The following is a 114770-nucleotide window of genomic DNA, read 5'->3' as shown; positions in this document are numbered from 1 at the left end:
GTGTGCGCCCTGGCCGGCGGCGTGCCGGGTCCAGTGCACGATCGTCTCGGCGTTCTGGGAGAGATCGCCGACGCAGGAATCGATCTGATTGAGAGCGAGACGAAGTTGAGGCACCCCGCCAGTCTAATCGTCTTACTGACGCAATGGGGGGCGGAGACGTATCGGCGACGCTTCGTGGGTGTGACGGGCCGGCGCGTCACCGGCCCGGGCGGCCCGCCCCGCTCGCGGGCCGCCCGTCCAGACATTGCTCAGCCGCCGTACGTCCTCCGCCGCCCTGTCCTCGGCCGCCCTACTTCGACGACCGGTAGCCCAGGACCGTCATCATCCCCGACTCCGAGTGGTAGACGTTGTGGCAGTGCACCATCCACAGCCCGGGGTTGTCGGCCTCGAAGTCGACCGGGACCGAGCCGCCGGGCAGCAGCAGCACGGTGTCCTTGCGGGCGCCGCCGTCCGGCAGCGCGAAGGTGTGCCCGTGCAGATGCACCGGGTGCCACATCTCGGAGTGGTTGCGGAAGACGATCCGCACCCGCTCGCCCTGCCGGACCGGGTACCGCTGCGACGCCGTGTACGGCTTCCTGTTGATGGCCCAGTCGTACCTGGCCATGGAGCCGGTGAGGGTCATCTCGATGGTGCGGTCGGGGCGGCGCCGCGCGGCCCGTACCGACGCGGCGGCCTTGAAGCGGTCCGCCGTCAGCAGCTTGCCGCGCAGCTCGTCGGGGCGGACGGACGCGTCGGGCGCCTCGCCGCTCCCGGTCCGCAGTACGGCCAGGGCGGAGCGCCGGGAGCCCTTGCCCTCGGCGAGCGCGGTGAGCGGGAAGACCCCGTCCTTGGCGGTGACCAGGACGTCATAGCGCTCGCCCATGCCGATCAGCAGCGCATCGGTCGTGGCGTGCTGTACGGGGTAGCCGTCGGTGTGGGTCACGGTCATCGGGTGGCTGCCGAGCGCGACGCGGTAGGCGGTGTCGCTGCCGGCGTTGATGATCCGGATCCGGATGCGGTCCCCGGGCTTGGCACGGAAGGTCTGCGGGTTCTGCGCCAGCCGACCGTTGACCAGGTGGAACGGGTGGTCCACATCGCCCGCGTCACCGCCGAGCAGCCGGCTCCTGGCGCCCATCAGCATCCGTGACGGGCCGTGCGGATCGGCGGCCGAGGACCGGGCGCCGTGCGCCCCGTGCCCATGGCCCTTCCCGCCGCCCTCGCCCATGTCCATGCCGCCCATGTCCATACCGCCATGGCCCATGCCGCCGCCGTGGTGCATGCCCTTGCGCAGTTCGGCGAGCACCGCATCCGGGTCGCTGCCGTCCACCCCGTCGAGCCAGTCGTCGAGCAGGACCACCCACTCCTTGTCGTACCCGAGCGGCTCCTTGGGGTCTTCGATGATCAGCGGGGCGTACAGCGCGCGGTCCAGCTGTACGCCGACGTGCGGATGGATCCAGTGCGTGCCGGGGTCGGTGACCGCGAAGCTGTAGTCGAAGGAGGCGCCGGGCTTGACGGCCCGCTGGGTCAGGTCGGGGACGCCGTCCATGTCGTTGCGTACCGGGATCCCGTGCCAGTGCACCGTGGTGGACTGCGGGAGGCGGTTGTTGAGGGTCAGCGCGATGCGCTCGCCCGCGGTGAGCCGGATCTCCTTGCCGGGTAGTTCGCCGTCGTATGCCCAGGTCTTGACGGTACGGCCGCCCAGGTCGATCTCGGCCTCGCCGGCGGTCAGCGAGAAGCGGCGTACGGGGCCCGAGCCCCGCTTGCGCTCGGCCTCGGCGACCTCGGGGCCGTCGGGGCGGACATAGCCCGACGGGGTGTCACCGTCGGAGCCGTGGGAGTGGTGCCGGCCGTTCTTGCCGTCCGGGCCGGCGGACGAACCGGAGTCCCCGGTGGAACAGGCGGCCAGCAGTCCGCTGCCGGCGGCGGCGATACCCGCGCCGAGCAGGGCGCGCCGGGAGTGCGTACGCATAGGAGAAGCACCTCGTGACGGTGTCGGTGTGGTGTGCGATCGGATAAGGGGCGCTGCCGCGGACTCCGAGGGGCGTCGGCGGCGGGGCGCGCTCCTACACGCGCAGCACCGACAGTCGGGCGAGGAGTTTGGGACGCGGCGGCGGAGGTATCGGCCACAGACCGCGCAGCAGCCGGGCGCGCAGGGCCGCGAGCAGACCGGACTCCTGACGCCCGGTCAGTGTGCCCGCCCCGAGGAGGACCAGCAGCGCCAGCGCCCATACGGACAGCACGGCACGGCAGACGGTGCCGGGGTCCATGGCCCCGTGGGGGGAGGTCACATGGGGCGAGACGAGGGGGGCGGCCGCAGGTACGCCGGCTGCCTGCGCGGTGGCTGCCTGCGCGGTGCCGGCGTGTGCGGTCCCGGCGTGCGCGGTGCCGGACGGGCCGGACCCCGGCGGCGCCGCCATGGACCCCGGCCGCGGCGCGTCCCCGTGCGGGTGCGCCGGCGCGGGAGCCGCCGTGCGGGCCTGGTGTCCGTCCTCTCCGGGCATCGGGTGCCCGAACGTATGCATGGTGACGATGCCCGCGATCAGCGCCACGAACAGCAGCAGCCGGCCGCACCACGCGGCGGACCTGCCCTGTTCACGCATCGCGGACCTCTCGACGGGACGACGAACCGGCGGGACGACCGGGCCGACGGTGACACCGAAGACACCGAAGACACCGAAGACACCGCAGACACCGCGGACACCAGAGCCAACCGGTACGAGACCCTGGCGCCATCCCGGCACCCTGGGCACCCTACCCCCGAGGGGTATCGCACTCCACAGGGAGCCCGCCGAACGGAGTGCCCGCCGCCTATCCTTGGCCTTCCCGCTCCCACGGCGTACCCGGCACGACGACCGGCCGGGCCCACCGAAGATCTGGATGTCCGTGACCCGTACCCGCCGTTCCGTCTCCGTCGACAGCCGGGTGGCCGCCGCCCCGCTGCTGCTCGGCGCGGCCGCGTACACCGCCTGGGTGCTGGAGCTGGTCTTCGCCACCGGACTCGACCCCGTCCGGGCCTACCTCAGCGAGCTGGCCGCCGCCGACCAGCCGCTGGGCGGGCTCTTCCGCGCCACCGACCTGGTCGCCGGGCTGCTGGTGCTGGCCGGTGCGGTGACCGCGCTGCTGACGACGGAGCGCCGGCCCTGGGCGACGGCCGGCTGGGTCGCGCTGGCGGTCTTCGGCGCCGCCACCGCCGTCGACTCCCGGCTGCCGCTGAGCTGCGCACCGACCAGTGACCCGATGTGCGCGGCCCGGGAGACCGCGGGCCTGGTGCCGGCCACCCATGCCGCGCACGCCGTCAGCAGCTCCTGCGCCATGGCCGGCGCGCTCGCCGCGCTCGTCCTGCTGACCTACGCCGCCCGGCGCTACGACCGCTGGCCGGCGCTCGGCCGCTTCGGGCCCCCGCTGGTGCTCGCCGAAATCGCCGCCACGGTCTGGACGCTGGCCTCCGTCGCGGCCTTCACCGCGGGCCGCGGCACCTGGGCCCTGGGCGCAGGGCAGCGTCTTCAGGTCCTGCTGGTCGCCCTGTACGTCATGCTGCTGGCGGGGTGCCTGGCACGGCCGGCAGGGCGTCCCGGGCGGCCGGCGCCGCGCCCGTCCTCGCATCCGAAGCGTGCCGCAGCGGGAGAAAGAGACCGATGAACCCACCCCCCAGCCCTCGCCGACCCCTCCGCGGCCTCCGCCTGCTCCGCCCGGTCCGCGACCTGCCCACCCCCGGCCGCTTCGTGCGGGTCGACGGGGTGCCGCTGCACGTCGTGACCGAGGGGAGCGGACCGCTCTGCGTCCTCAGCGGCGGGCTCGGGATGGCGTGGTTCGACTGGGACGCGGTCGCCGCACTGCTCGCCCCGTACCGCACCGTCGTCCGCTTCGACCGTCCGGGCCTCGGCCTGAGCGCCCCGACGCCCGAGCCGCCCACCCTCGCCGCCGAGGCGGACCGGATCGCCCACCTCCTCGATGCGCTCGGCCACTTGGGCCCCGCGACCGTCGTCGGCCACTCGCTCGCCGGGTTCCACGCCGAGGCGTTCGCCCGGCTGCACCCGGACCGCTGCGCCGGGGTCGTCCTCGTCGACGGCTCCATCGAGGAGAACCCGAGGCCCCGGCTTCCGCGCTCGCTACGGACGGCCTGGGCGGGCGGGGTGATCGGCGCGCTGTCCGCCGCCGGTGCGCCGCGCGTCCTGGGCCCGCTGGCACGCCGTCTGATAGGCCGCGTCTCGACCGTCGGCAGCCATCCGCCGCACCCGTGGGAGCGGGCCGGCTACCGCACCAGCCGGGTCGCCCGCGCCTGCGTCCTGGAGAACACGACCTACCCCTACCAGGCCGCCGAGCTCGCCGCGCTCCGCCCGGACCACCCGATGCCCGGCGTACCGGTGACGGTGCTGGCCGCGTACGACGGCAGCGAGACGCCCGGCCAACTGCGCTGGCTGGAGCGTCAGCGCACGCTCGCCACGGAGCTGGGCGGCCACTTCGCGGTCGCCGCCCCCGCGGGCCATCTGGTGATGACCGACGCCCCCGAGTCCGTGGCCCGGGCCGTACTGGACCTCTCGGACACGGGGCGGGACATCCCGGCGCCGCTCGTCTAGGAGAGCACTGGCCCGGACGCCACCGCCGTCAGTCCTCGTCGTCCTCCGCCCGGCGCTCGCCCTCGGCCTGGGAAGGCTGGGTGCGCGCGGTCATGGGGTGCTGCTGCTCGGCCGGGTCCATGTCCTCTTCCAGCCGCTCGCCCTCGGCCTGTGACGGAGTCGGGTACTCGTCGTACTGGCTCATGGCCGCCTCCGCAAGATCGTCCGTACCCATCGAGCGTAACCCTTCGTCCGGTCGGCGGCCCGGGCTGCGGCTGAGCCGCTCACAGTCCGGAACCATCCAGGAACGGCAAGGAACGGACCGTTCGATTACGGGTCAATAGCCCCTCAGCGCGGCTTCAAGACTGGGCCAAGCCGCCCGTTCGCCGGGCCCCCGGTGCGCTGAGCGGGGCGGATGCGGGAAGGATCAGGGGTGTGGGTTACGGGAGGGCGGTTCTGATTCAGGCCAAGGGTGCGTAATGTGACGGTAACCCCCTCACGTGATACTGGTGTGCCACGCACGTCGTTCGACGTCGTGGACAGGCCGATTGACCTGCAAGGATTGGTGACCCATGGACAAGCAGCAGGAGTTTGTGCTCCGAACGCTCGAGGAGCGCGACATCCGCTTCGTACGACTGTGGTTCACCGATGTGCTCGGGTTCCTGAAGTCGGTGGCGGTGGCGCCCGCGGAGCTGGAGCAGGCCTTCGACGAGGGCATCGGCTTCGACGGCTCGGCGATCGAGGGATTCGCGCGGGTGTACGAATCCGACATGATCGCCAAGCCGGACCCCGGCACCTTCCAGATCCTGCCGTGGCGCGCCGAGGCCCCCGGCACCGCCCGGATGTTCTGCGACATCCTGATGCCGGACGGCTCGCCCTCGTACGCCGACCCGCGCTACGTCCTCAAGCGCATCCTGGCCAAGACCTCCGACCTCGGGTTCACCTTCTACACCCACCCGGAGATCGAGTTCTTCCTGCTCAAGAACAAGCCGGTGGACGGCTCCCGGCCGAGCCCGGCCGACTCCTCCGGGTACTTCGACCACACCCCGCAGAACGTCGGCATGGACTTCCGCCGGCAGGCGATCACGATGCTGGAGTCGATGGGCATCTCGGTGGAGTTCAGCCACCACGAGGGTGCCCCCGGCCAGCAGGAGATCGATCTGCGCTACGCCGACGCGCTCTCGACCGCCGACAACATCATGACGTTCCGGCTGGTCATGAAGCAGGTGGCGCTGGAGCAGGGGGTCCAGGCGACGTTCATGCCCAAGCCGTTCTCGGAGTTCCCCGGGTCCGGCATGCACACCCACCTCTCGCTCTTCGAGGGCGACCGCAACGCCTTCCACGAGTCCGGCGCCGAGTACCAACTCTCCAAGGTGGGCCGCTCGTTCATCGCCGGACTGCTCCGGCACGCGGGCGAGATCTCCGCCGTCACCAACCAGTGGGTCAACTCCTACAAGCGCATCTGGGGCGGCGCCAACCGCACCGCGGGCGCCGGCGGCGAGGCCCCCTCGTACATCTGCTGGGGCCACAACAACCGCTCCGCGCTGATCCGCGTCCCGATGTACAAGCCCGGCAAGATGGGCTCGACCCGGGTCGAGGTCCGCTCGATCGACTCCGGCGCCAACCCGTACCTGACGTACGCGGTGCTGCTCGCGGCCGGTCTCAAGGGCATCGAGGAGGGCTACGAGCTGCCGGCCGGCGCCGATGACGACGTCTGGGCGCTGTCCGACTCGGAGCGCCGGGCGATGGGCATCGAGCCGCTGCCGCAGAACCTCGGCGAGGCCATCGAGCTGATGGAGCGCAGCGAACTGGTCGCGGAGACCCTCGGTGAGCACGTCTTCGACTTCTTCCTCCGCAACAAGAAGCAGGAGTGGGAGGAGTACAGGTCGGAGGTCACCGCCTTCGAGCTGCGCAAGATGCTGCCGGTGCTCTGAGCCACCCGCCACCGAGAGGCTGGACCATGGCACTTCCCGCTCCGCAGGGACGGCGGAGCAGCACCTTCACCCGGCTGCTGAGGCACGGTTTCACCGATCCCTCGGCGGCCGGGCAGCTGCTGGAGACCCCCGAACTCGCCCCCGTACGCGAGGACTCGGCGCTGCTCGACGCGCTCGGGGCGACCGCGGACCCGGACCTCGCGCTGCGCGGGCTGGTCCGGCTGGTGGAGGCGCTGCCGCCGGACGAGCGGCCCACGCTGCTGAGCACCGTCGTCGCGGCCAAACCGCTGCGCGACCGGCTGCTGGGCGTGCTGGGCGCTTCCGAGGCGCTGGCCGACCACCTCGCCCGGCACCCCGAGGACTGGCAGTCGCTGGTCACCTACGAGTCGGTCGATCTGCACCCGACCACCCCCGAGTTCGAGCAGGCGCTCGCCGAGGGGATCTGGGGCGAGCAGGGCGCCGTCCGGCCGCGGGCGGACGCGCTGCGCGCCGCCTACCGCCGGGCCCTGCTGGGCATCGCGGCCCGCGATGTCTGCGGTACCACCGATGTCGCCGAGGCCGCCGCGGAGCTCGCGGACCTGGCCACCGCCACGGTCCGGGCCGCCCTGGAGATCTCCTACGAGGAGGCGCCCGGCGACGCCGCGGTGTGCCGGCTGGCCGTCATCGGCATGGGCAAATGCGGAGGCCGGGAGCTGAACTACGTCTCGGACGTCGATGTCATCTTCGTCGCCGAGGCCAAGGAAGGCGTCGACGAGGCCAAGGCGCTCCAGGCCGCCACCCGGCTCGCCGCCCGGATGATGCGGCTGTGCTCGGACAACACCATCGAGGGCACGATCTGGCCGGTGGACGCCAATCTGCGCCCCGAGGGCCGCAACGGCCCGCTGGTGCGCACCCTCAGCAGCCATCTCGCCTACTACCAGCGCTGGGCCAAGACCTGGGAGTTCCAGGCGCTGCTCAAGGCCCGCCCGATGGCCGGTGACCTGGGCCTGGGCCAGGAGTACGTCGATGCCCTGGCGCCGATGGTGTGGGACGTCGCCGAGCGCGAGAACTTCGTCTCCGACGTCCGTCAGATGCGCCGCCGGGTCGTCGAGAACATCCCCGCCGCGCAGATCGAGCGGGAGCTCAAGCTCGGCCCCGGCGGGCTGCGCGACGTCGAATTCGCCGTCCAGCTGCTCCAGTTGGTGCACGGCCGCAGCGACGCCACCCTGCGCAGCGCCACCACCCTGGACGCCCTGGCGGCGCTGGCGGCCGGCGGCTACGTCGGACGCCAGGACGCCGCGGCCCTGGACGCCGCCTACCGCTTCCTGCGGACGCTGGAGCACCGCATCCAGCTCTTCCGGCTGCGCCGCACCCACCTCATGCCCGAGGACGAGGCCGAACTCCGGCGCATGGCAAGGTCGTTGGGCCTGCGGACCGAGCCGGTCGACACCCTCCGCAAGGAGTGGAGGTGGCACGCCAGGGAGGTGCGCCGCCTGCACGAGAAGCTCTTCTACCGCCCGCTGCTCGACGCCGTCGCCCATCTGGAGCCCGGCGAGGCCCGGCTGTCCGCCAAGGCCGCGGGGCACCGCCTCGAAGCGCTCGGCTACCACGACCCGGTGGATGCGCTGCGCCATCTGGAGGCGCTGGCGTCCGGTGTGACCCGTAAGGCCGCCATCCAGCGGACCCTGCTGCCGGTGCTGCTCGCCTGGTTCGCGGACTCCGCCGACCCCGACGCCGGACTGCTGAACTTCCGCAAGGTCTCCGACGCGCTCGGCAAGACGCCCTGGTACCTGCGGCTGCTGCGCGACGAGGGCGCGGCCGCCGAGAACCTCGCCCGGGTGCTCTCCGCCGGCCGGCTCGCCCCCGACCTGCTGCTGCGCGCCCCCGAGGCGGTCGCCCTCCTAGGTGCCCCGGACGGTCTCCAGCCGCGCAGCCGGGCCGCCCTGGAGCAGGAGGTGCTGGCCGCGGTCGGCCGCGCGGACGGTGCGGAGGCGGCGGTCGCGGCGGCCCGCGGGGTGCGCCGCCGGGAGCTGTTCCGTACGGCCGCGGCGGATGTCATCGGCGCGTACGGCACGGAATTCAGCCCGGCCGACACCGACCACGGCCACTCCGTCGACGCGGTCGGCTCCGCGCTCTCCGACATCAACGCCGCCACCCTCGCCGGCGCACTGCGCGCCGCGGTCCGCGAGCAGTGGGGCGACACCCTGCCCACCCGCTTCGCGGTGATCGGCATGGGCCGCTTCGGCGGCCGGGAGCCCGGCTACGGCTCGGACGCCGATGTGCTCTTCGTCCATGAACCGCGCGAGGGCGCCGACGAGCAGGAGGCCGCCAAGGCCGCCCACGCGGTCGCCAACGAGATGCGCCGGATGCTCGAACTCCCCTCCTCCGACCCGCCGTTGATCATCGACGCCGATCTCCGCCCGGAGGGCCGCTCCGGTCCTCTGGTGCGCACCCTCGCCTCCTACGCCGCCTACTACCGCCGCTGGTCGCTGGTGTGGGAGGCACAGGCCCTGCTGCGCGCCGAACCGGTCGCCGGGGACCCCGAACTGGGGCAGCGGTTCACCGAGCTGATCGATCCGCTGCGCTATCCCGCCGAGGGGCTGGGCGAGGACGCGGTCCGCGAGATCCGCAGGCTCAAGGCCCGGATGGAGTCCGAGCGGCTGCCCCGCGGCGCCGACCCGACCACCCACGCCAAGCTGGGCCGCGGCGGGCTCAGCGACGTCGAGTGGACGGTGCAGCTGCTCCAGATGCAGCACGGCTGGGAGGTCCCCGGACTGCGTACGACCCGGACCCGCGAGGCCCTGGCCGCCGCGCACGCCGCCGGACTGATCGGCACCGAGGACGCCCAGACCCTGGACGAGGCCTGGGTGCTGGCCGCACGGGTGCGCAACGCGGTGATGCTGGTGCGGGCCCGCCCCGGGGACACCTTCCCCACGGACGGCCGGGAGCTGGCCGCGGTGGGCCGCTACCTCGGCTACGAGGAGGGCCACGTCGGCAAGATGCTCGACGACTACCGGCGGATCACCCGGCGGGCGCGTGGCGTGGTCGAGGAGCTCTTCTACAGTTCCTAGCGCAACTGGACACTCAACACCCGCCCCCACGGGCCTCAACCACCCACCCACGGGAGGGGCCGGACCGCAGGACGAAGTCCGGAGGTCCGGCACCGCACCCGACAGCCAACGCCCGCCGCAGGCGCAACGGCGAGACGGGACACGGCGGGAAAGCCGACAACGTGGGGGACTAGCCCAGCGCAGGCGCCAGCCGCGCGAGCCGATGCGGCAAAGACCCGTACCACACACACGCCAGCGCGAAGCCGAAGCCGAGGCAGAGGACGCCGCCCACCGCGTCCAGCCAGAAGTGGTTGGCGGTGGAGACGATGACCACCAGCGTCACCGTGGGGTAGAGCAGGCCCAGTGCTGTCGCCCACAGCGGTCTGGCCAGCAGGGCGATGGTGATGCCGCACCAGAGGGACCAGCCGATGTGCATCGACGGCATCGCCGCGTACTGGTTGGACATCGAGGCGAGGTTGCCGGACGCCATCGAGCCCCAGGTGCCGTGGTCGATGAGGGTGTCGATGAAGCCGCCGTCCGGCATCAGCCGGGGCGGCGCCAAGGGGTAGAAGTAGTAGCCGATCAGCGCGATGCCGGTGGTGGCGAACAGGGCCAGCCGGGCGGCGGCGTAGCGGCCCGGGTGCCAGCGGTAGAGCCAGACGAGTACGCCGATCGTGACGATGAAGTGCAGCGTCGCGTAGTAGTAGTTCATCGTGACGATCAGCCAGGTCACCGAGTTCACGGCGTGGTTGACGGTGTGCTCGACGGCGATGCCCAGCGAGTGCTCCGCCTGCCAGATCCAGTCGGCGTTCCGCAGCGCCTTCGCCTTCTGCTCCGGCACCGCGTTGCGGATCACCGAGTACGTCCAGTAGCTGACCGCGATCAGCAGGATCTCGAACCAGAGCCGGGGGGTGCGAGGGGCGCGCAGTCGGGCCAACCGGCCCTCTTCCGCGGGGCGGTCCGCACGTTCCCCCTTGGGTGGCGGGGTGGTCGGCGGGCCGTCCAGAGTCCTCGTATTCGCATCACCCATAGGCAGACAGTCTGCCAGAAAGGGGTGTGTTGCCGATCATCCTTCGGTCGGGTATTCGACCCTTTGTATCGGTCCTGAGACGGACTCCCGCCCCGTACTTCTGGGGGTGTTGCTCGCTAGGGCGCGTCCTGGCCGGCCCGCGACGGGCGGGGGATCCGGGAGGTCTTCGGGGCCGACGCGGTCGAGCCGCGGACCACCAGTTCGGGGTGGAAGACGAACTCGCTGTGCGGCGCCGGGGTGCCGCCGATCTCCTCCAGGAGTGCGCGCACCGCTGCCTGGCCCATGGCCGTGACCGGCTGCCGGATGGTGGTCAGCGGCGGGTCGGTGAAGGCGATGAGCGGGGAGTCGTCGAAGCCCACGACGGAGAGGTCGCGGGGGACGTCCAGTCCGCGCTGCCGGGCCGCGCGGATCGCACCCAGCGCCATCATGTCGCTGGCGCAGACGACGGCGGTGGCGCCCTGCTCGATCAGCGCGCCCGCCGCGGCCTGGCCGCCCTCCAGGGTGAAGAGCGAGTGCTGGATGTACGGCTCCGCCTCGGCCGGGCCGATCTGGAGCCGTTCCTGCATGGCGCGCACAAAGCCCTCGATCTTGCGCTGTACGGGCACGAACCGCTGGGGGCCCAGCGCCAGCCCGATCCGCCGGTGGCCGAGCGCGCTGAGGTGGGTGATGGCCAGGTCCACCGCGGCCCGGTCGTCGGGGGAGACGAACGGCGCCTGCACCTTGTCCGAGAAGCCGTTGATCAGCACGAAGGGCACGCCCTGGCCGCGCAGCTGCTCGTAGCGCTGCATATCGGCGGAGGTGTCGGCGTGCAGTCCGGAGACGAAGATGATGCCGGCCACTCCGCGGTCGACCAGCATCTCGGTCAGTTCGTCCTCGGTGGAGCCGCCCGGGGTCTGGGTCGCCAGGACCGGGGTGTAGCCCTGCCGGGTCAGTGCCTGCCCGATGACCTGGGCAAACGCCGGGAAGATCGGGTTCTCCAGCTCCGGGGTGATCAGCCCGACCAGGCCCGCGCTGCGCTGCCGCAGCCGCACCGGGCGTTCGTAGCCCAGCACGTCGAGGGCGGCTAGCACGGACTGGCGGGTGGTGGCGGAGACGCCGGGCTTCCCGTTGAGAACCCGGCTGACGGTGGCCTCGCTGACACCCGCCTGCGCTGCGATATCTGCCAGCCGGGCGGTCATGAAAAGGACCTTACCGTCCGGCTCTCAGATTGCCCACCAGGTGCAGCTGTCACCGGGGAGCACGGCCGTGCTGCCGTTGACCGTCACCGGGGCGGTGGACAGCAGGGGGGTGCCGGACGGCGTGAGCTCGACGTCGTGACGGAGGGTGTTGACGGTGCACAGCAGGCCGGGGCGGGTGAAGGCGAGGACGCCCTCGGGGGCCGGCTGCCAGGTCATCCGGCCGTCGCCCAGGCCCGGCAGTCCGCGCCGCAGACCGAGGGCGGTGCGGTAGAGCTCCAGGGTGGAGGCGGGGTCGCCGGTCTGCGCGGCGACGCTCAGGCCGCGCCAGTCGGCGGGCTGCGGCAGCCAGCTGCCGCCGGGCCCGAAGCCGTACGGTGGCGCCTCGCCGGACCAGGGGAGCGGCACCCGGCAGCCGTCCCGGAAGCCGTCCTGGCCGCTGGTCGCCGAGCCTCGGCTGCCGCGGAAGAACGCCGGGTCCTGGCGTGCCTCGTCGGGCAGGTCGGTGACCTCGGGCAGGCCCAGCTCCTCGCCCTGGTAGAGGTAGGCGGAGCCGGGCAGCGCCAGCATCAGCAGGGTGGCGGCGCGGGCCCGGTCCAGGCCGCCGCCGAGCCGGGTGGTGTGCCGTACGACGTCGTGGTTGGACAGCACCCAGGTGGTGGGGGCGCCGACGGAGGCGGTGGCGGCGAGGGAGGAGTCGATGACCGAGCGCAGCGCCTCGGCCTCCCAGGGGGCGTTCAGGAACTGGAAGTTGAAGGCCTGGTGGAGCTCGTCGGGGCGGACGTACAGGGCGAGCCGTTCGGCGGTGGGGGCCCAGGCCTCGGCGACGCCGATCACCTGCCTGCCGCGGGTCTCGCCGTAGCCGTCCAGCAGGCGGCGCCAGCCGCGGTGGATGGCGTGCACCCCGTCCTGGTCGAAGAACGGCAGTACCTGGTTGCCGATCAGCTTGGCCTGCTGGCCGTGGCCGATGTCGGGCAGACCGGGGGCCTTGACCATGCCGTGGGCGACATCGATCCGGAAGCCGTCCACCCCGAGGTCGAGCCAGAAGCGCATGATGGCTTCGAATTCGGCGTGTACTTCCGGATTGTCCCAGTCGAGGTCGGGCTGCTCTGGGGCGAAGAGGTGGAGGTACCAGTCGCCGCGGTCGGTACGGGTCCAGGCCGGGCCGCCGAACACCGACTCCCAGTCGTTGGGCGGGAGTTCGCCGTGCTCGCCCTTGCCGGGGCGGAAGACGTAGCGCTGCCGGGCGAGCTCGGGGTCCTGGAACCAGGGGTGCCGGTCGGAGGTGTGGTTGGGGACGATGTCGACGATCACCCGCAGGCCCAGGTCATGGGCGGTGCGGATCAGGTCGTCGGCGTCCTGGAGGCTGCCGAAGAGCGGGTCGACGGCGCGGTAGTCGGCGACGTCGTAGCCGCCGTCGGCCTGCGGTGAGGCATAGAACGGGGTGAGCCAGACCGCGTCCACGCCCAGGTCCTTGAGGTACGGCAGCCGCTCGCGGGCCCCGCGCAGATCGCCGATGCCGTCCCCGTCGCTGTCGGCGAAGGAGCGGACGTACACCTGATAGATGACGGCGTCGCGCCACCACCCAGGACCTCGGACCGGTGCGGGCGCCTGGGGGGCGGGGCTGGGGGAAGTGAGCTCCTGGGTCATCTGCCGTCCCTGTTGAGGTCAAGAGGCCTGGGTGCCTGGTGCCTTTACGGAGTCAACGCTCGGACAGGCACGGGGTGACGGTGCCGCCGGCCGCTCCAGGGTCCCGTTCCGGCTGCTTCGCTGCAATACCTTCCAGAAACCTTGCAGCAATTTGCCGCAAGGTCTTTCGGTTTCTTTGCAGCGCTGTTACGTTCCTGACCGCCATCTGAGGCATTTCCCTAAGGAGTTCACATGCGGCGTGGCATGCACGGCATAACGGCCACCGCGCTGGTAGCGGGCCTGGCGCTGACGGCAACGGCTTGCGGCGGCGGGGGTGACAGCGGAAGCAGCAACAGCGGGGGCGAACTGTCCGGAACTGTTACGTTCTGGGACACCTCCAACGATGCCGAGAAGGCCACCTATCGCAAGCTTGCCGAGGGCTTTCAGAAGGAACACCCCAAAGTCCACGTTCAGTATGTGAACGTCCCTTTTGGTGATGCCAACGCCAAGTTCAAGAACGCGGCCGGCGGCAACTCGGGCGCCCCCGACGTGATGCGCACGGAGGTCGCCTGGACCGCCGACTTCGCCAACCTCGGCTACCTCGCCCCGCTCGACGGCACCCCCGCCCTCGACAAGAGCGAGGACTACCTCCCGCAGGCCGTCGGCTCGACCAAGTTCAAGGGCAAGACCTACGCGGCACCCCAGGTCATCGACACCCTGGGCCTCTTCTACAACAAGAAGATCCTCAAGGACGCCGGCGTCGAGGTGCCCAAGACCTTCGCCGAACTGGCCACCGCCGCCAAGAAGATCAAGAGCAAGACCGGCGCCACCGCCCTCTACCTGCGCGGCGACGACCCGTACTGGTTCCTGCCGTACCTCTACGGCGAGGGCGGCGACCTGGTCAACGCCCGTGACAAGGTCGTCGAGATCGACGACGGCGCCGGGGTGAAGGCCTTCAAGACCCTCAAGAGCCTGGTCGACTCCAAGGCCGCGGTCACCGACGCCACCGACGGCCAGGAGAACCAGCTCAAGGCCCTCAAGGACGGCACCGTCGCCATGGCCGTCGACGGCCCCTGGGACATCGAGGGCGCCCGCGCCGGCAAGGCCTTCAAGGACAAGGACAACCTCGGCGTCGCCCCCGTCCCCGGCGGCAGCAGCGGCCAGGGCTCCCCGCAGGGCGGCTGGAACCTCTCCGTCTACGCCGGCAGCAAGAACTTGCAGGCCGCCTACGCCTTCGTGAAGTACATGAGCTCGGCCACCATCCAGCAGCAGACCACCGAGAAGCTCAGCCTGCTGCCCACCCGCAAGTCCGTATACGACGTACCGGCCGTCAAGAAGAACGAAATGGTCAAGTTCTTCAAGCCCGCCGTCGACGGCGCCGTCCAGCGCCCCTGGATCGCCGAGGGCAACTCCCTCTTCGAGCCCATCAAGGTCCAGATGAACAAGGTGCTCACCGGTGCGGCCACGCCCGAGCAGGCCGCCAAGGCGACCGGCGACGCCTACCGGAAGCTGCTCAAGGACTACAAGTGACCCTTGCTGTACGGGTACGCCGGGCGCTCGGCACCCACTGGTACGCATGGACGATGGTCGCCCCGGTGGTACTCGTCATCGGGGTGATCATCGGCTATCCGCTGGTGCGCGGCGTCTTCCTCTCGCTCACCGACGCCAATGAGGCCAACGTCGAGCGGAACATCGGCGTCAACCACCTCCCCGCCACCTACAAGTTCACCGGCCTGGACAACTACCAGGCCGTGCTCAGCGACAGTGTCTTCTGGGACCGCCTCGGCTGGACCGTCCTGTGGACCGTGGGCTGCGTCGGAATCACCTTCCTCCTCGGCCTGACGCTCGCCAACATGCTCAACCGGACGCTGCGCGGCCGCACCTTCTACCGCCTCGCGCTGATCCTGCCCTGGGCCGTCCCGGCCTTCATCTCCATCTTCACCTGGCGGATGCTCTACAACGAGAAGAACGGCATCCTCAACAAGCTGCTGGCCGGCGGCGGTATCGACGCCGTGCCGTGGCTCAACGACCCGACCTGGGCCAAGCTCTCGGTCATCGCCGTCAACGTCTGGCTGGGCGTGCCGTTCATGCTCGTCGCCCTGCTCGGCGGGCTCCAGTCCATACCCGGCGAGCTGTACGAGGCCGCCGAGATGGACGGGGCCGGCGCCTGGCAGCGCTTCCGCAACATCACGGTGCCGGGGCTGCGGGCCGTCAGCAGCACCGTCATCCTGCTCTCCGCCATCTGGACCTTCAACATGTTCCCGGTGATCTTTCTGCTGACCCGGGGCGGCCCCGGCGACGCCACCGAGATCCTGGTGACCTACGCCTACCGGCTCTCCTTCATCGACAGCCCCCGCAACTTCTCCGAGTCCGCGACCTGGGGCGTACTGATCCTGGTCCTGCTCTCGGTCGTCGCGGTCGTCTACCGCCGGGCGCTGCGCAAGCAGGGAGAGGTGTGGTGACCAAGTGACCACCATGACCCGCAATCGCAACCAGCGCAGCCGGCCGGCCTCCGCGGGGGCCCGGCAGCGCAATCAACGCAGCCGCCCGGCCTCCATAGGGCTGCACACGGCCCTGATCATCGCCGCGGTGGTGGCCGTCTTCCCGCCCCTCTGGCTGCTGGTGACGTCCTTCAAACCCAAGAACGACGCCTTCTCCACCAGCCTCGTCACCCACTTCACCTTCGCCAACTACACCCATGTGCTGGCCGATACGGAGTTCCTGACCTGGTTCATGAACTCCGTGGTGATCGTCGGGCTGACCACCGTCCTGGGCGTCTTCATCGCCGCCACCACCGGCTACGCCGTCAGCCGCTTCCGCTTCCCCGGTATGCGCCCGCTGATGTGGCTGCTGCTGATCACCCAGATGTTCCCGGTCGCGGTGCTGATCGTGCCGCTCTACAACCTCCTGGCGAGCCTCGGCCTGCTCAACCAGCCCGCAGGCCTGGTCATCACGTACCTGACCATCGCCGTCCCGTTCTGCGCCTGGATGATGAAGGGCTTCTTCGACACCATCCCGGTGGAGATCGACGAGTCGGGACGCGTCGACGGCCTCAACCCGTTCGGCACCTTCTGGCGGCTCGTACTGCCACTGGCCCGCCCGGGCCTCGCCGTCACCGGCTTCTACACCTTCGTCACCGCCTGGGCCGAAGTCGCCTACGCCTCCGCCTTCATGACCGGCGAGGAGAACCTGACCCTCGCCGGCGGGCTCCAGACCTTCGTCAACCAGTACACCAACGACTGGGGTTCGATGACCGCCGCCGCCGTGATCATTGCCGTGCCGGCCGCGCTCGTCTTCGCCTTCGCCCAGCGCCACCTCGTCGCCGGACTGACCGCCGGCACCACCAAGGGTTGACTTCCCCGCGCCCTAAGGGGCGCGGGTTCCTTCCCTCGCGGGTTGGGTTTTCTGCTTCGCTGACCGCTGCCTCTCAGGAGTGCTCCGTTGAGGTCTTACACCGTCTCCACAGACTGTCACCGCCAGCCCGGCGGCCAGAATGTTCTTCGCCGCGTTCACGTCCCGGTCGTGGGTCGCTCCGCAAATGCACGTCCAGGTGCGGACACTGAGCGGCAGCCTCGCCGCAACGGTGCCGCACGCGGAGCACAGTTTCGAGCTGGGGAACCATCGGTCGATGGTGACCAGCTTGCGCCCGTACCAGGCGCATTTGTACTCCAGCATGCTGCGCAGCTCGGTCCACGACGCATCGGAGACGGCGCGGGCGAGCTTGTGGTTCTTGACCATATTGCGGACGGTCAGGTCTTCGATCACGAGCGTTTGGTTTTCGCGCACGAGTCGAGTGGTCAGCTTGTGCAGGAAGTCCCGGCGCCGGTCGGCGATGCGAGCGTGAATCCTGACCACCTGGCGGCGGGCCTTGTACCGGTTTGCGCTTCCCTCGGCCTTGCGGGACAGTGCCCGCTGTGCCCTGGCCAGCCGGGCGCGGTCACTGCGTTCGTGTCGGGGGTTGGCGATCTTCTCCCCGGTGGACAGTGTGACCAGGCTCGTGATCCCGGCGTCGATGCCGACGGCAGCCGTAGCGGGGGGCATTGTGGCGGGGGCGTCGTCGCACAGTATGGACACGAACCAGCGCCCGGCCGCGTCCCGGGATACGGTCACCGTCGTCGGCTCCGCCCCTTCGGGCAAGGGGCGGGACCACACGATGTCCAGCGGGTCTGTCATCTTCGCCAGCGTCAGTTTCCCGTTCCGAAAGCGAAACGCGGACCGGGTGTACTCCGCGCTGGCACGGGACCTCTTACGCGACTTGAAGCGCGGATACCGGGCCCGCTTGCCCCAAAACGAGACGAACGCGCTCTGCAGGTGACGGAGCGACTGCTGCAACGGGACGGAAGAGACCTCGGACAGGTACGCCAGCTTCTCGGACTTCTTCCACTCCGTCAGCATCGTAGAAGTCTGCACATAGCTCACGCGCTCCTGCCGCAGCCACGCTTCCGTACGCGCGGCCAACGCCAGGTTGTAGACCTTCCGCACACACCCGAATGTGCGCGACAGCTCAGCTGCTTGCATATCACTCGGGTAGAAGCGGTACTTGAACGCCCTTTTCACAGGGGAAGCCGCCATGACTCACACGCTAGTGAGACCAACTGTGAGCGGCCAAGCTCTGGCCAGAACACGCACGCAGCCGACCCCGCCGTTACGCGGCTCCAGATCGAGGGCGGCTTTTCTCCCCGGCCTGAAGGCCAGGCTTTCCACGCAAGGAGTTTCGGATGAGCCAGCACCACACCACCAGCACCACCGACTGGTGGCGCGATGCGGTGATCTACCAGGTCTATCCGCGCAGCTTCGCCGACGGCAACGGCGACGGTATGGGAGACCTCGCGGGGATCCGCAGCCGGCTGCCGTACCTGCGTGACCTGGGCGTGGACGCCGTCTGGCTCAGCCCCTTCTACGCCTCGCCGCAGGCCGACGCCGGCTATGACGTCGCCGACTACCGCGCCATCGACCCGATGTTCGGCACCCTGCCCGACGCCGAGGCGGTCATCGCCGACGCCCACCGGCTGGGCCTGCGCATCATCGTCGATCTGGTCCCCAACCACTGCTCCGACCAGCACGAATGGTTCCGTCGCGCACTCGCCGAGGGCCCCGGCTCCACCACCCGCGAGCGGTTCCACTTCCGCAAGGGACGCGGGGAGAACGGCGAGCTGCCGCCCAACGACTGGGAATCCCTCTTCGGCGGCCCCGCCTGGACCAGGGTCGACGACGGCGAGTGGTACCTCCACCTCTTCGCCCCCGAACAGCCCGACTTCAACTGGGACCACCCCGCCGTCCAGGACGAGTTCCGCTCCATCCTGCGCTTCTGGCTGGACCTGGGCGTCGACGGCTTCCGGGTGGACGTGGCCCACGGCCTGGTCAAGGCCCCCGGCCTGCCCGACATGGGCCACGCCGACCAGCTCCAGCTGCTCGGCACCCAGTCCCTGCCCTTCTTCGACCAGGACGGAGTGCACGCCATCTACCGCTCCTGGCGCACCGTCCTCGACGAGTACGCCGGTGAGCGGATAGCCGTCGCCGAGGCCTGGACCCCCACCGCCGAACGCACCGCGCTCTACCTGCGCCCCGACGAGCTCCACCAGGCCTTCAACTTCCACTACCTCAACACCGGTTGGGACGCCGAGGCGCTCCGCGAGGCGATCGACTCCTCCCTGGACGCCATGGGCCCGGTAGGCGCCCCGACGACCTGGGTGCTGTCCAACCACGACGTCGTCCGCCACCGCACCCGCCTCGGCGGCGGCCTGGACCGGGCCCGCGCCGCCACCCTGCTGATGCTGGCGCTGCCCGGCTCCGCCTACCTCTACCAGGGCGAGGAGCTGGGCCTGCCCGAGGTCACCGACCTGCCCGACGAGGTCCGCCAGGACCCCTCCTTCTTCCGCGACACCGGCCAGGACGGTCTGCGCGACGGCTGCCGGGTCCCCCTTCCCTGGTCCGGTGAGGCGCCCCCGTACGGCTTCGGTGACGGCGGCAGCTGGCTGCCCCAGCCCGCCGACTGGGCACCGCTCACCGTCGAGGCGCAGACCGGCGACCCCGCCTCCACCCTGGAGCTCTATCGCACCGCACTGGCCCTGCGGCACACCCACCCCGGCCTCGGCGCCGGTGACGCGGTCGAGTGGCTGGACGCCCCCGACGGCGTCCTGGTCTTCCGCCGCCCCGGCGGACTGGTCTGCACGGTCAACACCACCGAGGCCCCGGTGAACCTGCCCACCCCGGGCAGCCTCCTGCTGGCCTCTCGCCAACTCGACGCGACCGCAGTGGAGTTCACCCTCCCCGCCGACACCACCGCCTGGTGGGAGGAGTGACCCTGCCCGACCCCCACCCCACCCCCCGCCTCTCCGACATCGCCGCTCAGGCGCAGGTCAGCGAGGCGACGGTGAGCCGGGTCCTCAACGGCAGGGCGGGCGTGGCGGCCGGCACCCGGCAGCGGGTGCTCGCCGCGCTCGACGTCCTCGGCTACGAGCGTCCCGTACGGTTACGGCGTCGCAGCGCGGGCCTGGTCGGTCTGGTCATCCCGGAGCTGACCAACCCGATCTTCCCCGCCTTCGCCCAGATCATCGAACAGTCCCTGGCCGGCCACGGCTATACGCCCGTCCTCTGCACCCAGATGCCGGGCGGCGCCACCGAGGACGAACTCGTCGAGCAGCTGGAGGAGCGCGGCGTCACCGGCATCGTCTTCCTCTCCGGCCTGCACGCCGACACCCGCGCCGACCCGGCCCGCTACGCCCGGCTGGCCGCCCGCGGCGTCCCGTACGTCCTCATCAACGGCTACAACCCGCACATCGACGCGCCGTTCGTCTCACCCGACGACGGCGCGGCGGCCCGGATGGCGGTACGCCACCTCGCCGAGCTGGGGCACCGCCGGATCGGGCTCGCCGTCGGCCCGGCCCGCTACGTCCCCTCCCGCCGCAAGGCCGAGGGCTTCGTGGCGGCGCTGGGCGAGTCGTTCGGCCTGCCGAGGGGGCAGGCCGAACGGCACGTCCAGCACACCCTGTTCAGCGTCGAGGGCGGTGACGCGGCGGCCGCCGCCCTCCTCGACGACGGCTGCACCGGCATCGTCTGCGGCAGCGACCTGATGGCCCTCGGCGCCGTACGGGCGGCCCGCCGCCGGGGCCTGGACGTCCCCGCCCAGCTCTCCGTCGTCGGCTTCGACGACTCCCAGCTGATCGCCTTCACCGACCCGCCCCTGACCACCGTCCGCCAGCCGGTCAAGGCGATGGCGACCGCCGCGGTGGGCGCCCTGATAGAGGAGATCCACGACCGCGCCCAGGGCCGCGACACCCCGTCCCGGCGCACCGAATTCATCTTCCAGCCGGAGCTGGTCGTACGGGGATCGACGGGGCCGGTCCCGGGGTGAGAGCTAGGCAGTTTCGTTTGGATCAGTCGGTCGTTGGTCCGGGTATGCCGTTAACAGATGTGCAGTGGGCGCGAATTGAGCCGTTGCTTCCGGACCGGACGCCGAAGCGGGGTGGACGCTGGCGTGATCACCGGGAGGTGATCGACGCGATCGCCTTCAAGTTCCAGACCGGAACGCAGTGGGTCCACCTGCCGGAGAAATACGGCAACTGGCGAGGCGTCTACAACCGGCTGCGGATGTGGGCCCTGGACGGCACCTGGGAGCGCGTGTTCACCCCCTGATGGCCCAGGCCGACGCGGACGAGGACCTGACCTGGGCCGTGTCGGTGGACTCCACGATCGTGCGCGCTCACCAGCACGCGGCCGGGGCCCGCAAAAAAGGGCCCCGGCCGCAGAACCGGCCGACCATGCCATCGGCCGTCCCGCGGCGGGCTGAGCACGAAGATTCACCTGGCAGCCGACGCCCGCTGCCGGCCCCTCGCGTTCGTTCTCACCGCCGGCCAGGCTGGTGACGCACCCGCTTTCACGGACGTGATGGCCCGCCTGCGTGTTCCCCGGGTCCGCGGAAGGCCGCGGACGCGGCCGGACGTGGTCCTGGCGGACAAGGCGTACTCCTCCCGCGCCATCCGCAACCACCTGCGCAAACGTGGCATCCGAACGGTGATCCCAGTTCCGGCCGACCAGCGCGGCCACCGGCGGCGACGGGGCAGCCGGGGCGGCAGGCCGCCGGCCTTCGACCGTGAGACCTACAAGCAGCGCAACACCGTTGAGCGGTGCATCAACCGACTCAAGCAGTGGCGAGGCATCGCCACCCGCTACGAGAAGACCGCAACCATCTACCTGGCCGGACTCCACATCGCAGGCATCTTCCTCGGGTCAGCCCGGTGATCCAAACGAAACTGCCTAGCTTGTTGTTCCACCTCAGACCTCGAACTCGTCACCGGCCGGCCCTACCGGAAACCCACCCACGGCAGCCGTCGAACCCCGACGCGCGGGTTGAACCACACGATGCCGCCTTGCCATGGCAGGGCATCGAACTCGCAGTTGTTTTACGCAACGGATTCCGCGCGGGCGGACAGGACGGGGGCACGAGTGAATCGCAAACGGCGCGTGGTGGTGTCGGTGGTAGCAGCCGGGTTGGCGACGGCTGTGCTGGCAGGGTGTGGCGGCGTCGATGGAAAGATCGGAAACTACGACAAGGTCTCGGTCTGGCCGAACGCTGATCCCCGGGGCCAGAGCCCGATCGCCGAGCTGACCACGCTCACGCCGGTAACAGTCGAGTGCTACACGCCAGGCAAAGTGGGTGCGACCGGATTCGGCTACGGCGCGACGTACAAGATCTCCTATGACGGCGGATCCGGCTATATCGACGCAAGCACTTCCATCATGAGCGACGGTGGTCAGCTGTCCCCCGACCGGGTACCCAAGTGTTAACGGTGGCGGTGCTCGGCGTGGTCTTGTTCTACGTCCGGCGTCGGACACCGCCTCGTACGTGATCCCTCGCCCGGCACGAACGCTGGTTGGCCCCGCGCTCGTTCACCAACGCTGCCGCGGCCACCACAAGGCAGGCGCCAAGCCCCGACGCACGGCATGTCGCGGCCGGTCCTCATCGTCCGACGGCGGGGGGACCAAACATCTGCACGGGGCGGATCCGCGCTCCAGCCGCCATGGCCACCCCGAGGGTGTGCACCGCACACGACGACCTTTGCTGGCAAGAAGTCAGAACGACAGTTTCGCAAACGCCTCAAAGGCAGCAGCCCCCGGAACCGCGTTCCGAGGGTTGCTGTACGAGGATGATCGTTCGGGAGGAATGTGCGGCACGGGTTTGGTGGGTCAGCGGGTACGACTCACGAGAGGGTGCGGGAGTGTTCCAGGCACAGGGGAACCAGACACCGGTGTATTGCTCGATGGCATCACGCGGACCGGCTGTGACAGCACCCTCCCAAGGCGGCCGGCCTGGGCGGTGGTACTCGTTGAAGGTGCCGTACTTTGAGTTCCTGGGGGACGTGTTCTGGGCTTCATCACGGCGGTAGAAGGAGCTGCGGCCCACGAAGCCTGGGCGTACACCCTCGGGGACACTAGGGTCTGCCCTGTGGGTCTTGACCGCCCAGCGGTCACACTCCGATGAAGCTCACTGTTTCTGTCATGGGCGCCCGCCCGGTACGCAGCCGTGGCACGCCTTCCTTCTCGAATCCCACCGAGACGCCGCAGAACAGTACGAGCCCGTCATCGGCTCCGACTGTCTGACTGACGGTCTTGCGGTACATGGTCCACATCACCTGGGGACAGCTGTGCAACCCTTCCGCCCTGAGCAACAGCATGACCGTCTGCAGGTACATCCCCGCGTCACCCCACTGTCCGGGCCCCATCGTCCGGTCGAGGTAGCAGAACAGGACGACCGGCGCCCCGAACGCCTCCGAGTTCAAGGCGGCGATCTTCTTGGGCCTGTCGGGGTCGTCGCGCTCGATTCCCAGCGCTTTGTACCGTTGGGCGGCCGCGGCGGAAAAACGGTCCAGATACGGCGAGGTCAGATCGACCGGGTACATCGGATACTCCCGGTCATCACCCGGGTCTCCCGACAGTGCCCTGGCCGTCGCGCGCCTCTTCAGTTCGGCCAAGGGCTCACCGGTCACGACATATACATGCCACGGCTGGAGGTTCCCGCTCGACGGAGCCCGCGTCGCTGCCGTCAGCACTCGTTCGAGTATCTCCGTGGATACCGGCTCATCGCTGAACGCCCGCACAGCCCGGCGACTGTCCACGGCCTCATACACGTCCACGTCTTCGTGTCCTCTCGCTCGACCGGGCCCTCTACCGTATCCAGCGGTCAGTGCCGTGCATCGCCAGGCCTGGGCCGCACCCTGACGATCAGTTGAGTCGTCGTTGGTAGGGGTGTGGAGGTAGAGGTGATCTGACGGATGGCCAGTGGGAGGGGCCTCGGGGCATCCACATTGACCAGAGGTCGTCTTTTGACGATTGGTCATTCATAATGCGGCTATGCGGACGACTCAGCGAAAAGCTCAAGAAGTAGCGGAGCGTGACCAGGCGTTGGTGCGGCTGGCACTGGACATGATCAGTAAGGAAGGCTTCCACAACCTGACCCTGGGGAAGCTCGCACAGGAGGCCGGCTACTCGAAGGGCACGGTCTACAACCACTTCACCTGCCGGGAAGACCTTCTCATCGAACTCTCCGCCGAGAGCGCACGGCGCCAGTTGCGGTACTTCCAGGCCATCGCCGACCTGCCGTGGGACGGTGTGAAGGCCCTGTACGGCATGGCCTTCGCGTACATGCGACACGCGGTGGTGGCCCCCGTGCTGTTCGAGTGCAGCATCACCGCGCGCACAGATGCGGTCTGCCGCGTGGCGTCGGAGGAGCGCATGGCAAGGCGTGACCTGGTCGAAGCTCAGATGGAGCAGGTGGTTGGCCACAGCGTGCAGCGCACGATGGCCGACGGTGCGTACAACAACCCCGCCGTGCCGACCGGTGCGGCCGTCGACGCCCTACGCGCCTACATCCTCGGGTACGCGGCAATGCACCTGCTGTCCCGGCGCTTCCTGTGGGCTGAGGAGGAGGGGCTGGAGGGCTGCCTCGCCGTTATGGCCTCGATGGTGAGCGGCCTCGGCTGGACCAAGTTGCCGAAGGCGGAGCTGCTGGAGATCCACAAGGTGGTCGTCGACGTCGTCGACGCGATCGCCCGCGAGTACCAGGCAAAGAGATAACTCTGAGCAACCTCCGTGATCGACGCGGCGGTTGGGTCGGCGTACCTTCCGCCCCGCATCAACGATCTTTTGATCAACTCATGACCTGAACTGGCTGTCGAAAATCGACTGTTGGTCATAAAGTGAGTCGTGCCCGACCGGGGGGGGGGTCGGGCAGATGCGGACGGAGGGAACTATGCGCATCAATATCGCCCGCCGCGGCAGTGAGCTGTGGCAGGCATGCGTCGATCTCGCACAGGATCGCTACGCGCGTGACTACCAGGCGCACATCGAGCCGTCGCCGGACTGCTTCATCGCCCTGTGCGTCGATGCAGACAGCGGCCAGGGCCCGGTGCCATTAGCTTGTGCGGGACTGACCTACGGGGGATCCAAGGGCCTGCTCATAGAGAGCTATCTCGGCGGGGTGGCGACCGACATCCTCACCGAGCGGTTGAGGGAGAGGTGCGAACCCACCGACCTGATCGAAGTGGGGCCGCTGGCCTCGCGGGAGGCCGGAGCCGGACGTGAGCTGATCCGAATGGTGCCGGCTCTGGTTTGGTGCAACGGTGCCTCGTATCTGCTGTGCACTGTGACCACGCCACTTGCCGGGATGCTGACGCGGATCGGCATCGAGTTCACCCCTGTCGCTGAGGCCCGCGAAGACTCCCTGCCGCCGTCGCAGCGCGGCCGGTGGGGGACGTACTACGACACCGCACCCATGGCCGGCTATGTGGACCTGCGCGCCTTCGACGCCGGCCTCGGCAGGCAGGCGGGGAGCGGCTATCACCTCGCGGTCACCTGGGGACAGGAAAGCGCACTCGCCGGGCAGGGGGTTGCCCGATGAAGCGCGTACGGGACAGTCTGCTGGCCGCCGGGCATCGGGACCGCGTCCTCGTCGAGCGGCTCGCCGCCGACGGATCGACCGCCGAGACCTACACCTACGCCCAACTGGCCGCCTGGAGCACGGGAATCCGCCACGCGCTGGCCGAGCGGGGGATGCCGCAGGGCGCCCGGGTCGGCGTCGTCGCGGGGAACGGGCCCGAGTGGGTGGCCGCTGACCTGGCGCTGCTGCTGGGAGGCTTCGTGGAGGTGCCGGTGCCGCTGGCGTTCTCCGGCGAGCAGGCGGCCTCGCTGCTGTGTGAGGTCCAGATCTGCTTGGCCGACGAGGCGGGAGCGCGACGGCTCGCCGACTGGGGCCTGGCCGAGAGCATCACGGTGGTCCCTGTCGACGCCCACCGGGGCGAGGGGCGCGACCAGGCCGAGCCGGAGCAGCTGCCCGAGCCGTCGGACGACCGCATCATCAAGGTCATTCACACGTCGGGGACGACCGGCACGCCCAAGGGCGTGAAGATCCGGGCCAAGGCCCTCGGCGCCCTGCTCGACTCGCTGAAATCGGTCTCCCCGCCGGGGGTTTACCGTCGCTACCTGTCCCTCGTACCGTTCAGCCTGCTCATTGAGCAGGTCACCGCGGTGTACCTGCCGATCCTCAGTGGCGGCCGGATGATCCTGCTGCCCGACTCGACGGCGCTGCTCGGTACCGCCGGCTCGCGGGCCGACGACGTCGTGACCTGGATGCGGGCCGGGCGCCCCACCGCCGCCGTGCTGCCACCCGCCGCGGTGAGCGCGCTCGACAAGGCCGTGAGGGGGCAGGCCGCGGGTGCCGAGGCGATTCTCGGCGCGGGAGCGCGGCCCTTCCTGATGGCCGGGGGCGCACCCGTCGATGTAGAGGCCCAACTGCGGCTGGATGCAGCTGGGTTGCGGGTGCACGAGGGGTACGGCTTGTCGGAGAACAGCTCGGTGGTGTCCTGGAACACGCCCGAGCACTGGCGACCAGGCACGGTGGGCAAGCCGCTGCCGCACTGCGAGGTGAAGCTCTCGGCGGAGGGAGAGCTTCTGGTCAAGTCGACGTCGTTGTTCGCCGGGTACACGGTGGAGGACCCCAACCAGCCGTCCCCTGGACGACGAGGGCTGGCTGCACACCGGGGACCGGGCCGAGATTGACGAGGACGGCTACATTCGGATTCTGGGGCGGCTGAAGAACGTCATCATCACCAGCCACGGCCGCAACGTCTCCCCGGAGTGGGTCGAGGGCAACCTGCGCAGTTGCTCCGCTGTCGTCGACGCCGTCGTCTTCGGTGAGGGCATGGAGCACCTCGCCGCGGTCCTCGTCACGCCCGACGTCGATGCCGAGACGGCACGGGAGCAGGCCCGCGCGTATGCCGAGAGGCACCTCGCCGAGACCGACCGGCCCGAGACCTTCGTGGTCGTACCCGACAGCCGCGACTTCCGGGCCACGTACTTCACCGTCACCGGCCGTCCGCGACGGCAGCTCATCTTCGACGACTTGGTGGCCGCAGTTCCGGCCCGCCTCAACTGAACAACAGGGGGATTGATTTCGATGACGCTTACCCAGAACACCCTTCACCTGACGTCCATCGGGAACGGCGACGGCATGATGATCTCGCCGAACGGCGACACGGCCGACTTCACCGAGCTGTACCAGGCGGGCCTCGACCAGCTCCTCGCCGACGCCGGGCACCTCCTGATCCGCGGATTCGCCCCGGGTGTGGAGGGCTTCAACGAGCTTGTGCGCCGCTACAGCTCCCGTACGACCCTCGACCCAGCCCGCACCTTCCACGGCGAGGCCGCGCAGAAGGTCGACTCGGGGCACGGTCCCATCGGCCTTCACCTGGAGAACGGGGCCACGCCGTTCGCCCCCGACCTGCTGTGGTTCCACTGCGTCAAGGCGGCCAAGTCCGGCTCGGAGACGACTGTCTGCGACGGATTCCGGGTCTGGGACGCGCTCTCCGAGCGTGCGCGGAAGATCTTGGCCGCGCAGCCCGTGAAGTACTCGCGCAATGTGCCCGAGGAGATGTGGCAGCGCCTCGCCGCGCACCTGGCCGGCGGCACCCGGCACCCCAGACAGATGCAGGTCTCCGACCTGTACACGCTGGCGAACGACGGCGCAGACGCGGCCTTCACCGAGGAGCCGGACGGCAGCCTGACCTACACGTACTCCGCGTACGCCGCCCACCCCACCCGCTGGTCGAGCCGCACCGCATGGGCCAACAGCCTGCTGGGCCCCTCTTTCAACTACGAAGCCCCTGAGATCCGTTTCGCCGACGGATCCGCGATCCCCGACGACGTGATCGCCGAGTACACCGAGGTCTCCGAGTCCGTCACCGAAGAGGTGGCCTGGGAGGACGGCGACATCGTCCTCATCGACAACTCCCGTGTGATGCACGGCCGGCGTGCCATCACCGACCCTGACCGCACGATCCTCAACGCGCAGAGCTACGCCAGGAGCTGACCATGAAGTACGGCATCGTCATCCGCTACGAATTCGACACGGCGTGGCTGCGGCTGACCCGGGATGAGAGGAACGCGAAGGAAGAGGTCTTCCAGAAGGAGGTCGTCGGCCCGTTCGTCGACAAGCTGTCCGTGCGGCACTTCGACGCCGAGGCGTTCTCCACGGACTACTCGGACTTCCTGTTCGTCGAGACCGACGACCTCAAGTCCTACTACTTCTTCATCGAGAAGCTCCGCGACAGCGAGTTCATCGCTCAGGGATGGGTGCGCCTCCGCGACATCTCCATCGGTCTGCAGGACGGCTACAAGGAGTACGAGAATGACAACGCCTGACCGCGCCGCTCCCGTCCAGTTCGACGCGATCGCGCACGCCGTGCGCACCGAGCTCGCCTCGGTGACCCGGCTCGCCCACATCAACACCTTTCACCCCGGTGCCTTCGACTGGGCCGAGGCCAACACCGCCGACGAATTGGCATATGTCTCCACCGTCGCATACGGCGAGGCAGGCCACGAGCGGGAAGCCGTCGCCTACCTCACCAAGGAACTCGCCCAGCTCGCCGAGATCGAACGGCATGTGAGCACCGTCATGGCCATGGTCATGGGCGAACTCCACGACCTGCGCGACCCGATCAACGTGGGGCACGAACTGCACCACGCACTGTCCTGCTTCGCGGCCGAGGAGATCCAGCACGCCAACACCTTCTACCGGTACGTGCGTGCCCTGTCCGGCAGCGAACCGCGCGTGGACAAGGCCCTGTTCGACGAGCGCCTCGACGTGTTCCGCACTGACGACCATCCGTACGTCAAACTGGTCGCGCTGTGCTGCTCGGCGTACGTCGGCGAGTCCGTCATCACTGTGTTCGAGCACCGCACCGACGCCTTGGACCCGCAGCGTGCCCGGTTCTTCACCCGGCTGCTGCACACCCACGGCCTGGACGAGGCCCGGCACGTGAAGATCGACCACGTGGCCATGAAGCTGATCTACCCGGCGCTGACCGCCCGGCAGCAGGAGCGGGTGCGTGAACTTCTCGCGCATATCGAGGAGTTGAACCGGAAGCTCGCCGAGTCGTTCCAGTCGGCCACCGAGCAGGTCCTCGGCGTGGACTTCACCACGGGCAACCCGGCGGCTGCCATCCAGCTGGAGATGACCAAGGCGTTCGGCAGCAAGGTCTTCGCCCCCGACGGCACGCTGCACACCGTCGACGAGATCCTCGACGACGAACTCAGCGTGATGATCACTGAGTTCTCCGGTGTCGGACGTGTCCACGCGGCGGGCATCCCGCCGCTGAACTCGGCGACCCCCCAACTGGCGGGAGCGGCGCAGTGACCTCGTCGGCCGTCGGGGCGGGGACCACCCCGCAGGCGCGCCCGTCCGGGCGCGCCGCCGCCTCCACGGGGCGGATCGCGGTGGGGGCGGCCGTGCTCGCCCTGCTGCTCGCAGCCATGGACGCCACCGTGATGGGCACCGTGCTGCCCAGCGTCCTGTCGGACGTCGGCGGCGGCAGCGGCGGCGGATATGCGTGGCTGGTCTCCGGATTCATGCTGGCCCAGGTCGCGGGCACCCCGCTCGCGGGCTGGGTAGCCGACCGGCTCGACGACCGGTTGCTCGCCATCGGCGCCACGGTGGTTTTCCTCGCCGCCTCCGTGCTCGCCGGATTAGCCGGCTCCTTCGGCGTCCTGGTCGCGGCACGCGTCCTGCACGGCTTTGCCGCCGGGGCGATCGTCGTCTCCAGTTACGTCATCGTCGGCCGGGTCTTCGGGCCCGAGCGCCGCGCCAAGGCTCAGGGCATGCTGAGCATGGTCTGGGGTGTGGCCGCGGTCCTCGGGCCGGTCGTCGGCGCGGCTCTCACCGAGGCGTGGGGCTGGCGCTGGGTGTTCTTCGTCAACGTGCCGCTGTGCGCGCTCGTCGTCGTGGCGATCGCCGTCGCCCTGCCCCGCCGGGCCGCGGCCGAGGGCGACACGGGCTCGCGCCACCGCTTCCCGATGGCGGAGTACGCCCTGGTCACGGGGGGATCCGCACTGTTCCTCGTCGGCCTGCAAGGCGGCTCACTCGGCCTGGGGACCGTGGGCGGAGTCGCCGCCGCGGTCGTCGGACTGGTGGCCCTCGCCCTGCTGCGCCGCTTCGGGGGAAGCCTCGTACCGCGGCAGATGTTCGCCGGGACTCCCGTCGCGGGTGCGGCTCTTGCCACCATCGGCGCGTGCGTCGTCATGTACGCCACGGTGACGGTCCTGCCCGTCCGGCTCGCCGCACAAGGGACGTCCACCACCGGCGTCGCCGTGGTCGTCGGACTCTCCGCGCTCGGATGGGTGGCCGGAAGCGCCATGACGGGTGGGCTCGTGGCCAAGCACGGCTACCGGCCATCGATGGCCGTCGGCGCACTCGCCCTGATCGGCAGCGCCACCCTCGGCGCCACCGGTGCACTTCCCTGGCTGGCCGGCCTATTGGCCGGGATCGGCACCGGCGCGGTCACAGCGACGACGCTCACTCTGATCCAGGACCAGTCGCCGCCTGAACAACTGGGCGTGGCGACGTCGGCCGCGACCATGCTGCGCAACATCGGCTCAGCGGCCGGGGTCAACGGCATCGCCGCCCTGACCGCCACCGTGGCGTCGTCGTCACATCAGGGCAACCGAGCGTTCTGGGCACTCGCCGCCGTGGCCGCGCTCACCGTACTCATCCCAGCCCTGGCAGCACCCCGTCGGCGAACGACCACCGTCTGATTCCGAACCACCACTGATCAGGGGCGGTGGCCGTCGTCCGGCCGCCGCCCCTCAAGGGTGCCGTCGAGCGCTCCGCCGCCCACAGCCGTACGCTCCGCCGCCCACAGCCGTACAGGCCCACAGTCGTACAGAGAGACTCCGATGCCGAACACCTCCACGCGTCCGCCGACGAACTCGACCGCCGAGGCCCATCTCCCGGCGAGCCGATGGCCGCGCCGTGCTGCGCGGCTGCTGCGCGTCACCGCGGTCCTGACACTCCTCGACATCGTCCTCCAAGCCGCCCTCGCCGGCCTCTTCGTCACCGGCGACGTAACCCTCCTCGACTGGCACGCCGCCAACGCGCAGGTGCTGACCCTCCTCGTGATCGTCGAAATCGTCGCGGCGCTCCTGCTGTGGCGTACGGCCAAGGCTCCGGCCTGGCCCTTCGTCGCGGCGCTCGGCCTGCTGGTGCTCGTCGGGGTTCAGCAGGTCCTGGGCGACGCGAGGATGCTCGGCGGTCACATCCCCCTGGGGATGACGCTCTTCGGCCTCGGGATGGCCCTGGCCTGCTGGTCCTTCACCCACAAGTACGCCACGGAGGCCGGCCGGTGACCTCGCGCCGACGAATGCTGGGACTCATGGCCGCAGCCGGAGCGGGCCTTGCCGTCCCCGCCGGAGCCGTCGCCTACGCCGGATGGTCCGGCGAACGAACCGGCACCGTACTCAAGAGCCGCGCCGCCGCGCCGAAGCGCTTCTCCATACCCCTTCCCATACCTCGACATGCCTGCCCCACCCGGACCTCGGGCGGCACAGACTTCTACGACGTCACCCAGCGCGAGGCGGCCGTCGAAATCCTGCCAGGCCTGCGGACACCGGTCTGGGGCTACGACGGAACCTTCCCCGGCCCCACCTTCACCGCGCGCTCCGGCCGCAAGACGGTCGTACGGCTGCGCAACAAACTGCCCGTACCCACCTCGATGCACCTGCACGGCGGTGTGACCCCACCCGAATCCGACGGCTACCCCACCGACCTGTTGCTACCCGCACAGTGCGGTTCCCGCTACAAGTGGCAGCCCTCGACACACGGCGCGCACGGGGCGATGACGACGACCCCGAAGGCCGACTGGAACGTCGTGGAGGGCTACAAGACGTACGAATACCCGCTGGACCAGCGGGCCGCGACGCTCTGGTACCACGATCACCGCATGGACTTCAGCGCGCCGCAAGTCTGGCGCGGCCTAGCCGGGATCTTCCTCGTCCACGACGCGGAGGAGCAGAACCTGCCCCTGCCCGACGGCGACAAGGACATCCCCCTGCTGATCTGCGACCGGTCCTTCGAGGAGGACGGGGCCTTCCGCTACCCCGCCAAGTCCCCGTCCTGCATGGGCGAGCCCGGTGTCGAAGAGGCCTACATGGACGGGGTGTTGGGCGACGTACAGCTGGTCAACGGCGCCCCGTGGCCGGAGTTGGAGGTCTCGGCGACCCGCTATCGCTTCCGCCTCCTCAATGCCTCCAACGCCCGCCGCTACCGCTTCGTCCTCAAGCGTGAACACGGTGGCGGCCTGCCCTTCGTCCAGATCGGAAGTGACGGCGGACTACTGGCGGCCCCGCGGACCGTGCCGGCGCTCGTGGCCACCCCGGCCGAACGCTTCGACGTCGTCGTGGACTTCTCGGACATCCCGGTGGGCAGCCACATCACCTTGGCAAACACCTTGGCCGACGGGCGCATGAGCGACGTCATGCGCTTCCGCGTGGCTCGCAAGGAGAAGGGCGGCGCCGGCCCGGTCCCGGCCCGGCTGTCGGCATCCTTCGAAGAGCTGGCCGCCTCGGCCTCGGTCGCCACGCGACAGTTCGCCTTCCGTCGCAGCGAGGACGCCTGGACCATCAACGGACGACCGTTCAGCACCTCCGAGAACCTGGCCCGCCCGCGCCTGGGCACTGTCGAACGCTGGCAGTTCACCAGCGACTTCCACCACCCCGTACACCTGCACCTCGCCCACTTCCAGGTCCTCTCCCGCGGCGGCAGACCTCCGGAGGTGAGCGACGCGGGCTGGAAAGACACTGTCGACGTCCGCCCGTACGAGGTCGTCGAGGTCCTCGCCCGCTTCCACGGCTACCGGGGCCGCTACATGCTGCACTGCCACAACCTCGAACACGAGGACATGGCCATGATGGCCAACTTCCAGGTGGTGTGACTGTGTTGATCGGGTGAGCCGGTCGGCGGCCCCTGGCCGCAATGTGGACCTCCTGCGCTTGTTCCCTCCATAACCTCCATCTGCTACAGCACGTGATTTCAGAAGGATCTCTCTGCGGTGCAACCGTCCCGGGGGTTCGGCAGTCGTCTTCGGTGCCGTCCGCGCCGCGAGGTGGATCAAGCCGCCCTGACCCGGGTGACCTGACCTCCCCTGCGCCGGACGCGTCTTGCCAGCCTTGGCCCCGGGGCGCCCCGGGGCCACCAGAGTGCGGGGGAAACACACTTATGCGTTAGCGCACCACCGTGGCCGCCGTTGCCAGTGCCCTGGCGCTGTCCGCGTTCGCTGTTCCGGGTGCCGCCCAGGCGGACGGGGTCGTGGGCGACACCACGATGAAGGTGGTCGTCAACGGCGGGTCCGACATTGTCCTGGGCACCACGAAGCCGAAGACCTTCACCATGACGGTGACCGCCACCGACGACTCGGGCATCAAGGAGGACTACAACGTTCCCGCGCTGTGGTACCGGCCCGGCCAGAAAATGCCCGACGACCCCCACGGGCTCGTGGTCCCCGACAATGGCACCGGTCACTGCGTGGCCCACAGCGCCACGACGACCACCTGCACCTTCATCCTGACCATGAACCCGCGGAGCAACCTTCAAGACAACACCACGGCGGGAATCTGGAAGGTGACCGCCGGCGCCACCGGCAACGACTGGGACCACGCCATCAAGGACGTCGCCGCCACGGTGAAGGTCAGGCGCTAGGCAGTTTCGTTTGGATCAGTCGGTCGTTGGTCCGGGTATGCCGTTAACAGATGTGCAGTGGGCGCGAATTAGCGCGGCCACCGGCGGCGACGGGGTAGCCGGGGCGGCAGGCCGCCGGCCTTCGACCGTGAGACCTACAAGCAGCGCAACACCGTTGAGCGGTGCATCAACCGACTCAAGCAGTGGCGAGGCATCGCCACCCGCTACGAGAAGACCGCAACCATCTACCTGGCCGGACTCCACATCGCAGGCATCTTCCTCTGGTCAGCCCGGTGATCCAAACGACACGCCCTAGCCCTCCTGGGCGGCGTACGACACGAACGCCGCCCAGGCGTGCGCCGGGACGCTGAGCTGGGGGCCGCTCTTGTCCTTGGAGTCGCGGATGTGGATGGTGGTGGGGCAGGTGGCGATCTCTATGCAGTCGCCGGAGTCGCCGCTGCTGTAGGTGGACTTGCGCCAGGAGAGGGCGACTTCTACGCAGTCGTCGCCGGAGCTGCCGCTGTAGCTGCTCTTGAACCAGGCCAGTTCGGTGCCGGTCGTCATAGCGCTCCTCGCATCTTCGCCAACAGGCCCCGGGAGTCTTCGGGAGTGAGGGCCTGTGAACGCAGTTTCGCATAGCGCATATGGAGCGTACTGATCGTCTTCGGGTCGGAGATGAACTGGCTGCTTTCCTGCCCTCGCAGTAGCCGAACCACTCGTTGTCCGGGGTCTCCAGCAGCTGCATCGGCCCGTTCATCCCGGCGTGCACGCCCCGTTCCAGCGGCATCACCTGCACCTCCACGTTCCGGAGCGAGGCGTGCTCCAGTACGTGGTCGATCAGCTCCCGTGTGACGTCCCGGCCGCCGGTCCGGCGCAGGAGGACGTGCTCGTCGACGATGAAGCTGAACGCGGTGCTCTGCCGTTCCACCAGCATCCGCTGCCGGTCCAGTCGTGCGGCCACCTGTGCCTCGACCTGCTCGTCGTACAGCAGCGGAAGGCGGTGCTCGAACAGCGTCCGCGCATACGCCTCCGTCTGTAAAAGCCCAGGTACAAGGCGGCACTCGTACGTGTACAGACTGATCGCCTGCTTCTCCAGCTCCGCCCACTCGCGGAACCACCGGGCCAGCCCCGGCTGCTTCGACAGTCGCTTGGCGGCCTTCCTGAGCACCCCGTTCGCGTTGAGCGTCTCCTCCGAGCGGTCGATGAACTTCCTCGACGGCAGGCGTCGGCCCTGCTCGACGGAGCCGATGTAGTGCGCCGAGTACCGGATCGCGGGTGCCAGCGCCTCCTGGGTGAATCCCGCGTTCTCACGGAACCCTTGATAGACGGCGCCGAAGGTCCGCAGACTGCCGGACGGCTCGGGCCTGGCGCTGTCGTAGGTGTCGGTGCTGCTGTCTTCCGTTCCGGGTACTCCCGCTCACTGGTGCTGACCCCGCAAGTCACCCATCGTGACGACCTGTTACCTGACCCGTCCACGTACTCAACCCGTACAGTTTCCGAAGTTCGAGCGGAGTTCCTGGTGTACGAGGCTGCGGAGCAGCAACGCTGCTGCCCATGCCAGCCCGACCCACCGTCACCGTACGTATGTTCACGCAGCGCTTCAGCGCCACCCGTCGCGGGGCCCGCCTCGCCCGGTACCTCGCCGTCCAGCAGCTCGACGTCTGGGGCTTCCCCTACGGGGGCGAGGTCTCCCGCTCCGTCGCGCTGATCGTCGGGGAACTCGCCGCCAACGCCGTGACCCACGGCCGCGTATCCGGCCGGGACTTCGAACTGCGCCTTCTGAAACTGCCCGGCTCCGCCCGCCCCGGCACGCTGCGTATCGAGGTCACCGACACCCGTACGGAGAAGCGCCCGCCCGACCTCGGTGTTTTCGCGCCGCCGCCGCCCGACTCCGAGGCCGGCCGTGGGCTGGTCCTGGTGACCGCGTTCGCGAGCCGCTGGGGTGTCCTCGACCGGCATCCGGTAGGCAAGACCGTCCATGCCGAACTGGACCTCTAGGACGTGTCCGAGGGGTCGCGTGACCGGCCATCTCTGGGTTGCGGCCGCCGGCGCCGAGGTGGCGTGGGCGGCCGCCCCACAGGTTCTGCCAAGCAGGACTCGGTGAACACCCGACAAAGGCGGTGCGGAGAATGTCGGGTGAGCGGGAACGGTGTCGCCGCACGATGGGGGCATGGATGACACGACCTTGGTATCCCGCTTCCTCCACGACGGCTTCGTGAAGCTGGAGGGCGCCGTCGCACCGCGCGTGGCCGCGGACTGCGCGCGGCTGCTGTGGCGGGAGACGGGCTGCGACCCGGACGATTCGGCAACGTGGACGCAGCCCGTGCACTGGGTGGCCGGCATGGCGCAGGGGCCGTTCGCCGCCGCACCCAACTCCCCGTCCCTGCACCGCGCGTACGACCTTCTGGTCGGCGCGGGACGCTGGGAGCCGCGCTACTCGCTGGGCACGTTCCCGCTGCGCTTCCCGCACGAGGAGGAGCCGGACGACGCGGGCTGGCACATCGAGGGGAGCTATCTGCCGGAGGGCGAGAGCTGGTACTTCACGAATCTGCGCTCTCGGGGCCGGGCGCTGCTGATGCTGTTCCTGTTCAGCGAGGTCGGTGCGGAGGACGCCCCGACCCGGATCCGGGTCGGCTCACACCTCGACGTGCCGAAGGTGCTGGAGAAGTACGGGGAGGACGGGGCGAGCGGGCTGGCCCTTGCGCCCGACCTGGTGGCGGCGTCCGAACACCGGTCACTCGCCCTCGCCACCGGGTCCCCGGGCGACGTCTTCCTGTGCCATCCGTTCCTGGTGCACTCGGCGCAACCGCACCACGGGGTGCGGCCGCGTTTCATGGCCCAGCCGCCGCTGATGCCGGCTGCGCCGTACGAACTGGAGCGGGCCGACGGCGCGTACTCACCCGTAGAGATCGCGATCCGTCGGGGCCTGGGGCAAAACACCCCCGGTCCGGACGGGGACGGCACCGAGTGCAGCGCCCGGTAGACATGCTTGGGCCGTTCCGTTGGGTCGCTTATGCGCCTGCAATGACCGGTTCTCGGCTGTCAGGGGACGGCAGCTACTGCGAGGCTCATGGCTCGCAGTAGCACCCATGCCGCATAAATACCCCTTTATGGGAAGGAACCCTCATGCGTGCCAGACTCACCACGGCTGCCGTGGCGCTCGCCGTCGCCCTGGGCGGTATCACCCTCGCCGCGCCCGCCGCCCAGGCCGCGGCGCCGCACCGAGCCTCCGTGGCACCGCTTGCCGGGGCGGCGGCCGCCGACTTCAACGTGGGGGGTATCTGGACCATCTACCAGAGCAACGGGGCCAACGCGACGCTCTCCGTGGCCCAGGACGCCCAGGGGAACCTCACCGGCATAGCCAGGACGGGAAGTTCGACGACGGGCACCATCGAGCAGGGGTTCGTGGACGGCACCTCCCTCTACTTCGTCATCGCCTGGAGCGATGGCGCGAAGGGCCGCTACATCGGCTCCCGGGGCTCCGACGGCCGCCTCAGCGGAGTCACCACCGACCTGGCCCACCCCACCAGTCAGGCCACGTGGTACACCACCTGGACGTTCTGACCTCCGGCGTCGTCCCGGACGGGACGGTCCGCGGCGACTCGGCGTTCCGGACTTCCGGGCCGCCGGTCGCGCGGGCGGTCAGCCGGCCGCTCCTACGTTGGTGGCCTCCACCGCGGGGCGCAGGGCCCGCGCGAGCCTCACGCCGTCACCGATGGCCCAGAAGTGGACGAAGAACAGGCGGGGTTCATCCGTCAAGCCGTGGTTGTGCAGCTCGACGAGCTCGGCCCCGGCACGCCGCAGGGCCACCAGGACGGTTTGCACCTCCTTGGCGATCATGGCGCAGTCGCCGCTGATCGCGGCCCGGCCGCCGCCCAGCGGCTGGAAGTTGAACGCACTGGTCGATCCCAGGCCCGGGGGCAGCACCAAGTGGCCGTCGGTGATGGTCTCCCGGCGGACGAAGATGCACTTGTAGATCCCGTCGTCGGCGACCCCCTTTGCGCCCAGCGCGGCATCGATGCCGGCGGTATCGAGGTCGAGGGTCTGCTTCGGGGCGGGCGGTCGCGGGGGAGGGGTGCCGGTGCGGTCGAACGCCGCGCGCAGGCCGTGGGCGAGGGCTCCCGGATCGTGGCCGTGCCCGTGGACATGGACCCACCAGATGTCAGGGGTGTGGGAGAGCAGGTGCTTGTGGAGGGCGGTCTGCTCGATCCCGTGGGCGTGCAGGGTATCGATGAACCCCTGCAACTCGGGCTCGGTGACCACCACATCGCCCATCAGCAGCGTGCTGTCGTCGGCGTAACGGACGAAGGACACGTGCGAGCCCAGGGCGAGCGCCGGTTTGACGGTGACGTTGCGGGAGAGCACCCGGAGGTCCCGGCGTGGCAGGCCCGTGTGGTACATCACCTTCCGCTTCATGTCGCCCGTGCGGCCCAGCTTGCCGGCCACGTCCTTCCAGTCCGACAGGACGGTGGGCACCGGCTCGATCGGCCCGCTGCCTCTCGCCTGGGGCTCCCTGGCGGGCAGGGCGCGAGCGGGGGTCGGGGCCCCGGCCGTCATCGGAGCGAGGGCGGCCGCGGCAAGCACGCGCCGTCGCGGCGCACCTGCTCGACGATCGGTGTCCCGTTGTCGGTCTCCAGCCATCATGTGAGCACCTCCATGACGGGATGGAAGCACGGTGGCTCGCCGACACCGTGAGCACCGCTACGGCCTGGGGCCAGGTGGGCTAAACACTCGTCGCAACGGGTGAGGCGCAGGTGGGAGGGGCGGCCGTTCAGTGGGGGGCGTCGTCGGGCCGGGACGCCAGCGAGGCGGTCACCACCACCTGCTCCGCGCATTCGACGGCGCGCAACGCATCGCCCAGGACCTCGACCAGCCACACCGCGACCTCCGGCGACCACTCGGGCACACGGCACGCGAACCGCATCACGCCCCGCTCACGGCCCTTGTTGTAGCCGTGCTCGCCATCGACGTCCGCCATGCCGGACAGGTCGAGCTGCCCGGCGGCAACGTCGACCTCCGCGATGTCGCCCAGCCGCTCTCCGGCGGCGTCGCGCACAGCCGTCTCCTTGCCCCACATGGCGGGGCCGGTGGCGACGGTGACGCTCACCGGGACCGACGTGGACGGGTCGGCGAGGGCGAACCACTTCCGCATCGCCGCCAGGTCGTCGGAGGCGTCACCGACGAGCTCGTGCAGCGGGAGGACGGCATGCAGCCCGGTGAACCGGACGCGGCCGATCCGGTTCACCGCGTCCGACAGGATGCGCGCCACGTGAAGGACCGGGAGACGCGGCTCCCGGACATCGTCCGGGATGTCCGCCGACATCCACGCCAGCTCCCGGACCTGCCCGTCCTGCGTCCAGTCCCCGCCGGCCAGGCAGTCGGCCCAGCGTCCCGGGTCCTGGACGATGCGGGCCTCGCCCCAGCCCTCGTACTTGTACGTCCAGCCGCCGGTGGAGTACCAGCCGTAGGCCTCCGCCCTGCGCATGGCAAGGTCGTACAGTTCGCTTCCGGTGTCCTCGCAGGTGAGGTGCGAGGCCCATGGATACCGGTCGAGTACCCCGTGCAAGGCAACAAGCGTCTCGTAGTACACGCCAAGGCCCTTTCTGTACCCGACCGGTATCCCGGCGCGGCCGGCTGCTAGACGCCGCAGTACAGCGTCTGCGTCTTGGTCACCAGCTTCTCAGGCCCGTCCGGGTAGCCGACGATGTCCGCGTCCACCACCGTACGGAAGTGGTTCTTCACGATGAGGTTGGTGCACTTCCAGTTGGCGACGGCCCTCTTGTTGCTTCCGCCGCCCTGCGGAACGGTCTTGACCCCCTTGTCGAGGGTCCGCCACCCGCTGCCGACCTTGACCTGCAACCAGATGGTGATCTTGGCGTGTGTCGCCGGACCGTCGATCTTCTTCCACCAGCCGTGGGCGTTGACCGTCTTGCTCACGGTGTGTGAGAAGTGGGCGTAGTCCCCCTTGGTCAGGAAGCCGTGCGGGGCGCGGGCGGCGGTCGCCTGGTAGCTGCCTGCGGGTGTGGTGTGCTCGTCGGCATGGGCCGGCACGGTCGAACCAGCGGCCAGCAGTACGGCCAGTACGGCCGAAGCTCCGCCAATACGCATCTTCATGAAACTCCCCCTGGTTTGGTCGCGAATAGGGCGCGCGCCGCAAGAACCCAACCACAGCGGCTCGGCTTCGCACAAGCGTTTTATTTCTCAAGGGGGTTGCTGAGGTGCGGAGTTGGGCGCGGGCGGCGTAGGGGGCGCCCTCGTAGTCGCTGTTCGCACGGTCGGGCGGCATGTGGCCTTACGGGCTGGGGCCGGTCCGGACGGCCGGGCGCGTAGGGCCCGTTGGGACGGGTCTCCGGCCGACCGGACCGGCTGGTGCGGGAAAGAACGTAACACCCTTGCAATGTCTTGCGTAAGGTCTTGCAACGCCGAATCGTCGCGGCTAGAACCATGACCCATGTCCTCCACCCCACGCCGGTCCGCCCGGCGCCTGGCCGCCGCCCTCGCCCTGACCCTCGGCGCCGCGACCCTGCTCGTCTCCTCCCCGCAGCAGCCGGCCCAGGCGGCGCCGTCCGGCCAGGACCAGGCGCTGGCCCAGTGGATCGACCGCGACACCGTGGTCTGGAAGGGCGCCGAGCGCACCGCCGCCCAGCTGGAGTTCGGGCCGGACGGGCCCGGCGCGGCCGGGCGGCGCATCCGGCTCACGCCCGGCACCCTGACCCCGGCCGAACGCAACGCCTTCCCCCATCTGACGGGCTACCCGGCCTTCACCGTCGACCCCCGCGACCGCGGCCTGGCCCGTACGGCGCTGCGCGGACGGATCGTCGCCACCCAGCACGCGGCGGACGGCCGGAGCCTGACCACCGGCGTACAGATACCGGGAGTCCTGGACGACCTCTACGGCACCCGGGCCCAACACGCCCGGCTGGGACCGGTCTTCGACCACGGCCGCCCCACCCTCTCCGTTTGGGCGCCCACCGCCCGTACCGTCGCCCTGGAACTCGACGGCCGACGGGTCCCGATGCGACGCGACGACAGCAGCGGCGTCTGGCGCGTGCAGGGGCAGCGTGACTGGGCCGGCAAGCCGTACCGCTACCTCGTCACCGTCTGGGCGCCCACCGTCGGCAGGACCGTCACCAACAAGGTCACCGACCCCTACTCCACCGCGCTGACCGCCGATTCGTCCCACAGCCTCGTCGTCGATCTCGACGACCCCGCGCTCGCCCCCGAGGGCTGGACGGAGCTGGGCAAACCCGCCGCGGTGCCGCTGCGCCGGGCACGCATCCAGGAGCTGCACGTCCGCGACTTCTCCGTCGAGGACCGCACCTCCCGCCACCCGGGCCAGTACCTCGCTTTCACCGACGAACAGTCCGACGGCATGCGCCATATGAAATCCCTTGCGGCCGCTGGAACTTCTTACGTCCACTTGCTGCCGGCTTTCGACGGCGCAACCGTCCCGGAGAAGCGCGCCGACCAGGACCGCCCCGGCTGCGACCTCACCTCCTACGCGCCCGACTCCGACCGCCAGCAGGAGTGCGTGACCAGGACCGCCGCCCGCGACGCCTACAACTGGGGCTACGACCCCCTGCACTACACCGTCCCCGAGGGCTCCTACGCCTCCGACCCGGACGGCACCGCCCGTACCGTCGAATTCCGCCGGATGGTGCAGGGCCTCAACGGCGCCGGGCTGCGCACCGTCATGGACGTCGTCTACAACCACACCGCCGCGAGCGGCCAGGATCCGCACTCCGTCCTCGACCGCATCGTCCCCGGCTACTACCAGCGGCTGCTCGACGACGGCAGCGTGGCCACCTCCACCTGCTGCTCCGGCACCGCGCCCGAACACACCATGATGGGCAAGCTCGTCGTCGACTCCGTCGTCACCTGGGCCAAGGAGTACAAGGTCGACGGCTTCCGCTTCGACCTCATGGGCCACCACCCCAAGGCCAACATCCTCGCCGTCCGCAAGGCACTGGACGCCCTGACACCGAGCAAGGACGGGGTCGACGGCAAGGCAGTCATCCTCTACGGCGAGGGCTGGAACTTCGGCGAGGCCGCCGGCGACGCCCGTTTCGTCCAGGCCACCCAGCAGAACATGGCCGGCACCGGCATCGCCACCTTCAGCGACCGGGCCCGCGACGCGGTACGCGGCGGCGGCCCCTTCGACGCCGACCCCCGCGTCCAGGGCTTCGCCTCCGGCCTGTACACCGACCCCAACTCCTCCCCGGCAAACGGCGATTCAGCCGCCCAGCGCGCCCGCCTGCTGCACCAACAGGACCTCCTCAAGGTCGGCCTCACCGGCAACCTCGCCGACTACGCGTTCACCGACACCACCGGCCGCCGCGTCAAGGGGTCCCAGGTCGACTACAACGGCGCCCCGGTCGGCTACGCCGCCGCCCCGGGCGACGCCCTCGCCTACGCCGACGCCCACGACAACGAAACCCTCTACGACGCGCTGGCGTACAAACTCCCGCAAGGAACCAGCGCCGCCGACCGTGCCCGTATGCAAGTCCTTGCACTGGCCACCGCAATGCTTTCGCAAGGCCCCGCGCTCTCCCAGGCCGGCACCGACCTGCTCCGCTCCAAGTCCCTGGACCGCAACTCCTTCAACAGCGGCGACTGGTTCAACGCCCTGCACTGGAACTGCGCCGACGGCAACGGCTTCGGCCGCGGACTGCCCCCGGCCGCCGACAACAAGGACAAGTGGCCCTACGCCAAACCGCTCCTGACCGACCCCGCCCTCCGCCCCGGCTGCGCCGAGATCCGCGGCGCCTCCGCCGCCTACCGCGACCTGCTCCGCATCCACGCCACCGAACCGGCCTTCGCCCTCCCCACCACCGCCGCGGTCCAGTCGCAGCTCTCCTTCCCGCTCTCCGGAAAGGACGAGACCCCCGGCGTGCTCACCATGCGGCTCGCCGACCTGGTGATCGTCTTCAACGCCACCCCGCAGCGGCAGCACCAGACCCTCGACGCCCTCGCCGGCCGGCCGTACGCCCTGCACCCCGTCCAGGCCCACGGCGCGGACCGCACCACCGCCACCGCCTCCTACGCCCCCGCCACGGGCACCTTCACCGTCCCGGCCCGCACAGTGGCGGTCTTCCGCCAGGGCTGAGGCTCAGGGCTGAGACCCAGGGCCGAGGCCCAGGGCTGAGGCTCGGGCCCTAACGAAGCAGCCGCTTCTCAAGGAGGGTGACGGCGTACGGACTTCCGCCGTTGCCCTCCTTGCAGGGCTGCTCCCCGACGACCGTGTACCCGGCGCCCTCGTAGTACGTACGCAGCCGCGGATTGGACGCGAGGCAGTCCAGCCGCGACCAGGTGCGCCCGGCCTCGACGATCCGCCGCTCCGCATGCGCCAGCATCGCCTGCCCGGTGCCCGCCGGGGCCTGCCCCCGGTCGACCATCAGCCGGTGCACATACCCCGCCTCCGGCGGCTGCGGCCCCCACGCGGGCTCGTCCTGCCACCACAGCTCGAAGGCCCCGGCTATCCGCCCACCGGCCTCCGCGAACCAGACCTCGCCCTCCTTCATCCGCTGGTGGAAGTGCTCCTCACTCTTCCCGCCGGGCTTCCACTGCTCGATACCGGAGGCCTGCATCCACCGCGCCGCGGCGTCGTACAGCTCGACCAGAACGGCCGCATCGGCGCCGTCGTCGGCGAGCCGGAACGTCATCTCATCCATGCGCAGAATTGTGCCGTGCCGACAAATTTTGCGCTCCACCCGCTCTGAGACGCCGGCGTTACGAATAAAGGGGGTGAGACCTCGCCGAGGTTGATGCCTCTCAGAGGTGTCGCTTCGCACCTGGACGACATGCGGTCCTCCGCCACGGAGGGCCGCCGGAAAGGAACGAACGTGATCCCCACGCGTACCAGCCGCCTCGCCGCAGTCGCCGCACTGCCGGCCGCCCTGGCTCTCACGGTGGGCGCCGCGTCCCCGGCCCTCGCCGAGGGCAACGGGGCCTACCAGATCAACCTGGCGCCGCTGAACGACTCCGGTTCCAAGGGCGTCGCGATGCTCAGCCTCAAGGGCAACCAGCTGACCGTGAAGATCGAGTCCGAGGGGCTCGTACCGGGACAGCCCTCCGCCCAGCACCTCCACGGCTCCACCGACGGGCACGACTTCCACTGCCCGGACGCGAGCGACGACACCAACGGCGACGGGATTCTCAACAACACCGAAGCCACCGTCGACTACGGAGACATCAACATCTCGCTGACCACCCAGGGCTCCACCGACGCCAAGAGCGGCCTCGCCGTGGACCGGATGCCGGTGGTGAACGCCCAGGGCAAGCTCTCCTACGAGCGCACGCTCACCGTCTCCCAGGACGTGGTCGACCACATCAAGGACCTGCACATCGTGCAGCACGGCATCGACCGCAACAACAACAAGAAGTACGACTTCGAGGGCGCGGGCAAGAGCGAACTCGACCCCAAACTCCCCCAGGAGGCCACCGCCCCGACCAACTGCGGTGAGGTCCAGGGCGCCGCGGTCGGGTCCATCCCGGTCGGCGGGGTCGAGACCGGGACCGGCCCCGTGGACGCTCCCGCCACCACCACGGCAGCCCCGATCGCGATGGTCGGCGCCGGCGGGCTCGCCGCGGCGATGGTGACCGGCACGCTGGTCGTCCGGCGCCGCCGCCGGGCGCCGCTCGCCCCGGTGCGCGGCGGGAACAGCGGGGCCGCCGCATGAGCGCCCGCAGCGGGGCCACCGTGAGCACGGGACGCCGGGGCCGCCGGGCCCTCGGCGGTGTGCTCGCCGCGGCAGTGGCGGCCGTACTCGTCGCCGGGTGCGGAGGGCAGGACCAGGCGCCGCCGCAGTCGCTCCCCGCGGAGCAGCAGGGCCAGGGCGGGCACGCGTCCCACGACGGGGCGTCCGAGCCGGGCGGCGCGGGCGGCGCCTCCGCCGCGAGCATGCCGGCGTCGGCCCCGCTACGGGTCTCCATCCCCGCGCTGAAGGTGTCGTCCACGCTGGAGACGCTGGGACAGCACAAGGACGGCACGATGGAGACACCGCGCGACCCGGACAAGGCCGGCTGGTACCGGCCCGGGCCGACACCGGGGGCCCGGGGCCCGGCCGTGATCGCTGGCCATGTCAGCTGGAACGGCGCACCGTCGGTGTTCCACCGGCTGTCGTCGATGAAGCGCGGTGACACCATCGAGGTCGCCCGGAAGGACGGCACCTCGGCGAAGTTCACCGTCGACCGCATCGCCCAGTACCCGAAGAACAAGTTCCCCACCGTGGAGGTCTACAAGAACCTCGACCACGCGGGGCTCCGCCTGATCACCTGCGGCGGGGACTACGACCAGGGCCAGCACTACTACCGGGACAACGTGGTGGTGTTCGCCAGCCTCACGGGCAACGCCTAGACCGCACCGGCCTGACGGCGGCCGGCCCCCGGGCACCACGCCCGGCGGGCCGGCCGCACGACGAACGCGCCGCCGGATGCCGTCCGCACCGGCGCACAGCCCCCTAGACCGGCTGCGGCAGCTCCATCAGCCGGCCCACCAGATCCGCGAACATCCCGTCCGCCGGCTCGTCGGCGAGCATCCGCCGGACGACCTGGGCCATCCGCTCGTCGTACGCGGCGCTCACCGCCGCCAGCGCCGCGAAGTCATGAACGAGCTGACGGGCCAGCTCCGTTCGCGGAATACGGCGGCCGTCCAGCCACAGCAGTGCGGTGGTCTCGGCCAGGGAGATCCACGAGCGGACCACCAACTCCAGGCGCGGGGGCGGGTCGGGGATGCCGAGGTGGGCGAGGATCTGCTCGTATGCGGCCTGGCGTACGCCGTCGATCATTGCGCTGGTGCGGGTCGAGCCGATGGCCGGGCCGCCCCGCATCAGGGCCGAGAAGCCGGGGCCGTGCTCGTCGACGAAGTCGAAGAACCGCTCCATGACCCGCAACAGCCGGGCGCCGAGCGGGCCTTCGTGCGGTTCCACGAAGCGGGCGGTCAGCTCCTCCGCGGCCCGCCGCAGCGCGGCCTCGTACAACTGCTGTTTGCCCGGGAAGTAGTGGTAGACCAACGGCCGGGAAATACCGGCCGCCTCGGCGATCTCGTCGATCGCCACATCCTCCGGGGAGCGGTGGCTGAAGAGGTCGAGGGCGACCGCGATCAGCTGATCGCGCCGCTCCTCGACGCCCATCCTGCGGCGCGTCCCGGTCGTCATGCGGACCACCATAACGACCGGGGCCGCGCCGCGGAATCACAGATCCAGCACGAGCCCGCCGCCGCCCCGCGCCCGCGAGACGCAGATCAGCAGCGCATCCGCGCGCTCGGCATCGGTCAGCAGCGCATCGCGGTGGTCCACCTCACCGGCCAGCACCCGCTGTTGGCAGGTGCCGCAGAAGCCCTGCTCACAGGAGTACGGCAGATCCGGCAGCGCCTGTGCGCGGATCGCGCGCAGCACACTGGTGTCCGCGGCCACCGTGACCGTACGGCCGGTGCGCCGCAGCTCCACCTCGAACGGCTCGTTCTCGCCGGCCGGTGCGGGGGTGGCCGGCGCGAAGCGTTCGGTGTGCAGCGTCAGGCCCTCGGTCACGGCCGGCAGCAGCGCCTCGACCGCGTCCCTCAGCGGCTCGGGCCCGCAGCAGTAGACGGCGGCCCGCGGCGGCGCACCGGCGAGCACCGCGGCGAGGTCGGGCCGGCCGTCCTCGTCCTCGGCGACCACCGTCACCCGGTCCGTCCCTGCGCCCGCCAGCTCCTCGATCTCCGCCAGGAACGGCATCGAGGCCCGCGACCGCCCGCCGTACACCAGCCGCCACGGCACCCCGTCCCGCTCGGCCTGCCGCACCATCGGCAGGACCGGGGTGATGCCGATCCCGCCCGCGATGAAGACATACGCGGGGCTGTCCCGGAGCGGGAAGCGGTTGCGCGGTCCGCGGACCTCGACCTCGGTCCCCTCGTGCAGCTGCTCGTGCACCTCCAGCGAGCCGCCCCGGCCGTCCTCGATCAGCCGGACGGCGATCGTGTACGAGCCGCGCGTCGCCGGGTCCCCGCACAGCGAGTACTGGCGCACCGCCCCGGACGGCAGCACCAGATCGATATGGGCGCCCGGCTCCCACGCCGGCAGCTCCGGCCCTTCCAGGCGCAGCCGTACGACGCCCTCGGCCGCTTCGGTGCGCTCGGCGACCATCAACTTCCGGGCCGTTCCAGGGCTGTTGGCCGCCGTGCGGCCCCGGCCCGAGACCGGCTCGTGCAGGGCCGGCAGCGGCCACAGCGGGGAGGCGCGCACCCGCCGGCGCAGGGCCCGCCGGGCCAGCAGCGCCGCCGCGCCGGCCATGACCACGGTTCGGGTACGCGGCATCTCAGGCACCTCCGCCCGTACGGGCCTCGGCCGCCGTCGCGGCGGGGGAGCGGGCGAGATAGGCGACGGCCTGTGCGGTGCTGCCGTGCTGTGAGGGGTGGTAACTGCGGCTGAGGTACTGCGGGATGGAGCGGGCCATCGCCCCGGCGGTCGGCAGCACGCCCTGCCGTCCGGCGCGGAAGAACTCCCGGAAGCTGGCCCTGCCGTCGGTCAGCGAGGGGTCGTTCTCCATGAAGAAGCGGGTGCCGCGCTGCCACAGGAACACCAGCGCGGTGAACGCGGTGGCCCAGGTCCGCACCCGCCGCCGGTAGTCGCCGTCGAGGTGCAGGAACAGGTCGAAGGCGACCGAGCGGTGCTCGACCTCCTCGGCGCCGTGCCAGCGCAGCAGGTCGAGCATGGTCGGATCGGCGCCCCTGGCGTCCAGCGCCTCGGCGTTGAGCACCCAGTCGCCGAGGAACGCGGTGTAGTGCTCGATGGCGGCGATCATCGCGACCCGCTCCAGCAGCCACCACCGACGGGCCCGGCCCGGCGGCAGGGTGCGGTCGCCGAGCAGCTTCTCGAAGAGCCAGTCCACCTGCGCGGTGTACGGGGTCGGGTCGAGCCCCTGCGCCTTGAGGTGCGGCAGCACCGCGTCGTGCGCCTGTGAGTGCATCGCTTCCTGCCCGATGAACCCGATGACATCGGCGCGCAGCCGGGGGTCGCGGATGGCGGGCAGCGCCTGCTTGTAGACGTGCACGAACCAGCGCTCGCCGGCCGGCAGCAGCAGATGCAGCACATTGATCGTGTGGGTGCTGGCGGGGTCGCCAGGAATCCAGTGCAGCGGGGTGTCCGCCCAGTCGAAGGCGACATTGCGGGCCTTCAACGGGGTGTGCTCGGACGCGACCGGCTGGGGCCGCAGCGAGGCCGTATTAGACATGGCGTCAATGTACTGACGGGTAAGGAGTGCCGGTACCCCTCGGACGGTGAAAGTTCCCCGAGGGGTGGCGAGTTGCCCGATTACGGGGATGACGGGTGGGATTCATGAGGGATGTGGTGTTGTGTGCGGGGTGGCAAGAATGTGGCTTTCGCGCCTCGGGTTCGGCGGCAAGGATGCTGCCAGGCACCAACGCCCTACAGGGGGAAGCGCATGAACCTGACCAAGCGGGCCGCCACGCTCGTCGCGGCCGCCACACTGCTCGCCGGCTCCTCGGTCGCGGCCTCGGCCGCACCGCAGCCCGGTCTCCGCGCCCAGGCGCGCGCCACCGGACCGGCCGACACCCGGGCGACCGCCCTCCAGCACCGGGTCGACGCGGTCCTCGCCGCACTGCCCGGCGGCCACCAGGTCTCCGCCACGAAGATCGTCTACGACGGCCTCACCGTGACCGTCGCCCCGCAGCACTCCACGGCCGCCACGAACTCCGCCGCCCTGAACTGCGCCTACGGACACCTGTGCATGACCGTCCGGGGCGTCAACTTCGACTTCTACAAGTGCCAGACCTGGTACGTGCGGAACTGGTACGGCGACGGGCCGTTCATCAACAACCAGACGCCCGGCACGGTCGCCAAGTTCTTCAACAAGGACGGCAGCGTCCGCTGGACGTCGAGGGCCTACCAGCGCGGCACCGCGACCTGGGACCCGATCTACTCGCTCCGCCCGTGCTGAGCTGACCGCCCGGTGCCGGCCGCCGCTGACCCACCGCGGCGGCCGGCACACTCCTCAGCGCAGCGCCTCCAGCTTTCCGCCGTTCGCCAGCCGCCCCGTCAGCTCCGCCCGGTCGCCCGCCTTCGCCGGGAGCGAGAGCAGACGTCCGGGCGCCTGACCCTGGAGGCCGCCGGTCGCGGTGATCGACGTGACCTGTGCGCTGCCCGCCGCCAGCAGCCACCAGGTGCCCGCCGGGGACTTCCACAGCACCCCGGCCAGCGCCTTCGGAGACCGCGGGCCGCAGGCCGTACCGCCCGTGGCACTGGCCGCCACCACCCCGGTCGCATACGGCCGGCCGTGCGGCGCCGGCGCCTGGATCTGGGCCGTCGTCCGGCTGCCCGCCCCGCGCCAGGTCTCCGCACGGGTGCACAGCCAGGCCGCACTGCCCGCGCCACTGGGCAGCGGCTGCCGGGCGAACTCCCAGGAGTTCACCGCCCGCACGCCCTGCGCGCGGAACGCCGCCAGCTGGCACGCCGTACGCGCCCAGGCCGTCCTGGCCCGCGGGGCGGCCACCTCGCCCGGCTTGCGCGGGCTGCCGTACGTCAGCCGGGCCGGGGTCAGCTCACCGAGATCGGTCAGCAGATGACCGCCCATCCGCAGAGCCGGCCAGCCGGTGCACTCCTCCGCCGGCCGCGGCACGGGCACCGGCCCGGTCAGCCCGCTCGCGTCGACGGGCGCCGCCTGTCCCGCGGAACGCGGCTTCAGCAGATCGACCAGCCGCGCCGACCCCACCCAGGGCGCCGTCAGATAGCGGACATTGGCCTGGGTACGGCTCACCACCAGGGCACTCGCCGCATCCGCCACCGCGCCGTCCGTACGGGCGAAGTCCAGCGCCGCGCCCGCGCCCTCGGCCCGGCCCTCCTCGTCCGCCGTCTCGGCGTAGCGGACCACCCGCAGACCGTCGTGGAAGAGCACCACCACGGCGTGGTCCACCTCACCCGCGAAGAGCAGCTGGGCGGGCCCGGCGGGCGGACCGGCCGGTGTGCCGGGCGTCGCCGAGACCTGCACCCCGGCCCCCGGCCTGGCCCAGACGGCCAGTGCGCGGCGCAGCAGCGCCTTGTCGTGGAGCCGGTCGCCGCGGGCCGGCCAGGCGGCGAAGTCCTGCCGGGCGGCGGTCTTCCAGGCGGTCGCCGAGGTCACCATCAACCGGCCCGGATCCAGGGCCGCTTCGGCCGCCGCATTACGGGCGTACGGCGGGGCGGCGGCGCCGTCCGGGCCCCAGCCGTCGCCCGGCAGCCCCAGCAGCGCCCCGCAGACCAGCACCGCGGCACCCGCCGCCAGCACCGCCCGGCCGTGCTGCCGCCGCCGGATCAGATCCGTCGGCCGGGCCTGGAGCGCGCACGGGTCGAACTCCGGCGATTCCAGCAGCGACCGGTCCCGGCTGCCGGCCGGCATCTCGGCCCGCTCCGCCTCCTCCAGCGCCTCCCGGGGGTCCGCCACCCCGGCAGCCTCCAGCACCCGGCGGGCCTCGGGCGGGCTCAGCCGCTCCAGATCGCGCAGCACGAACGCCGCCCTGGCCGGCCCGGCCAGCGCCGACAGCGCCTGGTCCAGCGCCAGTTCATCGGCGCCGCCGGAGCGCGGGAAGAGCCGCAGACCCCAGACCTGGGGGAGCAGCGGCGGAGTGGGCAGCCGGCGCGAGCGCCCGGCGGCGAGTGCGGCGCGCAGCACCCGCAGCCGTACGAAGGCGTAGCCAGGGTCGATCGCCGCTTCCGTCCCGGCCCGCTGGGCGGGCAGACCGAGCCCGCGGGTGGAGGCGCGCTGGCGCGGCAGCGTGCGCTGCACCACGCCGTGGGCGGCGAGCACCCGGCGGCCGCGGGTCTGGCCGGGCGGCAGTACGAGGTAGGCCAGCCGGACCAGCCGGGGGTAGTGCTCGACCAGCGCCGCCTCGGCCTGTTCGACGTCGATGACATCACCGAGTTCGACGGGGCCGCCGGGGGAGGAGCGGTCCGGACGTGTGGAGATCGCCTGCTGCTGCTTCACGTTCGGTGAAACGAGTGAATCCTGTGATGGTCACCGGCGCCCGCACGGCCGCCCTGACGGGTGACGGCACGGTCTGCGCACACGACTGCGGCCACCGCGGTGCGCCGTCCACGGTGGCCGCAGGCCCAACTCGGGGGAGCCGGCTACTGCTTGAGATCGAACTCGCCGTCCCGGGCGCCCAGCACGAAGGCCCGCCACTCCGCCTCGGTGTAGCGCAGTACCACATCGGGCTCCGTGGAGTTGCGCATGGCCACCGCACCGCGCTCCAGGAAGGCGATCTCCACCGCCTCCTCGGCGTCCCCGGGGGCGCGCTGCCAGGTGGCGTCGGAGATGTCGAGGGCGTAGAGCCACTCCTTCTCAGCTGCGGCACTCATACCGTGATCCCCTCGCTCGTGGTCCGTTCCGGCCCGTGGCCGTGCCGGTCAGCGTACGCGGTGGCCAGGTCGGCTTCCAGTGAGCCGCCAGCGGCGGAACTCGGCCGTACCGCGGTCCCCCGTCCCGGAGTTGGCGGCCGACTGGTGCAGCCCGGTGTCCTGGCGGACGGCCGCTCCCGGGACGGTGACGGTGGCGATCTCCCGCCAGGTGGCACCGCCGTCCGTCGAACAGGATCCGGTGTACGTACCGGCGCCACGGGCCAGCCGCAGCAGCACGGGAGCGCCCACGCCGGTGATCCGCCGGTAGGTGTCCAGGGCGCCGTCGCCGTCCGCGTCGTACGACAGCACGATGCCGTGGGCGGGCGTCACGGAGAGGTTGAGGAACCCGAGCGCGTCCGGTGAGCCCGGGGCGGCGGTGAGCCGGTTACGGACGATGATCCCGGCCCGCGCCCAGGGACCGGTGGCGTCCTGCCAGGTCACCTCGACCGTCACCGATCCGCCGGCCGCCAGCGCCCCCGGCCGGTACAGCGCGCCGAACTCCGCGGTGGACCGCCACAGGTCCGCGCCCGCCCCATTGATCGCGAAACGGTCCGCCAACTGGCCGAAGACCGCCGCATTGCCGGTCACCGTCCGCAGCTCCGCATCCAGCGGCCCGGCCACGAACAGCGTGCCCGACCGCGCCGCCCGGATGCGGGGCTCACTCTTCGGGCCGTAGTCGACGGTCAGGTCGTAGGGGAGCGGGCGCAGCGGCGCATCCAGGGGGCCGGCCGGGGCGGTGACCCGCCAGCGGGCCTCGCCGGTGCCGCCGGGCAGCACGGACGGCAGCGACACCGGGCCCGAGGCGGCGGCGTCGACGCCCTTCAGAGCGAAGTCGACCCGGCCGGTCGCGCGCAGCCCGTTGACGTTGCGCAGTGCCGCGGTGACGGTGGCCCGGCCGCCCGGCGGCAGCGCGGCCGGGGCGGCGGTGACCGTGACGGTGCCCTGGTAGGGGACCCTGGCCAGGGCGTTGTGGACCCGCTGTGCGGTGCGGTACGGATCGGCGGTGGGACGCAGCGGATGGTCGTCGCGCCGGCGGGTCCAGGGCTCCTCCAGGGCGTACCAGTCGAAGGGCCGGGGCGGCCGGTCCGCCGCCAGCGCGTCCGCGAGCTCGTCCAAGTACGCCTGCCACTGCGGAAGATGGACCTCGCCGATCAGGCCGTGCCAGTCGCGGTTGGCGTAGTTGGCGAGCGCGCCGCCGTCGGCGGTGGCCCGGTCCGCCCAGGTGGTGAGCAGCGCCCGGGCGCTGTGCTCCAGCCGCGCCGCCTCCTCGGGACCGGACGCCATCGCCCTGGCGTCCGCCAGCCACGGTCCGAGCAGGAAGTGCCGGTGCGCGCCGGTGACCTCCTCGCTCAGCCGCATCAGCCGCAGCCACAGCCCCGACAGCGCACCGAACGCGGCCCGGTCCTTGCGCCGGTAGGCGTCCTGGAGCTGCCCGATCAGCTGCCAGGAGCGGTTGGCCAGGGCCTGCCGGGCGGCGTCCGTCAGATCGTGGCGGTAGGCGTCGCTGCCGCGCAGCGCCGGGCGCACCCCCAGCAGCGCGGCGAAGGCACCGTCGAACGCCGCCGGGTCGAACGCCGGACCATGGGTGGCGTAGGTGGTGCCGGAGCGGGCGGCCAGGTCCGGGCGGGCCGCGAAGACCGAGTCGTGCGGACGGCCGTCCTTGCTGGCGATCTCGTACGCGCTGGTGCGCAGCGCGGCGAACGCGGCCCGGGCCCCCTCGTCCCGGCCGCCGTACCGTAGCTCCGCATAGCCGTCGAACCACGCCGCACGGTCCACCGGGCGCTCCCGCCAGGCCAGTTCGGAGAACAGCTCGAAGGCCGCCGGGTCCCGCTCCGCGGCCTCCGGCATATACGCCGTGCCCACCAGCCGGCTGCCCGGCTTGTCACGCCAGTCCGTGAAGCGCTCGGCCCAGACATGGGTCTTGGCGCCGACGGTGGTGCGCCCCCCGAAGTTGGGGATGGACCCGAAGGCGTACGGCACCCCGCCCCAGTCCCGCTCCCGGTCGGTGACCGTCTCCAGGTCGCTGAGGCCGTCCACGATCAGCATCCGCTCGCGGTCGACGGCGTCCAGCAGATCGCGCCGCGGATTGTTCTGCCAGCCCAGGATCACCCAGGTGGCGCCGGGGCGCGCGGTGCGCAGCGCCTTCTCGACCGCGCGGGCGGCGTCCGGCACCGGCACGTCACCGGGGTCACCGCCCTCGTGCAGCAGATCCATCTTGAAGTGGTCTGCGGGGCCCAGGAGTTGTTCCTGGTGGTGGTAGAAGGCGGCAGCCACCTCGGCGAAGACCGCGGTACGCGGATCCAGCCAGTCCGGCCGCTTCAGACCCGACCAGGTGCCCTGCGGGACGGTCCTGGCACCGGGGTTACGCCCGTCGAACCCGTCCGGCACGGTGCCGAAGTAGCCCGGCAGCACGGGGCGCATCCCCAGCGCCCGCAGCCGGTCACAGATCTTCCGCCCCAACTCACCCCGCCTGCCGAGAAGCTCGGGGCTGACCGGCCCGCCGTAACCACTCATGTTCTGGAGCAGCCACCACGGCTGGTGCGAGGGGGCCGGCAGCCAGCCACGGGCCTCGGCGTCGGAGTAGCCGAACCCGGTCAGCAGCCGGTGGTAGACGACCTCGGCCCCCGGGGTGACCAGCACCTCGTTCACCCCGTGCAGCGCCAGTACGTCGATCAGCCGCTCCCAGCGGGGCCAGTCCGCGTACGGGGCGGTGTAGCCGTCATGGGTGTCGTTGAGCGCGAAGCGGTGCGGCAGCGACGTGGCGCGCTCGACGGGGGAGCGCGGTCCTGGCAGCCGCGCGGGCAGCGCCACCTGATCACCTGCCCACGAGAGATGGGCCCGACAGGTGTACTTGAGGTACCAGTTCACGCCGGTCAGCAGCACCGCGGGGGTCGTCCCGGCAACGGTGATCCGGCCCTCCCGCCCCTCGACCCGGAAGCGGTCGGTGCCGTCCTCGGCGGCGAGCGGCACCAGCTCGAACTGGTCGGCATGCCCGGGCAGCAGCCGTCCCAGCGCGGCCCGCGCCGGCGCGGTGTCCCACCCCGCCGCCCGCTGCGCAGCGGACGCGGCCCCGCCGAGCACCGCTCCCACCCCTATCGCTCCGGCAGTTCCCAGCAGCGCGCGTCTGCGCATTGCGGCCTCTCCCCACGTAGTCGGCTGTCCCGCCGTGGTGGTGTCTCGCCGTAGCTCCCCCACTGCCTGAAGGGCGTGGGAGGTACCCCCACGCGGCGGGCGTTGGTTCGTCGGGTGCGGTGACGGCCCTACGGACTTCGTCCTCTGGTCCGTCCCCTCCCGTGGGTGGGTGGGAAACCTCAGTGGGGGCGTGCGTCCAATGTTCCCTTTACGCCCGCATAGCACATTTGCCCACTTGCGTGCACCCCCACCGGCCTCCTCCCACCCCACAACGGGAGGGGACGGGCCGGAGGGGCCTTGTTGGTGGACGTAAAGCGAAGCAGTCCACCAACAAGGCGCCGGAGGACCGTCACCGCACCCAACAACCACCTGGCCCGCCGCAGGCGCAACGGCGAGACACCACCACGGCGGGAAAGCCAAAAACGTGGGGGGAACCACAGCGCACGCTGTTCCGCCGACCCTCACCCGCTCGCCCCCTGCCCGTTACGCGCTCGGCCGTCAGGCACGGGAACAGTCTGCCGCGTCGACTCGCCCAGCCTCCCCACTCCCCATGGAGAGCTCCCATGAGCATGGCTACGACCGCGTCCGCTACCGTCCCCGCCACCCACGCCCCGGAAGCGGCCCCCGCAGCCGTCACGGCACCCGCACCCGTCACGGCCTCCGCGCTGGCAGTGGCCGGCACCCCCGGCTACACCGCGCAGATCGCCGGCACCGTCGAGCAGATCCGCGCCGCCCAGCGGCTGCGCCATGACGTCTTCGCCGGTGAGCTGGGCGCGACCCTGCACACCCCGCTGGCCGGCCACGACATCGACGCCGTCGACGAGCTCGCCGACCACCTCGTCGTCACCCACACCGGCACCGGCGAGGTGGTCGGCACCTACCGGCTGCTGCCGCCCGGCCGCAGCGCCCGGCTCTACTCCGACGGCGAGTTCGACCTCGCCGCGCTGGAGGAGCTGCGCCCCTCGCTCATCGAGGCCGGCCGCTCCTGCGTCCACCCCGATCACCGCAGCGGCGCGGTGATGACCCAGATGTGGGCGGCGCTGGCCCGCTACACGCTGCTCTCCGGCCACCGCTATCTGGCAGGCTGCGCCTCGGTCCCGCTCGCCGACGGGGGCACCGCCGCCGCCCACGCCTGGGCGCTGGGCCGCACCCGTTACGCCGCCCCGCCCGAGCTCCAGGTCACCCCGCACCACCCCTGGCACGCCACCGTCCCGGCCCCCGAGCGCCCCAGCGCCGCCCAGCTGCCCCCGCTGCTCCGCGGCTACCTCCGCATCGGCGCCGTGATCTGCGGCGCACCCGCCCACGACCCCGAGTTCGATGTCGCGGACTTCTTCGTCGTCCTGGACATGGAACGGCTCGGCGACCGCTACCGGCGCTACTTCCTGGGGGAGTCGTGAACGGCCCCTGGGACGTCTGGTCCGACTGCACCCCGGCCTGCGCCGCGCACGCCCTGCCGCGGGTGCCGGCGACCGGTATCGCCCGGCGCGCCGCCGCATTCGCCCATGCGGTCCGCCGGGCGCTCACCGACGGCGAGCGGATGGCCGATCCGGCGCGGCTGCGCGCCCACGCCGGAGCGCTGCTCGACGCCCTGGACATCCGCGTCGAAGGCCCCACGGCACAGTCCGGCGCGCTCACCTCCCCGGCCGGCGGGCCCGGCACCCTCCTCGTCGTCAACCACATCTCCTGGCTCGACATCCCCGCCCTGCTCGCCGTCGAGCCGGTCACCCTGCTCGCCAAGCGCGAGGTCGGCGGCTGGCCGGTGGTCGGCGGCCTGGCACGCAGAGCCGGTACATACTTCATCGACCGTACGAGCCCACGCCAACTGCCGCACACCGTAAGGGAGTTGTCCGAGCTGCTGGGATCCGGGCACTCGGTGGCGGTCTTTCCCCAGGCCACCACCTGGTGCACCGCCGACCAGGGCACCTTCCGCCGGGCCACGTTCCAGGCCGCCCTCGACGCGGGCGCACCGGTCCGTCCGGTGACCCTCGCCTACTCCCAGCAGGGCCGGCCCAGCACGGTGGCCGCCTTCTGCGGTGAGGACACCTTTCTCGGCTCGCTGCGCCGGGTGCTCGCCGCCCGCGCGCTGACCGTACGCGTCACCGCCCATCCGGTGCTGACGACGGAGGGCGAGCCGGGTCTGGACCGGCGGGAGCTGGCGGCGCGGGCGGCCCGGGCGGCACTGGGCGGCCGGTCGGCGACGGTACCGGGAGCGGTGACGTCGGGAGCCGCGGTACCGGCCGTGCCTGTACGGGACGGGGCCGGCGTGCCCGTACACGACACCCCGGCCCATGTTTGACCCGCTGCACCAGATCGACCAGCTCACCGGGCAGTTGCAGGGCATGCTGGGCTCGCCCTGGCTGTGGCTGGTCATCCTGCTGGTGTCCGGCCTCGATGCGCTGCTGCCGTTCATGCCGAGCGAGACCACCGTGCTGCTGGTCGCCGTGCTCATCGGCCCCGACCTGCCGCTGCTCGCCCTGCTGACGGGCGTCGCGGCGGCCGGGGCGCTGGCCGGGGACTGCCTGGGCTACGCGGTGGGGCGGTACGCGGGCCCGCGCGCGACCGCCCGGCTGCTGCGCGGCGAACGCGGCCGGGCCCGGCACACCAGGGCCCGCGCCCTGGTCGAACGGCACGCCGCACTGCTCATCATCGCCGGCCGCTTCGTACCCGGTGGCCGGGTGGTCTCCGCGCTGTCCACCGGGAGCGTCCACTTCCCGCTGCGCCGCTTTGTGCTGCTGGACGCCGTGGGTGCGGGCGTCTGGGCGCTGTGCAGCGCGGCCCTCGGCGGCCTGGGCGGCGCGGCGCTCACCGACTCCCCGGCCGAGGCGGTGCTGCTGGCCTCCGCGGCCGGGCTGCTGGTGGCCGGCGGTGTGGGATTGCTGCACCGGCGGGTGCCGGGCGCCCTCCCGCTCCGGGAGGAACGGGAGGGCACCTGAGCCGGGCATCTGAGGCGGGCCGCGGCGGGCCCGGCCCGCTCTCAGGCGCTCGGCACGTACTTGTAGCCGACCCGCCGGACCGTCACGATCGACGAACGGTGCTCGGCGCCCAACTTGCGGCGCAGCCGGGCGACATGGACATCGACGGTGCGGCCGTCGCCGACGTGTCCATAGCCCCAGACCGTGGTCACCAGCTGGTCGCGGGTGTGCACCCGGTGCGGATGCGCGACCAGATGGGCCAGCAGCTCGAACTCCAGGTAGGTCAGGTCCAGCAGGCGGTCCTGGACCCGTACGGTCCGCCGCTCGGGGTCGATCCGTACGGTCGCGTCGCCGGTCGGTGCGGGCACCGTCGGCGCGGCGGCCGGTGGCGGGGCGGCGGCCTGCTCGGCCGGTACCAGGACGAGGTAGCCGACCATCGGCGGCTGGCCGGGCAGCGCCGGCACGCTGTGTTCGGGCGCCGGGAGCCAGGTCGCGCCAGAGTTCAGCAACTCGGCGATCCGGTCGGGACTCCGGCGCGAAGCGCCTCCACTCGGGGCGGGTGACGCGTGGGCCTCGTCGGGGGCCACGGCGCGCAGTCGGTGGCGGTGGGGGTGCGGGGCGAGAGGGGAAGCGGGGGCCGTCGTGGAACCGGCGGTGAGGGTACGGACGTTCGTCATGGGAGTCAGCTCTTTCGCGCAGAAGGGGCGTCGGGGACGTCATGCGCGCGGGCAGGGCTGGAGACGCCGGTCAGCGGCGTCGGTGAGGGAGGTGCGGGCCCGCGCTCAGTGCGCGCGGCAACACAGACGATCGAAGGCGTGCGCCTGCCGGGACGGCCAGAACGGCTCGAGGTCGCTGCGACCTGTCGCGGTGTCGGTGAGGCTGGCCATGCCCCTATTGAACCAGACCGCCGGGGATCTGTCCCTCATGTGGGGGGCACGGTTCCGCCCCCGACCTCTGCCCCCGCGGCACGCGCCCGGTCGCCAACCCGAGTGCGAGCGCCGTGAGATGACCGGCGTCGGTGAAGGTCCGCCCGCGGCGCAGCACCGGACGTATCCCCAGGCCCAGCAGCCCGGCGGTGACCGCGGTGCGCACACCGCGGTGCGGAATGCCCGCCGCGAGGGCGCCCGCCGTCGCATGGAAGCCGTAGCTGGCGCCGACGTCGACGGCGTGGGTGGTCTCCGCTGCGAGCGCGGGCCTCCGGGCGCGCAGGCCCGCGTAGATCAGCAGGCTGGCGCCGACGTGCCCGGCCGCGAACACCCCCGCCGCCCGCCCTGCGCCCCAGCGCGCCTCGGCCGTCCCGAGGGTGGCCAGCAGCGCGGCGCCGTACGGCACCGGCATCGGCTCCTCGACGAAGACCGCGCTGGTGGCCAGCGTCTGCCAGCGCCCGGCCCGCAGATTGGCGACGTTGGTGGAGTGCCTGCGCAGCAGCTCCGTGCGCCGCCGCCGGGGCAGCCGCGCGGTGGCGTACGCACCGAGCTGTACGGCGCCGACATACAGCGGTGCGGCCCAGGGCAGGCGGGGCGGCATCTCAGGCCCCCGCCGGCGGGTGCGGCCCGGTCCCGGTCCTGACGCTGATCGCAAGCATGTCCCCCAGCCTGCCAGCCGCCACTGACAACCGGCCCGGTCCGGCCCGCGCAGGGCAACGCGAAAGGGGCCGGCCCCCTCGGCCGGCCCCTTCACACGCGGGTGGTCCCGTCTCAGACCTGCTCGCGCCGCGCCAGCTCCGTGCAGCAGGTGTCCACGATCAGCCGGGTGACCACATACGGGTCGACGTTGGCGTTCGGCCGGCGGTCCTCGATGTAGCCCTTCTTCTCGACCTCGACCTGCCAGGGGATGCGCACCGAGGCGCCGCGGTCGGAGGCGCCGTAGCTGAACTGGTCCCAGGGCGCGGTCTCGTGCGCACCGGTCAGCCGCTCCTCGATGCCGGTGCCGTACTGGCGGACGTGCTCCAGCGGCTTGCCGTCCGCGCCCAGCGCCTCGCAGGCGGTGATGATCGCGTCGTAGCCCTCACGCATCGCGCGGGTGGAGAAGTTGGTGTGCGCGCCCGCGCCGTTCCAGTCGCCCTTGGCCGGCTTGGCGTCCAGCGACGCGGTGACGCCGAACTCCTCCGCCACCCGGTGCAGCAGCCAGCGCGCCACCCACATGTGGTCCGAGACCTCCAGCGGCGCCAGCGCGCCCACCTGGAACTCCCACTGACCGGGCATGACCTCGGCGTTGATGCCGGACAGGCCGAGGCCGGCCGCCAGGCACAGGTCGAGGTGCTTCTCGACGATCTCGCGGCCGAAGATCGCGTCGGCGCCCACACCGCAGTAGTAGTCGGCCTGCGGCGCCGGGTAGCCGCCGCCCTCGGGGAAGCCCAGCGGCCGGTCGCCCTTGAGGAAGGTGTACTCCTGCTCGATGCCGAAGATCGGCTCCTGGCCGGCGAACTTCTCCGCCACCGGGCGCAGCAGCGCACGGGTGTTGGAGGCGTGCGGGGTCAGGTCGGTGTTCAGCACCTCGCACAGCACCAGCAGGTGGTCGCCGCCGCGGATCGGGTCCGGGCAGCTGAACACCGGCTCCAGGACGAGGTCCGAGGAGTGGCCTTCGGCCTGGTTGGTGCTGGACCCGTCGAAGCCCCAGCGCGGCAGCGTGGACCCGTCGGCGAGGATCTTGGTCTTGGAGCGGAGCTTGGCGGTCGGCTGGGTGCCGTCGATCCAGATGTACTCGGCCTTGATGGTCACGGGGTCCTCTTATACGGGTAGGTGCGGGTACGCGTGCGGGGCGTACGTTCGCACTCTCGCAACAGGCGATTTCCCGTCCGTTGCCCATTTGTGAACCGCAGGTTACTCAGTCGGACATCCCGCCGTTCTGAAGGTGATCTGCCTCATGCGCCTTGGATTACAAGACGTCTTTGTCCGGAATTGTCCATAACTCTGTAGTTGAGGCCTCACCGGTTCTGCTTCAGCAGCCCCTCGAAACCCAGCCGGTGCACCCGCCGCACCAACTCCTCGTGGCTGATTCCCATCGCCTCCGCGGTACGCCCCACATGCCAGTCGTACGCGGCGAGCCGGTGCAGCACATGGCCGCGCCGGACCTGCTTGTCGGTCAGCCGGAAGGTCTTCAGGTAGGCGACCCGTCCCTTCCCGTCCGTGATCATCTCACCGATGTGCTGGGTACGGTGCAGCGCGAACGGCGGCAGGAAGCGCGACAGCCGGAACCGGCCCATCCGGTACACCTCCCGCACCTCGTAGGTCTCGTCCAGCAAATCGCCCGCCATCAGGCCGGCATGCTGCGCCTCCCACTCCTGGGCCCGCCGCTCGGCGGCCGACCGCAGCTCGGCGAGCGAGGTGATGTACTCCGCGGTGATCCGCGTCGTGAACTCCGCCACAGGACCGCCATAGAGGGCGTACTGGTACAGCAGCTCGCCGTACATGTCCTGGAGCAGCGACGGGTGCAGCGCCCGGTAGTCGTCCGGATGCGGCACCACGAAGGCGGCGGCCAGCGCATCGGCGACGTACACCAGCACCCCGCACTGCCCCGGATGGATCTCGAAGATCCGCAGGGCGTCGTCGAGTCCGGGCACCTGCTCGCCCCGGTACGCCCGCTCGGCGCGCGGCGAGAGCCCGTCGCGCACCGCCCGCCGGGTCCACTCCTCCCACACGATGGACGGGCCGCCGAAGTGCAGCGCCAGATAGCCGTCGAGCGCAAGGTGGAGCGGCAGGAACCGCAGGGCGCCCGACGACCGGCCCGAAGCCCCGCCGGACGGCCGCTCCTTGCCGCGGCGCCGCTGGGCGAGCTTCCGGGGGAGGTGCAGCGGCGCACAGGCCACCGGTCCGCGCCCGTCGCCGAGCTGCGAGCCGTACGCGGCGGCGGGCGAGCCGTCACCCGTCCAGTCCGCCACGAAACCGTGCGGGATGTACGCCGTGTAGGACACGCCCCGCTCGGCCTGCACCGCCCTCGGACCGAACGCCTCCCTCGGTCCGTCCGCGTAGAGCTCGCGGTGCAGCCGAAGATCGGTGTACGGCTCCGCGCGCACCAGTGGGACGAGCCGTACCGCGCCCCACACCTGTGCCGGCCGGGCCCGCAGCCCGCCCAGATCCAGTCTGCTCACCCCGCGTCCCCCTCCCGCAGCGGCCCGTCGCTGGCGTCGTGCGCTGCGTTCGCTTCGTTCTTCCCGTGCGCCTCGCCCAGGAACTGCCGCACCCGGTCGTCCAGATGGGCCCGCAGCTCCGCGAGCCCCGTACGCCCCTCCGCGAAGTGCGCCAGCTGCACCAGCGCCGGCAGATCCTCCGCATCGCGCACCCCGGCCGTCGGCACCGCGGGGGACAGCCGCCGCACGGCGAAGTCCTCGGCGTCGTACACCGGGTTGAGATGCACCACCGACGTCCGGCGCTCCCGGTCGAGGCGGGTGCGCCACACCCGCAGCACCTCACCGGCCAGACCGGGCGGCGCGTTGTCCCAGCCGTCCGAGACGATCACCAGCCGCTCCGGCGCGTACTCCAGCGCGTCCAGCACCCGCATCCCCAGCGGGGTCGGCCCGTACGGATGGGCGAGCAGCGCATCCGTCCGCCCGGATGTCCAGAGCGGAAGGTACGACTCCGCCAGCGCCTCCAGCAGGAAGTGGCAGGCCAGTGCGGTCGCCAGCGGACGGCGCCGCTTCTGCCGCGAACCGGTGGTGGAGAAGCTGTCGTCGAGGACGGCCGCCACCCGGCCCCAGGTCCCGGCCTGCGCCCCCGCGGTACGCCGCGCCGCCGCCCGCAGCGCACCGGTCAGCTCCGCGCGCCGCGCCACCCGGTCGTCGAGCGGGAGCCCCAGCACATACCCGGCGAGCCGGGTCAGCGGCATCCCGGCGAGATCGCGGTCCACCGCGGCGCGCTCGGCACGCGCCGACTCCTGCACCCGCAGCCGCTCCAGCCGCGTCATCCGCGGGGCGATCCGCTCCAGGAAGGCGCGACGGCCGATCCCGTGCGCCGCCGCGAACCCCTCGGCGACGGTGAACGGCAGCTCGAAGACCGCCCCCTGCTCGTAGTGCGCCCGGCGCCAGGCGTCCAGCAGCGGGGTGGTGAAGTGCTTACGGCGCCGCGGCGCGAAGAGGAAGTCGCCCAGCTCGCCGGCGCCGTGCGGCAGCCCGGCCAGCGGCAGATGGGCATGGCGCGCCGCGCACTTGAGACCCGCCCGGTACTTCACGGCGTCCAGCGCCGGGTCCGGGCGCGCCGCGAGCCAGTCGCGCATGATCGCGCGGGTGCGGCGGTTGTTGACCTTGGCGGCGCGCAGCGCACGGAACAGCCGGTACACCCGCGGTGCGGGCAGCCGGGCCAGCCGGGCCGCGATCAGCCGCCCCTCCGTACGCCGCTCCGCCGCCGTCGCCTCGTCCGCCGTCTCCAGCAGCCGCCGTACGATCAGCGCCGCGTTGTGGTCATTGATGTCCAGCGCGAGCGCGGCGGCGTACAGAGGCCGGTAGTTGACCCGTACGTAGGCGTGCAGAAAGTCCAGCGACAGCTGCTGCTCGGCCGCCCCGGAGTGGAATTCGCGCTGCCCGGTGGAGGTGATCGCGGCGTTCACGAACAGCAGCACGTCCTCGGCCGCCACCAGATCCGGGTAGCTCTCCACCCGTCCTCCCCCCCCACGTAGCGCGGATGCCGGCCGGGGAATGGGGGCACGAGCAGCGAATCGTTGCTTTGCAGAGCAGGTCCGGAAGTCGCACCGGAGTCCCGCGGCCGGCGGGGGAAACGTAACACCGCCCCGGTGGACGGGGCATATGGATTACCCGCCGGGAGCCGGGCCGGCGGCTGCTCGTCGTGCGGCGCCTCCCGCGGGACACTGGCCGCATGACCACCCTGCGCATCGGACTCCTCGGCACCGGCCCCTGGGCACGCAGCGTCCACGCCCCCGCTCTCGCCGCCCACCCCGGCGTCGAACTGACCGGCATCTGGGGGCGCAGACCGGAAGCCGCCGCCGCACTGGCCCAGGTCCACGACAGCCGCCCCTACGCCGCGCCCGACGAGCTGTTCGCCGACTGCGACGCCGTCGCGATCGCCCTGCCGCCGTCCGTGCAGGCCCCGTTGGCGGTACGGGCCGCGGAGGCCGGCTGTCACCTCCTCCTGGACAAGCCGGTCGCCACCTCGGTACCCGAGGCCCGCGCGGTCGCCGAGGCCGCCGACCGCGCCGGCCTCGCCTCGGTGGTCTTCTTCACCGCCCGCTTCGGCGCGGAGGAGGGCGAGTGGATCGCCGCCCAGGCCGCCGTCGGCGGCTGGTTCACCGCGCACGCCGACTGGCTCGCGCCGGTCTTCGCCGACGGCACCACCAGCCCGTACGCGCACTCGCCCTGGCGCCGGGAGAAGGGCGGCCTGTGGGACATCGCCCCGCATGCGCTCTCCGTCCTCCTCGCGGTCCTCGGCGACGCGGAGACGGTCACCGCCGCCCGCGGCCCGGCCGACACCGTGCTGCTGACGATGCGTCACAGCAGCGGTGCGGCCAGCTCCGTGACGGTCGGGCTGACCGCCCCGGCCGCCGCATCCGGCGTCGAGGTCACCCTCCGCGGCACCGCCGGCGTCACCAGCCTGCCCCGCCGGCAGCACGGCCCCGAGGTGGCCTACCACCGCGCCGTCGACGCCCTGCTCGCCGCCGCCGACACCGGCCTGCCCAACGCCTGTGACGTCCACTTCGGCCTGCGGGTCACCGAGATCCTGGCCGCCGCGGAGGAGACGCTGACCCCGCTCATACCTCTCGGGTCATGAGCACATGGCGGAATTGGTCGTGGAGGCTATGAGCCGGGAACCGTAGCGTCATGGTCGTACCGGGCCGTCAACGGCCCGCCACCGCACCGAGGGAGCACCGCGCCATGACGCCCGCCACCGGATTCACCAGCTACGTCGACACCGTCCTGACCGCCCTCGCCCTCGACCCGTCCCGCACCGTGGTGACCGGCCCGGAGGCACCCCCCGGCACCGACGGCCCCACAGGTACCGGCACCCGCCCCGAGATCACCGCCGGCGCCTTACACGCCACCGTCCACCGCATGGCCGCCGTACTCGCCGAGCACGGCATCGGCCGCGGCGACACCGTCTCCCTCCTCAGCGGCAACCGCCCCGAGGTGCTGGCCGCCCGCTACGCCGTCAACCTCCTCGGCGCCCGTGTGGTGCTCCTCTACGACGGGATGGCCGCCGGGACGCTGGCCAGAGTTGCCGAGAGCGCCGAGACCGTGCTGCTGCTCGTCGACCCCGAGCTGCACGCCACCGCACGGGATCTCCTGCACCACACCAAGGGCCCGCTCCCCGAGGTCATGACCTTCGGTCCGGCGCCCGCCCCCGCCCTCGGCACCGACCTGGTGGCGGCCTGCGCCGCCCTCCCCGCCACGCCCGTCGTGGCGAGCGCCGCGCGACCCGACGACGACTGGTGCATTCGGCACACCGGAGGAACGACCGGCATACCCAAGGGAGTACGGATGGCGCACGCCCCGTACGCCGGGATGCTCGCCCAGCAGCCGCCCGCCACCGGCGAACCGCCCCGCTTCCTCGCCTGCACCTCGCTCGCCCACCTGGCGGGCGTACTGGCCGACATCACGCTCGCGTCCGGCGGCAGCCTCGTCCTGCACCGCGCCTTCGACCCCACCGCCGTGCTCGCCGCGATCGCCCGCGACCGCATCAGCCACCTCTGGCTGCTGCCCCCGCTCCTCTACCGCCTCCTGGACGACCCCACCCTCCCCACCGCCGACCTCACCTCGCTCACCAGCATCGCCTACGGCGGCTGTGCGGCCTCCCCGTCCCGGCTGGAGCAGGCCGCCAAGGCCTTCGGCCCGGTGCTGTACGGGATGTACGGCATGTCGGAGGCGATGTCGATCTCCCTTGCCCTCCCGCAGGACCACACCCCGACCGGGCCCGGCGGCCGGATCACCGTCGGCCGTCCGCTGCCCGGCGTGGAGCTCGCCGTCCGGGACGCGGACGGGCGGGATCTGCCCACGGGGGAGCAGGGCGAGATCCACGTACGCTCCGCCGGAGTGATGACCGGCTACTGGAAACAGCCCGAGCTGACCGCGCAGGTGCTGACCGGGGACGGCTGGCTGCGCACCGGCGACGCCGGGTGCCTGGACGACCAGGGCCGGCTCTACCTCGTCGACCGGGTCAAGGACCTGATCATCGTGGTGGGCGGGCATGTCCACCCGGCGGAGGTCGAGGACCTGCTCCACACCCACCCGGCGGTCGCCCACTGCGCCGTCTACGGGGTGCGTACCGCCGACGAGGCCGAGGAGGTGCATGCCGCGGTCGTCCCCGCGCCGGGCCACACCGTGGACACCGAGGCGCTCCGCGCCTTCGTCACCGAGCACAAGGGCGCGCTCTATGCGCCGGCCGCCGTGCACCTCCTCGACGAGATCCCCCTCACCCCGGTCGGCAAGCCCGACAAGACCCGCCTCCGAGCCACGACGGCAGCGGCCTGAGGACGGTCCCGCCCGGGGCCGGCCGCGAGCGTGCCGCGGGGCCGGTCCCGGGGCCTGGCCAGGGGGCCCAAATCCCCCCTGGCCAGGGGCTTTTGTCAGTGGTGGCCAGTAGAATGGGAACCAGTCAGTGAGGGTTTTTCCAACGCTCCAGGAGGTCGCCGATGGCCGCTGCCACACTCATGACGAAGCCTCTCCCGGCCCACCCACTGCCCAAGAAACCGCTGCCCGCCGGATGGCCGCGCGAGCGGTATGAATCCCACAACCGCCGCCTGAAGGCCATGCGGCTCGCCATAGCCCTGCTCGACACCGGCGTCTACCGCCCCGAGCAGGCCCACAACCGCAAGATCCGCAGCACCGCCGCGGAGATCGGGGTGCACACCCCGTCCGACACGACCTGCCGCCTCGTCCGCGCCCTGATCTACGACCAGTGCTGACAGCTCCCCGACCACTGCTGACGACCTGATGGCCTGACGGCTGACGGCCTGACGCCACGCGCCGACGACCGGCGCCTCATGCCACCGCGCCGGCGGGCGGCCCGGGTCACTTCCCGGGCCGCCCGTCCGGCCCCATGTCCTCGACCTCCGCCAGCGCCTCCTCCAGCCAGGCCACCCAGAAGGTCTCCAGCCCGATCCCGGCCCGCAGCACAAGCCGCCGCAGCCGGTCCTCCGGGTCGGCCGCGGCCCCGAAGTCGCGGCTCTCGATCTCCTCGTACTCCGCCAACTGCCGCCGGTGCAGCGTCAGATGGCGCCGCAACTCCTCGTCCAGCCCCGCCCGCCCCACCACCGCCGCGGCCCGCAGCCGCAGCAGCAGCGCATCCCGGATGGGCTTGGACTCCTGCTCACCCGACGCCCACGCGGCCAGCTCCGCGCGGCCCGCGGGCAGCACCTCGAACTCCTTCTTCTGCCCGCGGGACGGCTGATCGGACGGCAGCGCCCGGATGAACCCGGCCTGCTCCAGCTTCCCCAGCTCCCGGTAGATCTGCTGATGCGTGGCCGACCAGAAGTAGCCGATCGACCGGTCGAACCTGCGGGTCAGCTCCAGCCCCGACGACGGCTTCTCGAGCAGGGCGGTGAGGATCGCGTGCGGGAGTGACATGGGGGAATCCTAGGCACGGCAGAAGAACACGGGGGCCGGAGTCCACGGGGCCGGAGAGCGCGGCAGCCGCAGATCACGCTGCCCTTGGAGCACGGGCCCGCCGGTCACAGCGCCGCCGCAAGCTCCGTGCCCTGCTTGATCGCACGCTTGGCATCCAGCTCGGCGGCGACCTCGGCCCCGCCGATCAGATGCACCGCGCGCCCCTCGGCCCGCAGCTCCTCGTACAGCTCCCGACGCGGCTCCTGCCCGGTGCACAGCACCACCGTGTCCACGGCGAGCGTGCTGCTCACACCGTCCACCGTGACATGCAGCCCGTCGTCGTCGATCCGCTCGTACGTCGCCCCGGCGATCATTGTCACGCCCCGGTGCCGGAGCTCCGTACGGTGGATCCAGCCGGTGGTCCTGCCCAGACCGGCGCCGACCTTCGAGGTCTTGCGCTGGAGCAGATGCACCTGCCGCGGCGCCTTCGGCCGCTCGGGCGCCCGCAGTCCGCCGCGCGCGCCGTACGCCGTGTCCACACCCCAGGCGCGGAAGTACGCCTCCGGATCCTGGCTGGCCCCCTCACCGGCGTCGGTCAGGAACTCCGCGACGTCGAAGCCGATACCGCCCGCCCCGATGATCGCGACCCGCTCGCCCACCGGGGCACCGTCGCGCAACACCTCCAGGTAGCTGACGACGCTCGGGTGGTCGATCCCGTCGATCTCCGGAACCCGCGGCGTCACCCCCGTAGCGACCACGACCTCGTCGAACTCGCCCAGGTCACTGGCCGATACCGGGGTGTTCAGGCGCACCTCGACACCCCGCAGCGCCAGCTGCGTACGGAAGTAGCGCAGGGTCTCGTCGAACTCCTCCTTGCCCGGCACCCGCTTGGCGATGTTCAGCTGCCCGCCGATCTCCGCCGCCGCGTCGAACAGCGTCACCTGGTGCCCCCGCTCGGCCGCCGAGACGGCGCACGCCAGCCCGGCCGGCCCGGCGCCGACCACCGCGAGCCGCTTGCGCAGCCGGGTCGGCGCGAGCACCAGCTCGGTCTCGTGGCAGGCCCGCGGATTGACCAGACAGGACGTGATCTTCCCGCTGAAGGTGTGGTCGAGGCAGGCCTGGTTGCAGCCGATGCAGGTGTTGATCTCGTCGGCCCGGCCCTCCTTCGCCTTGCCGACGAAGTCCGGGTCGGCGAGGAACGGCCGGGCCAGCGACACCATGTCCGCCCGTCCGTCGGCGAGCAACTCCTCGGCCACCTCAGGGGTGTTGATCCGGTTGCTGGTCACCAGCGGAACGGAGACCGACCCCATCAGCCGCTTGGTCACCCAGGTGTACGCCCCGCGTGGCACCGACGTGACGATGGTCGGGATACGGGCCTCGTGCCAGCCGATACCGGTGTTGATGATCGTCGCGCCCGCCGCCTCGATCTCCTTGGCGAGCGCCACCACCTCCTCCAGGGTGGAACCGCCCGGCACCAGGTCCAGCATCGACAGCCGGTAGATCAGGATGAAGTCGCTGCCGACGCGCTCGCGGGTGCGTCGGACGATCTCCAGCGGGAAGCGCACCCGGTTCTCGTACGAGCCGCCCCAGCGGTCCGTACGGTGATTGGTCGCCCCGGCGATGAACTCATTGATCAGGTACCCCTCGGAGCCCATGATCTCCACGCCGTCGTACCCGGCCGACCGGGCCAGCTCGGCCGCCCGCACATAGTCCTCGATGGTCTGCTCGACCTCGTCATCGGTGAGCGCATGCGGGGTGAAGGGGCTGATCGGCGCCTGGATCGCGCTGGGGGCGACGAGGTCGGCGTGGTAGGCGTACCGCCCGAAGTGCAGGATCTGCATCGCGATCCGCCCGCCGGCGGCATGCACCGCCTCGGTCACGGTCCGGTGCTGCGCGGCCTCCGCCTCGGTGGTGAGCTTGGCCCCGCCCTCGTACGGACGTCCCGCCTCGTTCGGCGCGATCCCACCGGTCACCATCAGGCCGACGCCGCCCCGCGCCCGGGCGGCGTAGAAGGCGGCCATCCGCGCGAAGCCGTTCTCCGCCTCCTCCAGGCCGATGTGCATGGACCCCATCAGCACCCGGTTGGGGAGCGTGGTGAACCCGAGGTCGAGCGGGCTCATCAGGTGCGGGTACGGGGTCATGGGGCCTCCTTGCGCCGGGGGACGTCACCAACGTTGTAGACCACCCCCAGGGCGTTGTGCAACAAGTTGCAAAAACTGTGAGCGAGTCGACGTGAGGTGGGGGAGGGGTGCGTCCTCGACCGGCTGCTGGTCCAAGTCGATCTCGGCCCGGCCGGGGAGGGCGACGGCAGCTGGCGCGACCGGCTCGTACGGATCCTCACCTCCTACACGGCGGTGCTCTTCGAGTACCCGGGCCTCGCCCAGGCGGCGCTGGTGGCCCGCCCGTCCGGGGAGCGCTATCTCGATCTGCTGGAGGCGCTGCTGTCCCTGCTCGGCGAGGGCGGCGTCCCGGACGCGGAGGCGGCCTGGCTGCTCGACCTGCTGCTTCAGTTCGCCACCGCCACCGCGGCCGAGCACGCCACCCGCGAAGGCGCCCTCGACGCCCAGGACGACTGGGACGCCCTCGCCACGGCTCTGCGCGGCGCGTCCGAGGAGACCCGTCCGCACCTCGCCGCCCTCGGTACCGAACTGCTCACCGGCCCCGGCGAGGCCCGTCTGACCTGGGGCTTCCACGTACTGATCAACGGAGCGCTGCACACCCCGCGACCGGACACCGGGCCCTCGCCCGAACCCCGGCGACCGTAAGAGCGAAGGGATACCGCATGCCGGCACACCACCCCCTCGCAGTGATCGGCGCCGGTCTCGGCGGACTGGTGCTCGCCCGCGTACTCCATCTGCACGGCATCGAAGCGGCCGTTCACGACCTCGACGCCTCGCCCGCCGCGCGTCACCAGGGCGGCATGCTCGATATGCACGAGGAGTCCGGCCAGGCCGCACTGCGCGCCGCAGGCCTCTTCGACGCCTTCCGCGCCCTCATCCACCCCGGCGGCGAGGCCCTGCGCATCCTCGACAAGCACGCCACGGTCCGCAGGGAGGACGACGGTGACGACGGCGACCGCCCCGAGGTCGCCCGCGGCGCCCTGCGCACCCTCCTCCTCGACTCCCTTCCCGCCGGCACGATCCGGTGGAACGCGAAGGTCACCGCCGCCCGCCCGCTCGCCGACGGCCGCCATGAAGTCACCCTCGCCGACGGGCAGACCTTCACCACCGACCTCCTCATCGGCGCCGACGGCGCCTGGTCGAAGGTGCGCCCCCTGGTCTCGGACGCCGCCCCGCGCTACTCCGGCATCTCCTTCGTCGAAGCGCGACTGCTCGACGCCGACACCCGCCACCCGCGGAGCGCCGCCGTCGTCGGCAGCGGCACCCTGTTCGCGCTCTCCGACGAGAAGGGTTTCCTCTCCCACCGGGAGAGCGACGGCAGCCTGCACGTCTGCATCGCCCTCAAAACGCCCGAGGACTGGGCGACTTCCGGCCCCCTCGCCTTCACCGCCACGGGAGCCGCCGGCGCTGCCGCGCCCGCCACCGACGCCGTGAAGGCCGCCCTGCTCGCGCACTTCCCCGACTGGGACGACCGACTGCGGTCCCTCATCGCCGAGGCCGACGGCCCGCTCGTCCCGCGCCCCATCCACGCCCTGCCGGCCGGCCACCGCTGGGCCCGCACCCCCGGCGTGACCCTGCTCGGCGACGCCGCCCATCTGATGTCCCCGTTCGCCGGCGAGGGCGCCAACCTCGCCATGCTGGACGGCGCCGAACTCGCTGCCGCCCTCGTCGCCCACCCCGGTGACACCGAGGCCGCACTGGCCGCCTACGAGGAGGCGCTCTTCCCCCGCAGTAAGGCCGCCGCCGCCGAATCCGCCGCGAACCTCACCACCTTCTTCCGCCCCGACGCCCCCCAGGGGCTGCTCGACCTGATGGACCGGTACCAGGCCGCCGGGGCCTGACCGCGGCGTGGTCCCCCACTTCGGGCCGCGGCTACACCGTGTGTCGTGTCACAGACAACACCCCAAGCGCTGTGGCAGCTTCAAGTGCTCTTCCTCCCAGGGGAGTTGAAGCAAGTGGTCACGCACGTGGAGAGGACCGAAGTGAGCACCTTAGAAGCCATGACGCTGGACCAGGTGGTCGACACCGCTCGCTACCCCCTGACGGAACCGGAGAGCGCCGGGGCGCAGACCGTGGTGGCCCGGGCCCGGCACGAGCTGGACACCCTCGGCTGTACCGTGCTGCCGGACTTCATCCACCCGGCGCAGCGCGAGGTCCTGCGGGGGGAGTGCTCCGCCCTCGCGCCCCGTGCGCACTTCGACGTCGAGACGGTCAACGTCTACAACATCGCCGTCGACCGGTCCCTGCCGGCCGGTCACCCGGGCCGCAAGGCCTTCGAGCGCGGCAATGCCTTCGTCGCCCGGGACCGCATCCCGGCAGGCTCCCTGATCAGCCGGCTGTACGCGCACACCGCCTTCCAGCGCTTCATCGCCCACTGCTTCCGGCTGCCGCAGCTGTACGAACTGGCCGACCCGCTCTCCGGGCTCGTCCTCAACGTCGTCGAGCCCGGCAAGGAACACCCCTGGCACTTCGACACCAACGAGTTCACGGTGAGCATGCTCACCCAGGAGGCGGATGCCGGCGGCGTCTTCGAGTACTGCCCGAACATCCGTACCGCGCACGACGAGCACTTCGACGACGTCCGGGACGTACTGGAGGGCCGGGGCGAGCGGCTGGTCCACCGGCTGCCGCTCCGGCCGGGCGACCTCCAGCTGTTCAAGGGCCGCTACTCGCTGCACCGGGTGAGCCCGGTACAGGGCGGGACCGCGCGCCACTCGGCGATCTTCGCCTACAGCGAGCGCCCCGGCGTCATCGGGAGCGTGGCCCGCACCCGGCAGCTCTTCGGCCGGGTACGGCCCGAACACCTGGCCGCCGAGGGCCGGGCGGTACGGGGCGACCGGCTGCTGGATTAGCGGGCCATTGCGCCCTTCGCACCCAAGAGGTGTTCAAACAGCGGCGGTTCGCCTGCTCCCGGGCGCAGGCTCTGGTAGGTCCCATAACACCCGCACCCACCGACGACCCGAATCGAGACCGGACGTGACCCACAGTCAGGGCGCAGCAGCCACCCCGACGACCCCCGCCACCACCCCGACCTTCGCTCTGGAGGACACCCTTCCGCGTGTCCCGCTGCCCTCCCTGGAGGAGAGCTGTGAGCGGTTCCTCGCCTGGTGCAGGCCGCTGCTGACCGCCGAGGAGCTGGCGGCGACCGAGGCGGAGGTGGCCGCCTTCCTCCGGCCCGGCGGCCCCGGCCGGGTGCTTCAGGCCGCCCTGGAGGAGTACGACGCCACGGAAGGCGTGCACAGCTGGCTCGACACCTTCTGGCCGTACCGCTACCTGGGCCGCCGGGACCGGATCGCGCTGAACGCCAACTTCTTCTTCCTCTTCCAGGACGCCGGCCCGGGAGCGCCGCAGTCCCAGGTGGAGCGGGCGGCCGGTCTGATCGCCGGCTCCCTCCACTACAAGCACCAGCTCGACCGGGAGGCCATCCCTCCCGTACTCCAGCGCGGCCGGCCCCAGACCATGGAGCAGAACAAGTTCCTGTTCTCCACCACCCGGATCCCCGGCGCGGAACTGGACACCGTGCGCGCCCCGTACACACCGCAGTGGCCGGGCCCGTCCGAAGCCCGGCACATCGTGGTCTTCTTCCGCGGCGGCATGTTCAAGCTGGACGTCCTGGGCGCCGACGGCGTCCCGCACAGCCTGGACGACCTGAAGGCGGGCCTGAGCGCCGTCATCAAGACCGGCACCGGCACGGAACCGGACGCCCCGGTCGGCCACCTCACCACCATGGCCCGCGCCGAGTGGGCCGCCGCCCGCGAGACCCTGCTCAGCCACCCCCGCAACGCCGACGCCCTCGACGACATCGAGACCGCCCTGTTCTGCGTCTGCCTGGAGGACTTCGCCCCCGCGGACACCCAGCAGACCTGCGACGAACTGCTCTACGGCGACCGCGGCAACCGCTGGTTCGACAAGGCCGTCTCCTTCATCGTCTTCGCCGACGGCCAGGCAGGCATCAACGTCGAACACTGCGGACTGGACGGCACCACCATCCTCAGCTTCGTCGACGCGCTGCTCGCCACCCCCGCCGAGGAACACTCCCGCCGGTCCGGCGCCCGCTCCCAGGGCCTGCCCGCCCTGGCGCCCCTCACCTTCCACCTGGACGACGCGCTGCGCGCCCAAGTGCACTCCGCCGCCGCCGCGTTCGCCCAGTACGGCGCGGACACCGCCACCCGCACCGTCGCCTTCGACGACTTCGGCGCCAACACCGCCAAATCCCTGGGCGTCTCCCCGGACGCCTTCGTCCAGCTCGCGTACCAGCTCGCCCACCAGCGCGCCAAGGGACACCTGGGTGCCACCTACGAGTCGATCGCCACCCGGCAGTGGCGGCGCGGCCGTACCGAGGCGATGCGCGTCGTCACCCCCGAGATCGTCGAGTTCGTCGCCACGATGGAGGACCCCACCACCACCCCGGACACCCGCCGCACCGCGCTCCGCACCGCCGCCGCGGCCCATGTCACCCGCGCCAAGGAGTGCCAGGCCGGCGACGCCCCCGAACAGCACCTCTGGGAACTCGAACTCATCCAGCGCCGCCGCGGCCCGGAACTCGGCGTCACCGAACAGCCCGCCCTCTACCGCACCCCCGGCTGGTGCACCATGCGCGACGACTACCTGAGCACCAGCTCCGCGCCCTCCCAGCACATCCAGTACTTCGGCTTCGGCTCCACCAGCAGCCGCTGTATCGGCGTCGCCTATGTGCTCCTCCCGGACCGTTTCAACCTCTACCTGAGCACGCCCCGCCCGGTGGCGGACCAGATGCACACCTTCGCGGACCGCCTCCGCGAGGCGGTGCACGAACTCCGCACACTGCTGACGGCATAAGCGCCCAGCCGCCCGCCGCCGGTTGCCCGCCGCCCCTCCGGGACCGCCTCAGGTATCCGCCTGCCCACCGGGATTCGCATCCGACGGCGGCCCCTGGGGCGGGGGCGTACCGGCCGGCGACCGTACGGCATTCAGATGCGCCTGCCCCTGCCGGTCCACGAATTTGGTGAACAGCTGCTGCGAATAGCCGAAGATAATGGCCCAGGCGATGATCTGGGCGGACGATTCAAGGGAACTCAGCCCGGGGACGAAACCCCCGCGCATCAGCAGCAGCCCGAGCACGGCGGTCAGCGCACCGGTGGGCAGTTTCAGCAAGGCCAGAACCACCGGAACGGGATAAGGAGTGGCCGTTCCATTGATCCGCCGCAACGCCGACGCCGCGGCGATCATTGCGGCCACCATCCCGACGATTTCCACCACCACGTAATCCGCGCCGGAGGAAATCCCGGCCATTTCCTGATTTCGGTCGCTGCCCGTGGGGGCCGGATCGCTGTTTGTCGGGCAGACCACGATGAAACCGGCACCGCCCGCCTTCTGGCCGGGCGGATTCTCCGGCGCGAAGCACAGCGGAACGGTATGCGGAAAGAATCCGCCGAGCACAGCGACCGCAATTGCCGCCACCGTCAGGCCACCCGCCACGAATTTGACGATCCGCACAAAACTGCCGACCCGAAGCTGCTCACGCAGAGCCTCCATACGTGCCGCGCTCACCGCGTCGATCAGCGTCTCGACAGTTCCCCGGTCCAGCGTCCCGCGGGACTTCCACATCTTCTGGACCGCTTGCCGCCGCGGATCCTTCTCCGCAAGGTGCTCCATGACCAGGGCCACCAAGCCAGGAAGCCATGGCTCCACCTCCGCGGCGGGAATCAATTTCAGATACATGGATCGCGCCGCATTGAGATGAATCTGCGCCACCGCCACATGGGAACCGACCCGGTGACCGGGATGCTCACGATGCGCAAGCTTCTCCCCGGCGGCCGCCAGCTCCCGCTGAATCGCCGCCGCCAGCTGCTCCTCCTTCTTCGACGGTGTCTCCGCGTGCAGCACCAGCGCCGTGAGCTCACTGATCCCGGAAAGAATGGCCTCCCGCAGCTCCCACGAGCCCGACTCGATCTCCTTGTCGACACACCTCCGCCGCCGGTCCCGCCACCACGCGACCGGATGCCCGAAGAGCGAAGGCCGGACATCCGTCGGCGCACCCTGCTGACCACCCGTCATAAGCGCGACCCTGGCCGACCCCCACCCCCCACGCACCCCGGATTACGCCACCCGGCCCACGCCCCCGTCCCACGTTTAGGGAACGTTGATCGCGCTGCGGAAGCATTCGAGCGCGTAGGCACGAACAGCACCACCCGACCATGGGGAAGCAGAAAAATGGCGCTACTTTACCTGAGCACGCTCACCTGCACCGTGAGCGAGGACTGGACCGGCCAGGACGAGCCCGCGATCTACGTCCACGACAAGGTCGTCTGGCGGGGGAACGTCGTCGAGGGGGGCACCTACGACGTCGACTACACCATCAGGTTCAAGGACAAAATCGGCGTCGCCCTGCTCGAAGAAGACACCGGCGGCATGGACCCGGACGACCTGCTCGGACTCCGCGTCATCACCACCGAACCCGGCAACCGCAAGCTGCACTTCAAAAGGTACGGAGCCGATTACACGCTCTCCTACGCCGTGGAATAGCCGCCCCTGCTGACCCACGCTAAAAGGCCGTCGGCCGTCTTCTTCCGTTCTCGGAAGGCACGGCCGACGGCCTGAAGGCCCCGACACAGAACCGCTGGCGGGGCGATTTCCGGCCGGATGGCCTGATATGGCATCTGTCCACCTGGTCCGACTCCGAGCCACCCTGTAAGGGGCAGCGCATTCGTCAGCCGACAGGGTGGGTGCAGCGCGCGGGGGTGGCCGATGGTCTATGTGCCGATTCTCAAGGGCAAGGCCGGTGAGTTCAAGGCCCTTGAGCATGCGACCCCCGAGGTGAGAGCGCACCTCCGGCCCGTCATGGAAGTTGTCCCCGACCCGGATGTACGAGACATCCTCGAAACCTTCTGCGATCGCGCCATGGATGCGATACCGCCGGGCGAGACGCTGACGGTCGACTGTGGCGCGCTACCGGTGAGACAGGTCCTTGACGGTGATGTCGGCGGGCCCGTTGCGCGGGTGAGTGAGTCCCTCGCCCTCAGAGACGTAGTGCTGTGCCCCGTAGTACGACTCACGGATGACGGCCAGTCGGTGGCTGAAATCCGTGACGCCATGGCTGCGCACGGGAGGGGCGCTTGCTTGCGTATCGCGGTCACACCACCCTACGCAGGGGAGCCGGTTCCCGAGCTGGAGAGCGTGCGCCGCCTGTTGAAAGCCGTGCCGGCGGAGGCAGACGAAATAGACCTGCTGTTGGACGCTGGGCCCGTCCACACAAGCGCTTACGCAGAAGCCCTCGAAGAGCGCGTTCTCACGGCATTGGATCGTCTGGCCATCTGGCCGTGGCGCCACATCTGCGTCGCGGCCGGGGCCTTTCCGGTAAACCTCAACGGCTTTCCGAGGGGGAGGCCGACCGCTGTCGCACGGCATGATGTGCGGCTGTGGCGGCAGATCGTTGAGCGCTGGCACGGCGAGTCGCCTGACTTTGGGGACTTCGGAGTCACACATCCGCGGATGCCAGTGAAATCGCGAGGGACCCCCGACCCCAACATGCGCTACACCACAGAAACCGACTGGCAGGTCTTCGTCTATCCCCGGATCCGTTCCGGCAACGACGACTTCTTCGTACTGAGCCATGACCTCGTGGCCTCACCGTACTGGCCGACGACCGGCCCACGTACGTCGTGGGGCGACGCCCGGCTGCTGGAGTGCGCCCGTCGTCAGCGGGCGAAGGCAGGAGGCGGCACGGAGTGGAGGGCCTGGGCCACGTCTCATCACCTCGCAGTGGTCACCTCCGAGTTGGCCCACGACGCGTGAGGTGCACGTTTTGGCAGCGGCAAGCTCAAAACAGATCGGGGCCCGAAAACGGCCGTCGGCCGCGCCTTCCGAGAACGGAAGAGCGCGGCCGACGGCCTGAAGCAATGCCGGGCTGTTCTTAGATGTCGTAGTAAAGCTCGAACTCGTGCGGGTGCGGCCGCAGCTGGATCGGGGCGATTTCGTTGGTGCGCTTGTAGTCGATCCAGGTCTCGATCAGGTCGGCGGTGAAGACGCCGCCCTGCTGGAGGTACTCGTTGTCCTCTTCGAGGGCGTCGAGGACGGCCGGGAGGGAGGTGGGGACCTGCGGGACGCCCGCGTGCTCCTCGGGGGCGAGCTCGTAGAGGTCCTTGTCGATCGGCTCGGCCGGCTCGATCTTGTTCTTGACGCCGTCCAGGCCCGCCAGGAGGAGGGCGGAGAACGCCAGGTAGGGGTTCGAGGACGGGTCCGGGGCGCGGAACTCGACGCGCTTGGCCTTCGGGTTCGAGCCGGTGATCGGGATGCGCATGGCCGCGGAGCGGTTGCGCTGGGAGTAGACCAGGTTGACCGGGGCCTCGAAGCCGGGGACCAGGCGGTGGTAGGAGTTCACCGTCGGGTTGGTGAAGGCCAGCAGCGACGGGGCGTGCTTGAGGATGCCGCCGATGTAGTAGCGGGCGGTGTCCGAGAGGCCGGCGTAGCCCTGCTCGTCGTAGAAGAGGGGCGCGCCCGCCTGCCACAGCGACTGGTGGACGTGCATACCGGAGCCGTTGTCGCCGAAGATCGGCTTGGGCATGAAGGTCGCGGTCTTGCCGTTGCGCCAGGCGACGTTCTTGACGATGTACTTGAACAGCATCAGGTCGTCGGCGGCGGCGAGCAGGGTGTTGAACTTGTAGTTGATCTCGGCCTGGCCGGCGGTGCCGACCTCGTGGTGCTGGCGCTCGACCTGGAGGCCGGCCTTGTCCAGCTCCAGGGAGATCTCGGCGCGCAGGTCGGCGAAGTGGTCGACCGGCGGGGCCGGGAAGTAGCCGCCCTTGTAGCGGACCTTGTAGCCGCGGTTGTTCTCTTCCGACCCGGTGTTCCAGGCGCCGGCCTCGGAGTCGATGTGGTAGAACGACTCGTTCGACTTCGTCTCGAAGCGCACATTGTCGAACACGTAGAACTCGGCCTCGGGGCCGAAGTACGCGGTGTCCGCGATGCCGGTGGAGGCGAGGTAGGCCTCAGCCTTCTTGGCGATGTTGCGCGGGTCACGGCTGTACTGCTCGCCCGTGATCGGGTCGTGGATGAAGAAGTTGACGTTGACCGTCTTGTCGCGGCGGAACGGGTCCACACGAGCGGTGGACAGGTCGGCGCGCAGAGCCATGTCGGACTCGTGAATGGCCTGGAAACCGCGGATCGAGGAGCCGTCGAACGCCAGCTCGTCGGCCGGGTCGAAGGCCGCTGCCGGGATCGTGAAGTGCTGCATCACACCGGGCAGGTCGCAGAAACGGACATCGATGAACTTGACGTCCTCGTCCGCGATGAACTTCTTGGCCTCGTCGGCGTTCTGGAACATCCAACTCCTCCTAGCCCGGTCACCGGTCGGCGGACGCGGGATTGCTACTCGGAACGCGACCATGTGCGGTGGCGCGCTCGCCCGACCATAGGCAGGCGGGATTTCCCAAGCATGACCCATTTGTTTCGCCGAGGTTAACCGCCGCGCGGTCGCTCTTACCCCCCAGTGTGCGCCCAAAAGGCGCATTACGGACCCCTCTGTGATGCCCTCGGTCCGGCGCCGCCACGGGCCCGCCCCGCCCGCGGCCGACCTCCGCGAAGCGAACGTATGCGGTCGCAGTACCGTGGTCGGGTGGACAACAGGCAAGCAATCGGATCGTGGATCTCCGGGCCCCGCGCGGCGGCGGAGGACATGGGTGTCGAGTTCGGATACCGCGGGCAGCGGCTCGGGCTGCCGGAGGAGGGGCCGGGCTCGCTGGCGCGCCCCGGGCGCCGCTTCGCCGCGCTCTTCATCGACTGGGCGCTGTGCCTGCTCATCGCCTACGGACTGCTCAGCGGCGGCAAGGCGCAGTCGGCGAGCAACTGGGCCCTGGTGATCTTCGCGGTGCTCAGCGTGCTGACGGTCGGCACGGTCGGCTTCACGCCGGGCAAGCGGCTGCTGGGTCTGCGGGTGCTCGCCGAGGGCGGCGGCCGGATCCCGCTGCCGCGGGTCGTGCTGCGTACGCTCCTGCTCGTCGTGGTCATCCCCGCCGTGGTCTGGGACCGCGACGGACGGGGACTGCACGACCGCCTGGTGCGCGCCGTCCAGGTCCGGATGTAGCGGAAGCCGCCGGTACCGGATGCGCCCGATACGGGTCCGGTACGGAAACGCCTGGATACGGGTGGGGCCCGGGACCGTCATGGTCCCGGGCCCCACCCGTATCACATGTCACAGGGATACGAGCCGATCGGCTCAGCGCATCTTGCCGCCGCCCTTGGGCATCCGCATGCCCTTCGGCATCGGACCCTTCGGCACCGGCATATTGCTCATCAGGTCGCCCAGCGCACGCAGCCGGTCGTTGACCGCGGTGACCTGGGCGCCGGGCAGTACACGCGGCAGCTTCAGCAGGGTCGTACGGAGCCGCTTCAGCGGCACCTGGCCCTCACCGTCACCCACCACGATGTCGTGCACCGGGGCGTCCGCAACCGTGCGCGCCATCCGCTTCTTCTCCGCGGCCAGCAGCCCCCGGAGACGGTTCGGGTTGCCCTCGCCGACCAGCACGATGCCGGCCTTGCCGACCGCGCGGTGCACCACGTCCTGGTTGCGGTTCATGGCCACCGCCGGGGTGACCGTCCAGCCGCGCCCGACGTTGTCCAGCACGGCCGCCGCCGCACCGGGCTGGCCCTCCATCTGCCCGAAGGCAGCGCGCTCGGCGCGCCGTCCGAAGACGATCGCCATTGCGAGGAAGGCCAGGACGAAGCCCAGGATTCCCGCGTAGATGGGGTGGCCGATCACGAAGCCGATGGCAAGGAGAACGCCGAATACGACGATGCCTACACCAGCGACGACTAGACCGACCTTGGAGTCGACCCGACGGGTCATCTTGTAGGTCAGGGCGATCTGCTTCAGTCGCCCGGGGTTCTCGGCGCCGGCAGCGCCGGCAGCGCCCTCAGCGTTTACCTTCCTCGCCATACAGCGCAGTCTACGTGGCCTGGGGACGGCGGGTCGCCGCGGCCTCCAGTACGTACTCGGCCTCGTACCGGTCCTTGGCGCGGCGGCGGTCCTCCAGGACCGACGTCCAGGCATTACGGCGGGCAGTGCGCTGCCCGCTGCGCATCAGGACGGCCTCGACGGCGCGCAGGGCACCGGTGACGGAGGGGATGGGGAGGGCGGGGGTGGCGCGGAGCGGCGCGGCCTGCATGGTGGGTGACTCCCTCGGGTCGGCGATCGATGAAGCAGGAGAGGTGCGGGAGCGGTGCGTACATCCATCGTCACGGAAAGGTGTTACCAACGGATGACCTGCCGGTCAAACACCAATGAAACGTTGACGCGGCCCGCCACGCCCCCCGTCCTGGGGGAGTGCGGGCCGCGTTTCCAGCATGTGCCACGTTTCACAAGGACGCGCGCCGGGAGCGTCAAACCGCCTGACTGGACGCCTCGACCTCGCGCCGCTCGATGGCCTGCTGGTAAAGGCGGCCGGCGCGGTAGGAGGAGCGGACCAGCGGGCCGGACATGACACCGGCGTAGCCGATCTCCTCGGCCTCTTCCTTGAGCTCGACGAACTCGGCCGGCTTGACCCACCGCTCGATGGGGTGGTGGCGGACCGACGGGCGCAGGTACTGGGTGATCGTGATCAGCTCACAGCCCGCGTCGTGGAGGTCCTGGAGCGCCTGGCTGATCTCCTCGCGCTCCTCGCCCATGCCCAGGATCAGGTTGGACTTGGTGACCAGACCGGCCTCACGGGACTTGGAGATGACCTCCAGCGAACGCTCGTAGCGGAAGCCGGGGCGGATCCGCTTGAAGATCCGCGGGACCGTCTCGACGTTGTGGGCCAGCACCTCGGGGCGGGAGGAGAAGACCTCGGCGAGCTGCTCGGGGACCGCGTTGAAGTCGGGGATCAGCAGCTCGACGCCGGTGTCGGGCATCGCGGCGTGGATCTGCCGCACGGTCTCGGCGTAGAGCCAGGCGCCGCCGTCCTCCAGGTCGTCGCGCGCGACGCCGGTGATCGTGGCGTACTTCAGGCCCATGGTCTGCACGGACTCGGCGACCCGGCGGGGCTCGTCGCGGTCCAGCTCCTGCGGCTTGCCGGTGTCGATCTGGCAGAAGTCGCAGCGGCGGGTGCACTGGTCGCCGCCGATGAGGAAGGTCGCCTCGCGGTCCTCCCAGCACTCGAAGATGTTGGGACAGCCCGCCTCCTGGCAGACCGTGTGCAGACCCTCGCTCTTGACCAGGCCCTGGAGGTGGTTGTACTCGGGACCCATTTTCGCCCGGGTCTTGATCCACTCGGGCTTGCGCTCGATCGGGGTCTGGCTGTTCCGGACCTCCAGGCGCAACATCTTGCGTCCGTCGGGTGCGACTGCGGACACGTCCGGCTCCCTACGACTTCGTTTCTACGGCGTACACCAGGGTACGCCCGATGATTCGCACGTCTTTACGCGCATGACAACGCCCGGTGGAAGGGGCGCATTCCCGCACCACGGGGCCGGTCATACGGCCCTCGGCAGCAGCTCGGCGTGCTCCAGGACGTCCCGCAGATGCTTCTCGACGACCGGCAGCACCTCGGCGATGGTGATCTCGCGGCCCAGCTCCCCGGCGAGCGAGGCGACGCCGGCGTCCCGGATGCCGCACGGGACGATCTTGTCGAACGAGGTGTTGTCCGGGTTCACGTTCAGCGCGAAGCCGTGCATCGTGACGCCCTTGGCGACCCGGATGCCGATCGCGGCGAGCTTGCGGTCCTCGCGTCGCTGGCCGGCGTTGGACGGGGCGTACTCGGGGCCGTTGAGCCGCGGGTCGAACAGCTCGTCCGCCAGCCGCGGGTCGAAGTCGAGGTTCAGCCCGCCCAGGGCCGCCCGCTCCTCGACCGGGTCGCCCAGCTTCCACACCCCGCTGCGGCCCTCGACCCGGGAGGCCTCGACACCGAAGTCGGCGCAGACGCGGATCAGCGCCTCTTCGAGACGGCGGACGTGCGCGACGACGTCGACCGGGCGCGGCAGCTTCTGGATGGGGTAGCCCACCAGCTGGCCGGGCCCGTGCCAGGTGATCTTGCCGCCGCGGTCCACGTCGATGACCGGGGTCCCGTCCAGGGGGCGCTCGTCGTCGGTCGTGCGCCGGCCCGCGGTGTACACGGCCTGGTGCTCCAGCAGCAGACAGGTGTCGGGCACCTCGTCGGCGAACCGGGCGGCGTGCACCCGGCGCTGCTCCTGCCACGCCGACTCGTAGTCCACCGCCTCGGCGCCGAAGCCCAGATGCACAAAGCGCAGCCCCTCGGGTACGGGGGTCTCCCCCCGAGAGATCGCAGTCACGGCAGCTCCTCTTCGAACCTCTGTTGCCGGGGCGGCAAGGTTGATGTCCTTCCGGTGCCCGGCGCCCCTGCAAGGGTACGGCGGCCGGTTCCGGACCCTTCAGGCGGCCGGTGGGCGCACCCCCGGAGGAGCCCCCGCCCCTGCTCACACGATCGGATGAACGCAGGCCGCAGGCGGCGAGAACGGCCCCGAAGGCCGTTACATTCACGCCGTTCCACGAGGGCGATGAGCATGCCGGACAGGGTCCGCCGAACCCGGCTGCCCGACCCGGAAGGCAGGAGACCGGTAAAGCTGATGACGGATCGACCCCCGCACCACACACCCAACCGCCAGCTGGCCGCACTCATCGCCGAGGCGGGATTTTCCAACGCCGGCCTGGCCAGACGGGTTGACCAACTCGGCCTGGAGCATGGGCTCGACCTCCGTTACGACAAGACCTCGGTGACCCGGTGGCTGCGCGGCCAGCAGCCGCGGGGCACCACCCCCGCACTGATCGCCGAGGTGTTCACCCGTCGGCTCGGCCGCCGACTGTCCGCCCAGGACCTCGGGCTGGACGCCTGTGCGCCGGTGTACGCCGGGCTGGAGTTCGCCTCGACGCCCAGCGAGGCGGTGGACATCGTCAGCGGCCTGTGGCGCAAGGACTCCGGCAGCCATGCCGAACTCCGCAAGATCGCCTTCACCCCGGCCGGGCTGGTGGTGCCCAGCCGGGACTGGCTGATCGGCCGCCCCGACGACCGGGTCGCCCGCGGCGAACCGGCCGGCGAGGCCGCGGGCCGGGTGCCGGCCCAGGGCGGCCGGGCCTCGGTGCCGCGGCAGCGCCGTACCGACCGGGTCGACCGCACCGAGGGCTCCCGGGTCACCTCCGGCGACATCGCCGCGCTGCGCTCGGTCGGCGAGCTGTTCCGGGCGCTGGACCACGCCTACGGGGGCGGCCACGCCCGGCAGGCCCTGGTGCGCTATCTGGAGCACGAGGCCGAGCCGATGCTGCGCGGCACCTACGGGGAGGCCACCGGCCGCCGGCTCTTCGCGGCCGCGGCCGATCTGACCCGGCTGGCGGGCTGGACCTCGTACGACATCGCCGCACACGGCCTGGCACAGCGGTACTTCGTCCAGGCCCTCCGGTTGGCGCAGGCCGCCGGCGACCGGGCGTACGGCTCCTACGTCCTGGTGACGATGAGCCGGCAGGCTGTCTATCTGGGGCACGGCAGAGAGGCCGTCCAGCTGGCGCGCGTCGCGCAGCAGGGCATCGGCAGCAGCGCCCCGCCGGCCGTCCAGGCGCTGCTGCACGCCGCGGAGGCGCGCGGCCATGGCGTGCTGGGCGAGGTCCGGGCCTGCACCGCGGCGCTGGCCCGGGCGGAACGCGCGCTGGAGAGCGCCAGGCCCGGCGACGACACCCCGTACTGGGCGCGCTTCTTCGACGAGGCGCAGCTCGCCGACGAGCTGGCGCACTGCCACCGCGATCTCCAGCAGTACCGCGCGGCCTCCCAGCACGCCGAACGCTCCCTCCAGCTGCGCGCCGCCGGGTTTGCCCGTAGCCGGCTGTTCTGCCGGGTGGTGCTGGCGACCGCGCGGCTGGGCCTGGGGGAGCTGGAGCAGGCCTGCACGCTGGGGGCCGAGGCGGCGCTCCAGGCCTCCGAGATGCGGTCCGTACGCGCCCATGAGTACGTCAGGGAGTTCGAGCGCCGGCTGGAGCCGTACCGCGATGCGGCGGCGGTGCGTGGCTATCGCGAGCGGGTGGCGGCGCTGGGCTGACCGGCGGCCGTACGCGGACGGGGCCCGGTCGGCAGCCGCCGGGCCCCGTCCGTCGCCGCGCCGGTCAGGCCGCCGCCCGCAGGGTGTCCGGCTCCGTGGTCAGGGCCGGCAGGCCGAAGTCCTGGAGGAGCGCACGGGCGGCCCGGCGGCCCGAGTTCAGCGCGCCCTGGAGGGTGCTGGTGTCGCGGTGGTCGCCGCACACGTAGAGACCGGCGAGCACCCGCACGGTGCGCTCCGGATCGTGCGGCGCCGGCATCGCGGGGACCGCGTACGGATCGTGATGGCCGGTCAGCAGCTCCCAGTCGTCGGCCCGTGCCCCGTAGATCCGCTCCAGCTGGGGCCGGACCGTCTTGTCGAGGACGGACAGCGGCAGCGCCGCCGCGCCGCCGAGCACGGTCGTGGTGATCAGCGACCGGCCGGGCGGCGTACGGGACGGGTCGATCGCGCCGGCGAGGTAGCTGTAGGCGACCGGGCCGTCCGTCGGCAGTACCAGGGTGGTGTCCCGGAACGCCGCGCCACGGCCGCCGGGCAGGGCTCCGGCGGTGTGGTGCAGCACCGCCACGGGGTGGAAGGCGGGCACCCGCAGCCCCGGCAGCAGTTTGGCCGCGTCGCGGGCGCCGGTGGCCACCAGGACCGCACGGCAGGGGATGGAGCCGTGTTCGGCGGTGCTGACGCCCGTGATGGAGACCGAGGTGACCCGGACCGACGTACGGACCGTGCCGGGCGGCAGCGCGGCGGCGAGCAGTTCGGGGACGGCCGAGGAGCCGCCGCCCGGCAGCCACAGCCGCCCCTCGGCGTACGCTCGGAGCGCGGCCGTCGCACCCCGGGTCGACCCGCGCAGCCGCGGATCGCAGAGCAGCGCGGCCAGCAGCGGCCGCAGAAAGGCGTCATGGGCGCGGGGCGGGAAGGCGGGGCGGCTGGCCAGGGCGTCGCGGAGGGGACGGTCGGGGGGCGGGAGGGCGGACGGGGTGGCGCGGTCGGTGCGGTGGTCCGGGTGCGGGTGGGACCAGCGGTCGGCGCGCGAGAGGGCGCGCGCTGCGGAGAGTGCGCCCCTTGTGCTCCGGGGTGCGCTGATGCGCTGCACCCGCTGGCCGTTGTGGACGCTCAGACCGGGCGCGAACGGACGCAGCGTCAGCTCTTCCAGCCCCGGTGTACGGCGCAGCTCGGCGGCGGAGACCGCCAGCGGCCGGCCGCAGCGGTCCAGCCGGAAGCCGTCGAGACGGTCGGTGGCGGACCTGCCGCCGATCCGTTCCGCGGCCTCCAGGACGGTGACCGACACTCCGGCGCCGGTCAGATGGCGGGCGGCGGCGAGACCGGCCGGGCCGGCTCCCACGATGACGACGTCCACGGTCGATGCGGTGCGCAGCACAAGCCCCTCCCGGAGATCGGTTCCAGCGGCGGCGCAACGTTGTCATGCCCGGTGCGGGTGCGCGGGATGCCGCGTGGTGTGTGGGAGGACGGTAGGGGGCGGGGGGCGCGTGCGACAGGGGGCGTCCAGGGCGCGCCGAAGCACCCTTGGCCAAGGCTTGCCGGGGGCGGGGCGTCTACGACGCCTGGACGGCCGCGCCACCCGCACCGGCCGCGGAAGACAGGCCTAGGCCGCCCGTACCGCTTCGACGATGCGCGGATGGTCGTAGGCGAACCCGGAATCCAGCAGCCGCCGCGGGATGACCCGCTGGCTGCCCAGCACATCCTCGGCGAAGTCCCCGAGGGCGATCCGCAGCACCGGCGCGGGGACGGTGAGGAGCGTGGGCCGGTTCAGCACCCGGCCCATGACGGCGGTGACCTCGCGGTTGGTCACCGGCTCCGGGGCGGTGAGGTTCACCGGACCGGTCAGCTCCTCGGTGTCGAGGAGGTGGCGCAGCGCCCTGATGTGGTCGTGCAGGGAGATGAAGCTCCAGTACTGGCTGCCGTCGCCGAGCCGCCCGCCCAGGCCGGCCCGGAAGAGCGGGAAGAGCCGGCCCCAGGCGCCGCCCGCGCGCGCCACGACGAGTCCGGTGCGGGCGAGGACGGTACGGATCCCCGCGTCCTGGGCCGGTTTCGCGGCGTTCTCCCAGGCCACACAAACCTCCGGCAGGAACCCCGAACCGGCCGGCGAGGTCTCGTCCACCCGCCGGTCACCGGTGTCGCCGTAGTAGCCGATCGCGCTGCCGCTCACGAAGACCCGCGGCGGGGTGTCCATCGAGGCGAGTGCCGAGGCGATGGCCCGGGTGCCCAGCACCCGGCTGTCGCGGATCTCCTGTTTGTACGCGGCCGTCCAGCGGTGGTCGCCGACCCCGGCACCGGCCAGGTGCACCACCGCCTCGCAGCCGGCCAGCCCGGCCGCGTCGACCCGCTGCGCCTTGGGGTCCCAGCGCACCTCGTCGGCGGCCGTGGGCGCACGCCGTACGAGCCGGACGACCTCATGACCGTCCGCGCGCAGCGAGCGTACGAGTTCCGTGCCGATGAGTCCGGTCGAGCCGGTGATCGCGATCCGCATGGGCCCATACTGCCCGCCGGGCCGCGCCGACGGCGGCATACGGCGTGTCCGGGGGCCGGGGCGCCCGGACCGGCTTCTGCTATGGCTGTCGCTACGGCTATGGCTATGGCTTGAAACGGTCCCAAAGGGTGGGGAAGCGCTCCGCCAGCGTCTCGTCGTCGTCGAAGTCGACGTAGGTGCCGAGCGGTTCGCGGGGCGGCGGGGGCAGCCCCAGATCCGGCATCACGCCGCCGGTCATCTGCTCGTACGCCTCGTCGGCCGCGTAACCGAGCTCCTCGGCGTCGCCGTCCACCGCTTCGTCGAAGTCGTCCAGCAGCTCGGCGAGGTGGTCCGGGTCGTGCAGCGCACCCTCGAAGACCTCCCGGCCCTGGCCGATCAGCCAGCAGCGGAAGTAGTCGAAGGCGTCGTCGCTGGCACCGCCCAGCATCACCGAGGCCGCGGCCCACAGGTCCCAGGTGTACGCCCGGTTGTAGCGGGCTTCGAAGTGGCGGGCGAAGTCCACGACGGCATCCGGGTCGCGGCCGAGCAGCCGTTCGACCAGTGCGTCGGCCTGCTCTTCGGGGTCGCCCTCGGCGGCCTCGCGGGAACCGTCGATCAGCTCCCAGAACTCCGTCTCGTCCATCACCGCTCCAGCATCTGCCCTGCCGCCGCGCGTCGCATGCGGAGTCCCCCGGATGCGGCCGTGTCGTTATCCGGACGGCGGTCCTCCGGGAAGGTGGCGGGGCGGCGGAGGGGTCGGTGGCGGGCCGGTGACCGGTCGGACGGAGAAGAGTGACGGCGGTGACGGGGGCTGGTGACGGGTCGTCCGGACCCGCCGGCGCGGCCCCCGTGCGTGTGACCGTCCAAAGAATCACTCGTTGGAAGGCTTGCAACGACCGAACGACGGCATAGACGACAAAGCTGACAATGCGTGGAGGGCTGTTCCAGGCCATGCCCATGGACGAACGCACCCGGGCCGATGTCGAACGGGCCGAGGCGGTCATCGTCGAGCACTATCCACGGCTCGTCCGCCTCGCCTACCTCGTCCTGCCCCCGTCGATGGGCCGCCACCGCCGGGTCCTGACCGCCCACGGCCTGGTCCAGCGGGCGCTTCCGCGGGCCCTCCGCCGCCGGCCGGCCCGGGGGCTGCCGGCCCAGCGCGGTCCGGCACCCGAGGGCGGCTACGACGCCGTACGGCTGCGGATCCTGCGGATGGCCCTGGCGTACGAGGGACGGCCGGGCCACCCGCCGCCGCCCGTCCCCGTGGTGTGGGGGCTGCGGCTCTTCCCCCGGGCCGGCGGCGCCGATGAACTCGCCCTGGACCAGGCGCTGTCCGCCGTCCCGGCGGCGGTACGGGCGGCCATCGGGCTGTGGCACCTGGAGGGCCTGGACGAGGACGCGGCACGCACCGTACTGGAGCGGGCCGGGACCGAGGACCCGGACGCCGCGCAGCGGCTGGCCGGGCAACTGGACCGGGAGACCGTGGTCGGCGCCGCGGCGCTGCTGAACTCGGGGGAGTTCGACCCGTGCACGGTGCAGACCCGGCCGACGGACCTGCTGCGCCGCCGGCAGCGGCTGCGGACCTCGGTGGCGCTGGCGGCCGTGGCGGCGATCGGCGCGGTGGCGCTGGCGGTGGTCGTGGCGGCGGTGCCGGACGACGGTGACCAGCGGGCCCGTACCAGGACCGCCGCCCAGCAGGCCCTGGACCCGGCCCGGCTGCTGCGTACGCCCAACGAGCAGTGGGCCGACACCTCGCGCGTCGACTTCACCGCCTGGCCCGCCCGCGGCCGGCAAGCCGGGGACCAGGAGCTGCTGGGGCGGGCGCTGCGGGTCTGGGCCGCGCCACCCGCCGACGCCCGGATCACCGCGACCGCGGGCACCTCCACCCGCCCGCCGGACCATCCGCCGCAGCTGCTGTACGCCGGGCTGATCGACAACGTCATGGTCGTCGTCCTCCACGACGGCGAGCGCCTGGTCCGCTACGCCGAACCCGAAGACGCCACCCCCACCCTGCACTTCGCCCGGGTCGACGACGCCGACCTGACGACCGGTGCGGGGCTGGTGATCGGCCGTGGCAACGGCTGGATGCGCTATCTGCTCGCGCCGTGGATCTCCGAGGTCACCACCCGCGATCTGCTGGCGCCGGGCGCTCCGCCGCACGGCCTGCATGTCGCGCCGGACGGCGTGACCGACCGGATCGCCACCCCGCCCCCGGCGGGCACCGGCTGCGGACGCTGGCCGGTGGCGCAATTCCGCCCCTCGACGCGGCTCGGGGCGAACGCCCCCGCCTTCCTGCTGGCCGACCTCGACGACCTCGTCCCCGTCCATCTCACCGCAACGCCCCCCGCCTCCCTGCCGGCGCAGGCCGGCGCCCCCGACCCGGACGTCGTGCCGCGCGAGGCCACCGATCCCGTGGCGTTGCAGAACTGGGCCCGTACAGCCTGCTCCTTGGGGACGCTACGGGGCGCCGGTGTGCGGTCCGTCAACAACTGGGCGTTCGCCGAACAGCCCCTCCCCGAGGGCGGCGGCAGGGCGACCTGGGTCTGCAGCCGCGCCGACACCTGGCGCGGGCCCGGCAGCGTGACCGTCCGGTTCCTGCCGCCCGCCGTACGTCCGGCCGATCCCGGACGGATCGTGGGCCGGGCCGCCGACACCGCGGCCTGTAGCCGGTTCGGTCCGGAGGTGGTCGGAGACGTCAACTGGCAGGCGGCATCCGGCAAGTGGTACCTGCTGGCGGCGGGCAGCAGCCGGATCGCCGGCCTCGACGCCACGGGCGGCGTACGGGCCACCTCCACGACCGCCACCCTCACCGCACCGGCCGGACAGCCCGCGCCTGCGGAGGTGGTCGGGCGGCTACGGGACGGCGGGAGCGTACGGGCGCTGCGGTGAGGGTGGCGGTCGTGTGGGAGCTGGGCCGTAGGACCGGCCTTACGGGCGCTGCGGCCTCAGGACCGGATGTACGGGAGCCCCGGAGTTGGAACGGTCGTACGGGGGACCGGCCGACGCGTACGGGCCGGACGGAGAACCGGACAACCGACGAGTCCGGACCGGACGGGAACTGGCGAACCGGAACCGACTCGTGCCGGAGCCGATACCGGACAGAAGGTGTCGGGATTAGCTGCGAATGTCGCCGTGTACGGATGCGAGACACCTGACACGTGACACCTGACACGTGGGTGACACCTGACACCTGACACCGAGGAGTGGCATACGTGGCGGCACAGGCAGAACCGGGCGGACAGACGGCGAGGGGCGGACGGGCCGAGCCGGACGGAGGGGCAGCTCCCGCGGGGCAGGGGGCGGAACTGGCGGGCCGGGTGGTGCTGGTCGCCGGGGCGACCCGGGGCGCGGGCCGGGCGATGGCGGTGGAGCTGGGCCGGGCCGGCGCCCTGGTGTACGTGACCGGGCGGACGACCCGGGAGCGGGTCAGCGAGGTCGGCCGGCCCACGGAGACGATCGAGCAGACCGCGGAGCTGGTCACCGCGGCGGGTGGCACCGGGATCGCCGTACCGACCGACCATCTGGAGCCGGCGCAGGTCAAGGCGCTGACCGAGCGCATCGACCGGGAGCAGGGACGACTGGATGTGCTGGTCAACAGCGTCTGGGGCGGCGACCGGCTGATCGAGTTCGACACCAAGCTCTGGGACCTCGATCTGGACAAGGGCCTGCGGATGTTCCGGCTCGGCATCGACACCCACCTCATCACCGGCCATTACGCGCTGCCGCTGCTGATCCGGCGGCCCGGCGGGCTGGTCGTCGAGGTCACCGACGGCACCGCCGCCTTCAACCGCCGCTACCGCGGCAACCTCTGCTTCGACCTCACCAAGAACGCCCCGCACCGCATCGCCTTCGGCCTCGCCGACGAGCTGGCCGGGCACGGCGGCACGGCGGTTTCGCTCACCCCCGGATTCCTGCGGTCCGAGGAGATGCTGGACCACTTCGGGGTGACCGAGGAGAACTGGCGCGATGCGGTGGCAAAGGAGCCGCACTTCGCCATCGCCGAGTCGCCGGCCCTGATCGCCCGCGCCGTACGGGCGCTCGCCGCCGACCCCGACAAGCAGCGCTGGACCGGGCAGTCCCTCTCCAGCGGCCAACTGGCGAAGGAGTACGACTTCACCGACGTGGACGGCTCCCGCCCGGACGGCTTCGGCTACTTCGAGGACGTGGTCTTCGGCGGCAAGGACGCCGACGCGGCGGACTACCGGTAGCTCCGCCTCCCCCCCGGCTACGTGTACAGGGCGGCCGTCTCACGGGCGGCCGCCGCGAACCGCTCACGCAGCTCGGGGGGTTCGAGTATCTCGCCCTCCGGGCCGAGCGCCAGCAGCTGTGCGTAGGCCACCTCGGCGGACTCCACGGGCAGTCTGACGGTCAGCCGGCCGCGCTCGTCGGGGCCGCCGGCCGTCTGCGCCTCGTCGATCGCCTCGCGGGCCGCCGCACGCTCGGTGACGTACGGCAGTTGCCGCACCCCGCGCGCCGAGAGCCGGAGCACCACCTCCTCGCGCAGGATCGAGCGCGCGAACTGTGCGGCCCGCTCCGCCCAGAAGGCGGGCAGATCGAACGAGGCGTCGCGCTCGAAACGCCCCCCGCCCTCCGGTACGGACTCCATGGCGGATCCCATGGCGTATCCCATGGCCGACTTCACGGCCGGCTCCACGGCAGTGAACCGCTCGACCCGGTACACCCGGAAGTCCCCCTGCGTACGCGCCGCCAGATACCAGACCCCCGCCTTCAGCACGAGGCCGTACGGCTCCAACTCCCGCTCCACCTCGGTGTCCTTGCGGAGGTAGCGGGCGGTGATCCGGCGGTCGTCCCAGACCGCATCGGCGATCACGGGCAACAGTGCGGGCGTCTCGGGCTCCTGGTACCAGGCGGGCGCGTCGAGATGGAAGCGCTGGGCGGCGCCCGTCGCGGCGTCCTGCAACTCGGGCAGCAGCGCGGCGGAGACCTTCAGACGGGCGGCGGACGCGGCATCCGCGAGCCCCATCTCGCGCAGTGCGGACGGCACTCCGGACAGGAAGAGCGCTTCCGCCTCGCTGCGGCCGAGGCCGGTGAGGCGGGTGCGGTAGCCGCCTATGAGGCGGTAGCCGCCGGTCCGGCCGCGGTCCGCGTAAACGGGCACCCCGGCCTCGGAGAGGGAGAGCACGTCGCGCGCGACCGTACGCTCGGACACCTCCAGCTCCCGCGCCAGCTCGGCGGCCGTCATCGAAGGCCGCGACTGGAGCAGTAACACCATCTTGATCAGCCGTGCAGCACGCATATCCCCATCATGCAGGGGACCACTGACAACGCCCGGCGGCCGGTGGCCGGCGTCCGGCCCTTGCCCACCACGGGCCGTGGGCCCGCCCGCCCCGCATGTGCGCGGCCCCCCGCACGCGGCACTTGGCCCCACTACACCCGCCCACCCCCCGAAGGGGGGGTGGGCGGCGGGGAAAAAAGAGGGGCCTCGCGGAAAACAGGAGGCCGCCCCGCGTCGCCCCCGAGAGGTCCGCCCCGCGTCGCCCCCGAGAGGTCCGCCCCGCGTCGCCCCGAAAGGTCCGCCCCGCGTCCCTCTGCAAGGGGGCCCCGCGTCGCCCCCAAAGAAGGAAAGGCCCGGCCGTAGTCAGGGCGTGGTCGGCCGGGCCGGTTTGGGTTCCCGTGCGGAGGGTCCGGGCGCGGGAAGGTGTCCTCCGCACGGGAGTTCTGCGTGGCTGTGAGGGTGGGGGCGGGCGGCGCCGGTTTCGGCCGGGCCGCCCGTTCACCCGTCACAGGCCGTAGCGCTCCTTCGCCTCCTTGACGGCCTCCGGCTTGACCTCGCCGCGGCGGGCCAGGGCGGCCAGGGACTGGACGACCACGGACTGCGGGTCGACGCCGAAGTGGCGGCGGGCCGCCTCGCGGGTGTCCGAGAGGCCGAAGCCGTCGGTGCCGATGGAGGTCCAGTCCTGCTCGACCCACGGGGCGATCTGGTCCGGGACCGCCCGCATCCAGTCGCTCACCGCGACGACCGGGCCGGGGGCGCCGGCCAGCGCGCGGGTGACGTACGGGATGCGGTCGTCGCCCTCCATACGGGCGGCGTCGCACTCCAGGGCGTCGCGGCGCAGCTCCGTCCAGGATGGTGCCGACCAGACGTCCGCGGCCACGCCCCAGTCGGCGGCCAGCAGCTGCTGCGCCTCCAGGGCCCAGTGGATGGCGGTGCCGGAGGCGAGCAGCTGCATCCGGGGGGCGTCGGAGGCCGGGGCCTCGGCCTCCTTGAAGCGGTAGAGGCCCTTGAGGATGCCCTCCTCGACGCCCTCCGGCATGGGCGGCTGGACCTTGGTCTCGTTGTAGACCGTGAGGTAGTAGAAGATGTCCTCGCCGGCGGGGTGGGCATCCGTCGCGCCGTACATGCGGCGCAGGCCCTCCTTGACGATGACCGCGACCTCGTAGGCGAAGGCCGGGTCGTAGGAGAGCGCCGCGGGGTTGGTCGACGCGATGAGGTGGGAGTGGCCGTCGGCGTGCTGGAGGCCCTCGCCGGTCATGGTCGTACGGCCGGCGGTGGCGCCGATGACGAAGCCGCGGCCCAACTGGTCGGCCAGCGCCCAGAACTGGTCGGCGGTGCGCTGCCAGCCGAACATCGAGTAGAAGATGTAGAAGGGGATCATCGGCTCGCCGTGCGTCGCGTACGAGGTCGCGGCGGCGGTGAAGTCGGCGAGTGAACCGGCCTCGGTGATGCCCTCGTTGAGGATCTGGCCGTCCTTGGCTTCCTTGTACCAGAGCAGCTGATCCCGGTCGACGGGGTCGTACGTCGCGCCCCGGGGGGAGTACAGACCAGCCGTCGGGAAGAGGGACTCCATGCCGAAGGTGCGGGCCTCGTCGGGGACGATCGGGACCCAGCGCTTGCCGGTCTCCTTGTCCCGCATCAGGTCCTTGACCAGCCGGACGAACGCCATGGTGGTGGCGATCTCCTGGCTGCCGGAGCCCTTCTTCAGGGCGTCGAAGGCCTTGTCGGCGGGGAGCGGGAGCGGCTTGGGGATGACCTTGCGGGCGGGGGCCGGGCCGCCGAGGGCGGCGCGGCGGGCGCGCAGGTAGGCCATCTCGGGGGAGTCCTCGGCCGGGCGCCAGTACGGCACCTGGTCGCCCTCCAGCGCACTGTCCGGGATGGGGAGTTCGAGCACGTCACGCATGGTGCGGAACTCCGCCATGGTGAGCTTCTTCATCTGGTGGTTGGCGTTACGGGACTCGAAGCCCGCGCCGAGGGTGTAGCCCTTGACGGTCTGCGCCAGGATGACGGTCGGCGCGCCCTTGTGATCGACGGCGGCCTTGTAGGCGGCGTAGACCTTGCGCGGCTCGTGGCCGGCCCGGGAGGTCTGGAACAGCTCCAGTAGCTTGGCGTCGGAGAGCGTACGGGCGATGGCCTGAAGCGACTCGTTCGCGCCGAAGAAGTGCTCGCGCAGGTAGGCGGCGTCGCGGGTGGCGTACGTCTGGAACTGCGCGTCGGGGGTCTCGCCGAGGCGCCGGATCAGCGCGCCGTCGGTGTCGAGCGCGAAGACCTCGTCCCAGGCCTGGCCCCACAGCGACTTGACGACGTTCCAGCCGGCCGCGCGGAACTGGGCCTCCAGCTCCTGCACGATCTTGAAGTTGGGGCGGACCGGACCGTCGAGCCGCTGGAGGTTGCAGTTGATGACGAAGGTCAGGTTGTCCAGGCCTTCGCGGCCGGCCAGCGCGAGTGCGGCGGTCGACTCGGGCTCGTCCATCTCGCCGTCGCCCAGGAACGCCCAGACGTGCGAGCCGGCGGTGTCCTTGATGCCGCGGTGCTCCAGGTAGCGGTTGAAGCGCGCCTGGTAGATCGCCGAGAGCGGGCCCAGGCCCATGGAGACGGTGGGGAACTCCCACAGCCAGGGGAGGCGCCGGGGGTGCGGGTAGGACGGCAGGCCCTCGCCGCCGGCCTCCTGGCGGAAGTGGTCGAGGTGGTCCTCGGTGAGGCGGCCTTCGAGGAAGGCGCGGGCGTAGATGCCGGGGGAGGCGTGGCCCTGGATGTAGAGCTGGTCGCCGGAGCCGTCAGAGCCTTCGGAGGTGAGTCCCTCCTTGCCGCGGAAGAAGTGCTGGAAGCCGGTCTCGTAGAGCCAGGCGGCCGACGCGAAGGTGGCGATATGACCGCCGAGGCCGAGCTTGGAGCCACGGGTGACCATGGCGGCGGCGTTCCAGCGGTTCCAGGCCGTGATCCGGGCCTCCATCGCCTCGTCGCCCGGGAACTCGGGCTCGGCGGAGGTCGGGATGGTGTTGACGTAGTCCGTCTCCAGCAGGGACGGCAGGGCGGTCCCTTCGGTGCGCGCGGTGTGCTCCAGGGCACGGCGCATCAGGTACGCGGCGCGATGCGGGCCCGCTGCCTCGGTGACGGCGTCAAGCGACTGGCGCCACTCGGCCGTCTCCTCGGGGTCGCGGTCCGGGAGCTGGTCGAGCTGGCTGTACGGCAGGCGCACGGGGTCGGGCATGGGTGGCCCCTTTCCGGACGGGAGGGAAGCTCAGGGGTGTCGCCGGGACCGGGCCGCGCCCTGGGGCGTACGGCGGGGTCCCGGCGACACCCGGAGGCGAGATCGGCAGGTTCGGCAGGCAGGGTGTCGCGCCCCGAGCGAAGACGATACGCCTCTGATCGATGATCGATCAACGCTCAGCGAAGAAGAAACCGCAGGTCGGCACGGGGTGCCGCATTTTTAGGCACCGCGTGCCAGGAGTGGGAGGCTGCTCCGGACGGCCCCGAGACCCTCGGCCGGAGGGGTCTCAGCCCCTCGGCCTGCCGCCCCTCAGACCCTTGGAGCGCAGCTCAGCACATGTGCCTTGAGCAGCGCACCGATCTTCGGGTCGCGCCGCTGGAAGGCGTCCACGATCTCCTGGTGGTCCTGGGCGTGCGAGCGCGGCTCCGGGCTGAACCAGCGGATCGACAGCGTCGTCCAGACCTCGATCCCCAGCGACTCCCAGGTGTGCAGCAGCACGGCGTTCCCGGCCGCCCGCACGATCTCCCGGTGGAAGGCCACCGTGTGCCGTACCTGCGCCTCCCCGTCGCCCGCCAGATCCGCCTCGCGCAGGGCCGCCACCTCGCGCTCCAGCGCCGCGGTGTCCTCGGCCAGCCGTCCGGCGGCCAGCTCCGCGGCCACCTGCTCCAGCCCGGCCCGCACCGGGTAGCTCTCCTTCAGGTCGTCCGCGGTCAGATTCCGTACCCGTACGCCCTTGTTCGGAGCCGACTCGATCAGCTGAAGCGACTCCAGCTCCCGCAGCGCCTCCCGTACGGGCGTCTGGCTGACCTCCAGCTCCACCGCGATCCGCCGCTCCACGATCCGCTCGCCCGGCTGCCAGCGGCCGCTGACGATCCCCTCGAGGATGTGCTCGCGGATCTGCTCGCGCAGCGAATGGACGACGGGCGGGGTCATGAGGTGCTCCTTCAGAGCGGATGGTGACGAGGAGGCCATTATCCGTGACGGACGGAAGGGCCCGGAGGGCGAACGGGGTCGGAGAGCCGCAAAGGGGCCGGCCCCGGTCCGTACGGATGCTGTACGGACCGGGGCCGGCCCCCTGCTACACGACTACCGGATGGCTGCCGGGACTCAGAGACCGATCTCGGTCTCGAACTCGGCGGCCTCCAGGATCTGCTTGACCGTGGTCAGGTAGCGGGCGGCGTCGGCGCCGTCCACCAGACGGTGGTCGTAGGAGAGCGCGAGGTAGGTCATGTCGCGCACCGCGATGGTCTCGCCGAGGTCCGGGTGGTTGATGACCACCGGGCGCTTGACGGTCGCGCCGATGCCCAGGATGCCGACCTGGTTCGGGGGCACGATGACGGTGTCGAACAGGGCGCCGCGCGAACCGGTGTTGCTGATGGTGAAGGTCGCACCGGACAGCTCGTCCGGCGTGATCTTGTTCGCGCGGACCTTGCCCGCCAGGTCCGCCGTCTTGCGGGCGATACCGGCGATGTTGAGGTCACCGGCGTCCTTGATGACCGGGGTCATCAGGCCCTTCTCCGAGTCCACCGCGATACCGACGTTCTCGGTGTCGAAGTAGGTGATGGTGCCCTCGTCCTCGTTGATCCGGGCGTTGACGACCGGGTGGGCCTTCAGCGCCTGGACGGCGGCCTTCACGAAGAACGGCATCGGGGAGAGCTTGACGCCCTCACGCTGCGCGAAGGCGTCCTTGGCCTTGTTGCGCATCCGCATGATCGCGGTGATGTCCACCTCGACCACGGAGGTCAGCTGCGCCTGGCCGTGCAGGGCCTTCATCATGTTGTCGCCGATGGCCTTGCGGATGCGCGGCATCTTGACGGTCTGACCGCGCAGCGGGGAGACCTCCAGCGCCGGAGCCTTGGCGGCGGGGGCGGCGGCGGCCGGCGCGGCCGCGGCCTTGGCGGCCTCGGCGGCGGCGATGACGTCCTGCTTGCGGATGCGGCCACCGACGCCGGTGCCCTTGACCGTGGCCAGGTTGACGCCGTTCTCCGCGGCGAGCTTGCGCACCAGCGGAGTGACGTACGCGCCCTCGCCCTCACCGGCGGCCGGAGCCGGGGTGACAGGCGCCGGAGCGGCCGGGGCCGGAGCCGGCGCGGGGGCCGGAGCCGGGGCGGCCGGAGCGGCGGGCGCCGGGGCAGCGGCGGCCGGAGCCGGAGCCGGGGCGGGCGCCGGAGCGGCGGCGGGGGCCGGGGCGGCCGGAGCCGGGGCAGCGGCCGGAGCGGCACCCGCGGCGCCGATGACGGCGAGCTTGGCGCCGACCTCGGCGGTCTCGTCCTCACCGACGACGATCTCCAGCAGCACGCCGGAGGCCGGGGCCGGGATCTCGGTGTCGACCTTGTCGGTGGAGACCTCCAGCAGCGGCTCGTCCGCCTGGACCTCCTCGCCGACCTCCTTCAGCCAACGGGTGACGGTGCCCTCGGTGACGCTCTCGCCGAGCGCGGGAAGGACGACGTCGGTGCCCTCGGCAGCGCCGGCGGGGGCGGCAGCGGGGGCGGGGGCAGCGGCCGGAGCCGGGGTGGGCTCGGGCTGCGGCTGGGCGGCCGGGGCCGGCGCGGCCGCCGGGGCGCCCGTGCCGTCGTCGATGACGGCCAGCTCGGCGCCGACCTCCACGGTCTCGTCCTCGGCCACCTTGATGGCCGTCAGGACGCCGGAGGCCGGGGCCGGGATCTCGGTGTCGACCTTGTCGGTCGACACCTCCAGCAGGGGCTCGTCGGCCTCGACGCGCTCACCCTCGGCCTTCAGCCAGCGAGTGACGGTGCCCTCGGTGACGCTCTCGCCGAGCGCCGGCAGGGTTACGGAAACCGCCATGGTTTCGGTTGCTCCTTACGAATTGCGGGATGTGGTCGCGCCCGGACTGGGGTCAGTCGTGGGAGTGGAGAGGCTTGCCGGCCAGGGCCAGGTGGGCCTCGCCGAGCGCCTCGTTCTGCGTCGGGTGCGCGTGTACGAGCTGCGCAACCTCGGCCGGCAGGGCCTCCCAGTTGTAGACCAGCTGGGCCTCACCGACCTGCTCGCCCATACGGTCACCGACCATGTGGACGCCGACCACGGCACCGTCCTTGACCTGGACGAGCTTGATCTCGCCCGTGGTCTTCAGGATCTTGCTCTTGCCGTTGCCCGCGAGGTTGTACTTCAGAGCGACGACCTTGTCGGCACCGTACAGCTCCTTGGCCTTGGCCTCGGTGATACCGACCGAGGCGACCTCGGGGTGGCAGTACGTGACGCGCGGCACGCCGTCGTAGTCGATCGGCACGACGTTCAGACCGGCCAGCCGCTCCGCCACCAGCATGCCCTCGGCGAAGCCGACGTGCGCGAGCTGGAGGGTGGGAACGAGGTCACCGACCGCCGAGATGGTCGGCACGTTGGTCTGCATGTACTCGTCGACCAGGACGTAGCCGCGGTCCATCGCGACGCCCTGCTCCTCGTAGCCCAGGCCCGCCGAGACCGGCCCACGGCCGATCGCGACCAGCAGCACCTCGGCCTCGAAGGTCTTGCCGTCGGCGAGGGTGACCTTGACGCCGTCGGCGGTGTACTCGGCCTTGTCGAAGAAGGTGCCGAGGTTGAACTTGATGCCCCGCTTGCGGAAGGCCCGCTCCAGCAGCTTGGAGCTGTTCTCGTCCTCGACCGGGACGAGGTGCTTGAGGCCCTCGACGATGGTGACGTCGGTGCCGAAGGACTTCCACGCCGAGGCGAACTCGACGCCGATCACGCCGCCGCCCAGGACGATCGCCGACTTCGGCACCCGGTCCAGCTTGAGCGCGTGGTCCGAGGAGATGATGCGGTTGCCGTCGATCTCCAGGCCCGGCAGCGACTTCGGCACGGAGCCGGTCGCCAGCAGGACGTGCCGGCCCTGGACGCGCTGGCCGTTGACGTCGACGGAGGTCGGGGAGGACAGCCGGCCCTCACCCTCGATGTACGTCACCTTGCGCGAGGCGATCAGGCCCTGGAGCCCCTTGTACAGGCCCGAGATGACCTCGTCCTTGTACTTGTGGACCGCCTCGATGTCAATGCCCTCGAAAGTGGCCTTGACACCGAACTGCTCGCTCTCGCGAGCCTGGTCGGCGATCTCACCGGCGTGCAGCAGAGCCTTCGTGGGGATGCAGCCGTTGTGCAGGCAGGTGCCGCCGACCTTGCCCTTCTCGATCAGGGCGACGTCCAGGCCCAGCTGCGCCCCGCGCAGAGCAGCGGCGTAACCGCCGCTGCCGCCACCGAGGATCACTAGGTCGAAAACGGTGCTGGCGTCGTTCGCCACGTCACGTCCTCCATGCATGGGTGCGCCGGAACCGGTCCTCGATGACCGGACCGCGGCTGTTGTTCGGCCGCTTTATGTTTCGGCCCTGGGTAAGGGGGGCCCTGTCCTGCCGGGAACCCATCTTCGCACTTGTTCAACGAAGCCGGGACGGCGGGCCGGACTCTGGACGGCTGATCGGCCGCCTCAAGGGGGTTACTGGGGCGTACACACGTACTGATTTCGTTGTGGGCGAACGGACCGCCGCGCGCCTACGGCCCCGGGCTGGTACGCGCGGGGCCGTAGGGGCAATGCGGTCAGGGGGGAGGAAATTCCCCGGGGCGGCCGTCAGCCGAGGTCGCCCGCCGCGGTCCGCTCGGCGAGGCGCACCAGGGTGCGCACCGCGGATCCCGTACCGCCCTTGGGGGTGTAGCCCCACGGCGAGCCCTCGTGGAAGGCCGGGCCCGCGATGTCCAGGTGCGCCCAGGTGATGCCCTCGCCGATGAACTCCTTCAGGAAGAGCCCGGCCACCAGGCCGCCGCCCATCCGCTCGCCCATGTTGGCGATGTCGGCGACCGGGGAGTCCATGCCCTTGCGCAGGTGGGACGGCATCGGCATGGGCCAGGACTGCTCGCCGACCTCCTCCGCGATCTCGTGGATCGAGGTGCGGAAGGCGTCGTCGTTCGCCATGATCCCGAAGTGGCGGTGGCCGAGGGCCAGCACCATCGCACCGGTCAGCGTGGCGACGTCCACGATCGCGTCCGGCGACTCCTCCGAGGCCCGGGTCAGCGCGTCGGCCAGCACGAGCCGGCCCTCGGCGTCGGTGTTGAGCACCTCGACGGTCTTGCCGCTGTACATGGTCAGCACGTCACCGGGACGGGTGGCGGAACCGGACGGCATGTTCTCGGCGAGCGCCAGCCAGCCGGTGACATTGACCTCCAGGCCGAGCCGGGCGGCGGCCACGACCGCGGCGAAGACCGCGGCGGCACCGCTCATGTCGCACTTCATGGTCTCGTTGTGGCCGGCCGGCTTGAGGGAGATACCGCCCGAGTCGTACGTGATGCCCTTGCCGACCAGTGCCAGGGTCTTGGTCGCCTTGGCGTGCGTGTGCGCGATCCGCACCAGCCGCGGCGGGGCCTCCGAGCCCTGACCGACGCCCAGCAGACCGCCGTAGCCGCCCTTCTTGAGCGCCTTCTCGTCCAGCACCTCGACCTTGAGCCCGAACTCCTTGGCCGCGGCCTGCGCCTGGGCGGCGAAGGACTTCGGGTCGAGGTCGTTGGAGGGCATGTTGATCAGATCGCGGGCGCGGTTGATCTCCGCGGCCAGCGTCAGGGAGCGCTCGGCGGCGGCCTTGAACTCCTTGTCGCGCGGCTTGCCGCCGAGGAGCGCGACCTCCGCCAGCGGCTGCGACGCGGCGTCGTTCTTCTTGCCCTTGCCCTTGCCGTTCCCGTTGCTGCGGTAAGCGGTGAAGGCGTACGCACCGAGCAGCGCGCCCTCGCTCACCGCGGCGGCCGCCTCGGCGTCCTCGACCGGCAGGGCGAAGCCGGCCTTCTTGCTGCCGGCCAGCGCACGGGCGGCGCTGCCCGCGGCGCGCCGCAGCGCCTCGTTGTCGTAGGCCTCGCCCTTGGCCGGGGCGTCGCCCAGGCCGACCGCCAGCACGACCGGCGCCTTGAGGCCGTCCGCGGCGGGCAGCTTGGTCACCTCGCCCTCGGCACCACTCGCGCCGAGGGTCTCCAGCACACCGGTGAGCTTGCCGCCGAAGGCCTTGTCCACGGCCTCCGCGCCGGGGGCGACGACGACGCCCTTGGCGCCCTTGGCCACGCCGACGACGACGGCATCCGCACGCACCGTTGCGGCGGAAGAAGTACTGAGGGTCAGTGCAGTCACGGTGATGAGAGTCCTGTTCCGTCCGGGAATCCGTCTTTGCGCCTTGGGCGCTGCTGCGCCCGAGCCTACGCGCGGCGGCGCGGCGAGGCCCGGCGTGCTGGATTACCGGTTACCCGCGGGTCCGTTGCGGGGCACCGGCACACAGCCGCAAAAGGGTCGAACTCACCATGAAAGCGGGGGAGTTGGCAGGGGGTGGGCGTTCAGCCGAGTGTCAGTGCGAGCAGTGCCACCAGCCCCGCGGCCTCGGCCAGCGCGCCGAACACATCCCCCGTCACCCCGCCGAAGCGCCGCCGGCAGTGCCCCAGCAGCAGTTCGCCGGCGCCCAGTCCGAGCAGCGCCGCGCACCCGGCGTGCAGCGCGCCGTACGCACCGAAGGCGGCGCCCGCGCCCGCGCACCCGGCCGCCACCAGCGCCCCGCACAGCAGCGCCGCCCGGACCGGGACGGTGCCCGCGACCGCCGCGCCCAGCCCCTCAGGGCGGGCCGCCGGCACCCCCGTACGGGAGGCCAGGGTCAGCGCACCGCGCGCGGTGACCGCCGCGACCACCGCCCCGAGCGCGCCGTACGCCCAGCCCCCGGCGTACAGCCCGGCCAGCGCGGCCACTTGGGCCAGCAGGGTGAACAGCAGCGTGATGACCCCGAACGGGCCGATGTCGGACTGCTTCATGATGCGCAGCGCGTCCTCGGCCGGCTTGCCGCTGCCCAGCCCGTCGGCGGTGTCGGCGAGCCCGTCGAGATGCAGCCCGCGGGTGAGCGCGGCGGGCACCGCGGCCGATGCCACGGCGGCGAGCAGCGGACCGCCGCCGAGCAGCAGCAGCGCCCCGCCGAGCGCCGCCGCGCACAGCCCCACCACCAGCCCGGCCAGCGGCGCACAGAGCATTCCGCCGCGTGCCGCGTCGCGGTCCCAGCGGGTGACCCGTACCGGCAGCACGGTCAGCGTCCCGAACGCGAAGCGCAGGGCGTCGGAGGGGGCCGGGGGAGCGGGGGTGGCGTTCACCGCGGCAGGCTATCCGGGCGTCCGCCGGGTTCGCCTGCCGCCCCGGAACGCCCGGAGAGGGCCTAATGGTGCCGGTATGTCATACGTCTCACGTGACGGGAGCGGGCGGCATGGGGCACTGGTGGTACCGCAACATCGTCGAGCCGGGGAAGCTGCCACTGCTGCTCTCCCTGGCCTCCTTCGTGCTGACCTTCCTCGTGACCCGGTCCATCACCCGGCTCATCCGCGCGGGCAAGGGCCCGTTCCGGAACGTCAGCCCGGGCGGCCTCCACATCCACCATGTCGTGCCCGGCGTGGTGCTGATGGTCGTCGGCGGCTTCATCGCGCTCGCCGGTGACCGGCGCGGCTTCGGCGCAGGGGTCGCGTCGGTGCTCTTCGGGATGGGCGTCGGGCTGGTGCTGGACGAGTTCGCGCTGATCCTGCATCTCGACGATGTCTACTGGACCGAGGAGGGGACCAAGAGCGTCGAGGCCGTCATCCTCACCGTCGCGCTGGTCGCCCTGGTCCTCGGCGGCTTTCTGCCGTTCGGCGTCAATGAACTGAGTCCGGACGAGACGGACGACCGCTTCACGGTCGTGCGGACCGTGGCCGTCAACTTCCTCTTCGCGCTCATCGCGCTGCTCAAGGGGAAGGCCCGGATGGCGGTCATCGGGGTGTTCGTGCCGTTCGTCGCGCTCTTCGGCGCGATCCGGCTGGCCCGGCCCAACTCGCCCTGGGCCAGGCGTCTCTACCGCAGACGGCCGAAGGCGCGGGCCCGTGCCCAGGTCCGCGCCTACCGTCACGACCTACGCTGGTCGGTCCTGCGCCGCAGGGTCGAGCACCTCATCGGAGGCGCCCCCAGCCGCTGAGCCGCTGCCCCGCGCGCTGCGCATCGCGCGGCTTGGCCGGCCGGAACACCTCCCACAGCCCGCACACCGTCAGCACCGCCAGTATCGCCGCTATGTGCTCCTTGCCCGCCAGGTTGTTCTTGATGAAGACCACCTCGACGACCATCGCCAGCACCACCAGCGCCCCGGTGAACCACGCCCGGTAGCGCCAGCAGACGAACACCGCCAGCCCCACCACGGCCGCCGAAGGACCGGTGTCGATGACGTACTTGTCCGAGTCGGGCAGGCCGAGGGGGCTCTGCGGGCCGATCCAGATGCCGATCCGCGCGTACATCGTCCCGGCGAGCGTGGCCAGGTAGGCGACCAGCAGCATCTGCCGCCAGCCCACGCAGATCTCGGCGATCCCGAAGACGATCAGGATCTGGGCCAGGGCGCCCCACACCGGGAGGTCCAGGGCGGGCACGAACAGCGACAGCGGGGTGCGCAGCAGCGCCAGCCACAGATGCTCCCAGGCCTGTACGGAGCCGATGTTCTGGATCGTCCGATAGCCCCAGGCCTGGTTCTGCACCAACTGGAAGACGAGGGTCAGACAGACCGCGCTGAGCGTCGCCGGAATCGCCCGGAGCTTCGCAGCGGTCAGCGCGGACCGGACCGGCCTCAGGAGCGGGCCCCACTCGGCACGCGCGGCGCGGCGCAGGGCGGGCATCGCCCCCCGTCCCGGCGCGGGTACGTTCCCGCGTCCCGGCGCGGGGACATCCCCCCGCCCCGCCCCAGCCGAGCTCATCTCACATTCTCCAGGTGCTTGCGGTTCAGCCACTTGGGCAGACCAGGTGCTTCCAGAAAGCCTTCCGCACGGGCGGCGGCGATTCCGATCCGCAGCAAATCCGTGCTCTTCTCGAAGAGCAGGTACCGGGGCTCCCAGATCGGACGGTATTTCGCATTGGCGCGATAGAGCGATTCGATCTGCCACCACCTCGAGAAGAAACTGAGCAGTGAGCGCCACAGGCGCAGCACCGGGCCCGCGCCGAGTCGCGATCCACGTTCGAAGACGGAACGGAACATCGCGAAGTTCAGTGAGAGCTGAGTGATCTCCACCTCTTTCGCGCGCTGGATCAGCTCCAGGACCATGAACTCCATCAGCCCGTTCTCGGAGTTGCGGTCGCGCCGCATCAGATCCAGCGAAAGGCCCTTCTCGCCCCACGGGACGAAACTGAGCAGCGCCCGCAGCTCGCCGGTTTCCTCCCCGTCGCCGCCGTCCCGGCACTCCAGCATCACGCAACGCCCGTCCCCGGGATCACCGAGCCGGCCCAGCGCCATCGAGAAGCCGCGCTCGGTCTCCCCGTCGCGCCAGTCGTCGGCCAGCCGCAGCAGCCGGTCCATCTCCTCCGCGGGGATGTCCTCGTGCCGCCGGATCCGGACCGTGTAGCCGGCCCGCTTGATGCGGTTGTAGGCCTGCCGCACGGTGCGCATCGCCCGGCCGTCGAGGGTGAACTCCGCGGTCTCCACGATCGCTTCGTCGCCGAGCTCCAGCGCGTCCAGACCGTGCCGGGCGTAGATCGTGCCGCCCTCCTCGCTGGCGCCCATCACGGCCGGCGCCCAGCCGTGCTCCCGGGCCTCCGCCAGCCATACCTCGATCGCCCCCGGCCAGGCCTCGGGGTCGCCCAGCGGATCGCCGGAGGCCAGTGACACCCCGCCCACCACGCGGTAGGTGACCGCCGCCTTGCCGCTGGGGGAGAACAGCACGCTCTTGTCCCGGCGCAGCGCGAAGTACCCCAGCGAATCGCGGTCGCCGTGCCGGGCGAGCAGGCCGCGCAGCCGCTCCTCGTCGTCCTCGGTGATCGCCTCGGTGCTGCGTACGGAGCGGAACGCCGCCCACAGCACGGCCACCAGCAGCAGCGCGCTCAGCACATTGATCGTGACGTTGACCCAGTTCGGGGTGTCGATCCCGGGGAAGTGCTGGTCGTCGGCGGCCAGCGACACCAGCCGCATCAGCCCGTAGCGCCAGCGCTGTACGAACGTCGAGGGGGCGTCCGCGGTGTTGGCGACGGTCACCAGCAGCGCCGCGAGCAGCGAGGTGACCAGCAGCCCGCCGGCCGCGACCGCCGCCGCCAGCTTCGGGTTCGAGCGGTCGCCCTTCGCGTAGAACTCCCGGCGCCCGACCACCAGCGCGACGGCGAACAGCGCCGTCAGCACCAGCGACACCCAGTTCTGCACATGCCCGCGGAACTCCGGTGCGGCCACCAGCGCAAACGCGAACAGCAGCGCAAGCAGCCCGGACAGCACCAGATTGAGGATCCAGGCCGCCCGCTTACGGCGGCGCAGGGTGACCGACAGGAAAAGCGAAAAGGCGGCGGAGGCGAAACCCGCCGTCAGCAAATACGGAGTGAAGTACTCCGCTATGTTGTGCCGGCGGATGTCATTGCCGAATGACACCGATACCGCGCTCAGCAGATTGATGAACGTGACCGTGCGCAAATACCAGATGCCGAACGCGGCACCACGCTGTGACCAGCGACCGCGGGGGCGGTCGTCATGACCTTCGTCCCGACTCAAGCGATGTCTCCCATAAAAAACGTGTAAAGCGCGATCTTATGGGGCGCCGCCGGTCGTCCGGTACGGGCATGAAGCAGTCGGCGCCCCGGCTCCGGAGCGCTCGTCCGCTCACTTTCTGCGGTCGCCGGCCCCGGTCGGCCGGCGACGCATCAGTCGCGTACGGGCAGTTCTGCCGCCAGGGCCGCGGCCGCCTGCACCAGTGGCAGGGCGAGCAGCGCCCCCGTCCCCTCCCCAGCAGTGACGCCGTGGTCGAGGAGAGGGTTGAGTGCGATCCGGTCCAGCGCCTTGGCCTGGGCCGGCTCACCGCTCGCCTGACCGGCCAGCCACCAGTCCGGCGCCCGGAACGCCACCCGCTGCGCCACCAGCGCACAGGCCGCCGAAACCACCCCGTCCAGGATCACCGGCGTCCTGCGCACCGCGCTCTGCAACAGAAAGCCGGTCATCGCGGTCAGATCCGCCCCGCCGACCGTCGCCAGCAGCTCCAGCTGATCGCCGAGCACCGGGCGGGCCCGGCGCAGCGCGTCCCGGATCGCCGCGCACTTGCGCATCCAGGCCAGATCGTCGATCCGGGCCCCGCCCCGGCCGGTGACCACCGAGGCGTCCGTCCCGCACAGCGCGGCGATCAGGGTGCTCGCCGCCGTCGTACCGCCGACGCTCAGATCGCCCAGCACCACCAGATCGGTGCCGGCGTCCGCCTCCTCGTCCGCGAGCGCCATCCCGGCCCGGAACGCCGCCTCGGCCTCCTCGGCCGTCAGCGCGTCCTCGATGTCGATCCGGCCGCAGCCGCGCCGCACCCGGTGGCGGGTGACCTCCTCGGGCAGCTCCTCGGGGTCGCAGTCGACCGCCATGTCCACCACGCGCAGCTGCGCCCCCGCACGGCGAGCCAGCACCGCGGCCGGGCTCGCACCGTCCAGCACGGCCCGTACGAGATCCCTGGTGCCGCCGGCCGGCCGGGCCGACACCCCCAGCTCCGCCACCCCGTGATCGCCCGCGAACAGCAGCACCCGCGGCCGCTCGACGGGCCGCACCGGCACCTGCGCCTGCGCACCGGCCAGCCACTCGCCCAGCTCGTCGAGCCGGCCGAGCGCCCCCGGCGGCACGGCCAGCCGCGCCCGCCGCTCCTCGGCGTCACGGCGCACCCCGCCATCGGGGCGTTCGATCAGGTCGGCGAAGTCATCGAGGTTCAGGGCGCTCATTGGGCGCAGATTACCGGCAATGCGTTCGGCATGCGGCGGGGTTGCCGGGCGTCCGTCCCCGGGCCCGGAACCGGACCTCCCACACCACCGGCGTCAGCGCCCGCAGCAGCGGCAGCCGGTGCCGGAGCCCGGCCGGCCTGCGGGCACGTACGGACTCGACGCCCGAAGGCGCCTTGGCGAGGAAGCCCGCCCACCATGGCGGTGCGTCAAAGACCAGCGCACCACCGGGAAACCGCTGTGCGCACACCGCCGGCAGCCCCCGCAGCCGCGCCGGCGTCAGCCGGCCGAGCGCCCCGTGCGCCAGGACGACGACCCCGCGCCGTGGGTCCGGCACCGCGTCCAGCCAGCGCTCATCGTCCACCGCACAGGCGAGCGTGTGCCGCCGGGCGTCGTCCGGCAGCAGCATCCGGCGCAGCGCGGCGGCCTCGGGCGGCTGCACCGTCAGCCAGTTGAGCCGCCCGTTGTCCAGCCGCCAGAAGCCGGTGCCCAGCCCCTCGCCGAGCGCGACCACCGTCGCCTCCGGATGCTCCGCCACGTAGGCGCGCACCGCCGCATCGAGACGCTCGGTCAGCTCGGTTCCGGTCACGGGTCAAGAGCACCCGCCGCCGCGCCCCCGGGCAAGCGGACACGGGCCGCGTCCGCCCTACGTCATCCACGCAGCGCAAGCGCCTGGCCCGCGACGACCAGCAGCAGCTGCTCGCACTCCGCGCCGAACGCCGCGTTCAGCCGCCCCAGTTCGTCGCGGAACCGGCGCCCGGCCGCGGTCGCCGGGACGACGCCCGAGCCGACCTCGTTACTGACCGCCACCACCGGCCGGTGCGTCGCCCGCACCGCCGCCACCAGCGCATCGGCCCGCTCCCGCAGCGCCCGCCGGCCACCGGCCTCCCAGGTCGCGTCGTCCCACGCCCCGACCTCGTCCATGACATGCGTCAGCCACAGCGCCAGACAGTCGATCAGCAACGGTGACTCGTCGGTGTCCGGCCCGCCCGACTCCAGAAGCGGCACCAGATTGCAGGTCTCCACGGTGCGCCAGCTGTTCGGCCGCCGCTCGCGGTGCAGCGCGATCCGCTCCGCCCACTCCTCGTCGCCGTCCCGTGTGCCGCCGGTCGCCACGTAGACCACGTCCGGGAAGGCCGCGAGCCGCCGCTCCGCCTCCGCCGACTTCCCGCTGCGCGCCCCGCCCAGCACCAGCGTGCGGCGCGGCAGATCCGGCACCGCGTGGTACTCACCGACCACCAGCGAGCTGCCGTCCGCCACCGCGCGGGCGCCCACCGCCGCCAGCCTGCGGTGCAGCTCGGGCCCCGGCGGCACCCCGTGGTCGATGTGCACCGCCACCACATCCGTCGCCGCGTCCACCGCCCCGCTCGCCCGCAGCCGCGCCAGCGCGTCCGGCCGGTCCAGTACGTCGAGCAGCACCAGGTCGTACGGGCCGTTGCCGTCACCCGCGCCCCCGGTGCGGGCACCGGAGCGGCCGGCGGCCGCGCTGCTCTCCCCGAGCCCGGCCGGTGCCGCGCCCGGCGGCAGATACAGCAGCCGCTCGCCCCCGGGGCCGGAGATCTCATAGCCGGTTCCGGGGATGTCCACCGCGAGGGCGCGCACCCGGTGCCCGTCGAGCAGCGCCAGCTCCCGCCCGTCGGCGACCCGCCCCGGGGTGGGCAGGCCGGCCGGCACCTCCATCGCCGGCCCGTCGTGCGGATGGGAGAGCAGCACCTGCCGTACGCCCGTCAGCGACTGCCCGGCACGGGCGGCCGCGAAGGCCGGGCCCGGCGTCAGATCGATCAGCAGCGCACCGTCGACCAGCAGCGCGGTCGCCGCCCGCGCCTCATTCCCGACGGCGGTCGCACAGGAGGCACACGGGCAGCTGGGGCGCGGCAGCCCGAGCGGGGCCCCGGTGCCGAGGAGAGTCACGTCCACACCGCCGAGTTTCCCGCGTCCCGTTCCGGTGAGCGCGGCGGGGGCACCTCTCGACACGGCCAATCCGGTACGGCATGTTCCCGTATGGCGGGGTGGACAGGGCCGGGAGCGAAACCACCAGGATCGGGACCGCAACCACCAACGGCTCCGCCCCGGCACACCACGACGCACGGCAACACGGCCGTTAGGCTGCCGATCAGCACGGAAGCACGGCACGGCGGAGTGCGTCCCGACGCGGTCCGCGGTGGCACAGACACGTACTCGGTGGGATCCAGGAGGCGCAGATGGCGTGGACGTGGCGGTTCGAGAAGGCCGACGGTACGGAGACGGCGCCGGCCGTGGAACCGGAAGAGTTCACCACGCAGGGGGATGCCGAGTCCTGGATCGGTGAGGAGTGGAAGGCCCTCCTCGAAGGAGGCGTCGACCAGGTCCGCCTCTTCGAGGACGGCAAGGAGGTCTACGCGGGGCCGATGAGCCTGCACGCGGAGACCGAGGCGGACGCGGACGCCTGAGCCGGAACGGCAGCGGGCCGGGTCCGTACGGAACGGACCCGGCCCGGCACCACAGCGGAACCTACGGCCGCTCGCCGCGCTTGACCTGGGGCTTGGGCAGCCGCAGTCGCCGCAGCTGAAGCGTCCGCATCACCGCGTACGCCTTCACGCCCTTGAGGTTCTCGTTCGGGAACTTCTCCTGGAGCCGCTTGCCCAGGCGGAACCAGATCATGATCGAGTCCAGCACGATCAGCACGATGATCACGAGCCACAGCATCAGCGCGATGTTCTGGAGCGCCGGGACCCTGATCATGGTGAGCACCAGGATCACCACGGCCATCGGCAGGAAGAACTCCGCGATGCACCAGCGCGAGTCGACGTAGTCCCGCGCGAACCGGCGCACCGGTCCCTTGTCACGCGCCGGCAGATACCGCTCGTCGCCGCTCGCCAGCGCCTCGCGCTGACGGGCCAGGTCGGCGCGGCGCGCCTCCCGCTGGGCCTTGGCGGCGTCCTTGCGGTTGGTCGGCGTATGCGCACGGGACCGGCGCTGCGACTGGGCATCGCTGCGCTTGGGCGTCGGGCGGCCCTTGGGGGCCTGCGGATCGCGGGGCTGCTGGGGCTGGTCCGCGGTCACCTTGGCGGTCGCGGCCTGCTCATCCTTCGAACGGCTTCGGAACACAACACCCAAGGGTACGTGCTCGGCGCGGATGGGACAGGGTCCGACGGGGAACGATCCGGCAACGGCGGCCGCCCGGCACCGGAGTCCGGAGGGTCCCTACTCCTTGCAGGGGAGAAGATGCGCTGCGCGATCGTCCTGGAGGAGGAGCGCATCCGGGCGCGAACAGTGCGGTAATGGAACCAGGGCCCGTACTGTGGGGTCTGTAGATGTGCTGGAGCCTAAGCCCGAGGCAACTCGGTCAGAAGGGGGCGCGCGAGGCCCATGAGCGATGGTGTCATGAAGCGGATGGGGATGATCTTCCGCGCGAAGGCCAACAAGGCCCTGGACCGGGCCGAAGACCCGCGCGAGACCCTCGACTACTCGTACCAGAAGCAGCTGGAGCTGCTTCAGAAGGTACGCCGCGGCGTCGCCGACGTGGCGACCTCCCGCAAGCGCCTGGAGTTGCAGCTCAACCAGCTCCAGGGCCAGTCCGCCAAGCTGGAGGACCAGGGCCGCAAGGCGCTGGCGCTCGGCCGCGAGGACCTGGCCCGCGAGGCGCTGACCCGGCGCAGCGCGCTGCAACAGCAGGTCACTGACCTGGAGACGCAGCACCAGACGCTCCAGGGCGAGGAGGAGAAGCTCACGCTCGCCGCGCAGCGGTTGCAGGCCAAGGTCGACGCCTTCCGTACGAAGAAGGAGACGATCAAGGCCACGTACACGGCTGCCCAGGCCCAGACCCGGATCGGCGAGGCCTTCTCCGGTATCTCCGAGGAGATGGGCGACGTCGGCCTGGCGATCCAGCGTGCGGAGGACAAGACCGCGCAGCTCCAGGCCAGGGCCGGTGCCATCGACGAGCTGATGGCGTCGGGCGCGCTGGACGACCCGTCCGGCATGGCCAAGGACGACATCACCGCCGAGCTGGACCGGCTGTCCGGCGGCAGCGATGTCGAGCTGGAGTTGCAGCGGATGAAGGCCGAGCTCGCGGGCGGCCCGTCGGCCGGCAAGCAGGCCCTGGAGAGCGGCCAGGGGGGCCAGGCTCAGCCCTCCCCGCAGCAGGACCAGCCGCGTTTCGACAAGCAGTGACGGCCGGCGGGGGTTAACCTCGCTGAGATCGTCGGCACCGGACCGAGGGAGACCGTCGTGATCGTACGGATCATGGGGGAGGGCCAGGTGAAGCTGGACGATGCCCACTTCATCGAGCTCAACAAGCTGGACGACGAGCTGCTCGCCGAGATGGAGAGCGGCGACCAGGAAGGCTTCCGGCGCACTCTCGGCGCCCTTCTGGACGCGGTGCGCCGCATGGGCACACCGCTTCCCGATGACTCCCTCGAACCGTCCGAACTGATCCTGCCGGCCCCCGACGCCACCCTCGCCGAGGTACGGGAGATGCTCAGCGACGACGGCCTCATCCCGGGCTGACCGCCTCCCTGCACCTCCACTCCAGCGCATACGGCATCCAGCGCCCCGGTCCACCATCGGACCGGGGCGCTACCGTTTGCTCTTGTGAGTCTCCTCGACCCCGGTCCGGACGCGCCGCGCGCCGCCGGCCGCTTCCAGTGGCCCCGCACGCATCCGCTCGCGTTCGACGCCGTCCTGGCGGTGGCCGTCTTCGGATGCGTCCTGTTCGGCGCGGTGGCCGACCCCCACCGCATCAACGGTCCGCGCATCGCCGCCCACCACCTCACCGTCACGACCGTGGTGCTCGCCGCCCTGGCCTGCTCCGCCCTGGTCCTGCGCCGCCGCCTGCCCCGTACGGTCCTGGCGGCCACCGGCGGTCTGACCATCGTCGAGCTGATCGCCAGCTCCAGCGATCCGCGCGCCCCGGTGGCCGCCGCCGCGGTGGTCGCGCTCTACACCCTGGCGTCGCGCACGGACCGGCCCACGACCTGGCGGATCGGCGTGCTGACCGTCATCGTGCTGACCGCCTCCGCGATGCTCTACGGTCCCCGCCCCTGGTACGCACAGGAGAACATCGGCATCTTCGCCTGGACGGGCATGGCCGCCGCCGCGGGCGACGCGGTCCGCAGCCGCCGGGCGTTCGTCGACGCCATCCGCGAGCGCGCCGAGCGGGCCGAGCGCACCCGTGAGGAGGAGGCCCGCCGCCGGGTCGCCGAGGAGCGCATGCGGATCGCCCGGGAACTGCACGATGTCGTCGCCCACCACATCGCCCTGGTCAACGTCCAGGCCGGGGTGGCCTCGCACGTCATGGACAGCCGTCCGGACCAGGCCAAGCAGGCGCTGGCGCACGTCCGGGAGGCGTCCCGTTCGGCGCTGGAGGAACTGCGCGCCACGGTCGGCCTGCTGCGGCAGTCCGACGACCCCAAGGCGCCGACCGAGCCGGCGCCCGGCCTGGGCGTCCTCGACCAGCTCGTCGAGGGCTTCGTCCGCGCCGGGATCCCGGTCGACCTGGACCTCCCGCCGGAGCCCCGCCAACTGCCCGCCTCCGTCGACCTCACCGCCTACCGCGTGGTCCAGGAGGCGCTGACCAACATTCACAAGCACGCCGGGGAGGGTGCCCGCGCCACGGTCCGGATCGTCCACTCCGAGACCGCGCTGACGGTGACGGTGCTGGACGACGGTGCGGGCCGCGCCGGGGTGCCGCGCCAGAAGGGCGGCGACCGGCCCGCCGTGGAGCAGGGCGGACCGGGCGAGCCGGAGGACAGCGGCGGCGGCCACGGCCTGATCGGGATGCGCGAGCGGGTCCACGCGCTGCGCGGCACGGTCGTCACCGGCCCCCGCGCGGCCGGCGGCTTCCAGGTGCGGGTCACCCTTCCGCTTCAGACCGTCCGTACGGGGGAGACAGCATGACGATCAAGGTACTGCTCGCCGACGACCAGGCCCTGCTGCGCAGCGCGTTCCGGGTGCTGGTGGACTCCGAGCCGGACATGCGGGTGGTGGGGGAGGCCTCCGACGGCGCCCAGGCGTACGAGCTGACGAAGGCCGAGCGCCCCGACGTCGTCCTGATGGACATCCGGATGCCCGGTGTCGACGGCCTCGCCGCGACCCGCATGATCAGCGAGGACCCGGAGCTCACCGACGTCCGGGTGGTCATCCTGACCACCTTCGAGGTCGACGACTATGTGGTGCAGTCGCTGCGCAACGGCGCCAGCGGCTTCCTGGGCAAGGGCGCCGAGCCGGACGAGATGCTGAGCGCGATCCGGATCGCGGCGGCCGGCGAGGCGCTGCTCTCCCCCGCGGCGACGAAGGGGCTGATCGCCAAGTTCCTTGCCCAGGGCAGCAGTTCGGGCGACGACGGGCCCAGCCGCCGGGGCACGGAGCGGCTGGCGACGCTGACCGGCCGGGAGCGCGAGGTGCTCACGCTGGTGGCCGGCGGGCTCTCCAACGACGAGATCGCCGAGCAACTGGCCGTCAGCCCGCTCACGGTCAAGACGCACGTCAACCGCGCGATGGCGAAACTGGGCGCCCGCGACCGCGCCCAGCTGGTCGTCATCGCCTATGAATCCGGGCTCGTACGCCCACGGGTGCAGTAAGGGTGGAGCGGCCCGTACTCCGATCGCGGTACGGGCGTCGGCCGGAAACCGACCTGCGAGCGAGGAAAACCGGGCCGGCCATGGCGGAAGGTGTAGGTGGGCCCGCAAAGGCCCCTGCCGTCGGGCCCGCGTAGGCCCGCCGACCGTTCTCGTCCTCCGAGCACGCCCGCACGCACAGATCCGCCTTCAGAACAGAAGAGAGTGACCCCACCCATGTCCTGGCTGTCCCGGCTCAGCCTCGTACAACGGGGCCTGATAGCGCTGATGTCGATCGTCGCGATCGCCTTCGGCGCCATCGCGATTCCCCAGCTCAAGCAGCAGCTCCTGCCCTCCATCGAACTTCCGATGGTCTCCGTGCTGGCCCCGTACCAGGGTGCCTCGCCCGATGTCGTCGAGAAGCAGGTGATCGAGCCGCTGGAGGACGGAGTCCAGGCGGTCGACGGCATCAAGAGCGTCACCTCGACGTCCAGCGAGGGCTCCGGCGTCATCATGGCGCAGTTCGACTACGGCAACGACTCCAAGCGTCTGGTCGCCGACGTCCAGCAGGCGGTCAACCGCGCCCGCGCCAAGCTGCCCAAGGACGTCGATCCGCAGGTGGTCGCCGGCTCGACGGACGACATGCCCACCGTCGTCCTCGCCGTCTCCTCCGGCAGCAAGGACCAGCAGAGCCTCGCCGACCAGCTGAAGCGCAGCGTCGTACCGGACCTGAAGAACATCGACGGCGTCAGCCAGGTCACCGTGGACGGCGTCAAGGACCGGATCGTCGCGGTCACCCCCGACGACAAGAAGCTTGCCGCTGCCGGGCTGACCTCCCAGGCGCTCGGGCAGGCGCTGGAGGCCAGCGGTACGTCGGTGCCCGCCGGGTCCTTCGCCGAGGACGGCAGGAACAAGACCGTCCAGGTCGGCGCCGGCCTCACCTCCGTCGCACAGATCAAGGACCTGAGCATCGCGCCGTCGCCGGGCGCGGGGGCCGGCGACGCGGGCGCGGGAGCGGACGAGGGGCGGTCGGCCGGTCCGGTCCGCCTCGGTGACGTCGCCACCGTCAAGGAGGAGCCGGCCACCCCGGTCTCCCTCACCCGCACCAACGGCAAGCCCAGCCTCGCCGTCAATGTGACGATGGATCAGGACGGCAGCGCGGTCGACATCTCCGACGCGGTCAAGGGCAAGCTCAGCAAGATCCGTGCGGACCTGGGCAAGGGCACCGACGTCACGGTCGTCTCCGATCAGGGCCCCGCGGTCTCCCAGTCGATCGACTCGCTGACCACCGAAGGAATGCTCGGGCTGCTGATGGCGGTCATCGTCATCCTGGTCTTCCTGCTCAGCCTGCGCTCGACCCTGGTCACCGCGGTCTCCATCCCGCTCTCGGTCGTCCTCACCCTGATCGTGCTGTGGACCGGTGACCTCTCCCTCAACATGCTCACCCTCGGCGCGCTGACCATCGCGATCGGTCGCGTCGTCGACGACTCCATCGTCGTCCTGGAGAACATCAAACGGCACCTGGGCTACGGCGAGGAGCGCCGCGAGGCCATCCTCTCCGCCGTCAAGGAGGTCTCCGGAGCGATCACCTCCTCCACCCTCACCACGGTCGCGGTCTTCCTCCCGATCGGTGTGGTCGGCGGCATGATCGGCGCCCTCTTCGGCTCCTTCTCCCTCACGGTGACGGTCGCCCTGCTCTCCTCCCTGATCGTCTCGCTGACGGTCGTCCCGGTCCTCTCCTACTGGTTCCTGCGCGCGCCCGAGGTCCCCGAGGGCACCACCGTGGACGCACTGCGCCGCGAGGCGGAGGAGAAGGAGGCCCGCAGCGCCCTCCAGCGCCTCTATGTGCCGGTGCTGCGCTTCGCCACCCGGCGCCGGATCACCAGCGTGGTCATCGCCGTCGTCATCCTCCTCGGTACGTTCGGCATGGGTCCCCTGCTGAAGACCAACTTCCTCGACCAGAACGGCCAGGACACCCTCACCGTCAAGCAGGAGCTCAAGCCCGGCACCAGCCTCGGCGCGGCCGACACCCAGGCCAAAAAGGTCGAGAAGCTGCTCGCGGACACCGACGGCATCGACAACTACCAGGTCACCGTCGGCTCCTCCGGCTTCATGGCGGCCTTCGGCGGCGGCACCGGCTCCAACCAGGCCACCTACCAGATCAAGCTGAGGAACTCCGAGGACTCCGAGAAGGTCACCGACGACCTGCGGGCCTCGCTCGACAAGCTCGGCAAGTCCATCGGCGACACCACCATCACCGCGGGCGGCGGCTTCGGCAACCAGGACCTGAGTGTGGTCGTCAAGGCCGGTGAC

At 71.4% G+C, this 114770-nt stretch carries 100 protein-coding genes and 3 pseudogenes (2 of these 103 cut by a window edge); 53 read left to right on the top strand and 50 right to left on the bottom strand.

The window, feature by feature from the left end; all coding sequences use genetic code 11:
- From ACZ55A_RS02300 to ACZ55A_RS02290, 3 genes are all read right to left on the bottom strand, one after another.
- Positions 1-114: the 5' portion of an NAD+ synthase gene (locus tag ACZ55A_RS02300; protein ID WP_468831875.1), read on the bottom strand. 1641 nt of this gene lie to the left of the window's left edge; 114 of the gene's 1755 nt are visible here — the first part of the coding sequence; the start codon lies at positions 112-114; the stop codon falls past the left edge of the window.
- Between the two features lie 175 nt (positions 115-289).
- Positions 290-1948, bottom strand: coding sequence for a multicopper oxidase family protein (locus ACZ55A_RS02295; protein ID WP_468831872.1), 1659 nt, complete (start codon positions 1946-1948; stop codon positions 290-292).
- 94 nt (positions 1949-2042) lie between these two features.
- A complete protein-coding gene (locus ACZ55A_RS02290) occupies positions 2043-2720 on the bottom strand; it encodes a hypothetical protein (RefSeq protein WP_468831869.1) in 678 nt (225 codons plus the stop codon).
- 136 nt (positions 2721-2856) lie between these two features.
- Here ACZ55A_RS02290 and ACZ55A_RS02285 point away from each other — a divergent pair, with 136 nt between their 5' ends.
- Positions 2857-3618 (top strand): DUF998 domain-containing protein, encoded by a 762-nt coding sequence (locus ACZ55A_RS02285; protein ID WP_468831866.1) that lies wholly within the window; start codon positions 2857-2859, stop codon positions 3616-3618.
- Positions 3615-4556, top strand: a complete 942-nt coding sequence (locus ACZ55A_RS02280) for an alpha/beta fold hydrolase (protein WP_468831863.1) — start codon at positions 3615-3617, stop codon at positions 4554-4556. Before ACZ55A_RS02285 ends, ACZ55A_RS02280 begins: the two co-directional genes overlap by 4 nt.
- A gap of 28 nt (positions 4557-4584) precedes the next feature.
- Here ACZ55A_RS02280 and ACZ55A_RS02275 read toward each other — a convergent pair whose 3' ends face one another.
- Complete coding sequence (locus ACZ55A_RS02275) at positions 4585-4770, bottom strand: hypothetical protein (protein WP_468834712.1); 186 nt, start codon at positions 4768-4770, stop codon at positions 4585-4587.
- Between the two features lie 337 nt (positions 4771-5107).
- On the opposite strand from ACZ55A_RS02275, the gene glnA (ACZ55A_RS02270) reads away from it, so the two are divergent.
- Both glnA (ACZ55A_RS02270) and ACZ55A_RS02265 read left to right on the top strand, forming a co-directional pair.
- Positions 5108-6469, top strand: a complete 1362-nt coding sequence (gene glnA, locus ACZ55A_RS02270) for a type I glutamate--ammonia ligase (protein WP_468831860.1) — start codon at positions 5108-5110, stop codon at positions 6467-6469.
- 26 nt (positions 6470-6495) lie between these two features.
- A complete protein-coding gene (locus ACZ55A_RS02265; protein WP_468831857.1) occupies positions 6496-9519 on the top strand; it encodes a bifunctional [glutamine synthetase] adenylyltransferase/[glutamine synthetase]-adenylyl-L-tyrosine phosphorylase in 3024 nt (1007 codons plus the stop codon).
- A 169-nt stretch (positions 9520-9688) separates the two neighbouring features.
- Here ACZ55A_RS02265 and ACZ55A_RS02260 read toward each other — a convergent pair whose 3' ends face one another.
- The 3 genes from ACZ55A_RS02260 to ACZ55A_RS02250 all read right to left on the bottom strand — a co-directional run bounded on the left by ACZ55A_RS02260 (position 9689) and on the right by ACZ55A_RS02250 (position 13353).
- On the bottom strand, positions 9689-10528 hold the full coding sequence (locus ACZ55A_RS02260; RefSeq protein WP_468831854.1) for a phosphatase PAP2 family protein: 840 nt from the start codon (positions 10526-10528) through the stop codon (positions 9689-9691).
- Between the two features lie 116 nt (positions 10529-10644).
- Positions 10645-11706, bottom strand: a complete 1062-nt coding sequence (locus tag ACZ55A_RS02255) for a LacI family DNA-binding transcriptional regulator (RefSeq protein WP_468831851.1) — start codon at positions 11704-11706, stop codon at positions 10645-10647.
- Between the two features lie 24 nt (positions 11707-11730).
- Positions 11731-13353 (bottom strand): glycoside hydrolase family 13 protein, encoded by a 1623-nt coding sequence (locus tag ACZ55A_RS02250; protein ID WP_468831848.1) that lies wholly within the window; start codon positions 13351-13353, stop codon positions 11731-11733.
- 231 nt (positions 13354-13584) lie between these two features.
- Between ACZ55A_RS02250 and ACZ55A_RS02245 the strand changes: the two genes are divergently transcribed.
- Genes ACZ55A_RS02245 through ACZ55A_RS02235 form a run of 3 tightly spaced genes read left to right on the top strand, consistent with a single transcriptional unit; the run spans position 13585 to position 16686 of the window.
- A complete protein-coding gene (locus ACZ55A_RS02245; protein WP_468831845.1) occupies positions 13585-14862 on the top strand; it encodes an extracellular solute-binding protein in 1278 nt (425 codons plus the stop codon).
- Positions 14859-15794 (top strand): carbohydrate ABC transporter permease, encoded by a 936-nt coding sequence (locus tag ACZ55A_RS02240; protein ID WP_468831842.1) that lies wholly within the window; start codon positions 14859-14861, stop codon positions 15792-15794. The genes ACZ55A_RS02245 and ACZ55A_RS02240 overlap by 4 nt, the downstream gene beginning before the upstream one ends.
- Before the next feature lie 13 nt (positions 15795-15807).
- Positions 15808-16686 (top strand): sugar ABC transporter permease, encoded by an 879-nt coding sequence (locus ACZ55A_RS02235; protein ID WP_468834548.1) that lies wholly within the window; start codon positions 15808-15810, stop codon positions 16684-16686.
- A 12-nt stretch (positions 16687-16698) separates the two neighbouring features.
- Here ACZ55A_RS02235 and ACZ55A_RS02230 read toward each other — a convergent pair whose 3' ends face one another.
- A complete protein-coding gene (locus ACZ55A_RS02230) occupies positions 16699-17904 on the bottom strand; it encodes an RNA-guided endonuclease InsQ/TnpB family protein (RefSeq protein WP_468831839.1) in 1206 nt (401 codons plus the stop codon).
- A gap of 146 nt (positions 17905-18050) precedes the next feature.
- Here ACZ55A_RS02230 and ACZ55A_RS02225 point away from each other — a divergent pair, with 146 nt between their 5' ends.
- The 4 genes and pseudogenes from ACZ55A_RS02225 to ACZ55A_RS02210 all read left to right on the top strand — a co-directional run bounded on the left by ACZ55A_RS02225 (position 18051) and on the right by ACZ55A_RS02210 (position 22119).
- Entirely contained in the window at positions 18051-19634 is a 1584-nt protein-coding gene (locus tag ACZ55A_RS02225; RefSeq protein WP_468831836.1) for a glycoside hydrolase family 13 protein, read from the top strand.
- Positions 19631-20686 carry a LacI family DNA-binding transcriptional regulator gene (locus tag ACZ55A_RS02220; protein ID WP_468834543.1) on the top strand — a complete coding sequence of 352 codons (1056 nt, stop codon included), beginning with the start codon at positions 19631-19633 and terminating at the stop codon, positions 20684-20686. The genes ACZ55A_RS02225 and ACZ55A_RS02220 overlap by 4 nt, the downstream gene beginning before the upstream one ends.
- Before the next feature lie 44 nt (positions 20687-20730).
- Positions 20731-21573, top strand: a pseudogene (locus ACZ55A_RS02215) (IS5 family transposase).
- A 204-nt stretch (positions 21574-21777) separates the two neighbouring features.
- Positions 21778-22119 (top strand): hypothetical protein, encoded by a 342-nt coding sequence (locus ACZ55A_RS02210; RefSeq protein ID WP_468831833.1) that lies wholly within the window; start codon positions 21778-21780, stop codon positions 22117-22119.
- A 680-nt stretch (positions 22120-22799) separates the two neighbouring features.
- On the opposite strand, the gene ACZ55A_RS02205 is transcribed toward ACZ55A_RS02210, so the two are convergent.
- Positions 22800-23465, bottom strand: coding sequence for a nitroreductase (locus ACZ55A_RS02205; protein ID WP_468831830.1), 666 nt, complete (start codon positions 23463-23465; stop codon positions 22800-22802).
- A 217-nt stretch (positions 23466-23682) separates the two neighbouring features.
- On the opposite strand from ACZ55A_RS02205, the gene ACZ55A_RS02200 reads away from it, so the two are divergent.
- The 12 genes and pseudogenes from ACZ55A_RS02200 to ACZ55A_RS02145 form a co-directional block, all read left to right on the top strand.
- A complete protein-coding gene (locus ACZ55A_RS02200; RefSeq protein ID WP_468831827.1) occupies positions 23683-24405 on the top strand; it encodes a TetR/AcrR family transcriptional regulator in 723 nt (240 codons plus the stop codon).
- A 175-nt stretch (positions 24406-24580) separates the two neighbouring features.
- Positions 24581-25228, top strand: coding sequence for a thermostable hemolysin (locus ACZ55A_RS02195; protein WP_468831824.1), 648 nt, complete (start codon positions 24581-24583; stop codon positions 25226-25228).
- Positions 25225-26385, top strand: coding sequence for an AMP-binding protein (locus ACZ55A_RS02190; protein WP_468831821.1), 1161 nt, complete (start codon positions 25225-25227; stop codon positions 26383-26385). Before ACZ55A_RS02195 ends, ACZ55A_RS02190 begins: the two co-directional genes overlap by 4 nt.
- Positions 26339-26761 (top strand): hypothetical protein, encoded by a 423-nt coding sequence (locus ACZ55A_RS02185; protein WP_468834537.1) that lies wholly within the window; start codon positions 26339-26341, stop codon positions 26759-26761. The genes ACZ55A_RS02190 and ACZ55A_RS02185 overlap by 47 nt, the downstream gene beginning before the upstream one ends.
- Before the next feature lie 21 nt (positions 26762-26782).
- The gene (locus ACZ55A_RS02180) at positions 26783-27694 is read left to right on the top strand and encodes a TauD/TfdA family dioxygenase (RefSeq protein WP_468831818.1); all 912 of its coding nucleotides are present in this window, start codon (positions 26783-26785) and stop codon (positions 27692-27694) included.
- Positions 27695-27696: 2 nt separating this feature from the next.
- Positions 27697-28026 carry a darcynin family protein gene (locus ACZ55A_RS02175; protein ID WP_468831815.1) on the top strand — a complete coding sequence of 110 codons (330 nt, stop codon included), beginning with the start codon at positions 27697-27699 and terminating at the stop codon, positions 28024-28026.
- Positions 28013-29020, top strand: coding sequence for a hypothetical protein (locus ACZ55A_RS02170; RefSeq protein WP_468831812.1), 1008 nt, complete (start codon positions 28013-28015; stop codon positions 29018-29020). The genes ACZ55A_RS02175 and ACZ55A_RS02170 overlap by 14 nt, the downstream gene beginning before the upstream one ends.
- Positions 29017-30414 carry an MFS transporter gene (locus tag ACZ55A_RS02165; RefSeq protein ID WP_468831809.1) on the top strand — a complete coding sequence of 466 codons (1398 nt, stop codon included), beginning with the start codon at positions 29017-29019 and terminating at the stop codon, positions 30412-30414. Before ACZ55A_RS02170 ends, ACZ55A_RS02165 begins: the two co-directional genes overlap by 4 nt.
- Positions 30415-30555: 141 nt before the next feature.
- Positions 30556-31005 carry a hypothetical protein gene (locus ACZ55A_RS02160; protein ID WP_468831806.1) on the top strand — a complete coding sequence of 150 codons (450 nt, stop codon included), beginning with the start codon at positions 30556-30558 and terminating at the stop codon, positions 31003-31005.
- A 26-nt stretch (positions 31006-31031) separates the two neighbouring features.
- Positions 31032-32588 carry a multicopper oxidase family protein gene (locus tag ACZ55A_RS02155; protein ID WP_468831803.1) on the top strand — a complete coding sequence of 519 codons (1557 nt, stop codon included), beginning with the start codon at positions 31032-31034 and terminating at the stop codon, positions 32586-32588.
- 302 nt (positions 32589-32890) lie between these two features.
- Complete coding sequence (locus ACZ55A_RS02150; protein WP_468831800.1) at positions 32891-33352, top strand: DUF5707 domain-containing protein; 462 nt, start codon at positions 32891-32893, stop codon at positions 33350-33352.
- 81 nt (positions 33353-33433) lie between these two features.
- Positions 33434-33628, top strand: a pseudogene (locus ACZ55A_RS02145) (IS5/IS1182 family transposase); the annotation flags it as partial.
- 15 nt (positions 33629-33643) lie between these two features.
- Here the strand turns inward: ACZ55A_RS02145 and ACZ55A_RS02140 are convergent.
- Positions 33644-33895: a DUF397 domain-containing protein gene (locus tag ACZ55A_RS02140; RefSeq protein ID WP_468831797.1), complete on the bottom strand. Its 252-nt coding sequence runs from the start codon at positions 33893-33895 to the stop codon at positions 33644-33646.
- A pseudogene (locus ACZ55A_RS02135) lies at positions 33892-34676 on the bottom strand (helix-turn-helix domain-containing protein). Before ACZ55A_RS02135 ends, ACZ55A_RS02140 begins: the two are co-directional and overlap by 4 nt.
- 209 nt (positions 34677-34885) lie before the next feature.
- On the opposite strand from ACZ55A_RS02135, the gene ACZ55A_RS02130 reads away from it, so the two are divergent.
- From ACZ55A_RS02130 to ACZ55A_RS02120, 3 genes are all read left to right on the top strand, one after another.
- Positions 34886-35329 carry an ATP-binding protein gene (locus ACZ55A_RS02130; protein WP_468831794.1) on the top strand — a complete coding sequence of 148 codons (444 nt, stop codon included), beginning with the start codon at positions 34886-34888 and terminating at the stop codon, positions 35327-35329.
- Between the two features lie 172 nt (positions 35330-35501).
- Positions 35502-36314 (top strand): phytanoyl-CoA dioxygenase family protein, encoded by an 813-nt coding sequence (locus ACZ55A_RS02125; protein WP_468831790.1) that lies wholly within the window; start codon positions 35502-35504, stop codon positions 36312-36314.
- A gap of 143 nt (positions 36315-36457) precedes the next feature.
- Positions 36458-36895: a hypothetical protein gene (locus tag ACZ55A_RS02120; RefSeq protein WP_468831787.1), complete on the top strand. Its 438-nt coding sequence runs from the start codon at positions 36458-36460 to the stop codon at positions 36893-36895.
- A gap of 78 nt (positions 36896-36973) precedes the next feature.
- Here ACZ55A_RS02120 and ACZ55A_RS02115 read toward each other — a convergent pair whose 3' ends face one another.
- From ACZ55A_RS02115 to ACZ55A_RS02105, 3 genes are all read right to left on the bottom strand, one after another.
- Positions 36974-37888: a DUF1259 domain-containing protein gene (locus tag ACZ55A_RS02115; protein WP_468831784.1), complete on the bottom strand. Its 915-nt coding sequence runs from the start codon at positions 37886-37888 to the stop codon at positions 36974-36976.
- Positions 37889-38102: 214 nt separating this feature from the next.
- Entirely contained in the window at positions 38103-38897 is a 795-nt protein-coding gene (locus ACZ55A_RS02110) for a hypothetical protein (RefSeq protein WP_468831781.1), read from the bottom strand.
- Between the two features lie 71 nt (positions 38898-38968).
- Positions 38969-39445, bottom strand: coding sequence for a hypothetical protein (locus tag ACZ55A_RS02105; RefSeq protein WP_468831778.1), 477 nt, complete (start codon positions 39443-39445; stop codon positions 38969-38971).
- A gap of 337 nt (positions 39446-39782) precedes the next feature.
- Here ACZ55A_RS02105 and pulA point away from each other — a divergent pair, with 337 nt between their 5' ends.
- The gene (gene pulA, locus ACZ55A_RS02100) at positions 39783-42437 is read left to right on the top strand and encodes a pullulanase-type alpha-1,6-glucosidase (protein ID WP_468831775.1); all 2655 of its coding nucleotides are present in this window, start codon (positions 39783-39785) and stop codon (positions 42435-42437) included.
- Between the two features lie 49 nt (positions 42438-42486).
- Here the strand turns inward: pulA and ACZ55A_RS02095 are convergent, their stop codons facing one another.
- Positions 42487-43002: a GNAT family N-acetyltransferase gene (locus ACZ55A_RS02095; RefSeq protein ID WP_468831772.1), complete on the bottom strand. Its 516-nt coding sequence runs from the start codon at positions 43000-43002 to the stop codon at positions 42487-42489.
- A gap of 171 nt (positions 43003-43173) precedes the next feature.
- Between ACZ55A_RS02095 and ACZ55A_RS02090 the strand changes: the two genes are divergently transcribed.
- Together ACZ55A_RS02090 and ACZ55A_RS02085 are read left to right on the top strand one after the other, a co-directional pair.
- Positions 43174-44010, top strand: a complete 837-nt coding sequence (locus ACZ55A_RS02090; protein WP_468831769.1) for a hypothetical protein — start codon at positions 43174-43176, stop codon at positions 44008-44010.
- On the top strand, positions 44007-44687 hold the full coding sequence (locus ACZ55A_RS02085; protein WP_468831766.1) for a class F sortase: 681 nt from the start codon (positions 44007-44009) through the stop codon (positions 44685-44687). Before ACZ55A_RS02090 ends, ACZ55A_RS02085 begins: the two co-directional genes overlap by 4 nt.
- Before the next feature lie 103 nt (positions 44688-44790).
- On the opposite strand, the gene ACZ55A_RS02080 is transcribed toward ACZ55A_RS02085, so the two are convergent.
- From ACZ55A_RS02080 to ACZ55A_RS02070, 3 genes are read right to left on the bottom strand one after another with little or no spacing between them, the layout of a single operon-like run.
- Positions 44791-45486 (bottom strand): TetR/AcrR family transcriptional regulator, encoded by a 696-nt coding sequence (locus ACZ55A_RS02080; RefSeq protein ID WP_468831763.1) that lies wholly within the window; start codon positions 45484-45486, stop codon positions 44791-44793.
- Positions 45487-45522: 36 nt separating this feature from the next.
- Positions 45523-46623 carry a PDR/VanB family oxidoreductase gene (locus ACZ55A_RS02075; RefSeq protein ID WP_468831760.1) on the bottom strand — a complete coding sequence of 367 codons (1101 nt, stop codon included), beginning with the start codon at positions 46621-46623 and terminating at the stop codon, positions 45523-45525.
- A gap of 1 nt (position 46624) precedes the next feature.
- Positions 46625-47539, bottom strand: a complete 915-nt coding sequence (locus tag ACZ55A_RS02070) for a metal-dependent hydrolase (protein ID WP_468831757.1) — start codon at positions 47537-47539, stop codon at positions 46625-46627.
- A 210-nt stretch (positions 47540-47749) separates the two neighbouring features.
- Here ACZ55A_RS02070 and ACZ55A_RS02065 point away from each other — a divergent pair, with 210 nt between their 5' ends.
- Positions 47750-48265, top strand: coding sequence for a hypothetical protein (locus ACZ55A_RS02065; RefSeq protein ID WP_468831755.1), 516 nt, complete (start codon positions 47750-47752; stop codon positions 48263-48265).
- Positions 48266-48319: 54 nt separating this feature from the next.
- Here the strand turns inward: ACZ55A_RS02065 and ACZ55A_RS02060 are convergent, their stop codons facing one another.
- The 3 genes from ACZ55A_RS02060 to ACZ55A_RS02050 form a co-directional block, all read right to left on the bottom strand.
- Positions 48320-50284 (bottom strand): hypothetical protein, encoded by a 1965-nt coding sequence (locus ACZ55A_RS02060; RefSeq protein ID WP_468831752.1) that lies wholly within the window; start codon positions 50282-50284, stop codon positions 48320-48322.
- A gap of 143 nt (positions 50285-50427) precedes the next feature.
- Positions 50428-50658, bottom strand: coding sequence for a DUF397 domain-containing protein (locus ACZ55A_RS02055; protein WP_069568066.1), 231 nt, complete (start codon positions 50656-50658; stop codon positions 50428-50430).
- Between the two features lie 48 nt (positions 50659-50706).
- Complete coding sequence (locus tag ACZ55A_RS02050; protein ID WP_468831744.1) at positions 50707-53829, bottom strand: alpha-N-acetylglucosaminidase; 3123 nt, start codon at positions 53827-53829, stop codon at positions 50707-50709.
- A 563-nt stretch (positions 53830-54392) separates the two neighbouring features.
- Between ACZ55A_RS02050 and ACZ55A_RS02045 the strand changes: the two genes are divergently transcribed.
- Genes ACZ55A_RS02045 through ACZ55A_RS02035 form a run of 3 tightly spaced genes read left to right on the top strand, consistent with a single transcriptional unit; the run spans position 54393 to position 56762 of the window.
- On the top strand, positions 54393-55226 hold the full coding sequence (locus ACZ55A_RS02045) for a GNAT family N-acetyltransferase (protein ID WP_468831741.1): 834 nt from the start codon (positions 54393-54395) through the stop codon (positions 55224-55226).
- Positions 55223-56125 (top strand): lysophospholipid acyltransferase family protein, encoded by a 903-nt coding sequence (locus ACZ55A_RS02040; RefSeq protein ID WP_468831739.1) that lies wholly within the window; start codon positions 55223-55225, stop codon positions 56123-56125. Before ACZ55A_RS02045 ends, ACZ55A_RS02040 begins: the two co-directional genes overlap by 4 nt.
- Positions 56118-56762, top strand: a complete 645-nt coding sequence (locus ACZ55A_RS02035; protein ID WP_468831736.1) for a DedA family protein — start codon at positions 56118-56120, stop codon at positions 56760-56762. Before ACZ55A_RS02040 ends, ACZ55A_RS02035 begins: the two co-directional genes overlap by 8 nt.
- A 41-nt stretch (positions 56763-56803) precedes the next feature.
- Here ACZ55A_RS02035 and ACZ55A_RS02030 read toward each other — a convergent pair whose 3' ends face one another.
- From ACZ55A_RS02030 to ACZ55A_RS02010, 5 genes are all read right to left on the bottom strand, one after another.
- The gene (locus ACZ55A_RS02030; protein ID WP_468831731.1) at positions 56804-57418 is read right to left on the bottom strand and encodes a winged helix-turn-helix domain-containing protein; all 615 of its coding nucleotides are present in this window, start codon (positions 57416-57418) and stop codon (positions 56804-56806) included.
- A gap of 214 nt (positions 57419-57632) precedes the next feature.
- Complete coding sequence (locus ACZ55A_RS02025) at positions 57633-58268, bottom strand: rhomboid-like protein (RefSeq protein ID WP_468831728.1); 636 nt, start codon at positions 58266-58268, stop codon at positions 57633-57635.
- Between the two features lie 170 nt (positions 58269-58438).
- Complete coding sequence (glnII, locus tag ACZ55A_RS02020) at positions 58439-59461, bottom strand: glutamine synthetase (RefSeq protein WP_468831725.1); 1023 nt, start codon at positions 59459-59461, stop codon at positions 58439-58441.
- Positions 59462-59667: 206 nt separating this feature from the next.
- On the bottom strand, positions 59668-60831 hold the full coding sequence (locus ACZ55A_RS02015; protein WP_468831722.1) for an ARPP-2 domain-containing protein: 1164 nt from the start codon (positions 60829-60831) through the stop codon (positions 59668-59670).
- Positions 60828-62330 (bottom strand): hypothetical protein, encoded by a 1503-nt coding sequence (locus ACZ55A_RS02010; protein ID WP_468831719.1) that lies wholly within the window; start codon positions 62328-62330, stop codon positions 60828-60830. Before ACZ55A_RS02010 ends, ACZ55A_RS02015 begins: the two co-directional genes overlap by 4 nt.
- A 218-nt stretch (positions 62331-62548) precedes the next feature.
- On the opposite strand from ACZ55A_RS02010, the gene ACZ55A_RS02005 reads away from it, so the two are divergent.
- From ACZ55A_RS02005 to ACZ55A_RS01995, 3 genes are all read left to right on the top strand, one after another.
- Positions 62549-63457, top strand: coding sequence for a Gfo/Idh/MocA family protein (locus tag ACZ55A_RS02005; RefSeq protein WP_468831716.1), 909 nt, complete (start codon positions 62549-62551; stop codon positions 63455-63457).
- A gap of 104 nt (positions 63458-63561) precedes the next feature.
- The gene (locus ACZ55A_RS02000) at positions 63562-65154 is read left to right on the top strand and encodes an AMP-binding protein (protein ID WP_468831713.1); all 1593 of its coding nucleotides are present in this window, start codon (positions 63562-63564) and stop codon (positions 65152-65154) included.
- Between the two features lie 161 nt (positions 65155-65315).
- The gene (locus ACZ55A_RS01995; RefSeq protein ID WP_468831710.1) at positions 65316-65588 is read left to right on the top strand and encodes a hypothetical protein; all 273 of its coding nucleotides are present in this window, start codon (positions 65316-65318) and stop codon (positions 65586-65588) included.
- Between the two features lie 106 nt (positions 65589-65694).
- Here the strand turns inward: ACZ55A_RS01995 and ACZ55A_RS01990 are convergent, their stop codons facing one another.
- Together ACZ55A_RS01990 and ACZ55A_RS01985 are read right to left on the bottom strand one after the other, a co-directional pair.
- Positions 65695-66249 (bottom strand): PadR family transcriptional regulator, encoded by a 555-nt coding sequence (locus ACZ55A_RS01990; RefSeq protein ID WP_468831707.1) that lies wholly within the window; start codon positions 66247-66249, stop codon positions 65695-65697.
- A 104-nt stretch (positions 66250-66353) separates the two neighbouring features.
- The gene (locus tag ACZ55A_RS01985; protein WP_468831704.1) at positions 66354-68369 is read right to left on the bottom strand and encodes an oxidoreductase; all 2016 of its coding nucleotides are present in this window, start codon (positions 68367-68369) and stop codon (positions 66354-66356) included.
- Positions 68370-68465: 96 nt separating this feature from the next.
- On the opposite strand from ACZ55A_RS01985, the gene ACZ55A_RS01980 reads away from it, so the two are divergent.
- From ACZ55A_RS01980 to ACZ55A_RS01965, 4 genes are all read left to right on the top strand, one after another.
- Complete coding sequence (locus ACZ55A_RS01980; RefSeq protein ID WP_468831701.1) at positions 68466-68993, top strand: TetR/AcrR family transcriptional regulator C-terminal domain-containing protein; 528 nt, start codon at positions 68466-68468, stop codon at positions 68991-68993.
- Between the two features lie 17 nt (positions 68994-69010).
- Positions 69011-70189 carry an FAD-dependent oxidoreductase gene (locus ACZ55A_RS01975; RefSeq protein WP_468831698.1) on the top strand — a complete coding sequence of 393 codons (1179 nt, stop codon included), beginning with the start codon at positions 69011-69013 and terminating at the stop codon, positions 70187-70189.
- A 141-nt stretch (positions 70190-70330) separates the two neighbouring features.
- Positions 70331-71200 (top strand): HalD/BesD family halogenase, encoded by an 870-nt coding sequence (locus tag ACZ55A_RS01970; protein WP_468831695.1) that lies wholly within the window; start codon positions 70331-70333, stop codon positions 71198-71200.
- A gap of 124 nt (positions 71201-71324) precedes the next feature.
- A complete protein-coding gene (locus ACZ55A_RS01965; protein WP_468831692.1) occupies positions 71325-73166 on the top strand; it encodes a choline/carnitine O-acyltransferase in 1842 nt (613 codons plus the stop codon).
- 48 nt (positions 73167-73214) lie between these two features.
- On the opposite strand, the gene ACZ55A_RS01960 is transcribed toward ACZ55A_RS01965, so the two are convergent.
- On the bottom strand, positions 73215-74384 hold the full coding sequence (locus ACZ55A_RS01960; protein WP_468831689.1) for a hypothetical protein: 1170 nt from the start codon (positions 74382-74384) through the stop codon (positions 73215-73217).
- Positions 74385-74540: 156 nt separating this feature from the next.
- Here ACZ55A_RS01960 and ACZ55A_RS01955 point away from each other — a divergent pair, with 156 nt between their 5' ends.
- The gene (locus ACZ55A_RS01955; protein ID WP_468831686.1) at positions 74541-74852 is read left to right on the top strand and encodes a hypothetical protein; all 312 of its coding nucleotides are present in this window, start codon (positions 74541-74543) and stop codon (positions 74850-74852) included.
- Positions 74853-75074: 222 nt separating this feature from the next.
- Positions 75075-76121, top strand: coding sequence for a beta family protein (locus tag ACZ55A_RS01950; RefSeq protein WP_468831683.1), 1047 nt, complete (start codon positions 75075-75077; stop codon positions 76119-76121).
- A gap of 118 nt (positions 76122-76239) precedes the next feature.
- Here the strand turns inward: ACZ55A_RS01950 and glnA (ACZ55A_RS01945) are convergent, their stop codons facing one another.
- Positions 76240-77649, bottom strand: a complete 1410-nt coding sequence (gene glnA / locus ACZ55A_RS01945) for a type I glutamate--ammonia ligase (protein WP_468831680.1) — start codon at positions 77647-77649, stop codon at positions 76240-76242.
- 291 nt (positions 77650-77940) lie between these two features.
- Between glnA (ACZ55A_RS01945) and ACZ55A_RS01940 the strand changes: the two genes are divergently transcribed.
- Positions 77941-78408: an RDD family protein gene (locus tag ACZ55A_RS01940; protein WP_468831677.1), complete on the top strand. Its 468-nt coding sequence runs from the start codon at positions 77941-77943 to the stop codon at positions 78406-78408.
- A gap of 132 nt (positions 78409-78540) precedes the next feature.
- Here ACZ55A_RS01940 and ACZ55A_RS01935 read toward each other — a convergent pair whose 3' ends face one another.
- From ACZ55A_RS01935 to lipB, 4 genes are all read right to left on the bottom strand, one after another.
- Positions 78541-79260 carry a DUF4191 domain-containing protein gene (locus ACZ55A_RS01935; RefSeq protein WP_468831675.1) on the bottom strand — a complete coding sequence of 240 codons (720 nt, stop codon included), beginning with the start codon at positions 79258-79260 and terminating at the stop codon, positions 78541-78543.
- Between the two features lie 10 nt (positions 79261-79270).
- Entirely contained in the window at positions 79271-79489 is a 219-nt protein-coding gene (locus tag ACZ55A_RS01930) for an SCO2195 family GlnR-regulated protein (protein ID WP_468831672.1), read from the bottom strand.
- A 214-nt stretch (positions 79490-79703) separates the two neighbouring features.
- Positions 79704-80654, bottom strand: coding sequence for a lipoyl synthase (gene lipA, locus ACZ55A_RS01925; protein WP_400067353.1), 951 nt, complete (start codon positions 80652-80654; stop codon positions 79704-79706).
- Between the two features lie 120 nt (positions 80655-80774).
- On the bottom strand, positions 80775-81590 hold the full coding sequence (lipB, locus tag ACZ55A_RS01920; protein WP_468831668.1) for a lipoyl(octanoyl) transferase LipB: 816 nt from the start codon (positions 81588-81590) through the stop codon (positions 80775-80777).
- A 294-nt stretch (positions 81591-81884) separates the two neighbouring features.
- On the opposite strand from lipB, the gene ACZ55A_RS01915 reads away from it, so the two are divergent.
- Positions 81885-83342 carry a regulator gene (locus tag ACZ55A_RS01915; protein WP_468831665.1) on the top strand — a complete coding sequence of 486 codons (1458 nt, stop codon included), beginning with the start codon at positions 81885-81887 and terminating at the stop codon, positions 83340-83342.
- A 64-nt stretch (positions 83343-83406) separates the two neighbouring features.
- Here the strand turns inward: ACZ55A_RS01915 and ACZ55A_RS01910 are convergent, their stop codons facing one another.
- The 3 genes from ACZ55A_RS01910 to ACZ55A_RS01900 all read right to left on the bottom strand — a co-directional run bounded on the left by ACZ55A_RS01910 (position 83407) and on the right by ACZ55A_RS01900 (position 86443).
- Positions 83407-84711 carry an NAD(P)/FAD-dependent oxidoreductase gene (locus ACZ55A_RS01910; RefSeq protein WP_468831662.1) on the bottom strand — a complete coding sequence of 435 codons (1305 nt, stop codon included), beginning with the start codon at positions 84709-84711 and terminating at the stop codon, positions 83407-83409.
- A 225-nt stretch (positions 84712-84936) separates the two neighbouring features.
- A complete protein-coding gene (locus ACZ55A_RS01905) occupies positions 84937-85821 on the bottom strand; it encodes a TIGR01777 family oxidoreductase (protein ID WP_468831659.1) in 885 nt (294 codons plus the stop codon).
- A 103-nt stretch (positions 85822-85924) separates the two neighbouring features.
- Positions 85925-86443, bottom strand: coding sequence for a DUF4240 domain-containing protein (locus ACZ55A_RS01900; protein WP_468831656.1), 519 nt, complete (start codon positions 86441-86443; stop codon positions 85925-85927).
- A 314-nt stretch (positions 86444-86757) separates the two neighbouring features.
- Here ACZ55A_RS01900 and ACZ55A_RS01895 point away from each other — a divergent pair, with 314 nt between their 5' ends.
- Both ACZ55A_RS01895 and ACZ55A_RS01890 read left to right on the top strand, forming a co-directional pair.
- Positions 86758-88689, top strand: a complete 1932-nt coding sequence (locus ACZ55A_RS01895; RefSeq protein WP_468831653.1) for a hypothetical protein — start codon at positions 86758-86760, stop codon at positions 88687-88689.
- A gap of 416 nt (positions 88690-89105) precedes the next feature.
- On the top strand, positions 89106-90008 hold the full coding sequence (locus ACZ55A_RS01890; RefSeq protein WP_468834532.1) for an SDR family oxidoreductase: 903 nt from the start codon (positions 89106-89108) through the stop codon (positions 90006-90008).
- Positions 90009-90025: 17 nt separating this feature from the next.
- On the opposite strand, the gene ACZ55A_RS01885 is transcribed toward ACZ55A_RS01890, so the two are convergent.
- The 7 genes from ACZ55A_RS01885 to ACZ55A_RS01855 form a co-directional block, all read right to left on the bottom strand.
- Positions 90026-91057 carry a helix-turn-helix transcriptional regulator gene (locus ACZ55A_RS01885; protein ID WP_468831650.1) on the bottom strand — a complete coding sequence of 344 codons (1032 nt, stop codon included), beginning with the start codon at positions 91055-91057 and terminating at the stop codon, positions 90026-90028.
- Between the two features lie 484 nt (positions 91058-91541).
- Positions 91542-94247, bottom strand: coding sequence for a pyruvate dehydrogenase (acetyl-transferring), homodimeric type (gene aceE, locus ACZ55A_RS01880; protein WP_468831647.1), 2706 nt, complete (start codon positions 94245-94247; stop codon positions 91542-91544).
- A gap of 309 nt (positions 94248-94556) precedes the next feature.
- Complete coding sequence (locus ACZ55A_RS01875) at positions 94557-95180, bottom strand: GntR family transcriptional regulator (RefSeq protein WP_468831644.1); 624 nt, start codon at positions 95178-95180, stop codon at positions 94557-94559.
- Positions 95181-95354: 174 nt separating this feature from the next.
- A complete protein-coding gene (gene sucB, locus ACZ55A_RS01870) occupies positions 95355-97052 on the bottom strand; it encodes a 2-oxoglutarate dehydrogenase, E2 component, dihydrolipoamide succinyltransferase (RefSeq protein WP_468831641.1) in 1698 nt (565 codons plus the stop codon).
- Positions 97053-97104: 52 nt separating this feature from the next.
- Positions 97105-98493: a dihydrolipoyl dehydrogenase gene (lpdA, locus tag ACZ55A_RS01865; RefSeq protein WP_468831638.1), complete on the bottom strand. Its 1389-nt coding sequence runs from the start codon at positions 98491-98493 to the stop codon at positions 97105-97107.
- Positions 98494-98817: 324 nt separating this feature from the next.
- A complete protein-coding gene (locus ACZ55A_RS01860; protein ID WP_468831635.1) occupies positions 98818-100356 on the bottom strand; it encodes a leucyl aminopeptidase in 1539 nt (512 codons plus the stop codon).
- A gap of 200 nt (positions 100357-100556) precedes the next feature.
- Positions 100557-101351: an adenosylcobinamide-GDP ribazoletransferase gene (locus tag ACZ55A_RS01855; RefSeq protein WP_468831632.1), complete on the bottom strand. Its 795-nt coding sequence runs from the start codon at positions 101349-101351 to the stop codon at positions 100557-100559.
- A 110-nt stretch (positions 101352-101461) separates the two neighbouring features.
- On the opposite strand from ACZ55A_RS01855, the gene ACZ55A_RS01850 reads away from it, so the two are divergent.
- Positions 101462-102199, top strand: coding sequence for a hypothetical protein (locus ACZ55A_RS01850; RefSeq protein ID WP_468831629.1), 738 nt, complete (start codon positions 101462-101464; stop codon positions 102197-102199).
- Here the strand turns inward: ACZ55A_RS01850 and ACZ55A_RS01845 are convergent.
- The 5 genes from ACZ55A_RS01845 to ACZ55A_RS01825 form a co-directional block, all read right to left on the bottom strand.
- A complete protein-coding gene (locus ACZ55A_RS01845; protein ID WP_468831626.1) occupies positions 102174-102884 on the bottom strand; it encodes a hypothetical protein in 711 nt (236 codons plus the stop codon). The genes ACZ55A_RS01850 and ACZ55A_RS01845 overlap by 26 nt on opposite strands.
- 74 nt (positions 102885-102958) lie before the next feature.
- Positions 102959-104731, bottom strand: coding sequence for a phosphatidylglycerol lysyltransferase domain-containing protein (locus ACZ55A_RS01840; RefSeq protein ID WP_468831623.1), 1773 nt, complete (start codon positions 104729-104731; stop codon positions 102959-102961).
- 149 nt (positions 104732-104880) lie between these two features.
- Positions 104881-105927 carry a nicotinate-nucleotide--dimethylbenzimidazole phosphoribosyltransferase gene (gene cobT, locus ACZ55A_RS01835; protein WP_468831619.1) on the bottom strand — a complete coding sequence of 349 codons (1047 nt, stop codon included), beginning with the start codon at positions 105925-105927 and terminating at the stop codon, positions 104881-104883.
- A gap of 10 nt (positions 105928-105937) precedes the next feature.
- Complete coding sequence (locus tag ACZ55A_RS01830) at positions 105938-106513, bottom strand: class I SAM-dependent methyltransferase (RefSeq protein WP_468831616.1); 576 nt, start codon at positions 106511-106513, stop codon at positions 105938-105940.
- Positions 106514-106575: 62 nt separating this feature from the next.
- Positions 106576-107841 (bottom strand): bifunctional adenosylcobinamide kinase/adenosylcobinamide-phosphate guanylyltransferase, encoded by a 1266-nt coding sequence (locus tag ACZ55A_RS01825; RefSeq protein WP_468831613.1) that lies wholly within the window; start codon positions 107839-107841, stop codon positions 106576-106578.
- A gap of 284 nt (positions 107842-108125) precedes the next feature.
- Here ACZ55A_RS01825 and ACZ55A_RS01820 point away from each other — a divergent pair, with 284 nt between their 5' ends.
- Entirely contained in the window at positions 108126-108353 is a 228-nt protein-coding gene (locus ACZ55A_RS01820; RefSeq protein ID WP_468831610.1) for a hypothetical protein, read from the top strand.
- 61 nt (positions 108354-108414) lie between these two features.
- On the opposite strand, the gene ACZ55A_RS01815 is transcribed toward ACZ55A_RS01820, so the two are convergent.
- Complete coding sequence (locus ACZ55A_RS01815; protein ID WP_468831607.1) at positions 108415-109011, bottom strand: DUF3043 domain-containing protein; 597 nt, start codon at positions 109009-109011, stop codon at positions 108415-108417.
- Positions 109012-109287: 276 nt separating this feature from the next.
- On the opposite strand from ACZ55A_RS01815, the gene ACZ55A_RS01810 reads away from it, so the two are divergent.
- The 5 genes from ACZ55A_RS01810 to ACZ55A_RS01790 all read left to right on the top strand — a co-directional run.
- Positions 109288-110073 carry a PspA/IM30 family protein gene (locus ACZ55A_RS01810; RefSeq protein WP_467666629.1) on the top strand — a complete coding sequence of 262 codons (786 nt, stop codon included), beginning with the start codon at positions 109288-109290 and terminating at the stop codon, positions 110071-110073.
- A 57-nt stretch (positions 110074-110130) separates the two neighbouring features.
- Entirely contained in the window at positions 110131-110409 is a 279-nt protein-coding gene (pspAA, locus tag ACZ55A_RS01805; RefSeq protein WP_468831604.1) for a PspA-associated protein PspAA, read from the top strand.
- A gap of 84 nt (positions 110410-110493) precedes the next feature.
- Positions 110494-111798, top strand: a complete 1305-nt coding sequence (locus ACZ55A_RS01800; RefSeq protein ID WP_468831601.1) for a sensor histidine kinase — start codon at positions 110494-110496, stop codon at positions 111796-111798.
- A complete protein-coding gene (locus ACZ55A_RS01795) occupies positions 111795-112481 on the top strand; it encodes a response regulator (protein WP_468831598.1) in 687 nt (228 codons plus the stop codon). Before ACZ55A_RS01800 ends, ACZ55A_RS01795 begins: the two co-directional genes overlap by 4 nt.
- A 213-nt stretch (positions 112482-112694) precedes the next feature.
- On the top strand, positions 112695-114770 hold the 5' portion of the coding sequence (locus ACZ55A_RS01790) for an efflux RND transporter permease subunit (protein ID WP_468831594.1). 1113 nt of this gene lie beyond the right edge of the window; the window shows 2076 of its 3189 coding nt (coding positions 1-2076); its start codon is at positions 112695-112697; its stop codon lies off the right edge, out of view.

The organism is Streptomyces sp. NPDC034111 (assembly GCF_055575375.1).
Note: the sequence above shows the minus strand (reverse complement) of the source record. Positions and strands in the feature narration are given on the sequence as shown.

Bases quoted from the DNA above. Each gene is read 5' to 3' on its own strand.
- ACZ55A_RS02295 (WP_468831872.1), bottom strand. From the start codon at position 1,948: ATGCGTACGCACTCCCGGCGCGCCCTGCTCGGCGCGGGTATCGCCGCC.
- ACZ55A_RS02285 (WP_468831866.1), top strand. From the start codon at position 2,857: ATGTCCGTGACCCGTACCCGCCGTTCCGTCTCCGTCGACAGCCGGGTG.
- ACZ55A_RS02280 (WP_468831863.1), top strand. From the start codon at position 3,615: ATGAACCCACCCCCCAGCCCTCGCCGACCCCTCCGCGGCCTCCGCCTG.
- ACZ55A_RS02275 (WP_468834712.1), bottom strand. From the start codon at position 4,770: ATGGGTACGGACGATCTTGCGGAGGCGGCCATGAGCCAGTACGACGAG.
- glnA (WP_468831860.1), top strand. From the start codon at position 5,108: ATGGACAAGCAGCAGGAGTTTGTGCTCCGAACGCTCGAGGAGCGCGAC.
- ACZ55A_RS02265 (WP_468831857.1), top strand. From the start codon at position 6,496: ATGGCACTTCCCGCTCCGCAGGGACGGCGGAGCAGCACCTTCACCCGG.
- ACZ55A_RS02260 (WP_468831854.1), bottom strand. From the start codon at position 10,528: ATGGGTGATGCGAATACGAGGACTCTGGACGGCCCGCCGACCACCCCG.
- ACZ55A_RS02255 (WP_468831851.1), bottom strand. From the start codon at position 11,706: ATGACCGCCCGGCTGGCAGATATCGCAGCGCAGGCGGGTGTCAGCGAG.
- ACZ55A_RS02250 (WP_468831848.1), bottom strand. From the start codon at position 13,353: ATGACCCAGGAGCTCACTTCCCCCAGCCCCGCCCCCCAGGCGCCCGCA.
- ACZ55A_RS02245 (WP_468831845.1), top strand. From the start codon at position 13,585: ATGCGGCGTGGCATGCACGGCATAACGGCCACCGCGCTGGTAGCGGGC.
- ACZ55A_RS02235 (WP_468834548.1), top strand. From the start codon at position 15,808: ATGACCCGCAATCGCAACCAGCGCAGCCGGCCGGCCTCCGCGGGGGCC.
- ACZ55A_RS02230 (WP_468831839.1), bottom strand. From the start codon at position 17,904: ATGGCGGCTTCCCCTGTGAAAAGGGCGTTCAAGTACCGCTTCTACCCG.
- ACZ55A_RS02225 (WP_468831836.1), top strand. From the start codon at position 18,051: ATGAGCCAGCACCACACCACCAGCACCACCGACTGGTGGCGCGATGCG.
- ACZ55A_RS02200 (WP_468831827.1), top strand. From the start codon at position 23,683: ATGCGGACGACTCAGCGAAAAGCTCAAGAAGTAGCGGAGCGTGACCAG.
- ACZ55A_RS02195 (WP_468831824.1), top strand. From the start codon at position 24,581: ATGCGCATCAATATCGCCCGCCGCGGCAGTGAGCTGTGGCAGGCATGC.
- ACZ55A_RS02190 (WP_468831821.1), top strand. From the start codon at position 25,225: ATGAAGCGCGTACGGGACAGTCTGCTGGCCGCCGGGCATCGGGACCGC.
- ACZ55A_RS02180 (WP_468831818.1), top strand. From the start codon at position 26,783: ATGACGCTTACCCAGAACACCCTTCACCTGACGTCCATCGGGAACGGC.
- ACZ55A_RS02175 (WP_468831815.1), top strand. From the start codon at position 27,697: ATGAAGTACGGCATCGTCATCCGCTACGAATTCGACACGGCGTGGCTG.
- ACZ55A_RS02170 (WP_468831812.1), top strand. From the start codon at position 28,013: ATGACAACGCCTGACCGCGCCGCTCCCGTCCAGTTCGACGCGATCGCG.
- ACZ55A_RS02160 (WP_468831806.1), top strand. From the start codon at position 30,556: ATGCCGAACACCTCCACGCGTCCGCCGACGAACTCGACCGCCGAGGCC.
- ACZ55A_RS02155 (WP_468831803.1), top strand. From the start codon at position 31,032: ATGGCCGCAGCCGGAGCGGGCCTTGCCGTCCCCGCCGGAGCCGTCGCC.
- ACZ55A_RS02140 (WP_468831797.1), bottom strand. From the start codon at position 33,895: ATGACGACCGGCACCGAACTGGCCTGGTTCAAGAGCAGCTACAGCGGC.
- ACZ55A_RS02130 (WP_468831794.1), top strand. From the start codon at position 34,886: ATGCCAGCCCGACCCACCGTCACCGTACGTATGTTCACGCAGCGCTTC.
- ACZ55A_RS02125 (WP_468831790.1), top strand. From the start codon at position 35,502: ATGGATGACACGACCTTGGTATCCCGCTTCCTCCACGACGGCTTCGTG.
- ACZ55A_RS02120 (WP_468831787.1), top strand. From the start codon at position 36,458: ATGCGTGCCAGACTCACCACGGCTGCCGTGGCGCTCGCCGTCGCCCTG.
- ACZ55A_RS02115 (WP_468831784.1), bottom strand. From the start codon at position 37,888: ATGACGGCCGGGGCCCCGACCCCCGCTCGCGCCCTGCCCGCCAGGGAG.
- ACZ55A_RS02105 (WP_468831778.1), bottom strand. From the start codon at position 39,445: ATGAAGATGCGTATTGGCGGAGCTTCGGCCGTACTGGCCGTACTGCTG.
- pulA (WP_468831775.1), top strand. From the start codon at position 39,783: ATGTCCTCCACCCCACGCCGGTCCGCCCGGCGCCTGGCCGCCGCCCTC.
- ACZ55A_RS02095 (WP_468831772.1), bottom strand. From the start codon at position 43,002: ATGGATGAGATGACGTTCCGGCTCGCCGACGACGGCGCCGATGCGGCC.
- ACZ55A_RS02085 (WP_468831766.1), top strand. From the start codon at position 44,007: ATGAGCGCCCGCAGCGGGGCCACCGTGAGCACGGGACGCCGGGGCCGC.
- ACZ55A_RS02080 (WP_468831763.1), bottom strand. From the start codon at position 45,486: ATGACGACCGGGACGCGCCGCAGGATGGGCGTCGAGGAGCGGCGCGAT.
- ACZ55A_RS02075 (WP_468831760.1), bottom strand. From the start codon at position 46,623: ATGCCGCGTACCCGAACCGTGGTCATGGCCGGCGCGGCGGCGCTGCTG.
- ACZ55A_RS02070 (WP_468831757.1), bottom strand. From the start codon at position 47,539: ATGTCTAATACGGCCTCGCTGCGGCCCCAGCCGGTCGCGTCCGAGCAC.
- ACZ55A_RS02065 (WP_468831755.1), top strand. From the start codon at position 47,750: ATGAACCTGACCAAGCGGGCCGCCACGCTCGTCGCGGCCGCCACACTG.
- ACZ55A_RS02055 (WP_069568066.1), bottom strand. From the start codon at position 50,658: ATGAGTGCCGCAGCTGAGAAGGAGTGGCTCTACGCCCTCGACATCTCC.
- ACZ55A_RS02050 (WP_468831744.1), bottom strand. From the start codon at position 53,829: ATGCGCAGACGCGCGCTGCTGGGAACTGCCGGAGCGATAGGGGTGGGA.
- ACZ55A_RS02045 (WP_468831741.1), top strand. From the start codon at position 54,393: ATGAGCATGGCTACGACCGCGTCCGCTACCGTCCCCGCCACCCACGCC.
- ACZ55A_RS02035 (WP_468831736.1), top strand. From the start codon at position 56,118: ATGTTTGACCCGCTGCACCAGATCGACCAGCTCACCGGGCAGTTGCAG.
- ACZ55A_RS02030 (WP_468831731.1), bottom strand. From the start codon at position 57,418: ATGACGAACGTCCGTACCCTCACCGCCGGTTCCACGACGGCCCCCGCT.
- ACZ55A_RS02025 (WP_468831728.1), bottom strand. From the start codon at position 58,268: ATGCCGCCCCGCCTGCCCTGGGCCGCACCGCTGTATGTCGGCGCCGTA.
- ACZ55A_RS02005 (WP_468831716.1), top strand. From the start codon at position 62,549: ATGACCACCCTGCGCATCGGACTCCTCGGCACCGGCCCCTGGGCACGC.
- ACZ55A_RS02000 (WP_468831713.1), top strand. From the start codon at position 63,562: ATGACGCCCGCCACCGGATTCACCAGCTACGTCGACACCGTCCTGACC.
- ACZ55A_RS01995 (WP_468831710.1), top strand. From the start codon at position 65,316: ATGGCCGCTGCCACACTCATGACGAAGCCTCTCCCGGCCCACCCACTG.
- ACZ55A_RS01990 (WP_468831707.1), bottom strand. From the start codon at position 66,249: ATGTCACTCCCGCACGCGATCCTCACCGCCCTGCTCGAGAAGCCGTCG.
- ACZ55A_RS01985 (WP_468831704.1), bottom strand. From the start codon at position 68,369: ATGACCCCGTACCCGCACCTGATGAGCCCGCTCGACCTCGGGTTCACC.
- ACZ55A_RS01975 (WP_468831698.1), top strand. From the start codon at position 69,011: ATGCCGGCACACCACCCCCTCGCAGTGATCGGCGCCGGTCTCGGCGGA.
- ACZ55A_RS01960 (WP_468831689.1), bottom strand. From the start codon at position 74,384: ATGACGGGTGGTCAGCAGGGTGCGCCGACGGATGTCCGGCCTTCGCTC.
- ACZ55A_RS01955 (WP_468831686.1), top strand. From the start codon at position 74,541: ATGGCGCTACTTTACCTGAGCACGCTCACCTGCACCGTGAGCGAGGAC.
- ACZ55A_RS01950 (WP_468831683.1), top strand. From the start codon at position 75,075: ATGGTCTATGTGCCGATTCTCAAGGGCAAGGCCGGTGAGTTCAAGGCC.
- glnA (WP_468831680.1), bottom strand. From the start codon at position 77,649: ATGTTCCAGAACGCCGACGAGGCCAAGAAGTTCATCGCGGACGAGGAC.
- ACZ55A_RS01935 (WP_468831675.1), bottom strand. From the start codon at position 79,260: ATGGCGAGGAAGGTAAACGCTGAGGGCGCTGCCGGCGCTGCCGGCGCC.
- ACZ55A_RS01930 (WP_468831672.1), bottom strand. From the start codon at position 79,489: ATGCAGGCCGCGCCGCTCCGCGCCACCCCCGCCCTCCCCATCCCCTCC.
- ACZ55A_RS01915 (WP_468831665.1), top strand. From the start codon at position 81,885: ATGACGGATCGACCCCCGCACCACACACCCAACCGCCAGCTGGCCGCA.
- ACZ55A_RS01905 (WP_468831659.1), bottom strand. From the start codon at position 85,821: ATGCGGATCGCGATCACCGGCTCGACCGGACTCATCGGCACGGAACTC.
- ACZ55A_RS01900 (WP_468831656.1), bottom strand. From the start codon at position 86,443: ATGGACGAGACGGAGTTCTGGGAGCTGATCGACGGTTCCCGCGAGGCC.
- ACZ55A_RS01895 (WP_468831653.1), top strand. From the start codon at position 86,758: ATGGACGAACGCACCCGGGCCGATGTCGAACGGGCCGAGGCGGTCATC.
- ACZ55A_RS01885 (WP_468831650.1), bottom strand. From the start codon at position 91,057: ATGCGTGCTGCACGGCTGATCAAGATGGTGTTACTGCTCCAGTCGCGG.
- aceE (WP_468831647.1), bottom strand. From the start codon at position 94,247: ATGCCCGACCCCGTGCGCCTGCCGTACAGCCAGCTCGACCAGCTCCCG.
- ACZ55A_RS01875 (WP_468831644.1), bottom strand. From the start codon at position 95,180: ATGACCCCGCCCGTCGTCCATTCGCTGCGCGAGCAGATCCGCGAGCAC.
- sucB (WP_468831641.1), bottom strand. From the start codon at position 97,052: ATGGCGGTTTCCGTAACCCTGCCGGCGCTCGGCGAGAGCGTCACCGAG.
- ACZ55A_RS01850 (WP_468831629.1), top strand. From the start codon at position 101,462: ATGGGGCACTGGTGGTACCGCAACATCGTCGAGCCGGGGAAGCTGCCA.
- ACZ55A_RS01845 (WP_468831626.1), bottom strand. From the start codon at position 102,884: ATGCCCGCCCTGCGCCGCGCCGCGCGTGCCGAGTGGGGCCCGCTCCTG.
- cobT (WP_468831619.1), bottom strand. From the start codon at position 105,927: ATGAGCGCCCTGAACCTCGATGACTTCGCCGACCTGATCGAACGCCCC.
- ACZ55A_RS01820 (WP_468831610.1), top strand. From the start codon at position 108,126: ATGGCGTGGACGTGGCGGTTCGAGAAGGCCGACGGTACGGAGACGGCG.
- ACZ55A_RS01810 (WP_467666629.1), top strand. From the start codon at position 109,288: ATGAAGCGGATGGGGATGATCTTCCGCGCGAAGGCCAACAAGGCCCTG.
- ACZ55A_RS01795 (WP_468831598.1), top strand. From the start codon at position 111,795: ATGACGATCAAGGTACTGCTCGCCGACGACCAGGCCCTGCTGCGCAGC.